Raw genomic sequence first — 113059 nt, forward strand, 5'->3', positions numbered from 1 at the left:
TATGCACAGCGCATCAAGCTGGCTGCCCCGGACGAGTACGTGGTACTGCCGGAAGTCATCTCCAAGGAGCCCCTCGGCCCGGCCGTACGCCAGGGTGACGAGGAGTGGTTCGACATCGTGCGCTGGTCCCTGTTCGCCATGGTGAACGCCGAGGAACTGGGCATCGACTCGAAGAACGTCGAGGAAATGGCCAAGTCCACCAAGAACCCCGACATTGCTCGTCTGCTGGGCACTGAAGGCGAATTCGGCAAGGACCTGAAACTGCCGAAGGACTGGGCGGTGCAGATCGTCAAGCAAGTTGGTAACTACAGTGAAATCTTCGATCGCAATATCGGTGCCGGTAGCGAGCTGAAGATCGAGCGTGGTCTCAACGCCCTGTGGAACAAGGGCGGTCTGCAGTACGCACCGCCGGTGCGCTGACCGTCGCCCGGCGGCCACATGACGTGGCTGCCGGGTTTGAGTTCCGTTTCAACGCGAACCCTGGCCGCCGTCCCCCATCCGGTCGGCCAGTGGTTCCCAGAGGGCTGTCATGCAAAAACCTGCCAACGCCCCGCGTGCCCCGAAAGGTTCGGTCTGGACCGATCCCAAGGCACGTGCGTGGCTATTCCAGATCATCGCCGTCGTCGCAGTCGTGGCACTGGGCTGGTATCTGTTCCAGAACACCCAGCACAACCTGCAACAGCGCGGCATCCTGTCCGGCTTCGATTTCCTCGAACAAAGCGCCGGCTTCGGGATTTCCCAACACCTGATCGACTACAACGAAAGCCACAGCTACGGCCGCGTCTTCGTCATCGGTCTGCTTAACACGCTGCTGGTTTCGGTCATCGGTATCATCTTCGCCACCATCCTCGGCTTCATCCTGGGCGTGGCGCGCCTGTCGCCGAACTGGCTGGTGCGCAAGCTGGCGACCGTCTACATCGAGACCTTCCGCAACATCCCGCCGCTGCTGCAGATCTTCTTCTGGTACTTCGCGGTCATGCTGCCCATGCCGGGGCCGCGCCAGAGCATGGCCATCGGCGAGCATTTCTTCCTCAACAACCGCGGCCTGTACATGCCGGCGCCAACCATCGCCGATGGCTTCTGGCCGTTCCTGATCAGCCTGGTACTGGTACTGGCGGCGATCGTCGGGACTGCCCGCTGGGCCAAGGCCAGGCGTGAGGCCACGGGCCAGCGCTTCCCGGTGCTGCTCACTGCCCTGGTACTGCTGGTAGTGATTCCGGGCCTGGTGTCGCTGGTGTTCGGCGCGCCTTTCGAGTGGAGCATGCCGGTACTGCAGGGCTTCAACTTCCGTGGCGGCTGGGTGGTGATTCCGGAACTGATCGCCCTGACCCTGGCGCTCACCGTGTACACCGCGGCATTCATCGCCGAGAACGTGCGCTCCGGCATCCAGGCGGTCAGCCACGGCCAGACCGAAGCCGCGCGATCCCTGGGCCTGCCCGCCGCCAAGACCCTGCGCCTGGTGATCATTCCGCAAGCCCTGCGCGTGATCATCCCGCCGCTTACCAGCCAGTACCTGAACCTGACCAAGAACTCGTCCCTGGCGGCCGGCATCGGCTACCCGGACATGGTCTCGCTGTTCGCCGGTACGGTGCTGAACCAGACCGGCCAGGCGATCGAGGTGATCACGATCACCATGAGCGTCTACCTGGCCATCAGCATCAGCATTTCCCTGCTGATGAACTGGTACAACAAGCGCATTGCGCTAGTCGAGCGGTGAGGTCCGAACCATGACGACACACGTATTCAAGCCCGACCAGCCGCCACCCCGGATGAGCGTCGGCGCAGTGGGCTGGCTACGCGCCAACCTGTTCTCCAACTGGTTCAACACTCTGTTGACCCTGTTCGCCATCTACCTGGTCTGGCTGATCCTGCCGCCGCTGATCAAGTGGGCTTTCCTCCAGGCCGACTGGAGCGGCACCACCCGTGCCGACTGCACCAGCGAAGGCGCCTGCTGGGTCTTCATCAAGGTGCGTTTCTCGCAGTTCATGTACGGCTTCTATCCCGAAGCCCTGCGCTGGCGCGTGGACCTGGCGGTGTGGATCGCGATCATCGGCGCTGCGCCGCTGTTCATCCCGCGCTTCCAGCAGAAGGCCAAGTACGGACTGGCATTCCTGGTGATCTATCCGCTCGTCGCCTACTGGCTGCTGCATGGCGGCTTCCTCGGTATGTCCACCGTCTCCACCAGCCAGTGGGGCGGCCTGATGCTGACCCTGGTGATTGCTGCCGTGGGTATCGTCGGTGCACTGCCGCTGGGCATCCTGCTGGCGCTGGGACGGCGTTCGAACATGCCGGCGATCAAGGTCATCTGCGTGACCTTCATCGAGTTCTGGCGCGGCGTGCCGCTGATCACCGTGCTGTTCATGTCTTCGGTGATGCTGCCGCTGTTCCTGCCTGAAGGCCTGTCCTTCGACAAGCTGCTGCGAGCGCTGATCGGCGTGATCATGTTCCAGTCGGCATACATCGCCGAGGTGGTGCGTGGCGGCCTGCAAGCCATCCCCAAGGGCCAGTACGAAGCCGCTGCGGCCATGGGCCTGGGCTACTGGCGGATGATGGGCCTGGTGATCCTGCCGCAAGCCCTGAAGCTTGTGATTCCCGGCATCGTCAACACCTTCATCGCGCTGTTCAAGGACACCAGCCTGGTGATCATCATCGGCCTGTTCGACCTGCTCAACAGCATCAAGCAAGCCACCACCGACCCGGCCTGGCTGGGTATGGCCACCGAAGGCTACGTCTTCGCCGCCCTGGTGTTCTGGATCTTCTGTTTCGGCATGTCCCGCTACTCCATGAGCCTGGAGCGCAAGCTGGACACCAGCCACAAGCGTTAGGAGTCATTCCATGACTGAAGCAAGCAAGAAAACCGCCGGCGAGCCGATCATCCGACTGCAGGGCGTGAACAAGTGGTACGGCCAGTTCCACGTCCTGAAGGACATCAACCTCGACGTGCAGCAGGGCGAGCGTATCGTCCTCTGCGGCCCGTCCGGTTCCGGCAAGTCCACCACCATTCGCTGCATCAACCGCCTGGAGGAGCACCAGCAAGGTCGCATCGTCGTCGACGGCACCGAGCTGACCAACGACCTCAAGCACATCGAGGCGATCCGCAGCGAAGTGGGCATGGTGTTCCAGCACTTCAACCTGTTCCCGCACCTCACCGTGCTGCAGAACTGCACCCTGGCCCCCATGTGGGTTCGCAAGATGCCCAAGCGCCAGGCCGAGGAAGTCGCCATGCATTACCTGGAGCGCGTGCGCATTCCGGAGCAGGCGCACAAGTTCCCAGGGCAGCTTTCCGGCGGCCAGCAACAGCGCGTTGCCATCGCTCGTGCACTGTGCATGAAGCCGAAGATCATGCTGTTCGACGAGCCCACCTCGGCGCTCGACCCGGAGATGGTGAAGGAAGTGCTCGACACCATGATCGGCCTGGCCCATGACGGCATGACCATGCTTTGCGTGACCCACGAGATGGGCTTCGCGCGCACCGTGGCCAACCGGGTGATCTTCATGGACAAGGGCGAGATCGTGGAACAGAACGAGCCCAACGCGTTCTTCGACAACCCGCAGAACGAGCGGACCAAGCTGTTCCTCGGGCAGATCCTGCACTGAGGATGGGACGCTGAATGAAAAAGGGAGCCTTCGGGCTCCCTTTTCCGTTGGCGCGTGGAAGCTCCCCGTAGGAGCGAATTCATTCACGAAATGGCCAGGCACCGAGCCAACCGGAGGCAACCCTCACCCCAGTCCTGAGGTAGCCCGTGCAGCGCTCTGACTGCTTTCTTCCAGACAAAAAAAGCCGCGCAGATGCGCGGCTTTTCACAGCGGCAGGACTCAATCGCCGTAGATATCGAAATCGAAGTACTTGGCCTGGATCGCCTGGTACTTGCCATTCTCACGCAGGGCCTTGATTGCGCCATTGAACTTCTCGCGCAGCTCGTTATCACCCTTGCGCACGGCGATCCCGGCGCCTTCGCCGAAGTACTTCGGATCGTTCAGGACCGGCCCAACAAACTCGTAGCCCTTGCCGTTATCGGTCTTGAGGAAGCCTTCGTTGAGCGGGAAGACGTCAGCCAGCACACCGTCCAGGCGGCCGGAAAGCACGTCCAGGTAGATCTCGTTCTGGGTGCTGTAGCGCACGATCTTGATGCCCTTGGGCTCCAGGACCTCGGTGGCGAAGCGATCGGTGGTGGTAGAGCGCTGGGTACCGATGGTCTTGCCCACCAGGCTCTTGAATTCCGGGTCGACCGCGGTGCCCTTCTTCATCACCAGGCGCGCCGGGCTGTAGTAGTACTTGCCGGTGAAGTCGACGGACTTCTTGCGCTCATCGGTGATGGTCATGGAGGACAGCACCGCGTCCACCTTCTTCACCTTCAGGGAAGGGATCAGGCCATCGAATTCCTGCTCGATCCACTGGCACTTCACCTTCATTTCCTCGCACATGGCATTGCCAATGTCATAGTCGAAGCCGGCGATCTGCCCTTCCGGGGTCTTGAAGGCGAAAGGTGGATAGGCCGCCTCGATGCCGATGCGCAAGGGCTTGTCAGCAGCGAAAACGCTGGAGGCCAGCAGGCTCAGGGCAAGGCTGCCCAGCAGAACGAGTTTCTTCATGGTGCGACTCCCGCATTACGGATGGAGGCTCGCCACATTGCAGGGCAAGCCGGTTCGGAATGGATATTCGAGGCAGAAGAAGGCGCCGCCAGGGCTGGCCGGCATGGGAATGGAATGAGTAGCTGGCTGTGGATCATCGTGGATGCCGCTAACTTGTACTTGTGAGTCCATACTGGACTCAAATGTACATATCGTCAATCACCTATGAAAAAGCCCGGCAAAGGCCAGGCTTGTTCGAACCTTGTAGGAGCGAATTCATTCGCCAAACAGGCCGCAGGCCTGCCATTGGGAGCCCCCCGTGGGCAGCTACGCTGCCCTTCGCGAATAAATTCGCCTCACAGGAAAAGCAGCCCCGGCCGGGATCATTTCCAGCGCTCGGCAGCGGCCTTGTCGCTGCACCGCCCTTCCACCCAGCGCGGGCCTTCGGCGGTGTCTTCCTTCTTCCAGAAGGGTGCGCGGGTCTTGAGGAAGTCCATGATGAAGTTGCAGGCGTCGAACGCCGCCTGACGATGGGCGCTGGCTGTACCGACGAAGACGATCGGCTCGCCCGGCTCCAGGCGGCCGATGCGGTGGAGGATATCCACATTGAGCAGCGGCCAGCGTCCCCGGGCTTCGGCCGCGATTTTCTCCAGGGCTTTCTCGGTCATGCCCGGATAGTGCTCCAGGAACATGCCAGCCACATCCTGGCCATCATTGAAATCGCGCACATAGCCGACGAAGCCGACCACCGCGCCAATGCCAACATTGGCCGCGTGCAGCGCGTTGAGTTCAACACCGGGGTCAAAGGCGGTTTCCTGCACGCGAATGGCCATCTCAGCCTCCGGTGACCGTCGGGAAGAAGGCGACCTCGTCACCGTCGCTGAGGGCTTCGTCCAGGCTGCAGAGCTCCTGGTTGCGGGCGCACATCAGGTTCTGTTCGGCGAGGACTTCCCAGACGCCGCCACGGGCCAGCAAGTGCTGGCGCAGATCATCCAGTTTCGCGAACGCCGGGTCACAGTTGAGCTGCTCGCCTTCGATGCCGAGCGCTTCACGGTAACGGGCGAAATACTGCACGCGAATCATCATTACTCCCCGGCCTGGTAATGGCCGCTCTTGCCGCCCAACTTTTCCAGCAGGCGTACGTTTTCAATGGTCATGCCGCGATCGACCGCCTTGCACATGTCGTAGATCGTCAGGGCGGCCACGCTGGCGGCGGTCAGCGCTTCCATTTCCACGCCGGTCTGCCCGGCCAGTTTGCAGCGGGCGACGATACGCACGCAGTCTTCCCCTTCCGCTGCCAGATCTACCTTGACGCTGGTGAGCATCAATGGGTGACACAGTGGAATGAGATCGGAGGTCTTTTTTGCCGCCTGGATGCCGGCAATGCGCGCCACGGCGAACACGTCGCCCTTGGGGTGGCCGCCGGACTGGATCATGGCGAGGGTTTCCGGGCGCATGCGCACACGGGCTTCGGCCGTCGCTTCACGGGAGGTCACCGCCTTGTCGGTGACGTCGACCATGTTGGCGCGGCCCTGGGCATCGAGATGGGTAAGCACTAAAAGTCTCCTTGGACAGGAGACAGATTGTATACAGAAATCCCCGCCGGGCGGCAGCTGCCGCCCGGCGGGAGTCGAGGGTCACATATGAGCTTCGGCGTACTCGGCCAGCACGGAACGCGGCACGCCCTGGAGGGTGATGTGCACGCCGTGGGGGAAGTCCTTGAAGCGTTCGGTCAGGTAGGTCAGGCCCGAGCTGGGGGCGGAAAGGTAAGGGGTATCGATCTGCGCCAGGTTGCCCAGGCAGATCACCTTGGACCCGGTGCCCGCACGAGTGATGATGGTTTTCATCTGGTGCGGCGTCAGGTTCTGGCACTCGTCGATGATGATCAGGCTTTGCTGGAAGCTGCGGCCACGGATGTAGTTCAGGGATTTGAACTGCAGTGGCACCTTGCTGAGGATGTAGTCCACGCTGCCATGGGTGTTCTCATCATCCATGTGCAGGGCTTCGAGGTTGTCGGTGATCGCACCCAGCCAGGGCTCCATCTTCTCCGCCTCGGTACCGGGCAGGAAGCCAATTTCCTGGTCCAGGCCCTGCACGCTGCGGGTGGCGATGATGCGCCGGTAGCGCTTGCTGACCATGGTCTGCTCGATGGCAGCGGCCAGCGCCAGGATGGTCTTGCCCGAACCCGCCGCGCCGCTGAGGTTGACCAGATGGATATCCGGGTCAAGCAGCGCGTAGAGCGCCAGCGCCTGGTACACGTCGCGCGGACGCAAGCCCCAGGCTTCCTGGTGTAACAGCGGTTCCTGATGCAGGTCGAGGATCAGCAGCTCATCGGCCTTGATGCCCTTGATCCAGCCCACGAAACCCTGCTCGTCGACGATGAACTCGTTGACGTGCACTGCCGGCAGGTTGTCGGTGAGCTGCACACGATGCCAGGTACGTCCATGGTCCTGGCGCGTCTCCACCTTGCTCACACGATCCCAGAACGACCCAGGCATGTCGTGGTAGCCACGGGACAGCAGGGAGACATCATCCACCAACTGGTCGGTGTGGTAGTCCTCCGAGTCGATCCCGCAGGCGCGCGCTTTCAGGCGCATGTTGATGTCCTTGGTCACCAGCACCACGGACATGCCCGGCCTGCGGCTCTTCAGCTCCACCAGTTGGTTGATGATCTTGTTGTCGTTGAGGTCTTCAGGCAGCCAGGTGATGGGAGCTGCGTGTTTGCTCATGAGAATCGAGAGGAAGCCGCAGGGGCCGCTTTTCTCTCGCTGGATGGGTACTCCGTGCTCCACTTCCTCAGGGGTGGCACCGCTGAGGATCTTGTCGATGTTACGGATGGCCTGTCTGCATTCAGCGGCAACACCCTGCTTGCCAGTCTTCAGCTTGTCCAGTTCCTCCAGCACGGTCATCGGAATGGCCACGTGGTGTTCCTGGAAATTGAACAATGCGTTGGGATCGTGGATCAGGACGTTGGTGTCGAGCGCGTACAAGGTTGGAGCGGTAGGGCGGGAGCGTCCGTGGTCATCCATACTCGGTCACCTTCTTATAGGGCCAGGCGACGGAATGCCAAGGAGGCGCTCCGCCGCGGAGGGCCGCCGACCTCCCCGCTCCGGGTCGTACCGGTAGGGAGAAGGTGCCAACAAGGTGAGGGCCGATGGCCGCCACCTGTCTGCAGGGTTCGGCGGTCTGATTTGTTAATACTCCATTCGGGATGACAGAAAAAAGAACTTTTTTGCCTGTACGAGTCTTTTTTCACAGCAAGACAAAAAGCCCTTGGCGTGTAGGAAAGCGCCCGTTAAAGTCGAAAGTCCCCTCCCCCGAATTTTCCCGATTTTTCTGACCTTGGCGGCGAATCCGCGCCTGCATCCAACCTGCCTATCGGCGGGATAGGTGGAGCCAACCGACGCAAATCCCTAGAATCGTCCCGTTCCCGAAGGAGACGATTCAATGCTGTTGGTGATTTCCCCCGCCAAGACCCTGGACTACGAGACCCCACCGGTCACTTCGCGCTTCACTCAGCCGGAGTACCTCGATCACGCCCAGGAGCTGATCCAGCAACTGCGCGAACTCAGTCCCGCGCAGATCGCCGAGCTGATGCACCTGTCCGACAAGCTCGCCGGCCTCAACGCCGCGCGCTACGGCAGCTGGCACCCGGACTTCACTCCAGGCAATGCCAAGCAGGCCTTGCTGGCCTTCAAGGGCGACGTCTACACCGGCCTCAACGCCGAAGACTTCGTTGAGGCCGACTTCGACTTCGCCCAGCAGCACCTGCGTATGCTCTCCGGCCTCTATGGCCTGCTGAGGCCGCTGGACCTGATGCAGCCCTATCGCCTGGAAATGGGCACCAAGCTGGCAAACGCCCGCGGCAAGGACCTCTATGCCTTCTGGGGTGAGCGCATCAGCGGCTGGCTGAATGAAGCCCTCGCAGCCCAGGGTGACGACATCTTGCTCAACCTCGCTTCCAACGAGTACTTCAGCTCGGTGAAGCGCAAGGCCCTGAACGCCCGCATCATCGATACCGAGTTCAAGGACCTGAAGAACGGCCAGTACAAGATCATCAGCTTCTACGCCAAGAAGGCCCGCGGCCTGATGGCCCGCTACGTGATCAAGGAGCGCCTGCAGGACCCCGCCGGCCTGAAGGACTTCAGCTATCAGGGCTACCGCTACTCGGCGGAGCACTCCAAGCCTGACAGCCTGGTGTTCCTGCGAGACCAGCCCCAGGACTGACCCCACGAACCCCGCCATCCGGCGGGGTTTTCGTTTGTGCCTCGCGCATTCCCAGGGGCGCCATGCGCACCGCTCCCATTCCCTCGCGGCGCAAGATCCGCTGATGTGCGCAGCGCACCCCTACCTCTGCGCGATGCCATTCAATGGCCATCGCAATTTCAATATCACTTCAAGATCATATGCGTGGCACAAGTTTGCCTTTGATACTGGCCAACTTGTTTTCTTGATAGTGGCCAAGTTGCCCCGCGATAGTGGCCAAGTTGCAAAATGCAATCACCGATAAATTGCAAACTGCATGATTGGAACTTTTCCCGGGCGCGCCAACTCTGAGAATGCCACGAGCCTTACACGGGGCGTAGTCAAAAAACTGCAATAAGCAAAATCAGGGACGAACGGTAGGAACTATCCGAAAAGATGGACACTCATACCCCCGTGACTTAATTCTTCACACCATATTTCGGTGTGATCTCAAACTGCCTTGAAAACTATCGGCGCGAGCCGAGGGGTAGTTTTTATCTGGCGAAAGCCAAATAAGTTAGTTAAGGAGAAGCGCAACAAACTCGACCTACTGGACAAAACCAACGAGCCAGAGCCCACGCGGCGATCAGCTCAGGACTCTACCCGGGCAAGCAATACGACATGCCCAGTTCAGGCGCCCTAACTTTGGCGTCCGGTATTACTCATGCCTGTGCACTTTAAAGTTGCAACTGCGACATAAAGGTGCAAACGGAAGTGACACTAACGTCACATATTAAACAGCGTGCTTAAAGGACGAGGTGAATACGATGCGAATCAGCATCTTCGGTTTGGGCTATGTTGGTGCAGTGTGCGCCGGCTGCCTCTCTGCTCGTGGTCATGAAGTTGTCGGTGTCGACGTTTCTCAGACCAAGATCGACCTGATCAACAATGGCAAATCGCCCATTGTCGAACCGGGTCTGGAAGAACTTCTGCAGCAAGGCGTGAAGAGTGGCCGCCTGCGCGGAACTACCGATGTCGCCGGTGCCGTTCGCGATACCCAGGTTTCCTTCATTTGCGTCGGCACTCCGAGCAAGAAGAACGGCGACCTGTCGCTGGACTACATCGAGGGCGTCTGCCGCGAGATCGGCTTCGCCCTGCGCGACAAGGCCGATCGCCACACCGTGGTAGTCCGCAGCACCGTGCTGCCGGGCACCGTGAAGAACGTGGTGATCCCGATCATCGAAGACTGCTCCGGCAAGAAGGCCGGCGTGGACTTCGGCGTAGCGGTGAACCCCGAGTTCCTGCGCGAGAGCACCGCGATCAAGGACTACGACTACCCACCCATGACCGTCATCGGCGAGCTGGACAAGGCTGCTGGCGACGTCCTGGAAACCCTGTACCGCGAGCTCGACGCCCCGATCATCCGCAAGGACATCGAAGTGGCGGAAATGATCAAGTACACCTGCAACGTATGGCACGCGGCCAAGGTCACCTTCGCCAATGAGATCGGCAACATCGCCAAGGCGGTTGGCGTCGATGGCCGCGAGGTGATGGACGTGGTCTGCCAGGACAACAAGCTCAACCTGTCCAAGTACTACATGCGTCCCGGCTTCGCCTTCGGCGGTTCCTGCCTGCCCAAGGACGTGCGTGCGCTGAACTACCGCGCCACTTCGCTGGACGTGGAGTCCCCGCTGATCGGCTCGCTGATGCGCAGCAACGCCGGCCAGGTACAGAAAGCCTTCGACATCATCTCCAGCCATGACAAGCGCAAGGTCGCTCTGCTCGGTCTGTCCTTCAAGGCGGGTACCGATGACCTGCGCGAAAGCCCCCTGGTGGAGCTGGCCGAGATGCTGATCGGCAAGGGTTTCGACCTCAGCATCTACGATCGCAACGTCGAGTACGCCCGCGTCCACGGCGCCAACAAGGACTACATCGAGTCGAAGATCCCCCACGTGTCCTCGTTGCTGGACAGCAACTTCGACTCGGTGGTCGACAAGGCCGACATCATCGTCCTGGGCAACCGTGACGAGCTGTTCGCCCCGCTGGCCCAACAGGCTCCAGCCGGCAAGCAGGTGATCGACCTGGTGGGCTTCATGCCCAAGGGCACCCAAGGCAACGCCGAGGGGATCTGCTGGTAAGAACCTGCTTGCGATCCGCTGCGCGTCGGAATAACTGCGTTGAAAATGGCTTCGGAAAGCCGCTTGCGGCTAACGCGCTTTAGCGCGGCCCGAAGGGCGAGCAGAGCGAGTAATGCTCATTTACCACTCGTAAATTCCGCTTCCTCAACCATTTTCGCCTTGTTCTTCTCTAGCTCGCGAGATCGTAAACAGGTTCTGAGCGCCCTGCCCCCTTCCCTCGGGAAGGGGGCATCCGCAACGATCCCAGGACGACTCTATGGACAAGATCAAGCATGGCCTGCTCGAAGCCTCGGGCTGGCTGTTCTACCTCCTCGCACTGATGCTGCTGGCACTGGCACTGCCGAAGTCCGTATTCGACCCCGATTCGAAGCACTTCCTGCTGCTGATCGGGGCTGTGGGCATCTGGCGCTATTCCATGGGCGCCCTGCACTTCGTGCGCGGCACGCTGTTCCTCTACTTCGTCTACCCCTGGTACAAGCGGCGCCTGGCCAAACTCGGCAACGCAGCGGACCCGTCCCACGTATTCCTGATGGTGACGAGCTTCCGCATCGAGGCCCTGACCACCGCCATGGTCTACCGCTCGGTGATCCAGGAAGCCATCGACTGCGGCTACCCGACCACTGTTGTCTGCTCCATCGTCGAGCTGTCCGATGAGCTGCTGGTGAAGAACCTCTGGACGAAGCTCGCACCGCCGCCGCGAGTCAAGCTGGACTTCGTGCGTATTCCCGGCACCGGCAAGCGCGATGGCCTGGCCTACGGTTTCCGCGCCATTTCGCGGCAACTGCCGGACTCGAACGCGGTCGTGGCGGTGATCGACGGCGACACGGTGCTGGCCGAAGGCGTTGTGAAGAAGACCGTGCCCTGGTTCAAGCTCTTCCCGAATGTCGGCGGCCTGACCACCAACGAGTTCTGCGAGGTACGCGGCAGCTACATCATGAGCGAGTGGCACAAGCTGCGGTTCGCCCAGCGCCACCTCAACATGTGCTCGATGGCACTCTCCAAGCGTGTGCTGACCATGACCGGGCGGATGTCGGTCTTCCGTGCCAGCGTGGTGACCGATCCGGACTTCATCGCCGACGTGGAAAGCGATCACCTGGACCACTGGCGTCTGGGTCGTTTCCAGTTCCTCACCGGTGACGACAAGTCCAGTTGGTACAGCTTGATGCGCCTGGGCTACGACACCTTCTACGTTCCGGATGCCGCCATCAACACCGTCGAGCACCCGCCGGAGAAGAGCTTCATCAAGGCCAGCCGCAAGCTGATGTTCCGCTGGTACGGCAACAACCTGCGGCAGAACTCCCGCGCCCTCGCGCTCGGCCCACGTCGCCTCGGCTGGTTCACCACCGTGGTGCTGGCCGACCAGCGTGCGTCGATGTGGACCTGCCTGCTGGGTCTGGCCGTGGCCATCATCGCCAGCCTGAAGTACAGCATCGCCTACCTGCTGGTGTACCTCCTGTGGATCGGCCTCACCCGTTTCGTCCTGACCCTGCTGCTCAGCATTACGGGGCACCGGATCGGACCGGCCTACCCCTTGATCCTCTATTACAACCAGATCGTCGGGGCCCTGGTGAAGATCTACGTCTTCTTCCGCCTCGACCAGCAGTCCTGGACCCGCCAGAACACCAAGCTCAACCGTGACCTCGCGAGCTTCTCGCGCTGGTTCAACACCTGGTCCTCACGCGCCATGACCTTCTCCGCAACCAGCGTATTCATCGCCACGTTGCTGGCGATCGTGTGAGCACAAGGAACCTGACAGGAATCGAAGCCATGAATACAGCCGTCAATCTCAATGTGGTGCATGAATCCGAAGCCCAGCGCCAGCACGCGCGGGTGAAAATCCCCGGCAAGATCCGCTACATCGCCCGTGGCGAACGCTTCGAAGCGTCGCTGCTGGACGTGTCCGCCGGAGGTTTCGCCTTCACCGCCGGCCGCGCCAGCGCCAACATCGGCGACCACCACAAGGGCCGCCTGATGTTCCAGATCGACGGCCTCAGCCTGGGCCTGGACGTGGAGTTCCAGGTACGCGCCGTGGATTCGCGCAACGAGCGCGTCGGCTGCGTCTTCCATGGCCTTCAGCCGCGCGACATCGCCACCCTGCGCTACCTCATCAGCTCGCACCTCTCGGGCGAACTGGTCAGCGCCGGCGACCTGCTCAACACCCTGCAGCGCGAGAACTTCACTAAACCGCGCAAAGGTGGCGCCGGTGGCGGCATGGGCCCCCTCGCCCGCCTCAAGGCAGTCGGCCTGAGCGCCGGCATCTTCGTCGTTGGCGTCGGTGCCTTCGCCTACATCCTCAACTCACTGTACGGCCTGTACTTCGTCACCCACGCTGACTCGGCGATGGTGGCAGTGCCCTCCATGCAGGTCACCATGCCCCGCGAAGGCACGGTACAGAGCCTGGTAAGCGCCGACGCCAGCGTGGAGAAAGGCGCGCCCATCGCATCCTTCAACGCCACCATGCTGGAGATGCTCAAGGGCCACCTGACCGACGACCAGCTCACTCCGAAGAACGTCGAAGAACTGTTCGGCAAGCAGATGAAGGGCACCCTCACCAGCCCCTGCAACTGCAAGATCGCGCGCCAGCTCGTGGCCGACGGCCAGTTCGCCAGCAAGGGCGACGTGATCTTCGAACTGGTGCCCCAGGACACCCAGGCCACCATCCAGGCGCGCTTCCCCTTCCGCAACATCGCCCAGGCCAAACCGGGTGCCCGCGTCACCTTCCAGGTCGCCGGCGAAGATCAGGTGCGCCACGGCAAGATCCTCAGCAGCAACCTGCATGACGGCAGCATGTCCGCCGACATCCGCGCCACCATCCAGCCCGACGAGCCGCTGCCCAGCACTTTCGCCGGCCAGCCGGTGGAAGTCAGCATCGATCGCGGCCCGTCCCTCGACTGGCTGATCGACCGCGCCCTGGCCGCGGGCTTCTGAGGAGGGCGCGACCATGGCCCATCACGCCACCCCCGTCCTGCTGCTGGCCGCGGCTATCGCCCTGGCCGGCTGCGCGGGACTTCCGGACGAACGCCTCGCCCGCGAGGCCCTGAAGCGCGGCGACAGCACCACTGCCGAGCAGAACTTCCGCCAGTTGGCCGATCTCGGTTATGCCGATGCCGCGGTCGGTCTGGCCGACATGCAGGTCGCCAGTGGCGATCCGGAGCAATTGCAGAAGGCCGAGCAGACCTATCGCCAGGCCATGGACCAGTCGCCCCGCGCCAAGGCCCGCCTTGGCAAACTGCTGGCGCGCAAGACTGCGCTGAGTCAGGCCGAGCGCCGCGAAACCGCGCAACTGTTGGAGGAGTCCTTCGAAGCCGGTGAAGAAAGCAGCCTGCTACCGCTGGTGATGCTTTATCTGCAGTACCCGCAGGACTTCCCATCCGTGAACGTCCCAGCACGTATCGCCAAGTGGCGCGCCGAAGGCCACATCCAGGCAGACCTGGCGCAGATCCTCGTCTATCGCACCCAGGGTACCTACGATCAGCACCTGGGCGAGATCGAACAGATCTGTGCCCGCAACCTGGCGGTCGCCGACGTCTGCTACGTCGAGCTGGCCACGGTCTATCAGAAGCAAGGCAATGCCGAAGCCCAGCAGAAACTGCTGGACCAACTGATGGCCGGCTACAAGGCCGGGCGCATTCCCGCCCAGCGCGTGGAATCAGTGGCTCAGGTACTGGCCGACGCCGATATCGGCAAGCCCGATGAAGGCAAGGCCCAGGAAATGCTCGAAGCCGTGGCACCGACCTACCCCGCTGCCTGGGTAAGCCTGGCCAAGCTGCTGTACGAGTACCCCGGCCAGGGCGATACCGAGCAGATGCTGGGCTACCTGGAGAAGGGTCGCGCCGCCTCCCAGCCCCGCGCCGAACTCCTGCTGGGCCGCTTCTACTACGAAGGCAAGCTGGTGCCCCTGGATCCGAAGAAGGCCGAGGAACACCTGCTCAAGGCGGCCCCGACCGAGCCCACCGCCAACTATCTGCTGGGCCAGATCTACCTGCGCGGCTACCTGGGCGACATCGCCCCGGACAAGGCCCTGGAGCACCTGCTCAGTGCCGCACGCAACGGCCAGATCAATGCCGACTTCGCGCTGGGCCAGATGTACGCCCAGGGCAAGGGCATCCAGCCGAACCTGGTCAATGCCTACGTCTTCAGCCAACTGGCCCTGCCCAAGAACACCCCGCAGGCCCTGGAACTTGCCCAGCGCGTTGATCAGCAGCTGCCGCCCGCCGAACGCGCCCGCGCCGAACAACTGCTGCGTGAAGAACGCGCAGCACGTGGCGCCGCCGCACCTGGCACGCCCCAGATGCAGGCCATGCAGACCCAATAAGGACCCGTACCGACGATGAACAACAAACCCTGGATCCGCGCAGGCCTCGGCCTGTCCCTGCTGGCCGCGAGCATCGCCCACGCCGCAGAGCCCAACGGCAAGAACTACGGCCTGGACGTGAAGATCACCGCGCAATCCGAAGACGACCGCGACCTCGGCACCCGCGACGGTGGCGACGTCAACGGTATCGGTCTCGACCTGCGTCCCTGGGTCTATGGCGAGCGTGGCGACTGGAGCGCCTTCGCCATGGGCCAGGCCGTTACCGCCACCGATATCGTCGAAACAGACACCCTGGAATCCAGCGACATCGAAGCCGATGCCGGCCAGCGCAACAACGGCCGCGAGCCGGACAAAAGCTACCTGGCCATGCGCGAGTTCTGGGTCGACTACGGCGGCCTGACCGCTTACCCGGGCGAGCACCTGCGCTTCGGTCGCCAGCGCGTGCGCAGCGAAGAAGGCACCTGGTGGGACACCAATATCGAAGCCCTGCGCTGGAGCTTCGACACCACCCTGCTGCGTGCCCATGCCGGAGTCGCCGAGCGCTTCAGCGAGTACCGCACCGACATCGACGAACTGGCCCCTGAAGACGAGGACCGCCAGCACTTCTTCGGCGACATCTCCACCCAGTGGCAACCAGGCCACTGGGTCGGCGCCAAACTGCACCACAGCCGTGATAACGGCGACCTGCCCAACGTCGGCGAGGAAGTCGATGAACTCGACAAGCGCACCACCGGCGACCTGACCTGGCTGGGCCTGGAAGCCGACGGCGGCTTCTTCGATCGGCGCTCCACCCTGCCGCTGAACTACTGGGCCCAGGCCACATGGCTGACCGGCGATGTAGACGAACTGCAACAGACCACCGTCGGCAATCAGAACGTCGCCAGCGGCAAGCGCAACGTCGACGTCGACGCCTGGGCACTGGATCTCGGCCTGCGCTGGAATATCGATGACCAGTGGAAGGTCGGCGGCGCCTACGCCCGGGGCAGTGGCGGCGGCGATGACGACAGCTCCGAGCAGTTCCGCCAGACCGGCCTGGAAAGCAACCGCTCCAACTTCACCGGTACCGAAGCCCGCATGCACCGTTTCGGCGAGGCCTTCCGTGGCGAGCTGAGCAACCTCCAGGTGGCCACTGCCTTCACCTCCTGGCAGATGGGCGAGGACTACGACGCGAGCGTCGTCTACCACCGTTTCTGGCGCGTGGACGACAACCAGGACGTGGGCCAGAGCGGAATCATCGCGCCCCTGGAAGACGGCGAGAAAGACATCGGCCAGGAGATGGATCTGGTGGTCACCCGCTACTTCAAGCAGGGCCTGCTGCCGGCCTCCATGGCCGAACACCTGGACGAGCGCTCCGCCCTCGTGCGCTTCCGTGGCGGCGTGTTCAAGCCGGGCGATGCCTATGCCAGCGGCACCGACTCGCTCATGCATCGCGCCTTCGTCGACTTCATCTGGCGCTTCTGATGAGCATCCGGCGCAAGGGAGGAACAGCCATGAAACGCAGCATGGGAACCACAATGCTGATGGGCGGCGTCGTGCTCGGCGCCCTGCAGTTCGCCGCACCCTGGGTACAAGGTGCGGAACCGACCCAGGAGCTCAAGGAAACCAAGAACTACACGGTTTCCACCGCGCCGGTGGAACAACTGCACATGGATACGCCGAAGGCGCCAGACCTGTCTGGCTACACCGCCGCAGCGGTGGAAGCGAAGATCGATCGCGCCACCCGCGGCCACGTAGCGGTCAGGCGCATGCTCCAGCAGGATGCGCTGAAGGACTTCATCGGCGGCGACGAGCGTCTGCGTGAGTGGGTCAAGCGCCAGCAGAACATGCCGCAGGCGATCTTCGTCGAAGGGGGCTACGTGACCCCGGAAGACCTTGCCAAGGCGCTTCCCGAGAGCCAGTTCAGCGAAACCGAGCCGGGCGTCTACATCGCCCGCCTGCCAATCGTGGTGGCCCAGGGCGCGAGCCTGCAGATCGGCAAGGAGACCCGGGAATTCCGCATGTCCCAGGAGCGCGGCGCGTTCCTGGTCAACGACGGCAAGCTGTTCATCACCGGCACCCAGCTCACCGCCTGGAACGAAAAGAACAATTCCCCGGCCTGGTTCCAGAAGCCCGAGGAGTTCCGCCCGTTCCTGGTGTCCTGGGGCGGCAGCGAGCTGTACATCGTCGGCAGCAAGGTCACAAGCCTCGGCTACGACAACTCCAAGTCCTACGGTGTCTCCATCACCCAGTACACGCCAGGCCAGGCCAAGCGCCTGAAGCGCCCTGCGCCGACCGGCTGGCTGCTGGATTCGGAGTTCGTCGACCACTGGTACGGCTTCTACTGCTTCGAAGCGGAGAACGTGGTCATCAAAGGCAATACCTACCGCGACAACATCGTCTACGGCATCGACCCGCACGACCGATCGAGCGGTCTGGTCATCGCCCACAACACCGTCTTCGGGACCAAGAAGAAGCACGGCATCATCATTTCCCGTGAGGTGGACGACAGCTGGATCATCAATAACAAGAGCTATGACAACAAGCTCTCCGGCATCGTGATCGACCGTAACTCGGTGAACAACCTTGTCGCCTGGAACGAGGTGTACCAGAACCACTCCGACGGCATCACCATCTACGAAAGCTCCAACAACCTGCTCTGGGGCAACAAGATCCTCAGCAACCAGCGCCACGGCATCCGCGTGCGCAACAGCGTGAACATCCGTCTGTACGAGAACCTCTCCGCGGCCAACGGCCTGACCGGCGTGTATGGCCACATCAAGGACCTCTCCAACACCGACCGCAACATCAAGCTCGACCCCTTCGACACCAAGGTCTCGCTGATCCTGGTCGGCGGCAAGCTCGCAGGCAACGGCTCCAGCCCACTATCCATCGACTCGCCCTTGTCGGTCGAGTTGTACCGCGTCGAGCTGCTCGCGCCGAGCAAATCCACCGGTATCAGCTTCGCCGGCATCCTCGGCGAAAAGCAGGACGAAATCCTCGACCTGATGGTGCGCCGCAAACAAGCGGTGCTGATCGACCCCGTCGAAACCCAGGCCGAACTCCAGGATTGAGGTACCCGATCATGCCCAGAATTTCCCGCAAATGGTTCACCCCTTCGGCCCTTGCAGCCGCCCTGCTGGCCGCCGCCCAAGGTGCGCACGCCGCGCCCGAGTTCAGCGTGCAGCGCACCGGGCCGCTCTGCGCCGCAGCGCAGAATCCGGCCAACTACAACACCAAGTACCTCAGCTTCTTCACCACCCTGGTTCAGGGTCAGGGCGACTGGCTGTTCCGGACCCAGTACGATCTGCGTACCGACTTCGGTACCACCCCCTTCGGTTGGAGCCAACTGAAGCGTCTGCGCGATGCGCTCAAGGCCAAGGGTGTGGAGCTGATGGTGGTCTACCAGCCCACCCGTGGCCTGGTGAACCGCGAGAAGCTCACGCCCGAAGAGAAGGCCCACTTCAACTACGAGCTGGCAAAGAAGAACTACCTGGCTGCCGTCGACCATTTCCGCAAGGCCGGCATCTGGGTCACCGACCTGTCGCCGCTCTTCGATGAGAAGGGCGTGGGCACCGACTACTACTTCAAGGCGGACCACCACTGGACGCCGGCCGGCGCCGACCGTACCGCCGCGCTTGTCGCCGAAACCCTGAACCAGATTCCCGGCTTCAGCGACATTCCGAAGAAGGACTACCAGAGCAAGGTGGTGGGCCTGCTGTCCAAGGCCGGCACCCTGCACAAGACCGCGGCCCAGTTCTGCGGCACCGGCTATGCCACCCAGTACGTCGACCGCTACGAAACCGAGGCGGCGGGCGATGGCGGCGACAGCCTGTTCGGCGACGAATCCAACCCGAAGGTGACCCTGGTGGGCACCAGTAATAGCGGTCCGGCCTACAACTTCGCCGGATTCCTGCAGCAGCACACCGGTGCCGAGGTGCTCAACATGGCGGTCAGTGGCGGCGGTTTCGAAAGCGCCCTGATGCAGTACATGAGCAGCCCGGAGTTCCATCAGAACCCGCCCAAGGTCCTGGTCTGGGAATTCGCCACCCACTACGACATGGCCGAAGCGAGTTTCTACCGCCAGGCCGTGCCCATGGTGAACAACGGCTGCGAAGGCCGGACGGCGGTGCTGAAGAACAAAGTCACGCTCAAACCTGGCGCCAACGAGGTACTGGTCAATGGCAAGGGCGCGCCACTGCGTGACCTGCGCGGAGGCGATTACCAGGTGGACCTGCGACTCAGCGATCCGTCCATTCACGACCTCAAGACCACCATCTGGTACCTCAACGGCCGACGCGAGAACTTCAAGCTGGAACAGAGCGACCGCATCGATACCGGTGGTCGCTACGCCTTCGAGCTGCGCAACGACCCCGACTGGGCCGATCTGAACATGCTCGCCCTGGAAATCCACAGCCCCGAACAAATGCCCCAGGATCTCAGCGTCGAGGTCAGCCTCTGCGCGCGTTCCGGCAAGGGCGGGGACAACCTCACGGCCAAGGCCGAGTGAGGAAGGAGGTACCCATGACTACCAGACCCTGGCTGATCGCTCCGCTGCTCGCGGGGATCCTGCTCGCCGGGCAAGGCCACGCCGCAGACCTGGTGCCGCCCAGGGGCTACTACGCCCCTGTGGATATCGACGCCAAGTCCGCCGGCACCTGCAAGGCGCCACCCACGCCCTATACCGCGAAGCTGGAGTTCCGCAGCAAGTACGAAGGCTCCGACAAGGCCCGCGCGACGCTCAACCCGAACGCGGAAAAGGCCTTCCGCGAGAAGACCGCTGACATCACAGAGATGGAGCGTGGCATCAGCAAGATGGTCATGGAGTACATGCGCAAGGGCCAACGCACCCAGCTCGAATGTTCCCTGCAGTGGCTGGGCAGCTGGGCCCAGGCGAATGCGCTGCTGAGCCCCCAGTACAACCACACCGGCAAGTCGATGCGCAAATGGGCGCTGGGCAGCATGGCCTCGGCCTACCTGCACCTGAAGTTCTCCGAGTCGCAGCCCCTGGCGCCCTACCGCGCCCAGACCCGGATGATCGAGTCCTGGTTCTCGCGCCTTGCCGACCAGGTCGTCCACGACTGGAGCGACCTGCCGCTGAAGAAGATCAACAACCACTCCTACTGGGCCGCCTGGTCGGTGATGGCCACCGCCGTGGCGACCAATCGCCAGGACCTCTTCGACTGGTCGGTGCAGCAGTTCCGCGTCGCCGCCGGCCAGGTCGACCAGGACGGCTTCCTGCCCAACGAACTCAAGCGCCGCCAGCGCGCGCTCGCCTACCACAACTACAGCCTGCCACCGCTGGCGATGATCGCGGCCTTCGCCCAGGCCAACGGCGTGGACCTGCGCGAAGCGAACGACGGCGCCCTGCGCCGCCTCGGCGAGAACGTGATCGCCGGCGTGGATGACCAGGAAGCCTTCGATGAGAAGACCGGCAACGACCAGGACATGAGCGAGCTGAAGAAACACGCCAAGTTTGCCTGGCTGGAGCCCTGGTGCTCGCTCTACCAATGCTCGGCCGCGACCCTCGAACGCAAAGAGGAGATGGGGCCCTACAAGACCTTCCGCCTCGGCGGGGATGTGACCCAGGTGTTCCATCCGAAGAAGGAGGGTGGGAGCTAAACCCCCGCTCGGACAGCCCCCTCTCCCCCTGGGAGAGGGTTGGGGTGAGGGCGGACGGACTCCACGCGGAGCCCAACATCCCTTACCCCCTGCCCCTCTCCCAATGGGAGAGGGGAGAAAAACGCCCCCGCCCCAACGTGGCGGGCCAGAAATCAAACGTTCAACGGAGAGACTCGGATGGTCTTTTCTTCAAACGTGTTCCTGTTCCTGTTCCTGCCGATCTTCCTCGGCTTGTACTACCTGGTCGGGACACGCTATCGAAACCTGTTGTTGCTGGTCGCCAGCTACATTTTCTACGCCTGGTGGCGCATCGACTTCCTGGCACTGTTCGCTGCGGTGACGGTGTTCAACTACTGGATCGGCCTGCGCATCGGCGCAGCCGGGGTGCGCACGAAAACAGCGCAGAAATGGCTGCTCCTCGGCGTAGTGGTGGACCTCTGCGTCCTCGGCTACTTCAAGTACGCCAACTTCGGCGTCGACAGCCTCAACGCCATCATCACCTCCTTCGGCCTGGAGCCCTTCGTGCTCACGCACATCCTGCTGCCGATCGGGATTTCCTTCTACGTCTTCGAATCCATCAGCTACATCATCGACGTGTACCGAGGCGACACCCCGGCCACGCGCAACCTGGTGGACTTCGCGGCCTTCGTGGCGATCTTCCCGCACCTGATCGCCGGCCCGGTACTGCGCTTCAAAGACCTGGTGGACCAGTTCAACCACCGTACCCATACGGTGGACAAGTTCGCCGAGGGCTGCACGCGCTTCATGCAGGGCTTCATCAAGAAGGTCTTCATCGCCGACAGCATTGCGCCCATCGCCGATCACTGCTTCGCACTCTCCGACCCGACCACGGGCGATGCCTGGCTCGGCGCACTGGCCTATACCGCGCAGCTGTACTTCGACTTCTCCGGCTACAGCGACATGGCCATCGGCCTAGGCCTGATGATGGGCTTCCGCTTCATGGAGAACTTCAACCAGCCCTACATCAGCCAGTCCATCACCGAGTTCTGGCGGCGCTGGCACATCAGCCTCTCCACCTGGCTGCGCGACTACCTGTACATCAGCCTGGGCGGTAACCGTGGCACCACCTTCCAGACCTACCGCAACCTGTTCCTCACCATGTTGCTGGGTGGCCTTTGGCACGGCGCCAACTTCACCTACATCATCTGGGGCGCCTGGCACGGTGCCTGGCTGGCCATCGAACGCGCGCTGGGCGTGAACGCCGCGCCCCGCGCGATCAACCCGCTGAAGTGGGTCTTCACCTTCCTGCTGGTGGTGATCGGCTGGGTGATCTTCCGCGCCGAGAACCTGGATGTTGCCTGGCGCATGTATGCCGCCATGTTCAGCTTCGGTGACTGGCAGCTCTCCGAGCTCAACCGCGCGCAACTCACCAGCCTGCAGATCGCCACCCTGGTGCTGGCCTACGTCGTGCTGGTCATCTGCGGCATCCGTCAGTTCTATGCCCAGCCACTGGCTGGCGCGCCAAAGGCCAAGGCCCGTGAGGACGACGACGGCATCGCTATCAATGCCGACGGCAGCGCCACCCTGCCCCGCGCCCGCATACAGATCGGCGCCCTGGCCTTCCACGCCGCTGTGCTCCTGCTGTTCGCCGCCTCGGTGCTGAAGCTCTCGGCGCAGAGCTTCTCGCCCTTCCTGTACTTCCAGTTCTGAGTGGAACCGACCATGAACAGAACCCTGAACCTGCTCTACATCCTGCTCTTCTGCGGCCTGCTGCTGGCGCTGAGCCTGTGGTCCATGCGCTCGATCCTCGGTTTCTCCGTGGCAAAGGAAACCAGCGTGCTGGATGGCAAGCTGGCCCTGGCCTTCGAGAAGCGCTACGACGAGGAATTCCCGGTCAAGCAACTGGGCACCAACCTCTGGGCCCTGGTGGACTACAAGCTGTTCGGCGAAGGCCGCCAGGGCGTAGTCATCGGCCAGGACGGCTGGCTCTACTCGGACGAGGAGTTCGACCCGGTAGCCGACGGCTCCCGTCAGGTCCGCGACAACCTTGCGCTGATCCAGGGCGTGCGCGACGAGCTGGCGCGGCACAATGTGGAACTGGTACTGGCGATCATCCCGTCCAAATCGCGCCTCTACCCCGAGCACGTCGGCGAGGTCACCCCCACTGCCCTGCGCCAGGACCTCTATGAGCGCTTCCGTGGTGCCGCGCGCAAGGCCGGGATCACCGCCCCGGACCTGCTCGCCACGCTGGAAGACGCCAAGAACCAGGGCCAGGTCTTCCTGCGCACCGACACCCACTGGACCCCGCTGGGCGCCGAAGTGGTGGCCGGTCGCCTGGGCCAGGCGGTGGGCCAGGCCATGAGCCTGCGCGGCACTCCGCAGCAGTACGTCACCGAGGTGGTGGGGAATGAGGACTACAAGGGCGACCTGACCCGCTTCCTGCCCCTGGACCCGCTGTTCGAAAACCTGATGCCGGCCCCGGACCAGTTGCAGAAGCGCGCCACCCGCAGCCAGGACGAAGCGAACGCCGGCGACGATGCCCTGTTCGCCGAGAACGATGTACCGGTCGTGCTGGTGGGCACCAGCTACAGCGCCAACGACCGCTGGAACTTCGCCGGCGCCCTGCGCCAGTCACTGCAGCGCGACCTGGTGAACCACGCGGAGGACGGCCACGGCCCGATCCTGCCGATGCTCAAGTACCTCAGGAGCGACGAACTGAAGGACGCCCCGCCGCAGCTGGTGATCTGGGAGTTCCCGGAACGCTACCTGCCGATGCTGAGCGACCTGTCCGAATTCGACCCCGAATGGGTCGCCAGCCTGCGCAAGGGTGTGGGTTCCGACGAACGCCTGGCTTCGCGCTCGGGCAACTGAATACCCCGTGAACGGGAACACAGGGCCGGACACGGCCCGATCAAGAGAGAAGATGGAGGTACACCTCATGAACCGACAGAACAACCGCAGCTGGACGTCTTATGCCTGCGCCCTGGTGCTCGGCCTCGGTGCCCTGCACGCCCAGGCCAACGAAGGTGGACTGTACGGCCCCCAGGCGCCCAAGGGCTCCGCCTTCGTCCGCGCCTACAACGCCGCCAGTAACGAGCTCAGCGTCAACGTCGGCAACACCGCACTGACCGACGTTCCGCCGCTCGGCTCCAGCGACTTCAAGTTCCTCCCGCCAGGCAACTACAGCGCCCAGGTCGGCAGCAGCAACCTCTCGGTGAAACTCGAGGCCGACCGCTACTACACCCTGGTCAACCAGACCGGCAAAGACCCGCAGCTGGTGGAAGAGCCGCCGTTCCGAAACAAGCAGAAGGCCCTCCTGCGCGTACAGAACCTGTCGGACGCCAAGCTCACCCTGAAGACTGCCGACGGCAAGACGCCAGTCGTGGCGGACGTAGCCCCGCAGGGTCGCGGCGAGCGCGAGATCAATCCGGTGAAAGTCGGCCTCGCCCTGTTCGACGGTGACAAGAAGGTCAGCGACCTCAAGCCCGTCTCGCTGCAGCGCGGCGAAGTGGTCTGCCTCTACATCACCGGCAGCGGCGGCAAGCTCTCTCCTGTCTGGGTCAAGCGCCCGGCGGAGTCCTGATTAGCAACGAAGAAACAACCGGCGCGGATTGAACCACGCCGGTACCTACCCGCCCCGCAGAGGGTGGGAAAAGAAAGAAATGTGATTTGTGGAAGCAGCGCCTACAACCCATGACTGAGTTAGGAGAAACACCCATGATTCCCGTGATCCTCTCTGGCGGTAGCGGCTCTCGCCTCTGGCCTCTTTCGCGCAAACAGTATCCCAAGCAGTTCCTCGCCCTCGCCGGCGACCAGACCCTGTTCCAGCAGACTCTTCAGCGCCTGAGCTTCGAAGGCATGCAGCCGGCCGTGCTGGTGGCCAACCAGGATCACCGCTTCATCGTCCAGGAGCAGCTCGATGCCATCGGCCTGCAACCCCAGGCCATGCTGCTGGAGCCCTTCGGCCGCAACACCGCGCCGGCAGTAGCGATCGCCGCCATGCAACTGGTCGCCGAGGGCCGTGACGAGCTGATGCTGGTGCTCCCGGCAGACCACGTACTGCGCGACCAGCAAGCCTTCCAGCAAGCCCTGGAACTGGCCACCAGCGCCGCCGAGAAGGGCGAGATGGTGCTCTTCGGCGTACCCGCCGAGCGCCCGGAAACCGGTTACGGCTACATCCGCAGCAAAGCCGACGGCGCCCTGCCGGAAGGCATCAGCCGCGTGGCGCAGTTCGTCGAGAAACCGAACGAAGACAGGGCCCGCGAGTACGTGGCATCCGGCGACTACTTCTGGAACAGCGGTATGTTCCTGTTCCGCGCCAGCCGCTTCCTGGAAGAACTCAAGCAGCACGATGTGGACATCTACGACACCTGCCTGCTGGCCCTGGAGCGCAGCAAGCGCGACGGCGTCGCGGTGAGCATCGACTCGGCCACCTTCGCCTGCTGCCCGGACAACTCCATCGACTACGCGGTAATGGAGAAGACTGCCCGCGCCTGCGTGGTACCGCTCTCCGCCGGCTGGAACGACGTGGGTAGCTGGAGCTCCATCTGGGAAGTGCACGAGAAGGACAAGAACGGCAACGTCACCAAGGGCGACGTGGTAGTTCAGGACAGCCACAACTGCCTGGTGCACGGCAACGGCAAGCTGGTCTCGGTGATCGGCCTGGACGACGTGGTGGTGGTCGAGACCAAGGACGCCATGATGATCGCCCACAAGGACCGCGTGCAGGACGTGAAGAAACTGGTCAACAAGCTGGACGCCGACGGCCGCAGCGAAACCCAGAACCATTGCGCCGTGTACCGCCCCTGGGGCTCGTACGACTCGGTGGACATGGGCGGCCGCTTCCAGGTCAAGCACATCACCGTGAAGCCCGGTGCACAGCTTTCGCTGCAGATGCACCACCACCGCGCCGAGCACTGGATCGTGGTTTCCGGCACCGCCCAGGTGACCTGCGACGACAAGGTGTTCCTGCTGACCGAAAACCAGTCCACCTACATCCCGATCGCCTCGGTCCACCGCCTGGCCAACCCCGGCAAGATCCCGCTGGAGATCATCGAGGTGCAGTCCGGCAGCTACCTGGGTGAAGACGACATCGAGCGTCTGGATGACGTCTACGGTCGCGCCCCGCAGTCCGCTACCGTACACAGCATCGCCCGCTGACCTGTAAGAGCCGGCTTGCTGGCGAAGGGGCAACCTTTCGCGAGCAAGCTCGCTCCTACATCGCCCTCGGCGGCCGTGGGCGCTCTTGCTAGCATGGAAGGCCTCACGGAGGTCTTTCCATGCTCATTGGCGCTGTTCTCTTCCTGACCTGGCTGGTCCTGCTGCTGCGCTACCCGGCCAAGGCCCTGCCGCTGTCCCTGGCGGCCGTGCTTGGCGTCGCCCTGATCGCCGTCTGGGTGCTCTGGGAAGAACGCGGCGAGGAACACCGCTTCGCCCGGCTCGATATCCAGCTCACCTACGCCCCGCAAACCTGCCCCGCCGACCGTCCACTGGAAATCCGCGTGCGCAACGGCGACGACGCGGTGCTGCGCGATTTCGCCTGGCAGGTCCAGGCCTTCCGCCCCGGCGATACCATCAACCTGGCCCAGCCCAGCTACGACCATCCACGCTACCTCGGCCCGTCCGAACTGCAGCCCGGTACCCAGTGGCAGGACTGCCTGGCCCTGCCGCCCATTCGCCAGGGTTATCGCGCACAATCCCTGGAGTTTCGCGCCGCCAATTTGCGTGGCAAATTCGTCGACTGAACTGACAGCGCCCCCTCCCCCGGCCCCTCTCCCGCTTGCGGGAGAGGGGGACAAGCAATCCGCGCAGACCTCGACGGTGGCACGGACGGCCCCCTCTCCCTTCAGGGAGAGGGCTGGGGAGAGGGCGAACCGGATGCCCCCCAGCAAAGGACTCGAGATGCCCAATCCCACCGCCCTGATCACCGGATGCTCCAGCGGCATCGGCCGCGCCCTGGCCGACGCCTTCAAGGCCGCCGGCTACAGCGTCTGGGCCACCGCCCGCAAGCCGCAGGACCTGGCCACGCTGGAAACCGCCGGCTTCGTCGCCGTGGCGCTGGACGTGAATGACCAGGCCGCCGTCGCCGCCCTTGCCGAGCGACTGGAACGGGAGGAAGGTGGTCTCGACGTGCTGGTAAACAATGCAGGCTTTGGCGCCATGGGGCCGCTGCTGGACGGCGGCGTCGATGCCTTGCGCAAGCAGTTCGACACCAACGTCTTTGCCCTGGTGGATGTGACCCGCGCCTGTTTCCCGCTGCTGCGTAAACGCCGGGGCCTGGTGGTGAACATCGGCAGTGTATCGGGCGTTCTGGTCACGCCCTTCGCCGGTGCCTATTGCGCCTCCAAGGCCGCGGTCCATGCACTCTCCGACGCCTTGCGCCTGGAGCTGTCGCCCTTCGGCATCGAGCTGATGGAGGTGCAGCCAGGCGCCATCGCCTCCAGCTTCGGTGCCAGCGCCACTCGCGAGGCCGAAGCCCTGATCGCCGAAGATTCCCCTTGGTGGCCGGTGCGCGAAGGCATTCGCGCACGAGCCCGCGCCTCCCAGGACAACCCCACTTCAGCCACAGACTTCGCCCGCACCTTGCTCGCTGCCGTACAACGCAAGCCCCGTCCGACGCTGGTGCGCATCGGCAACGGCAGCCGCGCCCTGCCGCTGCTGGCGCGCTGGGTGCCAAGAGGCGTGCTGGAGCGGGTGCTGAAGAAGCGCTTCGGACTGGGCGTCGAACTCTAGGAAAAGCCGGTCGGACGACGCCAGACTCAGCCTGCGCGCCTGACCACACCCTCACTTATCCACAGTTTCAGCCAGCCAGCCGCCAGCATCGGATCGCCGAGCTCCGCGCACAGGCCAGCAAAGCTCCAGCCCTGCGCCACCATGCCCAGCAATGCATGGCCTTCTTGCTCGGCAAGGCTGCGGTATTGCCCCACCAGCCCCTGACGCCAGACCAGGCACAGTTCGGCTCGCTCCAGCAGCTCGCTGCCAGGGAACTCGCGACCATCCTTCACCGCCCGCCACAGGGCCAGGCTGTTATGCCGACAAGGCACCCGCTGCACACTGGGCACCAGCGCCAGCTGCAGCTCGGGCCAGTCTTCAGCAGGCAAATGCGCCATCTGCTCCAGGGTCAGCGGCTCATCCGCCGGAGCATCGAAGGCCAGGGTGAAGGCCCACTCAAGCCGCGCCAGCTCGGCCAAGGGCGCGGACTGATCCGGCACCAGCCAGGACTCGATGAAATCGGCGAGACTCGCCCCCAGCCAGCGCAGGCTGAAATGCCGCGACGGATGGGCACGCAGGTAGGCGTGGGCCAAGGCCTCGAACTCATCGTCGCCGAGCCAGTGATGCAGTGTCGGGTAGTCGCCACGCAACGCCTCGACCAGCCGTGCGCGGAAGGCATGATGGTAAATCTGCAAGCCCTCCAGCGCGCCCAGTTCCGGGCCGCCACGAATGGCTGCGAGCAGTTCGGCGTCGGCTAGGTCGCATTCATCCAGCAAGTAGGCCTCGAAGCGCTGCTGAAATTCGCTCAAGCGCATACCACCTCCTTTCCCAGGGTGACGTCCGCCAGTTCCCGTGCCTTGCCCAACTCGGCCAGCAGCTCATCCAAAGGCGGCAGGTGGTCGTCACGCTCCAGCAGGGTGGCAACCGGCCCCAGGTGTTCAAGGGTGCGCTGGTAAAGCTGCCAGACCGGATCACAGATCGGTGCATCGTGGGTATCGATCAGGTAGTGGCCGTAGTCGCTATGACCAGCCAGGTGCAACTGGCGGATGGCGGTTTTCGGCAGTGCGCGGATGAAGTCCCAGGGCTCGAAACCCTGGTTACGCGCGCTGACGTACACGTTGTTCACATCCAACAGCAGTTCGCAGCCGCTGAGTTCCACCAGGGCGGCGAGGAATTCCCATTCGCTCATCTCGCTGTCGGCACAGCGCAGGTAACTGGAAACGTTCTCCAGCACCAGCGGCCGGCCCAGCGCGTCCTGCACCTGCCGGACCCGTTCGGCCACATGGGCCAGGCTCTCTTCGGTGAAGGGCAGCGGCAGCAAGTCATGGAGCTGGTGGGCGTTGCCACGGCTCCAGCAGAGATGATCAGAGACCCAGCGAGGCCTGATGCGCTGGGCAAGTGCCTTCAACTGCAGCAGATGATCGCGGTCCAGCGGGTGCGGGCCGCCAATGGACAGCGACACCCCGTGCATTACCAGCGGATAGCGCTCGGCAATGGCGTCCAGGTAGTAGAGCGGCTTGCCGCCGCCTACCAGGTAGTTCTCGGAGATCACCTCGAACCAGTCCACCGTGGGCTGTCGTTCGAGAACCTCCTGGTGATACTGGCTTCGCAAGCCCAGGCCGAAACCCAGGCTGGATGGGTGCTCATGCATGGCCGGTCTCCCTGGATCGGGGTGGCCCGCAGGCCACCCCAGCCTCATCAGGGACCGACCTTGCCGCCGGCGGAATTGCACTCGGCCAGCGTGGTGCTCTTGAAGCCCTGGCCTTTACAGGCACCCTGTCCCTTGCACGAGTTGTTAGCGGTCTTGCAGTCGTTCTGACCTTTGCAGGCGTTGATGCCGTAGCAGTGCACCATGGCTTCTTCGGCCATGACCTGGGTCGGCAGGCTGGCGAACAGACCGGCAGCGGCGAGGGCCAGGGCGACGCCGGCAGCGGTGGTGGTGGAAGTCTTGGTAGTCATTTTGTGCATCCTCGGGATGGTTGACTTTGGCCGGCTTGCTGCGCCGGACATAGAGATAGAGAACGCAGCCGAGCTAGCGTTACAGGCGTGGAAAAAAATTTGCGATACCACCTGAATCGGTTGCCCGGATAGCATTCGGCTACAGTTGCCACAGCCCAACAACGAGATCCCGTCATGTCGCTTACCTTGCGCTACGCCGTCGGCGGCGTGGCCCTGGCCATCGTCCTGAACCTGCTCCTTCGCAGCTTCGTGAAAATCGGCGGCATCTTCGCCACGCTGTTGATCGCTGCCGCCACGGCCGCCCTGCTGGCCCTCGCGTTCCGCCTCATCCAGCGCCGCTTACCCGAGCCCGGTGAGCGTTGGCGCATCGTGCTCACCTACGGCGGCCTGCTTGGGCTGCTATACCTAGGACTGCTAGCGATGATGACTCTGCAGGACACGCCCAGCCCCATGGGCGTACTGCTGTTCCTGGTCCATTACCTCTGTTATCCGGTGATGGCCGCATTGCTGCTGTCGGAGCGGGTATTCACGAAGGTCCGCTGACGGCCAACAAGGATGTCCACCATGAACTACCGCCCCTTGCGCGTGCCGGCCGATAGCGAGCGGCTCGCCGCTTTCGATGCCTCCTACATCACCTCGCACATCTGGCGCGTCGAGGCCGATGGCCTTGCACTGCGACTGGTCGAGGAGAAACTCGCCGAGCCCTTCCACAAGGCCTATGACGCCGCCGGGTTTCCCGATGATGTAGCCGATGCCGACTTCGCCCTTGCAGCCGAAGCCCGCGACGGCAGCCTCGCCGGTTTTGCATGCGTGCGCCTGGTGCCGTGGAACCGCAGCGCTGAACTGAGTGCGCTGTTCGTTGCACCGGCGCACCAGGGCCAGGGCATCGGTCGTGCACTGCTGGAAGGGGCCATGGCCTATGCCCGCAGCCAGGCGATGCGCTGCCTGTGGCTGGAGACCCAGACCAGCAACTACCCTGCCATCGGTTTCTACCAGCGCGCCGGTTTCACCTTCTGCGGGTTGAACACCATGCTTTACGATCCGACGGAAGTGGCGGCCGAGGAAATCGCCCTCTACCTGAGCCACCCGCTCAACGGCTGATTCGATGGAACCGCCGCTGCATCGCTCGCCACTAAGCAGAAGGCGTGCGAGGAATTGGCGATGGACTACCTGGACCTGCTGCAATGGCCGGCGATGCTGGTGACCGTCCTGGCTGCCTGGCTGATCGGCTCCAATCAGGAGTCACGACGCAATGTAGGTTTCTGGGTGTTCATGACGAGCAATGCGCTCTGGATCGCCTGGGGGCTGTACGCCCACGCCTATGCGCTGATCGTGCTGCAGCTCTGCCTCGCGGCGATGAACATGCGAGGGGTGAAGAAGACCCAGAACGACTAGATGCTCCCCTCCCGCTCGATCACCAGGACTCGGGCGGCGCCAATCGGATGGGCGACATGTTCGCAACCTACCTCGGCGAAGAAGATATCCCCTGCCCCTAGCAGTACCCGCAATTCATCGCCTTCCTCGCGATAACGCATCTCCACCTCGCCATCGAGTACGGCGAAGACTTCAGGCCCGTCGTTGACGTGCCAGACATAGGGCTGGTCGGTCCAGTGCAAACGCACTGTGGTTCCGCCCATATTGACCAGATCCATCGCGCCCCACGCCCGCTCCGCGGTGAAGTCTCGGCTGCGTACCACGCGCCCGGCGCTCATGCGCGACCCGCCGTGGCAGCAGCCGGCATGGACGTCTTGGGCTTGCGGAACACCAGTACGTTACCCGCCATCACGAGGCCCAGCCCGAACAACGCGGGCAAGGTCCATTGGTAGCCTTCGACGAAGGCCGAGATGTTCAGCGCCACCACCGGGAACAGCACGGTGCAGTAGGCGGCGCGCTCCGGGCCCATGCGTCCCACGAGGGTCAGGTAGGCGGTGAAGCCGATCACCGAGCCGGGAATCGCCAGGTAAAGCAAAGAGCCGACGTAGCGGGTGTTCCACTCCATGCCAAAGGGCGTACCGCTGACCAGGCACCAGGCGGCCAGCATCAGGGCACCGTAGAACATGCCCCAGGCGTTGGTGGTCAACGGCTTGAGTCCGGCTTTCTGCTGCAGGCTGGAGAGCATGTTGCCGGCGGAGAAACACAGTGTGCCGAGCAGCGCCAGGCCAAGACCGATGAAAGTTTCACGGCTGGCGGTGTGGTGAGACAGCTCTGGCCAGAACAGCAAGCCCAACCCCAGCAGGCCAAGACCGCCGCCACCGAGCACGTTGGGTGCAATGCGCTGGCCAAAGAAGATTCGTGCATTAAGGGCGTTCCACAGGGTGGCGGTGGAGAACACTACGGCGATCAGCCCGCTGGGTATCCACTGGCTTGCGGTGTAGAAGCACATGAAGTTGACACAGAACAGGCACAGGCCCTGGGCCAGGCAGATCATCTGCGCTCGACCATCGAGCTTCTGCAGGCGCCGGCTGATCAGGAGCAGGGCGAACAGCACCGCGGCGGCCAGGGCGAAGCGGTAAGCGATCGACGCAGGAATGGCGACGCTGCCCATCTGCAGCTTGATGGCGATCCAGGTAGTGCCCCAGATCAGGACGGTGAGCAGGTAGAGGGACAGGTTCATCACGGCGACTCCGGTTTCGACGGAACCAGTCTCCATCCACCACCTGCCACCCGCTTGCACAAACTTGCGCTTATCTCGTCGGATGGCTGCCCGTCGGTTTACACGCGCGCTAGGATGAACTCCATTCGTACACCGGCCGCTCCGTCCATGTCGTTACTCGAACAGAATCAGGTCTTCCAGTCCCTCAGCAGTTCGCCTCATGCTCGCCTTGAGCACAGCGCGGAGCTGGGTGACGGCCTGGGCGCGGCACTCTGGAGCAACCACCACGACGCGCGGGAATACCAGGGGCCGAAAGTCCACACCCTGTCCTGCTACCTGGAGGGCGGCACCGGCACCTACCGCCGCGAGCGGCCGGATACCAAGGGCGCACCGGGCAAGCTGTGCATCCTGCCGGCCGGCCACGAATCATCCTGGGTGATCAACGGCGAGATCCGCCTGGCGCATCTCTATTTCAGCGCGGAGCACTTCGCCCAAGCGGCGGTGACCCTGCTGGACCGCGAACCCCGCGAACTGCAATTGTGCGAGCGCACCTTCCTCGATGACCCACAGCAGGCGCAGAACTTCCATCAGTTGGTCCGCCTGGACTGGGACGAACCCGGCGAGCGCCTGCGCGCCACCAGCCTGGCGCACGAGATGATCCATCACAGCCTGCTGACTCAGGTGGGAATGCGTGAAGGGCTGCGACTGAAAGGTGGATTGGCGCCGGCCTTGCGCAAGCGCCTGGCGGACTACATCGAGACCCGCCTGGCCGAGCCCATCAGCCTGGGCGAGTTGGCGACCTTCTCGGCGCTGTCGGAATATCACTTCGCGCGAATGTTCCGCGAAAGCTTCGGGATGCCGCCGCACCAATATGTGCTGGCGCGACGCTTGGAACGGGCGCGCAAGCTGCTGCGTGAGACCGAGCTGCCCCTTGGCGAAATCGCCCTGGCCTGCGGCTTCGCCAGTGCCAGCCACTTCAGCAATCGCTTCCGCTCGGCGGTTGGCGGCACGCCAGGAGCTTTCAGGGCCGCATTTCGCTGATCAGAACACCAGGTCGGACAGGCGCCACACTTCGAAGGCCGGCGTTTCGTATGGGTGAGCCTTCTTCAGTGCCTTGACCGCATCGTGGATGAGCTCATCGGCCACCACCATTTCCACTTTCCATTCCGCCACCTGCTCGACGATCCCGGACTGGCCCAGGTAGGGATTGCTACCCTCCAGCGGACGGAACTGTCCCTGGCCGAGCGCCTGCCAGCAACAGCTGTCATAGGCGCCGATACGCCCGCCGCCAGCGGCGAAGATGGACTTTTTCACAGGTTCCAGATGGCTCTCCGGAACGTAGAAACACAGCTTGTACATCGGGTCCTCCGCGTGGCTCCGAATACGGGTTCATGCCAGGAAATGATGTCACGAATGATGGCATTTTGACGTCATATTGCCGAGGCACGGTTCACATACGGCGATTTGGACCCGTAGCGCAGCAATGCGTTCTGCGTGGGGATAGTGCGTCTGGTGATAAAGGTGAAGTGCTACTCACCTTTCCAGAAGCGCCGCCAGCGCTGGCCGAGGCTGGGTGTGGGCGGGCTGTGACTGCCATCGCACCACGGCAGCCGCGCGGACAGGCCACAGCGGCAGAGCAGTAACCGCTGCTCGCGACGAGCGGTCAGGTCGAAGCCGTCAGAGCAAGAGGAAGGACAATCAGGCAGCTGTGGCGAACGACCACAGCGGCAGAGCCGGCAGCGATCGCCGGGTTGGAGCAGGCGGACTTCAGGAAGAATCGGGTCCGGCATGGGTGAGGCTCGAAAACAAAAAAGGCGGGAGAAGATTGCCTTCTCCCGCCTTTCACTGTCGATGTCCGAGTGGGCCAATCATGCGGAGCTGGCTGAAACGCCCTCTCCCGCCCTTCGGGCACCCTCTCCCCGGGGGAGAGGGTCATCAGAACGGCCTGCAGCCGGCTATCAATCCACCCAGACGCGGGCGTTGCGGAACATGCGCATCCAGCCGCCGTCTTCCTGCCACTCGTCCGGGCGCCAGGAGTTCTGCACGGCACGGAACACGCGCTCCGGGTGCGGCATCATGATGGTCACACGGCCGTCACGGCTGGTAAGGCCGGTGATGCCACGGGGCGAGCCGTTCGGGTTGGCCGGGTAGGTCTCGGTGACCTTGCCGTGGCTGTCGACGAAGCGCATGGACACGCAACCGGACAGGTCGGCTTCCAGCAGTGCTTCTTCGCTTTCGAACTCGGCGTGGCCTTCGCCGTGGGCGATGGCGATCGGCATGCGCGAACCCGCCATGCCACGCAGGAAGATCGAGGACGACTCCTGAACCTGAACCATGGCCACGCGCGCTTCGAACTGCTCCGAGCGGTTGCGCACGAAGTGCGGCCAGAACTCGGTGCCGGGAATCAGCTCGTGCAGGTTGGACATCATCTGGCAACCGTTGCACACACCCAGGGCGAAGCTGTCCTTGCGCTCGAAGAACGACTGGAAGCCATCACGGGCACGGGAGTTGAACAGGATCGACTTGGCCCAGCCCTCACCAGCGCCGAGTACGTCGCCGTAAGAGAAGCCACCGCAGGCCACCAGGCCCTTGAAGTCTTCCAGGCTGACGCGGCCGGCAAGGATGTCGCTCATGTGCACGTCGATGGCAGCGAAACCGGCGCGGTCGAAGGCGGCGGCCATTTCCACCTGGCCATTGACGCCCTGCTCGCGCAGGATCGCCACCTGCGGACGCGCGCCCTTCTTGATGTAGGGCGCGGAGATGTCCTGATTGACGTCGAAGCTGAGTTTGACGGACAGACCGGGGTTGTCTTCCTCCAGTAGCGAGTCGAACTCCTGATCGGCGCAATTGGCGTTGTCACGCAGGCGCTGGATGCGATAGCTGGTCTCGGACCATTGGCGCTGCAGCATGCGGCGCTCACCGCCGAACACGGCTTCACCATTGAAGCTGATGGCAACGTTGGCGCCATTGACCGGCTGGCCGATTACCGCGACGCAGTCGCCGAGGCCGGCGGCGCTGAACTGGGCCAGCACTTCCGGCGTGGCGTCCTGGCGAACCTGGATGACCGCACCCAGTTCTTCGTTGAACAGCACGGCAGCCAGGCCTTCACGGTTGTCCGCCAGGGCGTCCAGGTAGATGTCCAGACCGCAGTGGCCGGCGAAGGCCATTTCCAGCACGGTGGCCAGCAGGCCGCCGTCGGAACGGTCGTGATAGGCCAGCAGGTGGCCATCGGCGTTCAGGCCCTGGATCACGGCAAAGAAGGCTTTCAGGTCTTCGGCGTCGTCTACGTCCGGGGTCTGCTGGCCGAGCTTGCTGTAGACCTGGGCCAGGATGGAACCGCCCATGCGGTTCTGGCCACGGCCGAGGTCCACCAGAATCAGGTCGGTTTCGCCCTTGTCCAGACGCAGCTGCGGGGTCAGGGTCTGGCGCACATCGCTGACTGGCGCGAAGCCAGTAACGATCAGCGACAGCGGCGAGGTGACGGACTTGTCCGCACCCTCGTCCTGCCAGCGGGTCTTCATGGACATGGAGTCCTTGCCCACCGGGATGGTGATGCCCAGTGCCGGGCACAATTCCATGCCAACGGCCTTGACGGTGTCGTACAGACGGGCGTCTTCACCCGGGTGGCCGGCAGCGGCCATCCAGTTGGCGGAGAGCTTGATGTCACCCAGCTTCTCGATCTTCGAAGCAGCCAGGTTGGTGATGGTCTCGCCAATGGCCATGCGGCCGGACGCAGGGGCGTTCAGCAGGGCCAGCGGGGTGCGCTCGCCCATGGCCATGGCTTCACCGGTGTAGACGTCGAAGCTGGTGGCGGTGACAGCGCAGTCGGCTACCGGAACCTGCCAGGGGCCGACCATCTGGTCGCGGGCCACCAGGCCAGTGATGGTGCGGTCGCCGATGGTGATCAGGAAGTTCTTGCTGGCCACGGCCGGGTGATGCAGTACACGACTGACGGCGTCATCGATGTCCAGCTCGGCGGCGGCGAAATCATCGCCCAGCTCGGCTTCGCGGCTGACCGAACGGTGCATGCGCGGCGGCTTGCCGAGCAGGACTTCGAGCGGCATATCCACCGGTTTATTGCCGAAGTGGCTGTCGGCCACGGTCAGGTGCGGCTCCTCGATGGCCTCGCCGACCACGGCGAACGGGCAGCGCTCGCGTTCACAGATGGCCTTGAAGCGCTCGAAGTCGGCGGCGTCCACGGAGAGCACATAGCGCTCCTGGGACTCGTTGCACCAGATTTCCAGCGGGCTCATGCCCGGCTCGTCGTTGGGCACGGCGCGCAGTTCGAAGCGACCGCCACGGCCACCGTCGTTGATCAGCTCCGGCAGGGCGTTGGAAATACCGCCGGCACCCACGTCGTGGATGAACTTGATGGGGTTTTCCGAACCCATCTGCCAGCAACGGTCGATCACTTCCTGGCAGCGACGCTCCATTTCCGGGTTGTCGCGCTGTACCGACGCGAAATCCAGGTCGGCGGAGCTGGAGCCGGTAGCCATGGAGGAAGCAGCGCCACCGCCAAGGCCGATGAGCATGGCCGGGCCGCCGAGGACGATCAGCTTGGCGCCGATGGAGATTTCGCCCTTCTGCACGTGCTCGGCGCGGATGTTGCCCATGCCGCCGGCGAGCATGATCGGCTTGTGATAGCCGCGCACTTCTTCACCGTGGGGGGTGTCGATGGCTTGCTCGAAGGTACGGAAGTAGCCGGTCAGGGCCGGACGGCCGAACTCGTTGTTGAACGCGGCGCCGCCCAGCGGGCCTTCGATCATGATGTCCAGCGGGGTGACGATGCGCTCGGGCTTGCCATAGGGCTTTTCCCAGGGCTGCTCGAAACCGGGGATCTGCAGGTTGGAAACGGTGAAGCCGGTCAGGCCCGCCTTGGGCTTGGCACCACGGCCGGTAGCGCCTTCGTCGCGGATCTCGCCACCTGAGCCGGTGGAGGCGCCGGGGAACGGGGCGATGGCGGTCGGGTGGTTGTGGGTCTCCACCTTCATCAGGATGTGCACGGGCTCCTGGGTGGCACCGTACTGACGGGTTGCCGGGTCCGGGAAGAAGCGGCCGGCGGTAGAACCCTCGATCACCGAAGCGTTGTCCTTGTATGCGGACAGAACGCCTTCACGGTGCATTTCGTAGGTGTTCTTGATCATGCCGAACAGGCTCTTCTCCTGCGCCTGGCCGTCAATGTCCCAGCTAGCGTTGAAGATCTTGTGGCGGCAGTGCTCGGAGTTCGCCTGGGCGAACATCATCAGCTCGACGTCGTGGGGATTGCGACCCAGATCGTTGAAGCTCTTCACCAGGTAGTCGATTTCGTCCTCGGCGAGCGCCAGGCCCAGTTCGACGTTGGCCTTTTCCAGCGCAACGCGGCCACCACCGAGAATATCCACAGCGGTCAGCGGCTTGGGCTGGGCGTGGCTGAACAGGCCGGAAGCCTCTTCCGCGCCGGCCAGCACCAGCTGGGTCATGCGGTCATGCAGGCTGCTGGCGATGAGCTGCGCGTCGGCGTCGCTGAACTCGCCTGTCACGTAGTAGGCGATAGCGCGTTCCAGGCGCTCGATCTTGGCCAGGCCGCAGTTACGAGCGATGTCGGTGGCCTTGCTCGACCAGGGCGAGATGGTGCCGAAGCGCGGCACTACCAGGAACAGGCGGCCGCTGGGCTCCTGAACCGGGACGCTGGGGCCGTACTTGAGCAGGCGGGCCAGGACTTGCTCTTCCTCCCCGCTGAGTACGCCAATCACTTCGGCGAAGTGGGTGAACTCGGCGTAGAGTCCGCTGACGGCGGGGACCTTCTGGGTCAGTTGCTCGAGCAGTTTGCCGTGGCGAAAAGCGGAAAGGGCGGGAGCACCGCGCAGGATCAACATCTTCGGGACAGCCTCTGGGGAAGGGGTGTGCTTGGAGGCCGTGCATTCTAGCGCAAAGCGCCGCTTTCCGGCACCTCTGAAGGTGCCTCGCGTCGCCCGACAGCTAGCAGAGAAGATGCCCGCTGTCGAGATATGGCGCCCGCCAGGCTTTGCGTATACTCCGTGGATGCTAAATAACCACGTGTTCGGCACACGTCGGGCGTTCTGGGCCCTGGCCACCGGATTCTTCCTGATGCTCGTCGGCTGCAAACAGCCCACCACCCTCGAGCGCGTTCAGGAGGAGGGTGTGCTACGCGTGATTACACGCAACAGCCCCGCCACCTACTTCGAAGATCGTAACGGCGAAACCGGATTCGAGTACGAACTGGTCAAGCGATTCGCCGACGACCTGGGCGTCGAGCTCAAGATCGAAACCGCCGACAAGCTGGATGATCTGTATTTCCGCCTGGGCCAGGCCAACGGCCCGGTCCTGGCCGCCGCAGGTCTGGTGGCCAGCGACGCGCGCAAGAACGACGTGCGCTTTTCCCACTCCTACCTGGATGTCACCCCGCAGATCATCTACCGCAACGGCGAGCGTCGCCCTACCCGTCCAGAAGACCTGGTGGGCCGCCGTATCCTGGTACTCAAGGGCAGCAGCCATGCAGAGCAACTGGCGGCGTTGAAGGCCACCCTGCCGGGACTGAAGTACGAGGAATCCGACGAAGTCGAAGTGGTCGACCTGCTGCGCATGGTCGACGAGGGGCAAATCGACCTGACCCTGGTGGATTCCAACGAGCTGGCGATGAACCAGGTCTACTTCCCCAATGTACGCGTGGCCTTCGACCTGGGTGACGCCACCAGCCTGGCCTGGGCCATGGCGCCAGGCGAAGACGACAGCCTCTACAACGAGGTCAACGCCTTCCTCGGCAAGGCTCGCAAGGACGGCACCCTGCAGCGCTTGAAAGATCGCTACTACGGCCATGTCGATGTACTCGGCTACGTCGGCGCCTACACCTTCGCCAAGCACCTGCAGCAACGCCTGCCCAAGTACGAGCAACACTTCCGCCTGGCTTCGCAGAAAAACGACGTGGACTGGCGCCTGCTGGCGGCCATCGGCTATCAGGAATCCCTCTGGCAGCCCACCGCCACCTCCAAGACCGGTGTGCGCGGCCTGATGATGCTGACCGAGGGCACGGCCAAGGCCATGGGCGTGTCCAACCGGTTGAATGCCCAGCAGAGCATCCATGGCGGCGGCAAGTACTTCACGCTGATCAAGGACGGTCTTTCCGAGGATCTCAAGGAGCCGGACCGTACCTGGTTCGCCCTGGCCGCCTACAACATCGGCATCGCCCACCTGGGTGACGCCCGCAAGCTGGCTGAGGCCGAGGGCCTGAACCCGAACAAGTGGCTGGACGTGAAGAAGATGCTGCCGCGCCTGTCGCAGAAGCAGTGGTACCGCAAGACCCGTTATGGTTATGCCCGCGGCGGCGAGACCGTGCACTTCGTACAGAACATCCGCCGCTACTACGACATCCTCACCTGGGTAACCCAGCCGCAAATGGAAGGCAGCCAGTTGGCCGAGAATGCCAGCCACCTGCCTGGCATCAACAAGACTCGTCCGCCGGAAGACCAGCAGGACGAGAAGCTCTGAGCCGCCCCTTCCGGCCAAGAAAAAGCCCGCATCAAGCGGGCTTTTTCATGTCGGACCATCACCTGACCTTGACCGGACCGCCTGTCGCAAGCTTCCGCCTCAGGCGTCCTTGCGCGCAGCTCGACGGGCCTGGAAGAAACCGGAGAGCATCTCGCTGCACGCCAGCGCCAGCACGCCACCTTCAACCAGCACACGGTGATTGAGAAATTCCTGGTCGAAGAACTGGCCACGGCTGACCACCACGCCCGCCTTGGGTTCTGTGGCGCCGTAGACGACGCGGGTTATCCGCGAATGGACGATGAGCCCGGCGCACATGCTGCAGGGTTCGAGCGTAACGTACAGCGTGCTGCCTACCAGACGATAGTTCTCCAGGCGGCTGGCAGCATCGCGCACCGCCACCATCTCGGCATGGGCACTGGGGTCATGGCCGGAGATCGGGCAATTGAACCCGCGCCCGACGATCTCGCCGTCCTTGACCAGCACCGCGCCTACCGGCACCTCCCCCAGCGCCGCGCCCTGCTGGGCCAGGGCGAGGGCTTCGCGCATGAAGTGTTCGTCGCGGCTGCGGTCGATGATCTGGGGCTGGCGCATGGCAGGTTCAGACAACCTCGATGGCGGCCATCAGGCCGGTTTCCATATGGTCGATGACGTGGCAGTGGAACATCCAGACACCCGGGTTCTCCGCCACCAGCGCGATGCGCGCGGTCTCGTTCTTGCCCAACAGGTAGGTGTCGGTGAAGTAGGGAATGATCGACTTGCGGTCCGAGTCCAGCACCTTGAACGCCATGCCGTGCAGGTGAATGGGATGCAGGTACTGAGCCATGTTGCGCAGCTCGAAGATGTAGTGGCCATCCTTCCTCAGCCTGGCAATGGGACGATCCGCGCAAGTCTTGTCGTTGATATCCCACGCCTTGCCGTTGATCTGCCAGTAGTTGCTCGGCCGTCCGGCGGCGCTGGCCAGGGTGGCGGCCCACTCGAAGTTGAAGCGCAGCACCTGGGCTTTCTCCAGGTCGGGCTCGGGTACCGGGTTGTCCGGTAGCGGCGCCGGCCAGTCGCCCGGTGCTTCACTGCTGGCCACGCTCTTCAGCGTCGCCAGGCGCAACGGACCATTGCGCAGGGGCAGTTCGGTACCTTCAGCCGGCACCTTGATCGCCAGCTCGATGCGCATGCCCGGCCCCAGCCAGTACTCCTTGCCCAGGTCGCGCGGCTTCACCGGATGGCCGTCGAGGGAATAGATGCGCGCTTCCGCCCCCGGCATGTTGAGCCGATAGGTAACGGTGCTGTCCAGGTTCAGGATACGCAGACGCACCACTTGCCCCGCGGGCAGCTCGATGGTCGGGAGCGACTTGCCGTTGATGGTACTCAGGCGACCACGGGTACCTTCACGGGCAGCCTCGCGGGGAACGCTGAAGGCGGTGAAGGCGCCTTCCTGGTCCACATGCCAGGTCTTCAGGCTGAGCACTTTTTCGTGTTTGAAGCCAGAAGGTTCACGCTCCTCGACGATTAGCGGGCCAACCAGGCCGCGCCCCAACTGATGGGCACTGGACAAGTGCGGGTGGTACCAGAAGCTGCCCGCGTCGTCGGTCTTGAAGCGATAGTCGAAGTACTCGCCGGGCAACACCGGCAACTGCGAAACGTAGGGGACGCCGTCCATCTCCAGGGGCACACGGATGCCATGCCAGTGGATCGTGGTTGGCTCTTCGAGCTTGTTGATGAAGCGCACCCGCAGCCAGTCCCCCTGGCGCGAGCGCAGTTCCACGCCAGGCGCCTGCCCGCCATAGGCCCAGGCAGGCGTGGTGTGGCCGGGAACCAGTTCGAGGTCCAGCGGTGCGGCGATCAGTTCGTAGTCGTGGGTCTTTGCATCCAGGGTGCGGCCCAGCCAGTAGCGGGCACCACCGGCGCCAAGGCCAACAACGCCGAGGCCGGCCAGGCCGCCGAGAATCTGTCTGCGAGTGAAGGACATGGGGGTCAGGCTCCTCTGGGGAAGAACAGGGCTGTCCCATCGGCTAATCGAACCAGCCTCTGTCGGGCTGGCTTTGGGGCGCACAAGATACACCCGGGAACTGTGAAAGATAAGTGAAAGCATCTGCATTGGCCGCGACCGATGGGCGCAGCAGTCGTTTCGTGCCAGGTCTAGGATGAAAGAGATGTCCCGACTCTCTTCAGAGGAGCGTCTCCGTGCATCCTACCCGCCGCCAACTGATGCAATTCGGTCTTGGCGGCCTGGTGTTGTTGAGCTGGCCGAGATTCAGCCTGTCCGATAACACCAGGGCCTGCCATCTCAGCCCGGAGCAGACCGCCGGGCCCTTCTATCTGGAAGATGCGCTGTTGCGCCAGGACATCACGGACGGCAAACCAGGCACTGCGTTGCGACTGCAGTTCGAGGTGCTGCAACTGGACGGCTGCCATCCCCTGGGCGATGCCGCCCTGGAAATCTGGCACTGCGATGCGCAGGGCGCCTATTCGGGCGCAGGAAGCGACTCTGCGAGCCGCTTCCTGCGTGGCGTACAGATCACCGACGACGACGGCCGCGCAGAATTTCGCAGCATCATCCCTGGCTACTACCCCGGCCGGACCAACCATGTTCACCTCAAGGTGCATCTCAGTGAACGGGATATCCACACCGGCCAGCTGTACTTCCCCGAGTCGGTCATCCGCCCGGCGATGGCGAAAGCGCCCTACTCCCTCCCCGGCCAGGACTGGACGCGGCTGGAGCAGGACTACATCTTCCGACGTCAGCAGGGCGAGCAGTCAATGGCCGAACTGGTCGCGGACGGCGACGGCTTCATCGCGCGCCTGACTCTGGTGGTCGATACCCACGCCAATGCGTAGGTTGGGCAGCTCCGCAGGGTGCGCCATGAGCACCAGGATTCCCATGCGGACAAAAGCCGACGCCCAAAACAAAACGGCCAGGCTTTCAGGGCCTGGCCGGTCGCTTTACCGCATGGACGCCGAAGCGCCCATCATTCCCACTCGATGGTCGCTGGCGGTTTGCTCGACACGTCGTAGGTGACGCGGGAGATGCCTTCGATCTCGTTGATGATGCGGTTGGAGACGGTCTCCAGCAGCTCGTAGGGCAGGTGCGCCCAACGGGCCGTCATGAAGTCGATGGTTTCCACCGCACGCAGGGCCACGACCCAGGCATAACGACGACCATCGCCAACCACGCCGACAGACTTCACCGGCTGGAACACCACGAAGGCCTGGCTGGTCTTGTGGTACCAGTCCGCCTTATGCAGCTCTTCGATAAAGATGTGGTCCGCACGACGCAACAGGTCTGCATATTCCTTCTTCACTTCGCCGAGGATGCGCACGCCCAGGCCCGGGCCGGGGAACGGGTGGCGATAGACCATGCTATAGGGCAGGCCCAGTTCCAGACCGATCTTGCGCACTTCGTCCTTGAACAGTTCGCGCAGCGGCTCGACCAGTTCGAATTGCATGTCTTCCGGCAGGCCACCGACGTTGTGGTGGGACTTGATCACGTGGGCCTTGCCGGTCTTGGCGCCGGCCGACTCGATCACGTCGGGGTAGATGGTGCCCTGGGCGAGGAACTTGATGCCCTGCAGCCGGGTGGCTTCCTCATCGAACACTTCGATGAAGGTACGACCAATGATCTTGCGCTTCTCTTCCGGATCGGCGACGCCGGCCAGGCGGGAGAGGAACTTCTCTTCAGCGTTGGCACGAATCACACGCACGCCCATGTTCTCGGCAAACATGGCCATCACGTGATCGCCCTCGTGCAGGCGCAGCAGGCCGTTGTCGACGAAGACGCAGGTCAACTGGTCGCCGATGGCGCGGTGCAGCAGCGCCGCGACCACGGAGGAGTCGACGCCGCCGGAAAGGCCCAGCAGCACCTTGGACGAGCCCACCTGGGCACGCACGGTGGCGATGGCGTCTTCGACGATGTTGGACGGGGTCCAGAGGGCGGCGCAGCCGCAGATGTCCAGCACGAAGCGGGAGAGGATGCGACCGCCCTGCTTGGTGTGGGTCACTTCCGGGTGGAACTGCACGCCGTAGTAGGCGCGGTGATCGTCAGCCATGGCGGCGATCGGGCAGCTCGGGGTGCTGGCCAGGATATGGAAGCCCGCGGGCATGTCGGTGACCTTGTCGCCGTGGCTCATCCATACGTCTAGGCCGAGTACGCCGTCGTCATCGATATGGTCTTCGATGCCGTCAAGCAGGCGGGCCTTGCCCACCACGTCGACGCGGGCGTAACCGAACTCGCGCAGGTCGGAGCCTTGCACCTTGCCGCCCAGTTGTTCGGCCATGGTCTGCATGCCGTAGCAGATGCCGAACAGCGGCACATTCAGGTCGAACACGGCCTGCGGCGCGCGAGGGCTGTTGGCTTCATGCACCGACTCGGGACCGCCGGCGAGGATGATGCCGCGCGGAGCGAAGGCGCGAATCGCCTCGTTGCTCATGTCGAACGGGTGGATTTCGCAGTACACGCCGATCTCGCGCACACGGCGGGCGATCAGTTGGGTGTACTGGGAACCGAAGTCGAGGATCAGGATCCGGTGGGCGTGAATGTCTTGGGACATGGCCATCTCTCGTTACGGAATTCACAAACGACACGGGGCTGAATCAGACAGCCCCGTGACGCATTAGCTTTCAGTCAGCCTCAACCAACGCGGTAGTTCGGGGCTTCCTTGGTGATCTGCACGTCGTGGACGTGGGACTCGGCCATCCCCGCGCCGGTAATGCGCACGAACTGCGGCTTGGTACGCATTTCTTCGACGGTGGAGCAACCGGTGTAGCCCATGGAGGCACGCAGGCCGCCCATCAGCTGGTGAACGATGGCGGTCAGGGTGCCCTTGTAGGGAACGCGACCCTCGATGCCTTCCGGAACCAGCTTCTCGGCACCCGCCGAGGAGTCCTGGAAGTAACGGTCGGAGGAACCCTGGGACTGGGCCATGGCACCCAGCGAGCCCATGCCGCGATAGGCCTTGTAGGAACGGCCCTGGAACAGTTCGACTTCGCCCGGCGCCTCTTCGGTACCAGCGAACATGGAGCCCATCATCACGCAGGAGGCGCCCGCCACGATGGCCTTGGACAGGTCACCGGAGAAGCGGATGCCGCCGTCGGCGATCAGCGGGATGCCGGAGCCGGCCAGAGCGGCGGCAACGTTGGCAATGGCGGAAATCTGCGGTACGCCGACACCGGCAACGATACGGGTGGTGCAGATGGAGCCCGGGCCGATACCGACCTTGACCGCGTCAGCGCCAGCCTCGGCCAGGGCCTTGGCGGCTTCGCCGGTAGCGATGTTACCGCCGATCACCTGTACGTGCGGGTAGGTGTCCTTGACCCAGCGCACGCGCTCGATCACGCCCCTGGAGTGGCCGTGGGCGGTGTCAACCACCACCACGTCGACACCAGCGGCAACCAGTGCGGCAACGCGCTCGCCGGTATCGGCGCCGGTACCTACGGCAGCACCTACGCGCAGGCGACCCAGGTCATCCTTGGAAGCCAGGGGGTAAGTCTTGGCCTTTTCGATATCACGGAAGGTCACCAGGCCGCGCAGGTGGAAGTTGTCGTCGACCACCAGCATCTTTTCGATGCGGTTTTCGTAGAGCTTGACCTTAATCTCTTCCAGCGGGGTGCCTTCGCGGGAGGTCACCAGATTGTTCTTCGGCGTCATGATCGCGGCGACGGTGTCACCGACGTTCGGTTTGAAGCGCAGGTCGCGACCGGTCACGATGCCGACCAGCTCGCCTTCATCCACCACCGGGAAGCCGGAGAAGCCGTATTCACGGGCGATCTGCAGCAGCTCGATGATCTTGGTGGAGGGGGTTACGGTCACCGGGTCACGGACGATCGCGGTCTCGTGGCGCTTGACCTTGCGCACCTCGGCAGCCTGCTGCTCGATGGTCATGTTCTTGTGGATGATGCCGATGCCGCCTTCCTGCGCCATGGCGATGGCCAGACGCGCTTCGGTCACGGTATCCATGGCCGCGGAGACCAGCGGGATGTTCAATTCGATGCCGCGGGTCAGGCGGGTCTTGAGGCTGACATCCTTCGGCAGAATCTCGGAATATCCCGGAATCAGGAGAACGTCGTCGAAGGTCAGGGCTTCTTGGCTGATGCGCAGCATGGCGGGGGCTCCCAGGCGGGAAAATTGGAAGCGCGCCATTATAACGAGGCCACGGCCTCTGCTCAACGCGGCCGACGGTCTGTAGATCGGGTTTCTCGCCGCGGAAGCGAATTTATTCGCGAAAGTACCTTGTCGCGACCCCATAAGAGACGAATGGCAGGTGCTCGACCTGTTTCGCGACTGCAATCCGTTCTACGGTCAGCCGCCCGTTCGTACCTGCCGCACGGCGTACCCCAGCCGATCGCTGAAAGCATCGAGAAATGCCTGAGTGAAGCGGGTTTCGCCCCAGCCGTTGAAGATGAAGCCCAGGTTGGAGAACCCGCACGGCTGCGGGAAGAGGAATCCATTGATGTCGTCCTCGAAGCCGCATTCGGGGCAGCTGAAATTGTCTGTGTGCCCCGGCCACCAATCCTCCAGGCTCTCGAACAGCGGCACGCCCACTTCCTGGCGGCATTCCGGACAACCCGCTTCGTTCAGGAAATCGCGGGTGGGTGTATAGATGCATCGTTTGTCCACCAGTTCGAGACCATTCACCGGCTGGCCGAACGGCAGACGCTCCGGATTTTCCACCACCTCGCGCGCGCCGGCGGCGATGGCGTAAGCCATGCGATTGCCTCGCAGGCCACAGGTGCTCGGCAGTGCCTCAACCACGTCACGCCGCGCCAGCCAGCGCAGCATGCGCCCTGCCAGGGCCTGATGGCCGGGCACGCTGGATACCTGCGGCACAATGATCAACTGGCTCGATTCCATCTCTGGCCTCCTGCTTGGGTGGGAAAGGGCGCGCAGCTTAACCGTCGCCCCTCACTCGTCAACTATGGCGCATGGCGACAAAGCCATTATCATTTCCCCCCATGCTCAAAGACCCTTTCCAACGGCTCGGCCTCGATCGTGAGGTGCTGACCGTCAGCCAGCTCAACCAACGCGCCCGCCATCTGCTCGAGGACGTGTTTCCGCAGGTCTGGGTGGAAGGCGAGATTTCCAACCTCGCCCGCCCCGCATCCGGCCACCTTTATTTCACCCTCAAGGACGCCCAGGCCCAGGTTCGCTGTGCCCTGTTCCGCCAGAACGCTCAGCGCGTTCGCCAGGCCCTGCGCGATGGCCTGGCCGTGCGCGTACGCGGCAAGGTTTCGCTGTTCGAGGGACGTGGCGACTACCAACTGATCGCCGATACGGTCGAGCCGGCTGGCGATGGCGCCTTGCGCCTGTCCTTCGAAGCGCTGAAGGAGAAGCTCGCCGCCGAGGGACTGTTCGCCGCCGAACGCAAGCGACCGCTGCCCGCCCACCCACAGCGCATCGGCATCATCAGCTCGCCTACAGGCGCGGTGATACGCGACATCATCAGCGTGTTCCGCCGCCGCGCGCCGCAGGTGCAACTGACCCTGATTCCCACTGCCGTACAAGGCCGCGAAGCCACCGCGCAGATTGTCCGCGCCCTGGCCCTTGCCGATGCCCAAGGCTTCGACGCGCTGATACTCGCCCGTGGCGGTGGCTCGCTGGAGGACCTCTGGTGCTTCAACGAAGAAGCCGTCGCGCGCGCCGTGGCTGCCTGCCAGACGCCCATCGTCAGCGCCGTGGGTCATGAGACAGACGTGTCCATCAGCGACTTCGTCGCCGATGTGCGCGCCCCTACCCCCTCTGCCGCCGCGGAGTTGCTGGCTCCGGACGCGAGCGAACTGCAGAAGCGCCTCGACAGCCTGCACCGACGCCTCGTCCTGCGCCTGCGGGAGCACCTGACCCGCGAACGCCTGCGTCTGGATGGCCTGTTCCGACGCCTGCGTCACCCGGGCGAACGCCTGCGCCAGCAAGCGCAGCGCCTGGACGACCTGGACATGCGCCTGCGCCGCGCGTTCGAACGCCAACAGCAGATTCGCCATGAGCACCTGGTGCGCCTGGACACTCGCCTCGGCGCACAACATCCAGGGCGCGCCCTGGCTCTGCTGCGGCAAAAGCTCGACAGCCTGTCCGAGCGTCTGCCTCGCGCCGCTCGCGACGTCCTCAAGGACCGCCGCCAGCGCCTCGACGCCCTGGCCCAGACGCTGCACGTGGTCAGCCCGCTGGCCACACTCGGGCGCGGTTACAGCATTCTCCTCGACGAACGCGGTCAGGCCGTCCGCGCCGCCAGCCAGACTCGCCCAGGCCAGCGCCTGAAGGCCCGGCTCGGTGAAGGCGAGCTGGACGTGCGGGTCGAAGACAACCATCTCACACCCGTGAACCTCTCCCTGCTGGATTGAACATGCGACTGCTTGCTGCCCTGCTCCTCTGTCTCGCCCTACCCGCCCATGCCGAAGGCTTCATCACGCGCCTGCTGAACAAACCGGTGCCGGGTGGCGTGGCGGTGGTCCAGCTCGGCAGCAGTGCCCAGGCCCCCACCGCGCGCTACCAGGGCAAGCCGGTGCTGGTAGTGAAGGAAGACGGCCGCGACTGGATCGCCATCGTCGGCATTCCGCTGGGTACCAAGGTCGGCCAGCAGCAGATCCAGGTCAGCGACGGACGCAAGCTGGCCTTCGCCGTTGGTGCGCGTACCTATCGCGAACAGCACATCAAGCTGGCCAACACACGGCAGGTGAACCCACTGCCTGAGGACCTCAAGCGCATCGACCGCGAACTGGCCGAGCAGACCACTGCCTACCGCCGCTTCAGCCCCGGCTCGCCAAGCAACCTGCTGTTCGACAAGCCGGTGAACGGTCCGCTTTCCAGCCCCTTTGGCCTGCGCCGCTTCTTCAATGGCGAGGAACGCAACCCTCACTCCGGCCTGGACTTCGCAGTGGGTGCCGGTACGCCGATCAAGGCTCCGGCTGCGGGCAAGGTAATCCTGATCGGCGACTACTTCTTCAATGGCAAGACAGTGTTCGTCGACCATGGCCAGGGCCTGATCAGCATGTTCTGTCATATGTCGAAGGTAGAGGTGAAGCTCGGCCAGCAACTGCCCCGCGGCGGTGTGGTCGGCCGCGTCGGCGCCACCGGCCGCGCCACCGGACCGCACATGCACTGGAATGTCAGCTTGAATGATGTGCGAGTGGACCCGGCCATTTTCATCGGTGCCTTCAAACCCTGAGAGACATCCGCGCTTACAGCCTGGGTTTGGGCCAGTGGGACGGATTTGTTATGGTCCCGCGCTTTCCGAGACCCGCCCTGTGCAGCGGATAGATAAAGGGAGCAGCCCATGCAAGAAGAAGTCACCCACTGGCTGATGTGGCTAAGACAGCACAACGAATTGCACACCGTCGTCTCCGTCAGTGTCCTCATCCTCCTGGCCTGGGTTTCCAACTGGATTGTCCGGCGCATCCTCCTGCGCGGCTTGTTTCGCCTTACCGGCGCGCAGATACAGGACCACGGCCTGATCAAGCGCCTTGCCAACGTGGTACCCGCACTGGTGCTGGCATTCGGCGTCAAGGTAGTACCGAACCTGCCCAGCGAGTTGGTGGAAGTGATCACCAACGTCTGCGCCGCTTTCATCATTCTCACCATCGCACTGGCCCTGAGCGCGGCGCTGAACATCGTCAGCAGCCTCTACCAGCGCCGCAAGGACGCCCACCTGCGCCCCATCAAGGGTTACGTGCAGGTGCTGAAGATCGCCATCTTCGCCATCGCCACCATCCTGATGATCGCCAGCCTGATCGACCGCTCGCCGCTGATCCTGCTCTCCGGCCTGGGCGCCATGGCTGCGGTGCTGCTTTTGATCTTCCAGGACACCCTGCTGTCCCTGGTGGCCAGCGTGCAGATAACCTCCAGCGACATCATTCGCGTCGGCGACTGGGTGGAAATGCCGCAGCTCAATGCCGACGGCGACGTGATCGACATCGCCCTGCATACGGTGAAGGTGCAGAACTGGGACAAGACCATCACCACCATACCCACCAAGCGCTTCATCACCGACTCGTTCAAGAATTGGCGTGGCATGCAGGAGTCCGGTGGCCGGAGGATCAAGCGCTGCCTGTACCTGGACCAGAACAGCGTGCATTTCCTCAGCGCGGATGACATCGACCACCTGCACCGATTCCGTCTGCTGGACGGCTACCTGAAAGCCAAGGAAAGCGAGCTGCTCAGCTGGAATAGCCAACTGGATGAGCCCCTTCGGCTGCCCGTCAACAGCCGCCAGTTGACCAACATCGGGACCTTCCGCGCTTACGTCGAGCACTACCTGCGGGAGAACCTGGACATCCGCAAGGACATGACCCTGATCGTGCGGCAGTTGGCCCCCACCGCCGACGGCTTGCCCCTGGAGCTGTACTGCTTCACCAATACCACCGCCTGGGCGAGTTATGAGGCCATCCAGTCCGACATCTTCGACCACCTGCTGGCGATCCTTCCCGAGTTCGGCCTGCGGGTGTTCCAGCACCCCAGTGGCGCAGACATGCGCGCGTTACGCCTGCCAAAGGCGGAGTGACCTGGGCGCTGTCCGCGAATTGCCCGGTAATGGGCCTTTCGCGGGCTGGCTGTCTCGCCCCAAAAGAGCGACGCAATCATCTATAGAAAATCGCAACGATCACGCAATAAATAACCCACTTGCAGATTCTTGCGCTCTTTTTCACCATTTTTTCCACAATGCTTGCCATATTCACTCACGATGAATAGGGTTAGCCCCTATGAGAACCGCACACACCCTCATCCTTCTGCGTCAACACGCCTGCCTGCGACTGGTCAGCCCACGACTGCGTGGCTGAATCCCACCTCCGCCGCAATCGCCGACTTCAATGCCTGGCCGACCACCACACGGCCCGCAGTAAAAAGGATTTGCCCCATGAGCATGCTGAAAGACCCGTCCCGCAAGTATCGCGCCTTCCCCGCAATCAACCTGCCGGACCGTACCTGGCCGTCGAAGACCATTACCGAAGTGCCGATCTGGTGCAGCTCCGACCTGCGTGACGGTAACCAGTCGCTGATCGAGCCAATGGATGCGCAGAAGAAGATGCGCTTCTTCAAGACCCTGGTGCAGGTAGGCCTGAAGGAAATCGAGGTGGCCTTCCCGTCCGCCTCCGATACCGATTTCAACTTCGTCCGCGAGCTGATCGAAGGCGGCCACATCCCGGATGACGTGACAATCCAGGTGCTGACCCAGGCACGCGCGGACCTGATCACCCGTACCTTCGAATCCCTGAAGGGTGCAAAGAAGGCCATCGTCCACGTCTACAACGCCACCGCGCCGTCCTTCCGCCGCATCGTCTTCAACCAGGACAAGGCCGGCGTGATCGAGATCGCCACCAGCGCCGCCAAACTGATCAAGAAGCTGGCTGCCGAGCAGCCGGGCACCGACTGGACCTTCCAGTACTCGCCGGAAATCTTCAGCTCCACCGAGCTGGATTTCGCTGTGGAAGTCTGTGATGCGGTAATCGACGTCTGGCAACCGACTCCCGAGAAGAAGATCATCCTCAACCTGCCGGCCACCGTGGAATGCGCCACGCCGAACGTGTACGCCGACCAGATCGAATGGTTCGGTCGCCATGTCAGCCGCCGCGACTCGGTCATCATCAGCCTGCACACCCACAACGACCGCGGCACCGGCGTCGCCGCCACCGAACTGGGCCTGATGGCCGGTGCTGACCGCGTCGAAGGCTGCCTGTTCGGCAACGGTGAGCGCACCGGCAACGTCGATCTGGTGACCCTGGCGCTGAACATGTACACCCAGGGCCTGCACCCGCAACTGGACTTCTCCGACATCGATGCCGTGCGCAAGGTCGTCGAAGAATGCAACCAGCTGCCGGTCCACCCGCGTCACCCGTACGTGGGTGACCTGGTGCATACCGCATTCTCCGGCTCCCACCAGGACGCCATCCGCAAGGGCTTCGCCCAGCAGAAGGACGACGCCGTTTGGGAAGTGCCCTACCTGCCGATCGACCCGGCCGACATCGGTCGCAGCTATGAGGCAGTGATTCGCGTCAACAGCCAGTCCGGCAAGGGCGGAATCACCTTCCTGCTGGAGCAGGAATACGGTATCAGCCTGCCACGCCGCATGCAGATCGAGTTCAGCCAGGTGGTGCAGAAGGAAACGGATCGCCTTGGCCTGGAAATGACTGCCGATCAGATCTACAAACTGCTGGACGCCGAGTACCTGCAGGCCACCGCACCATTCACCCTGAAGGGCCATCGCCTGCAGGAGGAGAACGGCACCAGCGCCGTGGATATCGAGGTCCAGTTCAAGGGTGAAACCCAGCACATGCGCGGCATGGGCAAGGGCCCGCTGGAAGCCCTGGTGGCCAGTCTGCCGGTGAAGGTGGAGATCATGGATTACTCCGAACACGCCATCGGCGCCGGTACCCATGCCAAGGCCGCGGCCTACATCGAACTGCGCGTCAACGGCGGCCGTGCCCTGCACGGTATCGGCATCGACGAGAACCTCACCACCGCGAGCTTCCGTGCCCTGTTCAGCGCCCTCAACCGCGCCCTGAGCCAGGCCGAGGCCGAAGCTGCCTGAAGCCGATAGCGCAATAAAAAACCCCGCCATTCGGCGGGGTTTTCTTTTTCGGAGACGCTGTGGAAGCCAACTCATTCGCGAATCAATTCGCTCCCACAGTGGCCAGGGATTCGGCTCCAGAAAGCGCCTACCCCTGCTGCTGCCAGTGACACTTGCCCCAGGCACACATGGAATCCAGCACCGGTTTCAGGCTCAAGCCATGTTCGGTGAGGCGGTACTCCACCCGTGGCGGCACTTCTGCATAGACCGTGCGCGTGACGATACCGTCGCGTTCCAGCTCACGCAGTTGCTGCGTCAGCATCTTCTCGGTGATGCCCGGCACCAGCCGCTTGAGTTCGGAGAAGCGCCGGGACTCTGGGATCAGGTGGTAGACCAGCAGCGACTTCCACTTGCCGCCGATCACCGCCAGGGTGACTTCCACGGGCGTGTTGTAGACCTTCTCTCCCGCCACGAGCAGGTTACCCCCGGCAGGTAGCGGCTTGTGCTCGCTCATGGTTCCCCCGGGCTCAAAGGTGCAGGTCGAAGGTGTCCGCGTCGCGCATCGCAGGGAAGCGCTCGCGGTAGGCCGCCAGTTGTGAAGCGGACAGATCAGTGATGAAGACGCCATCGATATCGCCGGCATCCAGCAGGTTCTCTCCCTGGAAATCCAGCACCTGGCTATCGCCACTGTAACCATGCCCCTTGCCATCGGTGCCGACGCGGTTTACCGCCGCCACGTAGCAGAGGTTCTCGATGGCGCGTGCCGGTAGCAGGCGGTTCCAGTGATGGCGCCGGGCTGCTGGCCAGTTGGCCGTGTACAGGAGCAGATCAGTATCGTTGGCGTCGCGGCTCCACACCGGGAAGCGCAGGTCGTAGCAGATAAGCGGGCGCACTCGCCAGCCTTTCAGCTCGAACAGCGCCTGCGTTTCGCCTGGGGTGTAGTGCTTGTGCTCACCGGCCATACGGAACAGGTGGCGCTTGTCGTAATGCAGGACTTCGCCATCGGGACGCGCCCAGAGCAGGCGGTTGCGATGGCTACCATCGGCGGCCTGGATGATGACGCTGCCGGTGATCACGGCATCCAGACGTCGCGCCTGCTCACGCAGCCAGGAGTAGGTCGGCCCGTCTTCAGGCTCTGCGAGGGCTGCCGAGTCCATGGAAAAACCGGTGGTGAACATCTCCGGCAGGACAACCAGGTCCGCGCCTTTCGCCTGTTCCAGCAGGGTTTCGAAGTGGGCATGGTTCGCGGCGCGGTCGTGCCAGGCCAGAGTGGTCTGCACCAGGGCCAGCTTGAGATCAGGCAGGGAAGTCAGATCGCGCATAGCTTTTCCGCCGCCTGGCGCAGCGTCTCCTCACGTTTGGCGAAGCAGAACCGTACCAGGCGCAGTTCTTTTGGCGCTTGCTGGTAGAACACCGAAACCGGAATGGCGGCCACGCCGTGCTCGCGGGTCAGCCACTCGGACATGGCCACGTCATCCAGGTCGTTGCGAATGCCGCTGTAGTCGACCAATTGGAAATAGGTGCCAGCGGCACGGGTGAAGCGGAAGCGCGAACCGGCCAGCAGATCGCAGAACAGGTCGCGCTTGGCCTGGTAGAAGGCCGGCAACTCGGCCAGGTGCTCCGGGTGCGCAGCCATGAAGTCGGCCAGCGCCCACTGCAACGGGGTGACGCCGCAGAAATTCACGTACTGGTGGACCTTGCGCAGCTCGGCAGAAAGCGCGGGCGGCGCCACCACGTAGCCAGTCTTCCAGCCGGTGACGTGATAAGTCTTGCCGAAGGAACTGACCACGAAGGCTCGGGCGTAGAGTTCGTCATGGGCAAGCACGCTGACGTGGCCAACGCCGTCGAATACCAGGTGCTCGTAGACCTCGTCCGATACCAGATAGATGTCACGGTCACGAATCAGCTCGGCCAATTGGTCCAGTTCCGCGCGGGAAATCAGCGCGCCGCTCGGGTTGTGCGGGCTGTTGAGGATGATCATGCGTGTACGCGGACTGAGGGCGTCGCGCATGCGCTGCCAGTCGATGGAGAAGCCCGGCAGCGCCAGGGGTACGTGCACGCAGCGGCCGCCGGCAAGTTCCACCGAAGGTTCATAGCTGTCGTAGCAAGGGTCGAGGACGATCACTTCGTCGCCGGCCCGGACCACCGCATGGATCGCGCAGAAAATAGCTTCAGTGGCGCCGGGGGTGACGGTCACCTCGCTGTCGGCGCTGACCTGGCGACCATAGAACGTGGCTACCTTGGCGGCCACCTGTTCGCGCAGGGCCGGCAAGCCGGTCATGGGGGCGTACTGGTTGTGTCCGCTGGCGATATGCCGCCCAACCGCGTCGCACAGGGCGCCAGGCGCGGGGAAATCCGGAAAGCCCTGGGACAGGTTTATGGCGCCGACTTCAGCGGCGAGCTGGGACATGCGGGTGAAGATGGTGGTGCCGACGTTGGGCAACTTGCTGGCGATCATTTCATCAGGCTGCTGGCGACTGGGAAGTGGGCCATAGCTTAACGCGGGACCGCAGCGAGGCACACTCGGCAATGGCCAAGAAAAAGGGCGCCCCAGGGCGCCCTCTTCCGTTCCGATGAATCAGCGCTTCTTGTCGCGGCGCTTCTTCTCGGATTTCTTGTGGTGCGACATGAGGCGTCGCTTCTTGTTCACCTGGCGCTCGGTCAAGGTGTTCTTCTTGCCCTCGTAGGGGTTCTCGCCGCCCTTGTACTCGATGCGGATCGGCGTACCGACCAGCTTCAGCACGCGCCGGTAGGTGTTTTCCAGGTACCGGGAGTACGACTTGGGAACCGACTCGACCTGATTGCCGTGGATCACGATCAGCGGCGGGTTGGCACCACCCAGGTGGGCATAGCGCAGCTTGATGCGGCGGCCGTTGACCAGCGGCGGCTGGTGCTCCTGCACCGCGCCCTCGAGGATCTGGGTCAGGCGACTGGTGGGCCAACGGGTGATCGCCGAGCGGAAAGAGTCCTGAACCGACTTGTACAGGTGGCCGACGCCGGTGCCGTGCAAGGCGGAAATAAAGTGGATATCGGCGAAATCGACGAAGAATAGCCGGCGTTCCAGCTCGGTCTTCACATAGTCGCGCTCACTCGGCTCCATGCCGTCCCACTTGTTCAGGGCAATGACCAGCGCGCGGCCGGTTTCCAGCACGAAGCCCAGCAGGTTGAGGTCGTGCTCGACCACACCTTCGCGGGCATCCATCACGAAGACCACCACGTTGGCGTCCTGGATGGCCTGCAGGGTTTTCACCACCGAGAACTTTTCCACAGCCTCGAAGATCTTGCCGCGACGGCGTACACCGGCGGTGTCGATCAGCGTGTACTTCTCCTCGTTGCGCTCGAAGGGGATGTAGATGCTGTCACGGGTAGTCCCCGCCTGGTCGTACACGATCACCCGCTCTTCGCCGAGCATACGGTTGACCAGGGTGGATTTACCGACGTTGGGACGGCCGATGATGGCGATCTTGATGCCATCCTTCTCGCTCGGGCCGGGGATGCGCTTGGCTTCCTCGCCTTCCGCAACCACTTCGGCCTCGGCGGCTTCCTCTTCGTCGGCCTGGTCGTCGCGGGGAAACTCGCCCAGTGCTTCCTGCAGCATCTGGCTGATGCCGCGGCCATGGGCGGCGGCGATCGGCAAGGCGTCACCCAGGCCCAGGGGGCTGAACTCGGCGCGGGCGATATCCGGATCGACGGTATCGACCTTGTTGGCCACCAGGAAGCTGCGCTTGTTCCGCTTGCGCAGGTGCTCGGCGATCATCTGATCGGCTGCGGTCATTCCGGCGCGGGAGTCGACCATGAACAACACCGCATCGGCTTCCTCGATGGCCTGCAGGGACTGCTCGGCCATTTTGGCGTCGATACCTTCCTCATCCCCGGAGATACCCCCGGTGTCGATGACGATATAGGTGCGGCCCTGCCACTTCGCCTCGCCGTACTGGCGGTCACGGGTGAGACCGGCGTACTCCGCGACGATCGCGTTACGGGTCTTGGTCAGGCGGTTGAACAGGGTGGACTTGCCGACGTTTGGCCGACCCACCAGGGCGATTACGGGAACCATGAGGCTCTCCACTCGTTATTTCAGAAAACACAAAGGCCGCTGCCGATTGACGGCAGCGGCCGGGTATCAAGCTTCAGCTTAGCGGATGGTCAGGCCGACCAGCTTTCCGCCGTTGCCGTAGGCATACATCCACTCGCCGACCACCAGCGGACGGGCACGCAGGCCGTCGCCGTCGATCTTCACGCGGCCGACGAAGTGACCGTCCACCTGGCTCAGCAGGTGCAGGTAGCCTTCGAAGTCACCGACAGCCACATAGCTGGAATACACTTCCGGAGCCGACAGCTGGCGACGGGCCAGGGAGTCGTTGCTCCACAAGGCGGAGGCGGAACGCTCGTCCACGCCTTCCACGGTGCCATTGGCCAGGCTCACGTAGACGTTACCGAAACCCTGGGCGACGCCGGCATAGCTGGACGCCTCACGCTGCCAGAGCACACGGCCGCTTTCCAGGTCCAGTGCCGCGACGCGTCCCTGGTAGGTGGCCATGTAGATGGTACCGCCAGAAAGCAGCAGGCCACCGTCGATGTCCACCACACGATCCAGCTCGGAGCGGCCCTGGGGCACGGCCACGCGCTGCTCCCAGACCGGAATGCCGCGCTTGATGTCCAGAGCGAGCACCTTGCCGGTGGAAAGTCCGGCCACGGCCAGGTTGTTGGTCACGATGGGCGCGCCGGTACCACGCAAGGTCAGCACGGCCGGGGTGTTCTCGTAGATCCAGAGCTGATTGCCGGTGGCGGCATCGAAACCGAACAGGGTGTCGTTCTGGGTCTGCACGACCACCACGTCACCGTTGTTGGCCGCCGGCGCCAGCACTTCGCCGTTGACGCGAGCGCGCCATTTTTCTTCACCGTTGGTGGCGTCCAGGGCAACGACTTCACCCTTCAGGGTGCCGACCATCACCAGGCCGTAGCCGACACCCACAGCGCCGGATACCGGCAGTTCGAGATCCTGCTTCCAGATCACGTCGCCATTGAAGCGATTGAGCGCCATGACCTCGCCGTTCACGTCCGAGGCATAGATGGTGTCGCCATCGACGGCGGGCACCAACAGGTTGTAGGTTTCACCCTGGCCATCACCAATCGAACGGCTCCAGCCCTTGTCCAGCGTCACTTCTTCAGTGATGTCGGGCAGCTCGGCCGGCGGCAGTTCCTTCTTGCTGTTGCTGCTGCAGCCCACGGCCAAAACGGCCAGAGCCAGCACTGCGGCATTCTTCCAACGCATCACGTCACGCGTCCCCTTTTGCCAGGTCGTCGAGCTTCATCTGCAGGCCACCCACGGCGGCGTCTTCGGGCAGTGCGGCCTTGGCTTTCAGGTAGGCGGCATGCGCGTCGTCGGTGCGACCCAGCTGAACCAGCAGGTCGCCCTTGAGTTCTTCGCGGCTGGCGACAAAGGCCTTGTCGGCATCGCCATCAAGCAGCTTGAGGGCTTCATCGGCCTTGTTCTGCGCGGCCAGCACACGGGCCAGGCGCTGGCGAGCCAGCTCGCCCAGGGTCGCATCGGCAGGCTTGTCGAGCACGGACTTGAGTTCGGCGGCGGCGTCATCCAGCTTGCCAGCCTCGACCGCGACCTTGGCCACGAACAGGCTGCCGTACTGCGCGTAATGAGTACCGCCGAAATCGCTTTTCAATTTGCCGGCGAGCTCGGCAACCTTCGCCGAATCCGGGGTGCCACTCGGGTTCAGAGCGGTTTCCAGCAGTTGCTGGTAAACGATCGAGGCGCCTTGGGCCTGATTGGATTCGTACTTTTGCCAGGCCTGCCAACCAAAGACCACCGCCAGCGCCAATGCGCCGCCAGTGAGCATGGGTTTGCCGTTGCGCTGCCACCAGTCCCTGAACTGCGCAATCTGTTCTTCTTCAGTCTGCATGCTTAACCCCGTACTCCTGATCTTTAGTTGCTCAAGCCTGCTTCAGGCAGGCTGCGAGATGCTCAGCCAGAGCATCCCAGGCAATGCTTTGTTGTTCGCTGTCGTCGCGAAGCGGCTTGCAACCTACCACGCGCTTGGCCAGTTCGTCGTCCCCCAGGATCAGCGCATAACGGGCGCCGCTCTTGTCCGCCTTCTTGAACTGGCTCTTGAAGCTGCCGGCACCAGCATTGACCAGCAGGCGCAGGCCCGGAACGGCATCGCGCAACTGCTCGGAAAGACCGAGCGCAGCCAGTTCAGCGGCTTCGCCGAAGGCGCAGATAAAGACGTCGGCGGGGCTGTTCAACTCTTCCGGCACCAGGCCGAGGGTTTCCAGCAACAACACGAGACGCTCGACGCCCATGGCATAACCCACGCCCGGCGTCGGCTTGCCGCCGAACTGAGTGACCAGGCCATCGTAACGGCCACCGGCGCAGACGGTGCCCTGGGAGCCGAGCTTGTCGGTCACCCACTCGAAGACGGTGCGGCTGTAGTAGTCCAGGCCGCGCACCAGCTTCTGGTTGATTTCGTAGCGAATGCCCACGGCGTCCAGTCGTGCCTTGAGGCCTTCGAAGTGGACCAGCGACTCCTCGTCGAGGTAATCGTGCAGGGTCGGTGCGTCCACCAGCAGAGCCTGGGTGCCGCCATCCTTGCTGTCGAGAATGCGCAGCGGGTTGGTGGTCAGACGGCGCTGGCTGTCTTCGTCCAGCAGGTCGTAACGCTCCTGCAGGTAGGCGACCAGGGCATCGCGATAGCGGGCACGGGCCTCGCTGGAACCCAGGCTGTTCAACTGCAGGGTTACCGCTTCGGCAAGTCCGAGCTTTTTCCACAGGCGCCAGGTGAGCACGATCAGCTCGGCATCGATGTCCGGGCCGGGCAGGTTGAAGACTTCGACGCCCATCTGGTGGAACTGGCGATAGCGGCCTTTCTGCGGCTTCTCGTAGCGGAACATGGGGCCCGCGTACCAGAGTTTCTGCACCTGACCACCGCCGGTGAGGCCATGCTCGAGCACGGCGCGCACGCAGCCCGCGGTGCCTTCAGGACGCATGGTCAGCGACTCTTCGTTGCGATCGAGGAAGGTGTACATCTCCTTGTCGACCACGTCGGTGCCTTCGCCAATACCGCGCGCGAACAGCTCGGTGAACTCGAGGATCGGAAGACGGATTTCCTTGTAACCGTAGGCATCTAGCAGATCGGCCACGGTATTTTCCAGATAACGCCAAGCAGGCGTCTGCTCCGGCAGGATGTCGTTCATGCCACGAATGGCTTGCAGAGTCTTGCTCACGTGGATTCCTTGTTTCAGCTGCGGGCGATCAACGCCGCGTCAGCTTCGGCCTTTGCGGCCGCCTTCTCGCGAATGAGCCGCTCCAGCTCATCCACCAGGTTGTCGTTATTCAGCTTCTGCGCCGGCTTGCCGTCGATGTAGACAAGGTTGTTCGGGGTGCCACCGGTAAGGCCGATATGGGCTTCCTTGGCTTCTCCCGGACCATTGACCACGCAACCGATCACAGCCACGTCCATTGGCACCAGAAGGTCCTCGAGACGGCCTTCCAGCTCGTTCATGGTCTTGACCACGTCGAAGTTTTGCCGCGAGCAGCTCGGGCAGGCGATGAAGTTGATGCCACGGGAACGCAAGTGCAGAGACTTGAGGATGTCGAAACCGACCTTTACCTCTTCGACCGGGTCCGCCGCCAGGGAGATGCGGATGGTGTCGCCGATTCCCTCGGCAAGCAGCATGCCAAGACCCACCGCGGATTTCACGGTACCGGAACGCAGGCCACCAGCTTCGGTGATGCCAAGGTGCAGGGGCTGCACGATCTGCTTGGCCAGCAGGCGATAGGCTTCGACGGCCATGAACACGTCGGACGCCTTTACACTGACCTTGAAGTCCTGGAAGTCCAGCTTGTCGAGATGCTCTACATGGCGCAGCGCAGACTCGACCAGAGCCTGCGGAGTGGGCTCGCCGTACTTCTTCTGCAGGTCCTTCTCCAGCGAACCGGCGTTGACACCGATGCGGATCGGGATGCCCTTGTCGCGCGCGGCATCGACCACAGCCCTGACGCGATCTTCGCGACCGATATTGCCCGGGTTGATGCGAAGGCAGTCGACACCCAGCTCAGCAACACGCAGGGCGATCTTGTAATCGAAGTGAATGTCCGCCACCAGCGGTACCTGGACCTGCTGCTTGATGCGGCCGAATGCCTCGGCAGCGTCCATATCCGGCACGGAAATACGAACGATATCGACGCCGGCATCCACCAGACGCTGGATCTGACCCACGGTGGCGGCAACGTCACAGGTATCGGTGTTGGTCATGCTCTGGACGGCGATAGGCGCATCACCGCCCACCGGAACCGAGCCAACCCAGATTTTCCGCGAGACGCGGCGTTTGATCGGTGATTCGCAATGCATGACTTATTGCCCCAACTTCAGGCGCGCGGTCTCGCCGCGGACGTAAGGCGCCACATCGACCGACTGGCCGTTATAGCTGAGCTGGGCGCCACGTGCGAAGCCAAGACGAACCTCCAACGGAGCCTTGCCGGCCAACTCCAGGCTGTCGCCGGTACGCTTGAGCCCACTGACCAGCACCTTGCCGTCGGCGTCGGTGACCTGAGTCCAGCAATTGGCAGTGAACTGGATACGCACGACACCCTGGCCCTGCTGAGCGACTACAGGAGCCGGCGCAGGGGCCGCAGGAGCTACGGTAGCCGGAGTTGCCGCAGCCACAGGCGCCTCAGGCTGGGCAGCAGCAGGCGCGTCAGGAGCAACAGGAGCATCAGGAACGGACGACTGCACGGTCGGAGTGCTTGGAGCGACGGCAACGGTCGGCGCCTGGGCCGGAGCGGCAGGAGTGACCGCTGCGATCTCACCGGCCGGGGCAGCCGGGGCCCCGCCTTCTGCGACCTGCTGTTCAGGCTGAGCAGCGGTTTCCGGTGATACCTGGGCAGGAGTAGACGCCTGGCTTTCCTGGGCCTCAGCTACCGCCTGGTCTTCCGGTTCGTCGAGCGGGTGGATCTGGGTTGTACCGTCGGCACTTTCCACTTCCACATGTTCCATATTCACGCTGGCTGACTCTTCGCTGTTGCGGCTGGAGTGCTCCTGCCACCAGAAGAAACCCACCGCCCCCAATGCAAGCAGGATGACGAAGCTGACAACACGCAGCACGCTTTGGGAAAGTCGAACCGGTTCCTCGATGCGCCCCAGGCTATGCACGCTGCTGCCCTTGGCGTCGGTTCCGGTGAAATGATCGAACTCGGCCACCAGTGCCGCCTGATCCATACCCAGCAGTTTGGCGTAGGCGCGCACGTAGCCGCGAGCAAAGGTGTGCCCTGGTAACTGGTCGAAGTCACCGGCCTCAAGCTGGCGCACTGCGTGCTCGGTCAGGTTCAAGTGGCGGGCGACCTCACCCAGGGTCAAATCCTTGCTCTCACGAGCCCTACGCAGGGTCTCACCTGGGTTGGCGCGGGTCGCCGCTACAGCTTCGGGATGCGACGCTTTCATCATTGCTCCGACAGGTATTGCTGATATTCCGGCGTGCCGGGATAGAGTCGCTTGAGTTGCAGACCGAGGCTGGCGGCCTGGTCGCGGTCTTCGAAAATGGTCGCCAGACGTGCGCCGAGCAGCAGGCTTCGAGCGTTCTGCGGGGCTATCTGCGAGTAGCGCTGATAGAAATCGCGGGCCGGCACGTACTGCTTATCATCGAAAGCCAGTTGAGACATTTCCAGCAATGCCAGGGGCTGCTGCCGGTTGAGGCGCAACGCCTTGTCGAAATGCTGCCTGGCCAGTGCAGGGTTGTTCATCTTCAGGGCAGTCAGGCCGAGGTTCTCGAATACCCGAGAGCGCTCTGGATAGAGGTTGTCCTCGGCGGCCTGCTGGAAGCGTTCGTAGGCATCTTTGTAGCGCCCCTGCTCGTACAGGAAGGTGCCGTAGTTGTTGAGGATGCGCGGATCGTTGCGGGAAGACAGCGCCTTGCGATAGTGCTGGTCGGCCAGGTCCGGCTCCATCTCGGTCTGGAACACCAGCGCAAGGGCCGCATTGGCATCCGCGTTGGACGGGTCCATCTCCAGGGCTTTCTTCAACGGCACCTTGGCACGTTCAGTAGCACCCTGCTTGAGGTAGCCGATGCCCAGGTTGATATACGCATCGCGTGCTGCATCACGGCCCGAGTCGGTCTTCATCGGGTCGACCTGACCAGTCGACACACAGGCCGCGAGCAGTACGGTGGAAGCGAGGAGCAGCGCAGCGCGCAGGATCATGGGTTGTCCTTCTCTAGTTCCGGTTCGCGGCGTTACTGGACGCCTCCGCTTCAGCGTTCAGTTGGCGCACTGCGATGTAGCGCTCGCTGCGACGGGTACGGTCCATGACCTGGCCGACCAGTTGGCCGCAAGCTGCATCGATGTCTTCGCCACGAGTGGTGCGGACGGTGACATTGTGCCCGGCCTTGTGCAACAGGTCCTGGAAGCGGCGGATCGCATTATTGCTCGGACGCTCGTAACCCGAGTGCGGGAAGGGATTGAACGGAATCAGGTTGATCTTGCAGGGGAAGTCCTTGAGCAGCTCGATCATCTGGGTGGCGTGTTCGGGCTGGTCGTTGACGTCCTTGAGCAGGGTGTATTCGACAGTCAGCACGCGCTTCTCGCCCAGGCGGGAGATGTAGCGGCGGCAGGAATCGAGCACCACGGCCAGGGGATACTTCTTGTTGATCGGCACCAACTGGTTGCGCAGCGGGTCGTTCGGCGCGTGCAGCGACAGCGCGAGGGAAACGTCGATCACCTCGCCCAGCTTGTCGATCATCGGCGCCACGCCGGAGGTAGACAGGGTCACCTTGCGCTTGGAGATGCCGTAACCGAGGTCGTCCATCATGATGTTCATGGCGGCGACCACGTTGTCGAAATTCAGCAGCGGTTCGCCCATGCCCATCATCACCACGTTGGTGATGGCACGGTCGATCTTCGCGGGGATGGTCCCGAAGGACTTGTTGGCGATCCACACCTGGCCGATCACTTCGGCGGCAGTGAGGTCGCTGTTGAAACCTTGCTTGCCCGTCGAGCAGAAACTGCAATCCAGAGCGCACCCGGCCTGGGACGAGACACACAGGGTGCCACGGCCGCCTTGCGGGATGTACACGGTTTCGACGCAGCTGCCGGAGGCCACGCGGACCACCCACTTGCGGGTGCCATCACTGGAGATGTCCTGGCTGACCACTTCCGGGCCGCGTATCTCGGCAGAGGCCTTGAGCTTGTCGCGCAAGGCCTTGCCGATATTGCTCATGGCGTCGAAATCATCGACGCCAAAGTGGTGAATCCACTTCATCACCTGACCGGCGCGGAAGCGTTTTTCCCCGATGGACTCGAAGAAGCTTTCCAGTTGCGGCTGGGTCAGACCCAGCAGATTCACTTTACCGGTCGATTCAGTCATGGCTTCACCCTCTCCCATTCGCTATTAGCGAATGCGAGCGCACACCTCAGTGGCGGCGAAGAAGTAGGAGATTTCGCGAGCAGCGGAAGCCTCGGAATCCGAACCGTGTACGGCGTTTTCGTCGATGGAAACGGCGTAATCGGCGCGAATGGTGCCGGCGTCGGCTTTCTTCGGATCGGTGGCACCCATCAGTTCACGGTTCTTGGCAACGGCATTCTCGCCTTCCAGAACCTGAACGACTACCGGGCCGGAAGTCATGAAGGAAACCAGGTCCTTGAAGAAGGGACGCTCTTTGTGTTCAGCGTAGAAACCGCCGGCTTCGCGCTCGGACAGTTGAACCATCTTGGCGGCAACGACGCGCAGGCCGGCCTTTTCGAAGCGGGTGATGATCTCACCCACTACGTTCTTGGCAACAGCGTCCGGCTTGATGATGGAGAGAGTACGTTCGACAGCCATGGAAAAACTCCAGAAACAAGGATTAAAGCGAAAAATTAAACCCGCGAATTATACGCGGGTTAGGGGGAAATGCGTAGGGCCGGAGCCCAGGGGCGGAAGCTGGTCAGTCGGCTTCTTCGATCCAGGCAGCCTGCACGGCCTCAAGAACCTTCTCGCCACCGCGCTGCGGGTCATCGGAGAACTCCGGCAACGCCAGAATCCAATTGTGCAGATCGACGAAATTGACGTAACGCGGGTCGACATCGGGCTTGGCTTCAGCGAGCTGGATAGCGATTTCCAGCACATCGGTCCATTTCAGGCTCATGCTCAATGCCCCTCGGAAACCTGGTTGATGGTGTATTTCGGAATTTCCACCACCAGATCCTCGTCAGCTACCAGCGCCTGGCAGGACAGGCGGGAATTTGGCTCCAGCCCCCAGGCCTTGTCCAGCATGTCGTCTTCCAGTTCGTCGGAAGCCTCCATGGAATTGAAGCCCTCGCGCACCACCACGTGGCAAGTGGTGCAGGCGCAGGACTTCTCGCAGGCATGTTCGATGTCGATACCGCTGCGCAGTGCGGCATTCAGGATGCTTTCGCCCGGCTGAGCCTCGATCACGGCACCCTCGGGGCAATGCTCGGCGTGGGGCAGGAAGATGATCTGCGGCATTTCTGGTTCAATCCTCGATTTCGTTGAGTCGGCGGCCGGACAGGGCTGCCTTGACGGCGGCATCCATACGACGCGCGGCAAAGGCATCGGTCACCTGGGACAGGCGCTTGATCTGGCCCTCGATGGCGACGACATCACCGCCAGCCGCCAGATCGCGCAGGGTCTGCATGCTGTCGAGGATGGCGGCGCGCTCGGCGTCATCCAACAGTCGCTCGCCATCGGCGTCCAGCGCAGCCTGGACAGCTTCCAGCAGGCGCTCGGCCTCGACCTGCTGCTCGCGCAGGGCGCGGGCATTCTTGTCTTCGCCGGCGTATTGGAAGGAGTCCTGCAGCATGCGAGATATCTCGCCATCAGTCAGTCCGTAGGACGGCTTCACCTGGATACTTGCCTCGACGCCCGAAGCCAGCTCGCGGGCAGTCACGCCCAGCAAGCCGTCGGCGTCCACCTGGAAGGTCACGCGGATCTTCGCCGCACCCGCCACCATCGGCGGAATGCCGCGTAACTCGAAGCGTGCCAGGGAACGGCAATCCTTGATCAGCTCGCGCTCACCCTGGAGCACGTGGATCATCATGGCCGTCTGGCCATCCTTATAGGTGGTGAAATCCTGGGCGCGGGCCACTGGAATCGTGGTGTTGCGCGGAATCACCTTCTCCATCAGCCCGCCCATGGTTTCCAGGCCGAGCGACAGTGGAATTACGTCGAGAAGCAGCAGCTCTTCACCACGCTTGTTGCCCGCCAGCGTATCGGCCTGCACGGCCGCGCCGATGGCCACGACCTGATCAGGATCGATATCGGTCAGCGGTTGGCGGCCGAACATCTCGGCTACGGCCTCACGTACACGCGGCACGCGGGTGGAACCGCCGACCATGACAACAGCCTCGACTTCATCCAACTCGATGCCGGCATCACGCACGGCGCGACGACAGGCCTTGAGGCTGCGGGCGACCATGGGCTCGATCAGGGAGTCGAACTGCTCACGAGTGAGCACGCCACGCCAATCGCCATGGACCAACTCGACGCGGTCGGTATCGGTCAGGGCTTCCTTGGCATCGCACGCAGCGCGCAACAGGCTGCGCTGTACGCCGGGATCGAGGTCGGCGGAAAGACCGGCCTGCTCGACCATCCAGCCGGCAATCGCATGGTCGAAATCATCGCCGCCCAGGGCGCTGTCGCCACCGGTAGCCATGACCTCGAAGACGCCGCGGGTCAGGCGCAGGATTGAGATATCGAAGGTGCCGCCACCCAGGTCGTAGATGGCGACTACGCCTTCAGCCTGCTTATCCAGGCCATAGGCCACAGCGGCAGCGGTAGGCTCATTGAGCAGGCGCAGCACATTGAGCCCGGCAAGACGCGCGGCGTCCTTGGTGGCCTGGCGCTGAGCCTCATCGAAGTAAGCCGGCACGGTAATCACCGCACCAACCAGCTCGCCACCGAGAGTCTGCTCGGCGCGCTGGCGCAGGGCCTTGAGAATGTCAGCCGAGACTTCCACCGGGCTCTTGGCACCCTGGACGGTCTCGATGAAGGGCATGTGTGATTCGCCACCAACGAAGCGATAGGGCAGTTGCTCGCCCAACTGCTTGACGTCTTCCAGGCCGCGCCCCATGAAGCGCTTGACCGAAATGATGGTGTTGAACGGATCACTGGCAGCAGCCTGCTTGGCACTGCGACCGACCTCGACGCGATCGGCGTGATAGCGGACGGCGGAGGGCAGGATGACCTGGCCTTCAGCATCCGGCAGGGGTTCGGCGACACCGCTGCGCACAGCAGCGACCAGCGAATTGGTAGTACCCAGGTCGATGCCAACCGCCAGGCGGCGCTGGTGCGGCTGGGGGCTCAGCCCGGGTTCGGCGATCTGCAGTAAGGCCATGCTTGTCTATTTATCAGGCGTACCGGCAACCAAGACGGCATCGCGGGTTAATCGTCGAGGCGCTCTTCCAGTTGGCGCACTTCGTGGGTCAGCTTGTCGAGGAACTGCATACGGCGCACCAGACGCTCGGCGTCTTCGCGGCGCTCGGCATCGTCCCAGCACTCGGCAAACTCTCCATCCAGCTCCGCCTGCGCTGCCTTGAGCCGGCGCTTGAACACGCCGACACCATCAAGATCAGCACTGTCGTGCAACTCTTCCAACTCTTCGCGCCACTGCATCTGCTGCAGCAGGAACTGAGGGTCCTGCACCGTAACTTCCAGCGGCAGTTCCTTTCCCTTCAGCGCCAACAGATAAAGTGCCCTTCGCGGCGCGCTCTTCAGTGTCTGGTATGCGTCGTTAAGCTGCGCCGCACGCTCCAGCGCCAGGCGCTGCTCGCGCTCGGATGCATCGGCAAAACGGTCGGGATGGACAGTACGCGCCAGCTCGCGATAACGCGTCGCAAGCTGGTCAAGGTCCAGTCGATAACCCGGCTTCAGGTCGAACAGGGCGAAATGACAGGGAGTTCCCACACACGCCTCAGACGTTGAAGCTCTCGCCGCAGCCACACTCGCCGCGCACGTTAGGGTTATTGAACTTGAAGCCCTCGTTGAGCCCTTCGCGAACGAAGTCCAGCTCAGTACCATCAAGGTAGGTCAGGCTCTTGGGATCGATGATCACTTTGACGCCGTGACTCTCGAAAACCAGGTCATCCGCAGCCAACTCGTCGACGAACTCCAGCACATAGGCGAGACCGGAGCAGCCAGTCGTACGCACCCCCAGACGGATACCTTCACCCTTGCCGCGCCCATCAATGGAACGCTGCACGTGACGGGCGGCGGATTCAGTCATGCTGATGGCCATTGCAACTCCTTACTCGTTCGAGCACTTAGAGCAGACCCTTCTTCTGCTTGTAGTCATGGACGGCCGCCTTGATGGCGTCCTCAGCCAGTACCGAGCAGTGAATCTTCACCGGCGGCAAGGCCAGTTCTTCGGCGATGGTGGTGTTCTTGATGGCAGCCGCCTCGTCCAGGGTCTTGCCCTTCATCCACTCGGTGGCGAGGGAGCTGGAAGCGATGGCGGAACCGCAGCCATAGGTCTTGAACTTGGCGTCTTCGATGACACCCTGCTCGTTGACCTTGATCTGCAGACGCATCACGTCGCCGCAGGCCGGCGCACCGACCATGCCAGTACCCACGTTAGGGTCCTGGGCGTCGAGCTTGCCGACGTTGCGCGGGTTTTCGTAGTGGTCGATGACCTTTTCGCTGTATGCCATGGTAACTATTCCTCACTCATCAGGGTGGCGTCAGTGCGCCTGCCATTCGACCTGGGAAAGGTCGACGCCCTCTTTATACATATCCCACAGCGGGGACAGTTCACGGAGCTTACTGACCGCTTCGCGCACCTTGGCTGCGGCGTAGTCCACTTCTTCCTCGGTCGTGAAGCGGCCGAAAGTGAAGCGGATGGAACTGTGCGCCAGCTCGTCGTTGCGACCCAGGGCACGCAGCACGTAGGACGGCTCCAGGGAGGCCGAGGTGCAGGCGGAACCGGAGGAGACCGCGAGGTCCTTGAGCGCCATGATCAGCGACTCACCTTCGACGTAATTGAAGCTGACGTTCATGTTGTGCGGCACACGTGCAGTGGCGCTGCCGTTCAGGTAGAGCTCTTCCATGCCATCGATCTGGGCCCAGAAGCGATCGGCCAGGGCCTTGATGCGCACGCGTTCGGTGGCCATTTCCTGCTTGGCAATGTGGAAGGCCTCGCCCATGCCGACGATCTGGTGAGTAGCCAGTGTGCCGGAGCGCATGCCGCGCTCGTGACCACCGCCATGCATCATGGCTTCGAGACGCACGCGCGGCTTGCGGCGAACGTAAAGCGCGCCAATGCCTTTCGGGCCGTAGGTCTTGTGGGCAGAGAAGGACATCAGGTCAACCTTGAGCTTCTCAAGGTCAATCTCCACCTTGCCGGTGGATTGGGCGGCATCGACGTGGAAGAGGATGCCGCGGGCACGGGTCAGCTCGCCGATGGCGGCGATGTCGTTGACGGTGCCGATTTCGTTGTTCACGTGCATGACGGAAACCAGGATGGTGTCGTCACGCAGCGCAGCTTCGACCATGGAAGGAGTGATCAGGCCATCTTCACCTGGCTCCAGGTAAGTCACTTCGAAACCTTCGCGCTCCAGCTGGCGGGTGGTGTCCAGAACCGCCTTGTGCTCGATCTTCGAGGTGATGATGTGCTTGCCCTTGCCACCGTAGAAGTGCGCAACACCCTTGATGGCCAGGTTGTCGGATTCGGTCGCACCGGAAGTCCAGACGATTTCACGAGGGTCGGCATTGACCAGCTCAGCTACCTGACGACGGGCATTCTCCACCGCCTCTTCAGCTTTCCAGCCAAACACGTGGGAACGCGAGGCGGGGTTGCCGAAGTTGCCGTCCACCAGCAGGCACTCGCTCATTTTCTGAGCGACGCGCGGGTCCACCGGCGTGGTGGCGGAGTAGTCGAGGTAGATCGGCAATTTCATCGGGGCTCTCCTATCAGGTATCGGGGCCAATCACGGGCCGGCGCCCTGCTCAATCGATGGCGGACGCTTCAATCTTATCGAGGTGCGGCATCCTGCCATTGCTTCCACAGCGGCGTTGATCCTGCCGTTGTGCGACCTCTTGAACCTCACGGCGGTTGACCAGATCGGCCAAACTGATGCCGCTGAGGAACTCGTGGATCTGCAGACTCAGATCACACCAGAGGTGGTGGGTCAGACAGGTATCGCCAGAATGGCAATCGCCCAGGCCCTGACAACGAGTGGCATCCACCGACTCGTTGACCGCATCTATTACCTGGGCGACATGAATGCCGTGCATGTCGCGGGAAAGCTGGTAGCCACCGCCCGGGCCGCGAACACTGCTGACCAGATTGCCGCGGCGGAGCTTGGCGAAAAGCTGCTCGAGGTAGGACAGGGAAATGCCCTGTCGCTCGGAAATATCAGCCAGAGACACCGGCCCATGCTGCGCATGCAGCGCCAGATCGAGCATGGCGGTGACGGCGTATCGGCCTTTGGTGGTCAGTCGCATGGTGAGTACCACGGGATCGCTGGAGTGCAGCGAGTATGCGATTCCCGACTATTTAAGTCAACTATAAGCCTGATCAAATTAGTCGGGATTACATCTTGCAGGGGCGTGCATGATAGCAGAGGCACATCCCGTTAGCACCCTAAGAATCCGGCCCCGAATACTGATCCAGGGCCGAATCGGAACGCGTCAGGCGACCGGTTTGCGCTCTTCGTCCTTGACGCCGGCGAAGTCCTCGTCGCGAAGCTCCGGCAGCGCACTGGCGCAGTAGTCACTGCCCAGCGCCGTGAGCGCCTTGCACATGCCGTCGAGGCGCTCGTCCACCGCCTGCACATGGTCCAGCAACTGGCCGATGGCGCGAGCCACGGGGTCCGGCATGTCCTGACCAAGACCATAGGCATCGAAACCAAAACGCTCCGCGATGGCCTGGCGCTTGGCCTCCTGCTCCGGATCAGCCTTGACGATGATCCGACCGGGAATCCCAACCGCGGTGGCGCCAGCTGGTACCTCCTTGGTCACCACGGCATTGGAGCCGATCTTGGCACCCGCACCAACGGTGAAAGGCCCAAGCACCTTGGCGCCCGCTCCAACTACCACGCCATCCTCCAGCGTCGGGTGGCGTTTGCCCTGGTTCCAGCTGGTACCTCCCAGAGTCACACCCTGGTAAAGGGTAACGTCGTTGCCGATTTCGGCAGTCTCACCAATGACGATCCCCATACCGTGATCAATGAAGAACCGCCGACCGATCTTCGCGCCGGGATGGATTTCAATACCCGTCAACCAACGACTGAAATTCGACACCAGGCGCGCCAGCCACTTCCAGCCAGCGATCCAAAGCGCATGCGCTACACGATGCAACCAGATGGCATGCAGGCCCGGGTAACAGGTGAGCACCTCGAAGGCATTGCGCGCAGCCGGATCACGGTGGAATACGCTTTGAATGTCTTCTCGAATGCCGTCGAACATCACTTGTCACTCCGTTTGCTTGCTTCGCCCCGCGCAGCTTTCTGGGTTTCCGTCAGGATGCCTCGCAGGATGTTCATTTCCAGCTTGCTGATGCCACTGCGGCCGTAGAGCCGGCGCAGGCGGGACATCAGATGCCGCGGCTTCTCCGGGTCCAGGAAGCCAATCTCCACCAGGGTACTTTCCAGGTGTTCGTAATAGCGCTCCAATTCATCGACGGTCACCGGCTGGGCATTGAGCATGGCGGTGGTTTCCACCTTCTCCACCTTGCTTGGCAAACCTTCTTGCTCAAGCCACGCCATTCGCACCTCATACACCAGCACCTGCACGGCGGCAGCCAGGTTTAACGAGGAGAACTCCGGATTGGACGGGATGTGCACGTGATACTGGCAGCGCTGCAGCTCTTCATTGGTCAGCCCCGCGTATTCGCGACCGAACACCAGGGCGACCTCACCTCCGAGCTGCGCTTGCTCCACGGAGGTCTTGCCGCATTCGCGCGGATCGAGCAATGGCCAGGGAATGCGACGGTCGCGAGCGCTGGTGCCGATTACCAGACTGCAGCCCACCAGCGCCTCCTCCAGGGTGGCGACCACCTGGGCACCCGCCAGAATGTCGTCCGCACCGGAGGCGCGAGCTTGAGCCTCAGGACTCGGGAAGTCCTCGGGATCGACCAGAACCAGCCTCGACAGGCCCATATTCTTCATGGCGCGGGCGGCACCACCGATATTGCCGGGATGGCTGGTATTGACCAGCACCACGCGAATGTTCTGCAGCAACGCTCTAGTCTCCCAGCGGAACGTCAAGGGAGCGGAATATTACCGGAGGCCCGGACGCAACGCTACGAATGACGCCTCCTCCCCTGCCTGCCTTGGGCTTTTTCTGCTACTATGTGCGGCTTTCTTCTTTAACGACCCAGGTGAACTCCCCATGCAGCCTATGCTGAATATCGCCCTGCGCGCCGCTCGCAGCGCCGGTGAACTGATTTTCCGCTCTATCGAGCGCCTGGACGTCATCTCCGTCAACGAGAAGGACGCCAAGGACTACGTCACCGAGGTCGATCGTGCCGCCGAGCTATCCATCGTGCAGGCCCTGCGCAAGGCCTACCCGAACCACGGCATCCTGGGCGAGGAAGGCGGACTTCTGGAAGGCAAGGGCGAAGGCGCCGACTACCTGTGGATCATCGACCCACTGGACGGCACCACCAACTTCATTCGCGGCGTTCCGCATTTCGCCATCAGCATCGCCTGCAAATACAAGGGCCGCCTGGAGCACGCCGTGGTCCTGGATCCGGTTCGCCAGGAAGAGTTCACTGCCAGCCGCGGCCGCGGCGCCGCCCTCAATGGCCGCCGCCTGCGCGTCAGCCCGCGCAAGAGCCTGGAAGGCGCCCTGCTGGGCACTGGCTTCCCCTTCCGCGACAGCCAGCTGGACAACCTAGAGAACTACCTGGGCATGTTCCGCAGCCTGGTCGGCCAGACAGCCGGCATCCGCCGCGCCGGCTCTGCCAGCCTAGACCTGGCCTACGTTGCCGCCGGCCGTTTCGACGCTTTCTGGGAGTTCGGCCTGTCCGAGTGGGACATGGCTGCGGGCGCCCTGCTGGTCCAGGAAGCTGGCGGCCTGGTGAGCGACTTCACCGGCGGCCACGACTTCCTCGAGAAAGGTCACGTCGTTGCAGGCAACACCAAATGCTTCAAGGCAGTGCTGACCGCTATACAGCCGCACCTGCCGCCGTCGCTGAAGCGCTGATCCGCTGATCACTCAGCCATGAAAAAACCCGGCCAAGGCCGGGTTTTTTGTTATTTGGGCCCAGCTTACTGCTGAACGCCCGCTCCGCCACCCTGGGACTGGATACCACCGCCCTGCTGGCTGAGGATCAACTGACCTTCTTCCGTCACCGGGATCTGACGACCCGGGTCATGATCCATCCGCACCTGGCCGACCTTGCCATCCAGCTGATACTTCACGTCATAACCAACCAGCCTCTCGCTGGTGTCCGTGACAGTCTTGCAGCGGGTTTCAGTCGTGGTGTAGGTGTCGCCTTCCTGCATATGCTCCTGCACCTTGTTGCCGGCGTAACCACCACCAACGGCGCCAGCGACCGTGGCGATCTTCTTGCCGCTACCGCCACCGACCTGGTTGCCCAGCAAACCGCCCGCAACCGCACCAAGGACGGTGCCGGCGATCTGATGCTGATCCTTGACCGGACGCTGACGAGTCACCGCCACATCGTTGCAGACCTCTCGTGGAGTCTTCACGGTTTCATTGATCGGTTGGACAGCGAGCACTTCGGCATACTCCGGGCCGTTCTTACCTACCAGGTTGTAGGTGGCCACGGCGCCGCCGGCAGTCACACCAACCGCACCCAAAACAGCACCGACGAGCATCGACTTGTTCACTTGAGCCTCCTGAATCATCCATAGCGGGCCTACATGCCCTACTCCCTGCCTTGGATAAGAGGACAAAAGCCAAGTTCCCAAACCAACGGGAATATTCCGATAAGTGGAACGACAGTCTCATACAGCAGAAACGACGAGGCCCGGCATTTGCCGGGCCTCGTTCTCAGGGATGGAACGCCTCAGGGACGGTCATCCGCTTCGGCGGTGTTCGCCGGCGGAATCAAGTCTTCCGAGGACAGCCCCAGCCAGATCAACACTGGAGCACTGATGTAGATGGAGGAGTAGGTACCCACCACAACACCAACCAGCAGCGACAGCGCAAAACCATGCAAGCTATCGCCGCCAAAGATCAGCAGGGCGAACAGCGCCAGAGCGGTGGACATCGAAGTGGCGATTGTCCGCAGCAGCGTCTGGGTGCAGGACACGTCGATGTTCTCGATCAGGTCAGCCCGGCGCAGCACGCGGAAGTTTTCGCGGATACGGTCGAAGATGATGATGGTGTCGTTCAGCGAGTAGCCGATCATCGCTAGGACCGCGGCCAGCACGGTGAGGTCAAAGGGTACCTGGAAGAATGCCAGGATCCCCAAAGTGACGATCACGTCGTGGACCAACGAGGCCACCGCGCCCACACCAAACTTCCATTGGAAGCGGAAGGCCAGGTACAGCAGGATGCCGCCCAGTGCCAGAAGCATGGCCAGGCCACCTTGGTCACGCAGCTCTTCACCCACCTGGGGCCCGACGAACTCCACACGCTTCAGCTCGAACTTGCTCTCGGCATCCACCTTGCGCAGGGCGTCGGCAATCTTGTTACCAAGTTGCGGATCATCACCAGCCAGGCGCACCAGCACGTCCGTGGACGCGCCGAAACTCTGCACCACCGCATCCTCGAAGCCTGCCTCACCAAGCTCTCGCTTGATCAGCTCAAGATTCGCCGGTTGCTCATAGGACAACTCGATCAGCGTACCGCCGGTGAAGTCCAGGCCGAAGTTCAGGCCCTTGGCGAACAGGCTGCCAATACCGATCAGGCTGATGATCACAGTGATGGCGAACGCAACGTTGCGTATCGCCATGAAACGAATGGTTGACTTGATCATGACAGGCCTCAAATCCACAGTTTCTTGAAGTTGCGGCCACCGAAGATCAGGTTGACCAGGCCACGGGTGAACATGATGGCTGTGAACATCGAGGTGATGATCCCCAGCGACATGGTCACGGCGAAGCCCTTGATCGGACCGGTGCCGAGGGCGAACAGGATGCCGCCCACCAACAGGGTGGTGAGGTTACTGTCGATGATCGCCGAGTAGGCGCGATCGAAGCCTTCATGGATCGCGCGCTGCACCGACAGTCCGTTCGCGAGCTCCTCACGAATCCGCGAATAGATCAGCACGTTGGCGTCCACCGCCATACCCAGGGTCAGCACGATACCGGCAATACCCGGCAAGGTCAGGGTTGCACCGATCACCGACATCAGCCCAACCAGCAGCACCAGGTTGAATGCTAGGGCGACGGTGGCCAGCAACCCGAAGAAGCGGTAGATAGCCATGATGAACAACGATACGAAGACCATCGCCCACTCAGTGGACTCGATGCCTTTGACAATGTTCTCGGCACCCAGGCTCGGGCCAATGGTGCGTTCTTCCGCGAAGTACATCGGCGCAGCCAGACCACCTGCGCGCAGCAGCAGGGCCAGCTCGGACGACTCGCCCTGGCCGTCCAGGCCAGTGATACGGAACTGGCTACCCAGCGGCGACTGAATGGTCGCCAGACTGATGATCTTCTTCTCTTCCTTGAAACTCTGTACCGCTACTTCCTTCTGGACGCCATCGACGTCCTGGGTCACGTAACGGGTAACCGGACGCTGCTCGATGAAGATCACCGCCATGCTGCGTCCCACATTGTTGCGGGTAGCACGACTCATCAAATCGCCGCCGTGACCGTCAAGACGGATGTTCACCTGAGGGCGACCGTTCTCGTCATAACTGGCCTGGGCGTCGGTAACCTGGTCCCCGGTGATAATCAAGCCCCGCTCCAGCGGTACGGGCGGTCGACCCGGCTCACGGAACTCAAAGGATTCAGTGGAGGCCTTGCTGGCGGTCGGCTCAGCAGCCAAACGGAACTCGAGGTTTGCGGTCTTGCCGAGGATACGCTTCGCTTCTGCGGTGTCTTGTACGCCCGGGAGCTCAACGACGATGCGGTTGGCGCCCTGGCGCTGCACGATCGGTTCGGCCACACCCAGTTCGTTAACGCGGTTGCGGACGGTGGTCAGGTTCTGCTTGATGGAGTATTCACGAATCTCTGCCAGCTTGGCCTGGGTCAGAGTCAGCTGCAGGACCTGCTGACCACCACGCTCCGTGGTAGCCATATCGAAATCGGTAAAGCTCTTGCGAATCAGCGTCCGGGCCTTGTCCAAGGACTCCTGATCAGAGAAGCCAAGCTGGAAGCCATTTTCCTGAGCCGGCAGACTGCGGTAGCGGACACGCTCCTTGCGCAGCAGGGTGCGAACTTCGCCTTCGTAAATCTTCAGACGCGCAGTGACCGCTTTCTCCATGTCCACTTCCAACAGGAAGTGCACGCCACCGGAGAGGTCCAACCCGAGCTTCATCGGCGCAGCGCCGAGCTTGCGCAGCCAATCCGGCGTGGTCGGAGCCAGGTTCAGGGCGACGACGTAATCATCACCAAGAGCCTTGCGCACCACGTCCTTGGCGGGCAGTTGATCCCCCAGCTTGGTCAGGCGCAGCAGGCCACCAGTCGCACTGACGCTGGAGGATTTGAGTTCGATGCCGGATTGCTTGAGGGCCTCAGCAGCCTTGTCCAGATCCGATTGCTGGATCTTCAGCGCGGTACTGGTACCGCTGACCTGGATCGCCGGGTCGTCCGGATAGAGATTGGGTGCGGAATAAACCAGGCCGATCGCCAGCACCGCCAGGATCAGCAGATATTTCCACAGTGGATACTTGTTGAGCATGACTCCGCCCGTTATGAAGCGGGGCGCCTGATGGCGCCCCGTCGGTGTTGATCCATGTATCTGTCAGATGGCTTTCAGCGTGCCCTTCGGCAGGGTCGCCGCGATAGCCGCCTTCTGGAACTTCAGCTCTACGCTGTCAGACACTTCGATGACCACGAAGTCATCGGTGACCTTGGTGACCTTGCCGGCAATGCCGCCGGAGGTGACCACTTCATCACCCTTCTGCAGACTGCCCAGGAGGTTTTTGTGCTCCTTGGCGCGCTTGGCCTGGGGACGCCAGATCATCAGATAGAAGATGACCAGGAAACCGATCAGGAAAACCCACTCGAAGCCGGTACCGGCAGGGCCTGCAGCGGCGGCCGGCGCAGCGGCGTCGGCATAGGCGGCGGGAATCAGAAAGCTCATGTAGCACTCCTGTTGCGGAAATTTAAAAAAATCGACTCTGGATATGCGGCTTTATCAGTCCAGGGGCGGAGTCGGTAGTCCGCGCTTGGCGTAGAAGGCATCGACAAAGGCGGCCAATTTACCCTGTTGGATAGCCTCGCGCAAACCAGCCATCAGGCGCTGGTAATGCCGCAAGTTGTGGATTGTATTCAACATGCTGCCGAGCATTTCGCCGCATTTGTCCAAATGATGGAGATAGGCGCGCGAGAAGTGTTTGCAGGTGTAACAGTCGCAAGTCGGGTCCAGCGGAGACTCGTCATGCTTATGCACTGAGTTGCGGATTTTCAGCACGCCGGTGTCGATGAACAGGTGGCCATTTCGCGCGTTGCGCGTCGGCATCACGCAGTCGAACATGTCCACTCCGCGGCGCACACCCTCCACCAGATCCTCCGGCTTGCCCACCCCCATGAGGTAGCGCGGCTTGTCTGCCGGCATCTGCCCGGGCAGGTAGTCCAGCACACGAATCATCTCGTCCTTCGGTTCGCCTACCGACAGGCCACCGATGGCCAAGCCATCGAAGCCGATTTCACTGAGGCCTTCCAGGGAGCGCATGCGCAGCTCTTCGTGCATGCCACCCTGGACGATCCCAAACAGCGCGGCAGTGCTTTCACCATGGGCGACCTTGGAGCGCTTTGCCCAACGCAGGGAAAGCTCCATGGAACGCCTGGCCGTATCGAAGTCCGCCGGATAAGGCGTGCATTCGTCGAAGATCATCACGATGTCGGACCCCAGGTCGCGCTGGACCTGCATGGATTCCTCGGGCCCCATGAACACTTTCGCGCCATCCACCGGCGAGGCGAATGTCACGCCCTCCTCCTTGATCTTGCGCATGGCACCCAGACTGAACACCTGGAAGCCACCGGAGTCGGTGAGGATTGGACCCTGCCACTGCATGAAGTCGTGCAGGTCGCCATGGCGCTTGATCACCTCCATGCCCGGCCGCAGCCAGAGGTGGAAGGTATTGCCAAGGATGATCTGCGCGCCGATCCCTTCGATATCGCGCGGCAACATCCCCTTCACGGTGCCGTAGGTTCCTACAGGCATGAAGGCGGGCGTCTCGACAACCCCCCGGGGGAAGGTCAGGCGGCCACGACGGGCCTTGCCATCGGTAGCCAGCAGCTCGAAGTTCATCCGGCAGGTGCGCGTCATGCTTGGTCCTCGGGCCCGCGGGGGGCGGGATTGCGGGTGATGAACATGGCATCACCGTAACTGAAGAATCGGTAGCCCTGCTCCACTGCTGCAGCGTAGGCAGCCATGGTCTCTGGATAGCCAGCAAAGGCGGAAACCAGCATCAGCAGGGTGGATTCGGGCAAATGGAAATTGGTAACCAAGGCGTCGACCACATGGAAGGGTCGGCCGGGGTACAGGAAAATATCGGTGTCGCCGCTGAAGGCCTTGAGCAGGCCGTCCCGCGCCGCACTTTCCAGGGAGCGCACGCTGGTGGTTCCTACAGCGACCACCCTTCCTCCACGAGCACGGCAGGCAGCAACGGCTTCGACCACATCCTGGCCCACTTCGAGCCACTCGCGGTGCATGTGGTGATCCTCGATGCGCTCGACCCTTACTGGCTGGAAAGTACCTGCCCCGACGTGCAGCGTGACGAAGGCACTCGCCACCCCTTTGGCGGAAATGGCCTCAAGCAGATCCTGGTCGAAATGCAGCCCTGCCGTAGGCGCTGCAACGGCCCCGGCGTGGCGCGCGTAGACGGTCTGGTAACGCTCGCGATCGGCGTCTTCGTCAGGCCTGTCTATATAGGGCGGCAGCGGCATGTGGCCGACCCTGTCAAGCAGCGGCAGCACTTCTTCGGCGAACTTCAGTTCGAACAACGCATCATGGCGAGCAACCATCTCGGCCTCCCCACCGCCATCGATCTGCAGGATCGAGCCGGGCTTGGGCGACTTACTGGAACGCACGTGGGCCAGTACGCGATGGCTGTCCAGCACGCGTTCGACAAGAATCTCGAGCCTGCCGCCTGAAGCCTTCTGGCCGAACAGCCGTGCAGGAATGACCCGAGTGTTGTTGAACACCATCAGATCACCCGGACGCAGGTATTCCAGGAGGTCGGAGAAATGACGATGGCTCAGTGCACCCGATTCGCCGTTCAGTACAAGGAGGCGACTGGCGCGACGCTCGGCCAGTGGATGACGGGCAATAAGAGCTTCAGGGAGCTCGAAGTGGAAGTCGGCTACGCGCATGGTGGGAGGTCGTATCGCAGGGGCGCAGATAGTACAGGAAATGCCCGTTTCTGACCACGCAGACGGATTGACCGACTCAGAGCGTCTCCCTATACTGCGCCGCCATCGTGCCCCGGTGGCGGAATGGTAGACGCGGCGGATTCAAAATCCGTTTCTGGCGACAGAGTGAGAGTTCGAGTCTCTCCCGGGGCACCACGATATCTTCAAGCCTGTCCTAGGCTTTCTCCCCCCAACTTTCCGCCCGTCCGGGGCCCTTCTCCCGCCCATAAATATTGGTCTTTCGGGGCTTGGCATTTCCGGGAAACTTAGCGTAGAGTTGGCCAACTGTGTTTGCATGGGTCGCTGTTGAATCGTGACCTGATGCGGTAGATCACCAGATCCGCTACATCCCGCTCGACTTCTCTTACCTCTTTGCAACCAGTTCCAGCCCTTCTGGCGCATCAGTGAACAGCAGGCTGTCATCAACTTCAGTTTCAAGGAAAAAGATATGTCGAATCGTCAAACCGGCACCGTCAAATGGTTCAACGACGAGAAAGGTTTTGGTTTCATCACCCCGGAAAGCGGCCCGGATCTGTTCGTTCACTTCCGCGCCATCGAAGGCTCCGGCTTCCGTAGCCTGAAAGAAGGCCAGAAGGTTACCTTCGAAGCCGTTCAAGGCCAGAAAGGTATGCAGGCTGACAAGGTTCAGGTAGTTAACTAACTACCTGAGCTTCGCCGAAAGCCCCTGATGGAAACATCAGGGGCTTTTTTGTGTCTGCTAGTCGGCTGCTAGAATGGCGCGCCCTCCACACGCCAAGAGCCCGCAATGCCGAAACATCAGCTGCGCCCCCAGGGGGACTTCCCCTCCGCCGGGCTGGTTCGCCGCTTCGCCGCGATCTTCTACGACTTCCTCCTCTGCGTTGCCCTGCTGATGGTGGTCACCCTGATCTATCAACAGGTCTTACTCCGCCTGATCTACGGTGGCGAGCATCTGCGTCAACTGGCCGACCAGGGCGCGCTCTCCGGCGACCCGGTACTCTCCACGCTGCTGGTGTTTGCCCTGTTCGGATTCTTCGCCAAGTTCTGGACCCACAACGGCCAGACCCTCGGCATGCAGGTCTGGGGCATTCGCGTACAGAATAAGGATGGTTCGGCCATCAGCCTGTGGCAGGCCCTGCTGCGCTTCGTCATTGCCATCGGCTCCTGGCTGGCACTTGGCCTGGGCTTCCTCTGGAGCCTGCGGGACAAGGAGAAGCGCACCTGGCATGACATCTATTCCGAGACCCGGATCGTCCGCATTCCCAAGGACGCGCACAAGAAATGACCTCATGAAAAAAGCCGGCAAAAGCCGGCTTTTTCTTGCGTCGATTCGGGGTCAGCCCGCACGCCTCAGCAACCAGACACCTGCCAGGGCGCAGACGCCCGCCGGCACCAGAACAGCGAAGAGCGGCGAGAAGCCAAATACCAGACTCGAAGGCCCGAGCAGATCCTGGCTGATACGCACCACGAAACCGATAACGACACCGGTGAACACACGCTGCCCCAGGGTTACCGAACGCAGTGGGCCGAAGATGAAGGAAATCGCCATCAACACAAGGGCCGCCGTAACCAGAGGCTGCAGCACCTTGGTCCAGAACGCCAGCCAGTAGCGGCCGTTGTTCAGCCCCTGCTCCGCCAGGTAATGGGTGTAACGCCATAGTCCGGAAATCGACAGCGCCTCGGGCTCCATCACAACGGTGCCGAGCAGCTCTGGCTTGAGTTCGATATTCCAGCGCTCGGTGACACTGTTGAGTACTTCAGTGTGATCGCCACGGAAATGTGTAGTGGTCACATCTTCCAGCTGCCAAAAATCACCCTGGAACAACGCACGCTTGGCGAAGCTGGCGGACTGCATATGGCGCTCGCCATCGAAGCGATATCGGGTCACACCATAGAGCACACCATTGGGCTGCACGGCGTTGATGTGGACGAACTCTTCGCCCTGGCGATGCCAGAGACCGCGCTTGGAGCTTTGTGCATCCCCACCGCCCTGGGCCAGTGAGCGATTGGCCTGGGCCAGGTTCTCGCTCCACGGCGCGACGTACTCGCCAATCAGTATGCCCACCAGCATCAACACCAGCATGGGCTTCATCACCGCCCAGACGATACGGCCGATCGAAACGCCAGCTGCGCGCATCACGGTCAGCTCGCTGCTGCTGGCCAGGGTACCGAGACCGATCAGGCTACCGATCAGCGCCGCCATCGGCAGCATGTCGTAGACGCGACGCGGCAATGTGAGGAAGACGTACCAGGCAGCGGCGAGCACATCGTAGTCGCCCCCAACGTCGCCCAGTTCATCGATAAACGCGAACAGCGCTGCAAGGCTCACGATGATCCCCAGCACCGCAAGGATGCCGAAGAACACGCTAGTGCCGATGTAACGATCCAACCTAACCATGGGCCACCTCACGGACATCACGACGAGCCGCCCACTTCAGGCGCAGAGGCTCCCAGTACAACAACAGCAGGCCGACCACGATGAACAGTGCGTGTACCCACCACAGGCCGAGGGCCATGGGAATGCGCCCCTTGTCCAGCTGTCCGCGCGCAGCGATCAGCAAGGCCAGGTACGCCATATACAGAAGGATGGCCGGGAGCAGCTTGAGGAAACGACCCTGGCGCGGATTGACCCTGGACAGCGGCACCGCCAGCAGGGTGACGACGAACACCAGCAGCGGGATCGACAAGCGCCACTGAAGCTCGGCCTGGTAGCGCGGATCATTGCTACCGATCAGCTCGGAGGTGGGCACTGCCTCGCGCTCGCCGATCTCGGACGATATCTCGGGCTTGGGCAGCAGCACACCGTAGGTTTCGTACTGGATGATGCGGTAGTCGGCCTTGCCGGGGTTGCCGTCGTAGCGGTAGCCATTCTTGAGGATCAGGTAACGACTGCCATCCGGCTGGACTTCCTGATGCCCCTTCTCAGCCACCAGCACGCCAATGCCACGATCCTTGCCGTCCTGGCGCGAAATGCGCTTCTCGGAGATGAACACGCCACCCAGCTCGCCACGATCAGAGGAGAGCGTCTCGGTGTAGGTCACCCGGCCGCCCCCCTTTAGCGCCTGGAAACGTCCGGGAACCAAGGTATCCAGTTCGGTCAGGGCATCCTGCTCGTTGAGGATGCGAGCCACCTGGCCAACGCCCTGAGGCGCCAGGCCCAGGCTCAGCCAGGCCACCAGCAGTGCCACCAGCAGCGCAGGAGCGAGACTGTAGATCATCAGGCGCTGTTGGCTCATGCCGGTAGCGCTGAGCACGGTCATTTCGCTTTCGAGATACAGGCGGCCGTAGGCCAGCAGAAAACCGAGAAACAATCCCAGAGGGAGGATCAACTGGAGGAAACCGGGTATCCGGAAGCCCATGATCATGAACAGCACGCCAGGGTCCAGCGCCCCCTGTGCGGCTTGCGCCAGATACTTGATGAAACGGCCGCTCATGATGATCACCAGCAGCACGGCGCTGACCGCACTCAGGGTGACCAGGACTTCGCGGGAGAGATAACGGAAGACAATCAAACCAGACACTCCAGGGTTGTCAGGCTCACGCGGCTACGCTCAAACTAGCCGCTTTATGGCCAGCCCGCCGTTCTGACGGGCCACTGAAAAAATAGCCGGCATTATCCGTCAATCCCGGCTCTTTGTCTTGGGGACACATGTCATGGAATTCCTTGTCAAAAGCGCCCGTCTGGAAACCCTGAAAACCGCCACGCTGGTCGTTGCTGTCGGCGAAGGACGCAAGCTGGGCGAAGCCGCCAAGGCCGTTGATGCCGCAGCTGGCGGTGCCATCACCACCCTGCTCAAGCGCGGCGATATCGCTGGCAAGGTGGGCCAGACCCTGCTCCTGCACAGCCTCCCCAATCTCAAGGCCGAGCGCGTACTGCTGGTGGGCAGTGGCAAGGAGCGCGAACTCTCTGACCGCCAGTTCCGCAAAATGATCGCCGCCGTGAACGGCGTGCTGAAAGGCCTCGGCGGCAGCGACGCAGCCCTGGCCCTGGCCGAACTGGCCGTCAAAGGCCGCGACGCCTATGGCAAGGCCCGTCTGATGGTGGAAACCCTGGCCGATGGCGGCTACGTCTTCGACCGCTTCAAAAGCCAGAAGGCTGAGCCCAGGGCGCTGAAGAAAGTCACCGTGCTGGTGGAGAAGGCCGACCAGGCCGAGGCCGAACGAGGCAGCGTGCATGCCCAGGCCATCGCTACCGGCATGGCCTTCACCCGCGACCTCGGCAACCTGCCGCCGAACCTCTGCCACCCCAGCTTCATTGCCGAGGAAGCCAAGGCCCTGGCCAAGGCGCACAAGAACCTCAAGGTCGAAGTGCTCGACGAGAAGAAGCTCAAGGAACTTGGCGCCGGCGCCTTCCTCGCCGTGGCCCAGGGTAGCGAGCAACCGCCGCGGATGATCGTGCTCAATTACCAGGGCGCCAAGAAGGACGACAAACCCTTCGCCCTGGTCGGCAAGGGCATCACCTTTGACACCGGCGGCATCAGCATCAAGCCGGCGGCCGGCATGGACGAAATGAAGTACGACATGTGCGGCGCCGCCAGCGTACTCGGTACCTTCCGCGCGGTACTGGAGCTGCAACTGCCAATCAATCTGGTCGGCCTGCTGGCCTGTGCCGAGAACATGCCCAGCGGCGGCGCCACCCGCCCGGGTGACATCGTCACCACCATGAGCGGCCAGACCGTCGAGATCCTCAACACCGACGCCGAAGGCCGCCTGGTGCTGTGTGACACCCTGACCTACGCCGAGCGCTTCAAGCCGCAGGCGGTGATCGACATTGCCACCCTCACTGGCGCCTGCATCGTTGCCCTTGGCAGCAACACCTCGGGACTGATGGGTAACAACGACGCGCTGGTGAAGCAGATCCTCAAGGCTGGTGAATACGCCGACGACCGCGCCTGGCAACTGCCACTGTTCGACGAGTACCAGGAGCAACTGGACAGCCCATTCGCCGACATCGCCAACATCGGTGGTCCGAAGGCCGGCACCATCACCGCTGGCTGCTTCCTGTCGCGCTTTGCCAAGAAGTTCCACTGGGCGCACCTGGACATCGCCGGCACTGCCTGGGTCAGCGGCGGCAAGGATAAAGGCGCTACCGGCCGTCCGGTTCCCCTGCTCACCCAGTACCTGCTGGACCGCATCAAGTGAGAGTTGAGTTTTACGTGCTCTCCTCGGCCAACCCGGCAGACCGACTGCGCGCGGCCTGCCAGTTGGCTGCCAAGGGCTGGCGGCATGGGCTGCCAGTCCTCGTACGTTGCACCGATGCCGCCCAGCGCGATGAGCTGGACGCACTGCTCTGGCGTTTTCGCGCCGAAAGCTTCATTCCCCACAGCCTGATCGACGACGACGCCAATGCCCCGGTGGTGCTGGCTCTGGACGAAGCACCTGCAATCCAGCAGGGCCTGCTGATCAACCTCGCCTCGACCATCTCCCCTCACGTCGAGCACTTCAGCCGGATCATCGAGATCGTCAACCAGGAACCCGACCTGCTTGCCGCCTGCCGGGAGAATTTCCGTAGCTACCGGCAGCGGGGCTATGATCCGAAACGAGTCGAACTCTAGCCATACCGCACTGATGGACACCCCCAAGCCCCCCCAAAAACCGGCGAACCTGCTGGACGACCTCGAATCCATTCGTGCCCTGCTCGATGACGAGCCCGGCGACGCCGAACCACCATTGCTCACCGAAACCCTGGATGTCGATGACATCCCGCTGCTGTCGGAAATAGTCGAACCCGTGCCCGTGCCGCCGGCCACACCTCCTTCACCGCCGCAGCAGTCCGTGCTCCAGGCTGCCCCCGTCGCGTCGGCGCCCACAGCTGCGCCAGCCCCCGCCCCCACGCAGATGGCCGAGGCGATCCGCCAGCGCATGACGCCGGCTGGCAACCCGGAACTGGCCCGCCTGGACAGCGAACTCCGCGCCGCCGCGCAGCTGATCCTGCAGGACGTGATCGACGATTTCGTGCCGCAGATCGAGGCCGAGCTCAAACGCCGCCTCGAAGCGCGCCTGACTCGCCTACTGCCGCCTCGCCGGCAGTGATCCGACCCGCCCGGCAACCGCCGGGTGCCACCGGCAACGCACGCCAATTCTTTCGAGGGTCCGTTGCCGTTATACTCTCCCGTTTTCCCGTTCAGACGCCTCTAGGGTCCCCGCCGAACCATGGACAAGACCTACCAGCCCCACGCCATTGAAACTTCCTGGTACCAGACCTGGGAGAAGAACAACTACTTCGCCCCGCAAGGTTCCGGCGACCCGTACACCATCATGATCCCGCCGCCGAACGTGACCGGCAGCCTGCACATGGGTCATGGCTTCAACAACGCCATCATGGACGCCCTGATCCGCTTCCGCCGCATGCAGGGTCGCAACACCCTGTGGCAGCCGGGCACCGACCATGCCGGCATCGCCACCCAGATGGTGGTGGAGCGCCAGCTGTCCGCCCAAGGCGTCAGCCGTCATGACCTCGGCCGCGAGAAATTCCTCGAGAAGGTCTGGGAATGGAAGGAACAGTCCGGCGGCACCATCACCCGCCAGATTCGCCGCCTCGGCTCCTCCGTTGACTGGACGCGCGAACGCTTCACCATGGACGACGGCCTGTCCGATGCGGTCAAGGAAGCCTTCGTGCGCCTGCATGAAGACGGCCTGATCTACCGCGGCAAGCGCCTGGTCAACTGGGACACCAAGTTCCACACCGCCATCTCCGACCTCGAAGTGGAAAACCATGACGAGAAGGGCAGCCTCTGGAACCTGCGCTACCCGCTGGCCGACGGCCACAAGACCGCCGACGGCAAGGACTACCTGATCGTCGCCACCACCCGCCCGGAAACCATGCTGGGCGACAGCGCCGTTGCCGTTCACCCGGAAGACGAGCGCTACAAGAACCTGATCGGCACCTTCGTCGAACTGCCCTTGGTGGGCCGCCGCATTCCGATCATCGCCGACGAGTACTGCGACCCCGAGTTCGGCACCGGCTGCGTGAAGATCACCCCGGCCCATGACTTCAACGACTATGAAGTCGGCAAGCGCCACAACCTGCCGCTGATCAACATCTTCGACAAGGACGCCGCGGTACTCGCCACCGCCCAGGTGTTCAACCTTGACGGCAGCGTCAACGACCAGCTCGACGGCAGCCTGCCCGAGCAATACGCCGGCCTGGACCGTTTCGACGCACGCAAGCGCATCGTCGAGGACTTCGAGCAACTCGGCCTGCTGGAAAAGATCGAAGACCACGCGCTGAAAGTGCCCAAGGGCGACCGTTCCGGCACCGTCATCGAGCCCTGGCTGACCGACCAGTGGTACGTCTCCACCAAGCCGCTGGCGGAACCTGCCATCGCCGCCGTGGAAGATGGACGCATCCAGTTCGTGCCCAAGCAGTACGAGAACATGTACTTCTCATGGATGCGCGACATCCAGGACTGGTGCATCAGCCGCCAGCTCTGGTGGGGCCATCGCATTCCAGCCTGGTACGACGACGCCGGCAACGTTTACGTCGGCCGCGACGAGGCCGAGGTTCGCGCCAAGCACAACCTGGGCGACATCGCCCTGCGCCAGGACGAAGACGTGCTGGACACCTGGTTCAGCTCGGGCCTGTGGACCTTCTCCACCCTGGGCTGGCCGGAACAGACCGAGTTCCTCAAGACCTTCCACCCCACCAACGTGCTGGTCACCGGCTTCGACATCATCTTCTTCTGGGTCGCCCGCATGATCATGCTGACCATGCACCTGGTGAAGAACGAAGACGGCACCCCGCAGGTTCCGTTCAAGACCGTATACGTCCACGGCCTGGTGCGCGACTCCCAAGGCCACAAGATGTCCAAGTCCAAGGGCAACGTCCTGGACCCGCTGGACATCGTCGACGGCATCGACCTCGACACCCTGCTGGAAAAACGCACCAGCGGCATGATGCAGCCCAAGCTGGCCGAGAAGATCGCCAAGCAGACCAAGGCCGAGTTCCCCGAAGGCATCAACAGCTACGGCACCGACGCCCTGCGCTTCACCTTCCTCTCGCTGGCCTCCACCGGCCGCGACGTGAAGTTCGACATGGGCCGCGTCGAAGGCTACCGCAACTTCTGCAACAAGCTGTGGAACGCCGCCAACTTCGTCATCGAGAACACCGATGGCCAGGACACCGGTGTCAACGACGAGCCGGTCGAGCTGTCCTCGGTCGACCGCTGGATCATCTCGGCCCTGCAGCGCACCGAAGCTGAAGTCACCCGCCACCTCGATGCCTTCCGCTTCGACCTGGCCGCCCAGACCCTCTACGAGTTCATCTGGGACCAGTACTGCGCCTGGTACCTGGAACTGGTCAAGCCGGTGCTGTGGGACGAGAACGCACCCATCGAGCGCCAGCGCGGCACCCGCCGCACCCTGATCCGCGTGCTGGAAGTGGCCCTGCGCCTGGCGCACCCCTTCATGCCCTTCATCACCGAAGAGATCTGGCAGCGCATCAAGGGCCAGGCCGGCAAGAGCGGCGCCACCCTGATGCTCGAGCCCTGGCCGGTGGCCGTGGAAGAGCGCATCGACGCCGCCGCCGAAGGCGACATCGAATGGGTCAAGGCGCTAATGCTCGGCGTTCGACAGATCCGCGGCGAGATGAACATCTCCATGGCCAAGCGCATTGACCTGCTGCTGGCCAACACCAACGATGAAGACCGTCGTCGCTTGACCGAGAACGAGCCACTACTGAAGAAGCTGGCCAAGCTCGAGACAATCCGCGTGCTGGCCGCAGGCGAAGAAGCACCGATGTCCGCGACCGCCCTGGTCGGCGACATGCAGGTGCTGGTGCCCATGGCCGGCCTGATCGACAAGGACGCGGAACTCGCCCGCCTGGACAAGGAAATCCAGCGTCTGGACGGCGAAGTGAAGCGTGTCGGCGGCAAGCTGGGCAACGAAGGTTTCGTTGCCAAGGCTCCGGCAGAGGTGATCGAGAAGGAGCGCGCCAAGTTGGCCGAGGCCGAACAGGCCCTGGCCAACCTGACCGAACAGCGCGGCCGAATCGCCAGCCTGTAACCCCAACGAGGCCCGCTATTGCGGGCCTCGTTCATTGCACCGTCCGCCACGCAGGGCATGCCCATGGAAATCAGCAAAACCAAGACCAGCTTCAATCGCCGCCTCTACGTCGCCTGGCTGATCGACAGCGGCACCGCCACCAGCATTCCGGCCCTCATGGACGCCACAGGCATGCCGCGCCGCACCGCCCAGGATACCCTGCTGGCCCTGGCGGAACTGGATATTGACTGCCACTTCGAACAGTCCGAAGGCGAGCGCAACAACGCCGGACACTACGTGATCCGCAACTGGGGGCCCATCGACAAGCGCTGGATCGCCGCTAACCTGCAACAGATCAAGGCCGTCCTGGGTTACCCCTGACAGACTGCCGCTCCCCGCCAAGGAACCTCCGGGAGTACCGATTGAACGTCGATCTGCTGATGGTGCTGGGCCTGCTCATGGCCGCCATCACCCTGTTCGTCCTTAACAAGCCACGCATGGACGTGGTTGCCCTGCTGGTCATCGTCGCCCTGCCATTGACCGGCATTCTTGATATCAGCCACACCCTGGCTGGCTTCAGTGACCCCAGCGTCGTGCTGATCGCCGCCCTCTTCGTCATCGGTGACGGCCTGGTCCGCACCGGCATCGCCTACCGCCTGGGTGACTGGCTGGTGGCCCGGGCCGGCAGCAGCGAGACGCGTCTGCTGGTGCTGCTGATGCTGGCCGCTGCGGGCCTGGGCTCCGTCATGAGCTCCACAGGCGTGGTGGCCATTTTCATTCCGGTCGCCCTGGGCGTCGCCGCGCGGCTGAAGATCGCCCCGGCGCGCCTGATGATGCCCCTGGCCTTCGCCGGACTAATCAGCGGCATGCTCACCCTGGTCGCCACCGCGCCCAACCTGGTGGTGCACAGCGAACTGCGCCGCGCCGGCCTCGACGGCTTCGGCTTCTTCAGCCTGACACCGGTTGGCCTTGCAGTACTGGCGCTGGGCATCGTCTACATGCTGCTGACCCGCCACTGGCTGACCCCCAGAGGCGTTGACCAGGCCGACGCCGCACCGCGCTTGACCCTCGCCGACCTGGCCACGGCCTATGCGCTCGAGGACCGCGAAAGGCGCCTGAAAGTACGTGCTGATTCACCATTGATTCGCCAGGCCCTCAACGAGTTGGAGCTGCGCAAGCAGTACGGCATCAACGTGATCGCCGTCGAACGCCAGCGCCGCTTCCGCACCCTGCTGCTGATGGCCACCGGCAATACCCTGCTGGAGCCCGGTGACGTACTACTGGTGGACCTGGCCAGCCCGGCTATCGGCCTGCTGGGTGCCTACGAGGAACTCGGCCTGGAACCTCTGCCGCTGCCCTCTTCCTACTACAGCCTGCACGCCCATTCGCTGGGGCTGGCCGAGGTGGCCCTGCCGCCCGAGTCGAAACTGCCGGGCAAGACCATCCAGGAACTGGGTTTCCGCTCGCGCCACCAGCTCAACGTTGTGGGTCTGCGCCGCCATGGCGAGGCGCTGGAAGGCGTGCTGGTGGACGAGAAGCTGAAGGCCTCCGACACCCTGCTGGTGGCAGGTGAGTGGAAGGCCATTCACCACTTGCAGGGGCAAAGCCGCGACTTCCTGGTACTGAGCCTGCCTGCCGAGGTGGACGAAGTGGCTCCAACAGCGCGAAAGGCCCCCTACGCCCTGCTCAGTCTTGCAGTGATGATCTTCCTGATGGTCAGCGGCCTGGTGCCCAATGTGATGGCCGCACTGATCGGCTGCCTGCTGATGGGGGCATTCCGCTGCATCGACCTGGACAGCGCCTACCGCGCCATCCACTGGCCGACCCTGATCCTCATCGTCGGCATGTTGCCCTTCGCCCAGGCCCTGCAGCAAACCGGCGGCATCGACCTGGCGGTGAAGGGGCTGGTTGCGCTGCTGGGCAATGCCGGCCCCTACGCCATGCTCGCCTGCCTGTTCATCGTCACCGCGCTGATCGGCCTGTTCATTTCCAACACAGCCACCGCCGTGCTCATGGCGCCGGTCGCCATTGCCACCGCCCAGCAGTTGGGGATGTCGCCCTACCCCTTCGCGATGATCGTCGCCCTGGCGGCATCGGCAGCCTTCATGACGCCGATTTCCTCACCGGTGAACACCCTCGTGCTGGGACCTGGGCAATACCGCTTCGGCGACTTCGTGAATGTAGGAGTGCCCTTCACGATCCTGGTGATGATCGTCAGCGTCTTCCTGGTACCGCTGGTGTTCCCGCTCTGAGCTTCAATGAAAGGGACAACCGCGGAGTCCCGCCATGTACAAGTACCGGCGCCTGCTTCTGGTAGCCCTGTTTCTCGCAGTACTTCTGGCAGGCTTCCAGTTCAGCGGCTTGCGCGAGCATCTGAGCCTCCAGTACCTCCATGACACATTGCTGGCCCATAAGGGTTGGGGCCTGCTGCTTTTCGCCCTGCTCTTCGCGCTGGGCAACCTGATCCAGATTCCCGGCTGGATCTTTCTCGCCGCCGCTGTGCTGGCCCTGGGGCGCGTCTGGGGAGGTCTGGCGACCTACCTGGCTGCCACCTTTTCCTGCTGCTCGACCTTCGTGCTGATCCGTCTGCTGGGCGGCAATGCGTTGCGCGAGCTGGACAACCGCCTGGCGCGGCGAATCATCGCCCACCTGGACGAACGCCCGGTGGCCGTCGTCACCTTGCTGCGGATGCTGTTTCAGACGGTACCGGCGCTCAACTATGCACTCAGCCTCAGCGGCGTGCGCTTTCGCCATTACCTGGCCGGAACCCTGCTCGGCCTGCCACTGCCCATCGCAGCCTACTGCCTGTTCTTCGATTACCTCGGGCGCGCGCTTCACCTCTCCTGACGCCAGACCCGCGCCTGTGGGAAAATGCCGCGCTTTCCCCTGCCGATGCCGCCACCATGCCCCAGCCTCCAAAGCGCCCTCGCACCGCCCCAGCAAAGCCGCCCGCCAGCAAGGGGCAATTGCATCCACGCAATCGCCATCAGGGTCGCTACGACTTTCCCCAGCTGATCCAGGGCAGCCCGGAACTGGCGCGCTTCGTGATCACCAACCCCTACGGCAAGGAGAGCATCGACTTCGCCAATCCGGAGGCGGTCAAGGTGTTCAACCGGGCCCTGCTGCGGCAGTTCTATGGCATCCAGCACTGGGACATCCCCGCTGGCTACCTCTGCCCCCCCATACCAGGCCGTGCCGATTACCTGCACGGCCTGGCCGACTTGCTGGCCGGGGACAACGGCGGGCGGATTCCCCATGGCAAGGACATCCAGGCACTGGATATCGGCGTTGGCGCCAACTGTATCTACCCGCTGATTGGCCATAGCGAGTACGGCTGGCACTTCACCGGCGCCGACATCGACCCGACAGCCCTCGGCTCGGCGCGCGCAATCGTCCAGTCCAACCAGTTGGGCGGCGCCATCGACCTGCGCCAGCAGGCAGGGCCGCGCAATATCTTCAAGGGCCTGATCGCGCCGGGCGAACGCTTCGACCTGACCCTGTGCAACCCGCCCTTCCACAGCTCGCTGGAAGAAGCCACCCGCGGCAGCCAGCGCAAGTGGAAGAACCTCGGCAAGCTCGATCCCAAGCGCAAGCTGCCGGTGCTGAACTTCGGCGGCCAGAGTGCGGAACTCTGGTGCGATGGCGGTGAAGTCGGTTTCCTGGAACGGATGGTGGATGAGAGCGTGCAATTCAAGGCACAGGTGCTCTGGTTCAGCAGCCTGGTTTCCAAGGCTGGCAACCTGCCCGGTATCGAGGCCCGCCTGCGTCGCAGCGATTCAGCAGAGATCCGCGTGCTGGAGATGGCCCAGGGTCAGAAGCAGAGCCGTTTCGTCGCCTGGACCTTCTTCGATGCCGCCGGGCGTGAAGCCTGGCGCAAGGAACGCTGGGCCTGATCGCTCGCCCGTGCCCGTAACCGGCGTTGCCTTGCAGGAGCGAATTCATTCGCGAATAAATTCGCTCCTGCGCTGACCGACTGGCCTACGCGCTAACTGCGAAGCGCGCATCCAGCCGGCTGTAGCCCATGCCCACGCCCTTGTGCACCTTGAGCTGCACCGGAATACGCTCCTTCAACGCCTCGACGTGGCTGATCACGCCGATCATCTTGCCGCTGGCGTTCAGCGCATCCAGGGCGTCGAGGGCTACTTCCAGGGTTTCACCGTCGAGGGTGCCGAAGCCTTCGTCGAGGAATAGCGAATCGATGCTGGTCTTGTGACTGACCAGATCGGACAGCGCCAACGCCAGCGCCAGGCTGACCAGGAAGCTCTCGCCTCCGGACAGAGTCTTGCAGTCGCGGACGACATCGGCCTGCCAGGTGTCCACCACCTCCAGTTCCAGCTCCCCGCCCTGACGACGGGCCAGCTGATACCGGCCGTGCAGACGCTGCAATTGCAGATTGGCCAGGTGCACCAGGTGGTCCAGTGTCAGGCCTTGGGCAAACTTGCGGTACTTGGCGCCATCGGCCGACCCCACCAGGCTGTTGAAGCGTTGCCAGAGGTCGTACTCGGTTTCCTGCCGGGCGATGTCGGCGAACAAGGCCTGCTGATTCTGCCGGCGCTGCTCGTCGCCGGAGAGCTGGGCACGGATTTCTCCCTGACGCTGGCTGAGTTCGCGCGTGCGCTCGCCCAGTGCCTGCCATTCACTCTCCAGCCGCTCGCGGTCCAGCTCACTCTGCGGCTCTGCCTGCAGGCGTTCAGCCTGGGCCCGGGCGTCGGCCCACAGGGCCTCGGCATCACCCAGCTCGCGATTCAGTCGCTGCTGCAGTTCAAGCAGGGCATTACGCTCCGCCTCATCCAGCAAGGCGGCAAGAAAAGCTGCTTCATCGGCAAAGGGACTCGCCGCCAGCCCCTGCCGCCAGGCATCGAGCTGCACGTGCAGCTGGTGCCGGACTTCCTGGACCCGTTGGTCCTGGCTGCGCTCGCTGCCTTTGAGCTGGTTGAGTCGCTGCTGGGCAACGTCCAGCTCGGTCTGCACCAGCGCCAGCGCGGCCTGGGGATCATCCACTGGCGCCAGCGGCGTCTGACCGTTATGTCCGGCGGCCTGCCAGCGGCCTTGCCAAAGGCGGGCCTGTTCCCGAGCGGCGTCCAGGGCATGCTGCTGGTCACGCAGCCGGACTTCCAGTTGCTGGCTGGCTGCCTGGTCCTGCTGCCACTGCTGCCATTCGGCTTCACGCTCGGCGAGCCAGGCGTCGCCTGCCGCGGGCAAGCTGTAGCCCAGTGTCGCCAGGCCTGTGGACAACTGCACGCGCGCCGCGCCCTGTTCGTGGTCCAGTTGCTCCAGCCGCTGGACGTTGGCCCGTTCCTGCTGGCGCAGACTGGCCTGGTCTTTCTCCAGCAAGGCGAGCTGGCTCGTGCAATCGTGCAGCGCCTTGTCGCGCTGCTGGCGCAGGTCGCGGGCAGAGATCAGCGCAGCCTTGAACTGGTCCAGTTGTGCCAGTCGATCCTGCAGCGCATGCAGCCGCGCGGCATGGCCTTGCAACTCGGTCTGCAGGGCAGCCAGGTCCGGCAATTGCAGCTCCAGCGCCTGGCACAGCTCGCGCCATTGCTCCACGTACTGGCGCTGTTCAACCTCGGCACCTTGCAAGGCTTCGCCCAGCTGAGTCACCTGCGCTTCCACGGAAGCCAGGCGGTTGCTCAGGGTTTCGCCCTGTTGGCGTACCACGTCCTGGGCTGCCCTGCAGTCCTGCAACGCCTGCTGGGTGGCGGAAAGGTTGAGCGCCTGGTACTCGGCGATGGCCGGGTGCTCGAGAGAGCCGCACAGCGGGCAGGCTTCCCCCGGCTGCAAGGCGGCACGGTATGCCTCGAGTTGCTGGATGCGCTGTTCCTGCTCGAGAAGCTTTTCCTTGTCGGCGATCTGTTGCTTGAATTCGGCGAAGCGACGGCGCAGGCCGTCGCGCTGTTCGACCAGGTTTTTCTGCTCGTCCTGCAACGGTTGCAGCTGCTCACGAGCGCGTGATTGGCGCTCGGCCAATTGCCGGCGTTGCTGCGACAGTTGTTCAAGACGCTCCAGTTGGCGCCCTCGCTCCAACAGTTGCTGCCACTGCGTGCGAAGCGCGGCGTCATCCAGCCCCCCCAGAAGCCCATCGAGCCGGACCTGGGCTTCTTCCTCCGCCTGAAGCGCCTGGCCCTGTTCGGCCCTGGCACTTTCCAAAGTGCTGCTGGACAGGCCGAAGCGCACGCCCAGCTCATCGGTCTGGCGCTTCAAATCCGCCTGGGCACGCTGTAATCCGCTCAACTCTTCCTGGCGCCGGGCCAGGGCGCCGAATTCGGCCCGCCAGCCCCCCAGGTGCTCGCCCAGCCGGGACCGCTGGGGTTGTTCGGCCAACCTTCTTTGCAGGGCCTCTCGCTCGGCCTGGAGGCCTTCAAGGGCATTCTGGCGCGCCTGCACCCACTGCTCGCCGAACTGGGCACCCCGCCACAACTGGTCGAGGATGCGTTCGGCCAGTGTCTGCAGGTCGTGCCGGGTGACCCGTAACTCGCTTTCACCCTGGTTCAATTGCTGCTGCGTCCGCTGCCAGTCGCGATGCAAGGGCAACAGCTGGCTGGCCGGCTCGCTGGCAGCCAGGCGCGACAATTGCGGCTGCGCCTGCTCTAGAGCGGCTCGGGCAGACTGCCCCTGTTGCCCGGCAGCCTGTTGGCGGGCCAGAGCCTTGTCCAGCTCATCGCGCCATTGTCGCTGGCGTTGCAGGTCAGCCTGGCGACTCTGCAGCAGGCGCTCTTCGTCGGCGAGAATGCCGGCTTCCTGTTGCAAGGCTGCGCGCGTGTCATCGCTCAGCAACTCCACGCCTTCGGCGCGGGCGCGCAGCTGATCCAGCCCGGCCTTCACTTCGCGGGTGCGTTCGAACACCCGCTGGGATACGCGCCCATAGATCTCGGTGCCGGTCAGTTCTTCCAGCAACTCCGCGCGCTGGTTGGCGTTGGCCTCCAGAAACGCGGCGAAGCCGCCCTGGGCCAACAGCATGGACTTGGTGAAACGCTCGAAATCGAGGCCAGTGAGGCTCTCGGTCAGCTTGAGCTTGTCGTTGATCTTGTCGGTGAGGATTTCCCCATCCAGCACCCGCGCCAGCTCCACCTTGGGCGGCTGCAGGCCGCCATCGGCCTTGTCGCGTGCGCGGCGCTGACTCCAGAAGGCGCGATAGGCCACGCCCTTCACCTCGAACTCCACCTCCGCCAGGCAATCGGCGGTGTGGCGGGTCATCAGCTCGTTGATGCTGGCCGACACCGTGCCCATGCGCGGTGTGCGGTGGTAAAGCGCGAGACAGATGGCATCCAACAGGGTCGTCTTGCCAGCGCCGGTGGGGCCGGTGATGGCGAACAGGCCGTTGCCGGCGAAGGGTTCGCCAGTGAAATCGACCTTCCACTCGCCTTTGAGCGAGTTGAGGTTCTTCAGGCGCAAGCTGAGGATCTTCATGCCTGGCCCTCCTGCAACTCGGCCAGCACGTCGCGGTGCAGCCCTTGAAGCTGCTGCCGCAGCGTCTGGTCCAGCTCCTCGCTTTCCAGACGCTTGTCGAACACCTCTTCCGGATACAGCTCATCAAGGGTTTCCCGTGCCTCGCGCTGCAGGCCGGCCTGGGTTGCACCGCGCTCGCGGCGGATGCGCAACACCTCCACCGGCAGACCGTCGCAGAGTGCCGCCAGACGTGCCTGGAGGTCGCTGAGGTAGTCGTCCGTACTGATCTGCACTTCCACCCAGACCGGCTGCTGCGAGCTGCCATCCCGCGCCACCTCGGCGAACAGGGCCGGCAACTCCGACAGACTGCCACGCAGCGAGTAGAGGGCCTGGAAGCGCGGCACTGCCAGGGCTTCCACCTTGTGCAGTCCAATGCTGTCCAGCTCCACCAGCAACACTTCCTTCTGCTGTCGAGCCTCATCGAAAGACAACGGAATGGGGGAGCCGCAATAGCGGATGTGTTCCAGCCCCCCTACCTTCTGCGGCCTGTGGATATGTCCGAGGGCGATGTAGTCCGCCGCCGGGAAAGCGCTGGTGGGGAAGGCTTCCAGCGCACCGACGTAGATTTCCCGCACCGACTCGCTTGCGCTGGCGCCCACGGTGGTCAGGTGGCCGGTGGCGACGATGGGCAGGCCACCGCCCAGTTCGGCGCGGCGCTGCTCGGCCAGGGCAAAGAGTTTCTGATAGTGGTCCTGGATCGCCTGCTGCAAGGACAGCTGCTTGTCCGCTGCACTCTGTCCGGCCTGGCTCAGCAGCACATCGCGCGGGCGGATGAAGGGGATGGCGCAGAGAATCGCGCCCGGTTCACCGGTGCGGCGCTTGAGCACCAGCAGCTGCTCGTCCGGTTCGACGCCAACTGCCGGCACCACGCGCGTATCCAGCTGCGCAAGCAACGTGCGGCTTTCGCCAAGCATCGCCACCGAATCGTGGTTGCCGCCAAGCACCACCAAGCTGGCACCGGTGTCCCGCAGTTCGACGATGAACTGGTTGTACTGCTCGCGGGCGTAGCTGGGCGGCGCGCCAGTATCGAACACATCGCCAGCGACCAGCACAGCGTCGACCTCGCGCTCACGTACCTGCTCGATCAACCAGCGGCAGAAAGCCTGGTGCTCGGCCTGTCGGGTCTTGCCCATGAAGTGCTGGCCCAAGTGCCAGTCAGAGGTATGGAGAATGCGCATCGGGAATCACGGTGACGGAACGGAAATGCCGGCAACCCTGTCATTTCCTTCGCGACCTGGCAACCACGGAGCCGCTATCCTTCCCAGCATTCGCTGCAGACAAGGACAGACATGCAACGCATATTTCGTGACATCAAGATCATGCTCCTGGCCAACCTCTGGCTGATCCCGGTGATGGCGGCGCTTATTGGTGCGCTCTTCTACTTCGTCGCGCCACCGCCGCCCATGCACGCACGGTTGGCCACCGGCGGCCCCTCGGGCGGCTACAACGCCTTTGGCGAAAAGCTCAAGGAGGAGCTGGCCAAGCAGGGCTTCGAGCTGAAGCTGGTGCGCAGTACCGGCTCGCTGGACAACCTGGCCAAGCTGCAAAGCGGCGAAGTGGATATCGCCCTGGTCCAGAGTGGCCAGGAACTCACCCTGAATGCGAAACAGCGCGAGAATCTGCACGGCCTCGGCGTGATGTACCAGGAGCCGCTCTGGCTGTTCAAACGCAAGGAACTGGACATCGACAGCATGGCCGACCTGCTTCAGCTACGAATCGCGATCGGCGCACCGAACAGCGGCACCCGCTCGGTCAGCGACGCGATCCTCGCCGCCAACCAGATCAGCCCCGAACGCTACCCGCCACAGTGGCAGCCCATCAGCGGCAGCCCGGCAGCCAATGCCCTGCTCGTCGGCGAGCTGGACGCCGGCTTCTTCCTCGGCCCGGCGGAAAGCGCAGTGGTGCAGCGCCTGGCGGCCAGTCCGGAGCTGGACCTGGTCAGCCTGCGCCGCAGCGCTGCCTATCGCGCCCGCCTGCCCTACCTGACCAAGTTGGAGGTGGGCGAAGGCTTGCTCAATCTCTCCAGCAACAGCCCTTCGCGGGACATCCGAACCCTGGCTCCGGTGGCCACCCTGGTAGCGAACGACGAGTTCCACCCCTCGCTCACGCCGCTGATCCTCGAAGCAGCCCGCGAAGTCATGAAGAACGGCACCCTGCTCGATCCGCCCGGCACCTATCCGGCTGCCAAACCGCAGACGCTCTCAAGCCTGAGCGAAGCCGACTACTACTACGAGAAGGGGTTGCCGATCCTGCAGCGCTATCTGCCCTTCCGCATCGCCTCGCTGGCCGACCGCTACATCATCCTGCTGATCCCGCTGCTGGTGATCATGATCCCGCTGACCAAGGCGGTAGGCCCGATCTACCGCTGGCGCATCCGCGCGCGTATTTACCGCTGGTACAAGTACCTGCGCGAAATCGACCGCAAACTGGACTCCAACACGCCACCGGGTCAGCTCGCTGCACAGATCGACGAGCTGGAAACACTGGAACGGCGCCTGGCCAAGGTGGAAGTGCCGCTGTCCTATTCCAACGAGCTGTATGACCTGCACGTGCACCTGCGCTATGTGATTGAACGGCTGCAGGCGCTGCAGAGACGACAGGCAGCCGAAGAGCAGGTCGGGTAAACTGGCGCACTTTTCCTGCCGGCGCGTCCTCGCGCCGGATGTGTCCCTGAGAGCGAAGATCCATGCCTATCCGCCACTGCATCGTTCACTTCATCGACAAGAAGCCCGACGGCAGCGCCGCCGTGCTGCATGCCCGGGATAGCGAACTGGGCGCGTCCCAGGCCATGGAGAACCTCCTGGCCGACCTCAACGAAAGCTACAACGCCAAGCAGGGCAAGGCCTGGGGCTTCTTCCACGAGGAATCCGGCGCCTACCCCTTCAGTGGCTGGCTGAAGGAGTACCAGGACGGCGCCCGCGACTTCACTGCCTTCAGCCGCCAGGCGGTCGAGCACCTGCAGAAGCTGATGGAGGAATCCAACCTCTCCACCGGCGGCCACGTGCTCCTCGCCCACTACCAGCAAGGCATGACCGACTACCTGGCCATCGCCCTGCTGCACCACAGCGAAGGCGTTGCCGTGACCGATTCACTGGAAGTGGCGCCGGCCAAGCACCTGGACCTGGGCCAGTTGCACCTGGCGGCGCGCATCAACATCTCCGAGTGGCAGAACAACCAGCAGTCGAAGCAATACATCTCCTTCATCAAGGGCAAGAACGGCAAGAAGGTCTCGGATTACTTCCGCGACTTCATCGGCTGCCAGGAAGGGGTCGACCCGCCGAGCGAAACGCGCACTCTGCTCAAGGCCTTCAGCGACTTCGTGGAAAGCGAAGACCTGGCCGAGGAACAGGCCCGTGAGAAGACCAAGACCCTGGTCGACTACGCCACCACCCAGGCGAAGATGGGCGAGCCGATCACCCTCGACGAACTGTCCGGCCTGATCGACGAAGACCGCCCGCGTGCCTTCTACGAGCACATCCGCAACAAGGACTACGGGCTGTCTCCGGAGATTCCGCCGGACAAGCGCACTCTCAGCCAGTTCCAGCGCTTCACCGGTCGAGCCGAAGGCCTGTCGATCAGCTTCGAAGCCCACCTGCTGGGTTCGAAGATCGAATATGACGAAGGCCGCGACATGCTGATCATTCGTCAGCTGCCGACCCAGTTGAAGGATCAGCTGAAACGGCGCAAGGACTGATAACGACGAAGCCCGGCAAAAGCCGGGCTTCGTTTTTCCTGTAGGGGCGAACTCATTCGCCCCTACAGGAAAGCGGTTCGCCCCGACTCACCGAGCCTCGATGCGGAACCCCAGGCGCGGGACGTGTACATGCACAACGCCGGCACGCTCATCCTGGCGACGCAGGATGATCTCCTCGCGGCCGGCGAACACCAGCTCGCCTTCCACCGGATCAACGCCGTAGTCGGTAGCTGCCACCAGTACCTTCTGGCCCGGCGCGAAGCCATTGGGGTCGACGAAGTCCTCGACAGGCAAGGCGGCCGGCGCGGCGTTGCGGGCGATATCCACAGCCTCGCCAGACGACAACTCACTCGGCGAGCCATGACCGAAGCCCAGCACCCGGCCCAGCCAGGCGGCCACTTCCGGATAGTCGTCCACCAGCGGCGCAGTCACCGGGGTGCCCTTGAGGAACCACAGGCAATGCGCCAGGGAGAAATCGGCGATGGAGGGCTCGCCGAACAGGAAATCGCCTTCACTGCGCGCCAGTTGCTGCTCGGCACGTCCCATGATGGCCGGCCAATTGTGCTTGGCCTGCTCCAGCGGCAGGCGGGTGAGGCTGCCGCCACTGAACAGCCCGGCACGGTCGGCCAAGAGCGCCTTCAACATTTCCGGGGGCAGTTTGCCGAAGCGAACCGCCACCGACTCCGGCTGGAACACCAGGGCTACGGCATGCTGGAACACCACCGTATCCACCCACTGGGCGAAGCTGGCGACGTTGAGTTCCTGACCTTCCGGGAAGAACGCCGGGGTGGCTTTCTCTGCCTCCAGACGGCGAGCGATGAGAGCAGTGTCGCAGTAGATGTCGGCCCCCACTTGCAGCACCGGGGTCTTGCGATAACCGCCGGTCAGGGCGATGAGATCGGGCTTGGGCATCACCGGCGGGATCTTCACCGAACGCCAGGACAACTGCTTGAAGCCCAGCATCAGACGGGCCTTCTCGGCGAAGGGCGAAGTCGGGTAGTGGTGCAGGATCAGCTCGTGCATGACGGTCTCCGCGTCAGGTCTTGTGAATAACGCAGCTTACCCGGGGCAAGCGGGGTGGCCCATGCCCTGCGCCTGATAGCGCGGCATCAGCCCGCTGGATTAAGGGTTACCAGGCGCTCCTTGGCAGCCTTGCGCAATTGTTTGATGGCGCGCTCTCGGCGCAGCGCTTCGCTCTTGTCGGCACATGCCTCGACGAATACCAGGGCGCGGGCCGGGCTGGAGTGGAAGAACCTCGCCCCCTTGCCACTCTGGTGCTGGGCAAAACGCCGCTGCGGGTCGTCGCTGATGCCGCAATAGAGGGCACCGTTCTCGGCGCGCACCAGGTAGACGTACCAAGGCTTGCTGGCGGGGGTGGATTCGGTTTGCTCGGGCATTGCGGGGTCCTGACGGAAGGCCGCCGCATTAGGCATCGCCTCAACGGATCAAGACAAGTCCTTCAGTGCCCCGGCGCGGTACGCCGCGAGTCCTCGCGCCGCCTGCTGGCGAATTGCGTTCTGCACCGGCGGCAGCCAGCCCAGCAGCGTCCCCTTGGCCCCCAGGGCCTGGCGAGCCCAGCGCCAGAGGTCGAAGCTGTCGTGGTGCTCGATGATCTTGCCGTCGGAAAAGAGGAAGCGTGCCTGGATGCGGTTCTCCACCATGCGCCCGGTCTGGCTGAACAGGTAGGTGGCGACCCAATTGGCGCGACCGGAAAGGTCATCGGCCTCGACGCCATCGAAGTTCAGGCTGAACTTCTGGGCGCGGCTTGCAAGCATGCGCCACATGTCAGCGGCTTCCTGGCCATTGAGATCGGTGAAGACCGGATCACTGAAGTGCACGTCCGGGCTGTAGCAGGCGGCCATGGCCTCGGCGTCGAGCTGCTGGAAGGCTTGGTAGAAACGGGTGATGAGTTCGGCGTTGGGGTGAGCCATGGGCGACTTCCGACAAGGACTGTATGGCTAGCAGTATTGACCCGAATGGCGCGGACCGCGATTGGCGGCATTGCCAACTTTGTGTCAATAATCGCCAACCCAGCTACCGAGTTCGCGCCATGATCCGCGTCGCCCTGTTCGTCTGCCCGCAGACTGTCTGCTCCAGCCTGGCAACGGCCGATGACGCCTTCCGCCTGGCCAACCAGCTGGCCGGCGAGCCGCTGTTCCAGGTCCAGCGCTTCAGCCGTGATGGCCAGTCTGTGGATATCGGCATGGCGGAGGTACGGGTAGACGGCGACCTGGCGTTGGCGGAAGAGGCCGACCTTGTATTGCTGACTGCGACCGGACCCGGGGTGGAGAAGACTCTGGCCGCCAATCAGGCTCTACTGCCCTGGCTGGCTGCCCGCCCGCATACCCAGCAACTCGCCAGCCTTTGCAGCAGCGCCTTCCTGCTGGCCGCCTCCGGTCGACTCGACGGACGCCGCGCCACCACCCATTGGGCACTGGCACCGGCCTTTCGCAAGCGTTATCCACAGGTTCGGCTGGAAGCGGACGCCATGCTGACCGAGGACGGCAACCTGTTCTGTTCGGGCGGCGCCCAGGCGGGACTGGACCTCTGCCTGTATCTGATCGGCTGGCACGGTGGTGACTGGCTCGCGCAACGGGTAGCCGGCGCCATGGTGTTCGACATGCAGCGGGGCCACCAATCGCGCTTCGCGCCATTGCTGCCAGCCACTGGCGGCGATGATCCACAGATCGGGCCTCTGTTGCTCTGGCTGCAACGGAACCTGGCCGAGCCGCTGGATCTGGAGGCCCTGGCGGCCCGCGGCCATTGTTCGAGCCGCACTCTGCTGCGGCGCTTCAAGGCCGCTACCGGCCTGACTCCGAATGCCTACTTGCAACGCCTGCGCATCAGCGCGGCGCAGACCGCCCTGCGCAACCCGGCGCGCTCCCTGGAACAGATAGCGGCGCAGGTGGGTTATGCCGACAGGGCGACGTTCGCAAAGTTGTTCAAGCAATTGTGTGGGGAAACACCGGGGGCGTTCAGGCGCAGGCTGCGCACACCCTAGGCGCGCACAGCACCTCATACAGAGCAAGGCCTGCTTGCTGTGGGAGCGGATTCATACGCGAAGGACCGCGCAGCGGTCCGTGGGCCCGAATCGCGAATGAATTCGCTCCCACAAAAAAACAAACCGCTCAGACCGACTCTTCCTTCAGTTCCTTGAGGTGCTTGTACACGGTGGCGCGGCCCATGTTGAGCACGTTGGCCACGTAGTTCGCGGCGCTCTTGCCCTTGAAGGCACCCTCGGCATGCAGGGCAAGCACCAGTTCGCGCTTGTGATCGCGGGTCAGCAGGTTGAGGCCGAGCTGGCGCTGGCGCAGCCAGTTGTGCAGGAAGGTATTGATACGTTCCTGCCAGTCGTCGCGGAACAGCGCATCAGGCTGGGGAATGAGTTTGCTGGAAGAGAGGAACAGGTCGAGCGCTGCCTTGGCCGCTTCGAACATGGAGATGTTCAGGTTGATGCAGAGCACGGCAAGCGGAGCGCCCTGGGCATCGCGCAGTACGGTGCTCACGGACCGGATTTTCTGGCCGTCCCAGTTGAGTTTCTCGTAGGGACCGATGTTCCGCTCGTCCACTTCCTCGCCAAGCATGTCTTCCAACGCCGCATCGTCGCCGACGCAACGCTTGGAAATGTTGTTGGCGATGTAGTCGATCTTCTGTGTACGCAGGTCGTGCAGCACCACCTCGGCATGGGGAAAGAACAGCGTGGCAATGGCGTCCGCGATGGCGCGATAGTTATCCAGGGCGAGGTCTGGGCGAGGGGTCATGAAGCAGCTCCTGGAGCGGAAAGATCGGCGCCGGGCGCAAAGCCCGGCGCAGCGAGTGTGGCGCAAAGCGCCAACGTCGTCACCCCAGCCGCGCAGGGGAGAGCATGGCCTCGGTCAGGCCGAATTGCGTCAGGTGCTCAGGCAGTGGGCGGCGCAGGATCAGGCACGCACTGGCCTCGCCCATCGCGGCGGAGGTCTGGATACCGTAGCCGCCCTGCCCTGCTACCCAGTAGAAGTCCGGCGTGCGCTGATCGTAACCGGACACCAGGTCGCCATCGGGGAAGAAGGAGCGCAGCCCGGCCCAGACCCGCGCAGGGCGGCGAATACTCATATTGGTGTGTTCCTCGATCTGGTAGATGCCGAGGGCGATGTCCAGCTCTTCCGGCTGCACGTCGTGCGGATCGACCGCGTCGGCATTGGCCGGCGAACCCAGCAGCATTCCGGCATCCGGCTTGAAATAGAAGGATTCGTCCAGGCTCACCAGCGCCGGCCACTTGTGAGCGTCCACGCCTTCGGGCGGAGAGAAGATGAACGCGGCGCGGCGCTTGGGTTGCAGTCCCAGGGGCTGGACGCCGGCAAGCTGCGCGAGCTGGTCGCACCAGGCACCGGCCGCATTGATAAGTGTCGGGGCCTGGAAGCTGCCCTGAGAGGTTTCCACCCGCCACTGATCGCCGTCGCGACTGATACCGGTCACTTCGCAGCTGTGGCGCACTTCGCCGCCGTTGCGGCGAATTCCGCGCAGGTAGCCCTGATGCAACGCATCGGTGTCGATATCGGCGGCGCGGGGATCGAGCATGGCGCCCTGCACCTTGTCCCGGCGCAGTACCGGCACCAGGGCGCAGGCCTGGTCAGGCGTGAGCATTTGCATGTCGGGGACGTTTTCCAGGGCGCTGTCGAACTGACGCTGCAGTTCCTCGGCATCGCCGGTGAAGTCCACCACCATCTCGCCGCGCGGAGTGAGCAGAGGATGCTCGCTGAATCCTTCCGGCGGCGCGTCGAAGAACGCTCGACTCGCGGCGGTCAGCGCGCGTACCTGAGGCGTGCCGTAGGCGACGGTATAGAGCGCAGCGGAACGGCCGGTGGAGTGGTAGCCAGCATGCTCCTCGCGTTCCAGCACCAGCACGCGGCCGTGGCGAGACAGCCAGAAGCCAGTGGAAGCACCGGCGATACCGGCGCCGATGATGATGAAGTCAGCCTGTTGCATGGCGTCTACCTCACTGGCCTTGGCGTTGCAGATGATAAATGGCGTTGGCCAGGGCCATGTCTTCCAGGCCCAGGCCGATGGAGCGGAAGAACACAGATCGGCTGTAATCCGGTCGGGGTGCCTTGCTGCTCACCAGCTCCGGCAGGTCGCCCCGAATGGCGTCGCGGCTCCAGCCATGTAGCTCGGCGGCGAGCAGCATTTCGCCTGCGGAGCCCGGCGTGGTGGCGCGATAGTCGCAATACACATCCATTTCCCCCAGCGCCTGTGGCGGCACTTCGTGGGCACGCGGGGCGTTGGTGCTGATGGAGGTGACCAGGGCGGGTTTGGTCAGGCTGCGCGGGTCCAGCACCGGGCCCGCAGACGACGTGCAGAGCATCACCACGTCGGCGTCGGCGACAGCGTCCTCCAAGGTGGCACTGAACTCCACGCGCGTGTCCTGAGCGGCCAGTTGCGTCCGGGCGTCGGCGTCGTCAGACAGGGACGGCGAATAGACGGCAATGCACTGCCAGTCACGCAGGCCTTTCACGTAGTGCAGGTGGGCGCGGGCCACCGGACCGCTGCCGATCACGGCAAGTCGTCGGGCCTGGGCCGGAGCGAGCGTCTCGACTGCAACGGCGGTGGTAGCGGCGGTGCGTGCGGTGGTCAGCTCAGCGGCATCGCAGAGTAGAAGCGGTTGGCCGCTGTCCATGGACATCAGCAGGGTCCAGGCCGTAACCAGGGCACCTTCGGGTTTCTTGATATAGGGCGAGGTCTTGACGCCATAAACCCCGTCCTTGGCCAATACGCCCAGGTAATTGATGAAGTCGCCTGCGGCATTGGGGAATTCCACCAACTGCTGGGCCGGCTGTACCGCTTCACCCGCGGCAAGGTCGAGGAACATGCTGCGCATGGCCTGGTGGACGTCTACCTGCTGAAGCAGGCGGCGGGCTTCGGCTTGCTGGAGAACGATGGGCGGGGTGCTGGACATGAGGGACGCTCCCGGGACTGACATAAACAATTTGTCCATCTTGGACTTTTAAGTTTACATCAGCAAGGGGAGGGCGAGCCGGATGTACGAGATTGGCGCCTGGGTGTAAGGACAGGCACCGCGTATGGGAGCGACTTCAATCGCGAATGAAGTCGCTCCCACAGGCAGGGCCGGCTTGCTACCAGCCTACGCCGAAGCCCACGGTGTAGCGGGTTTCATCGATTTCGCCTTCAGCACCGCTGACCTGGTCCTTCTCCGCCTTCATGTTGAGCGAGGCCCAGTCGGTGAGCTTGTAGCGCAGGCCTACTTCGGCATCCAGGGAGTAGTCGGCGGTGTTGTCCAGCGGGCGGCCGACCTCACCGCTCGTGAAGAGCTCCACAGTCTTGCCCACCAGGTAGCGGTTGTAGTCCCACTTGGTACTGATGGAGTAGAAGCTTTCTTTTTCGCCATTGGAGAACTGATAGTCGCTGCGGTTGACCAGCCCGGCCAGGGAGAAGGCCCCGAGCTCGTCGTCCCAGAACTGGTAACCGGGACCGGTACCCAGGGTGCGCTGGCGTTCGAGGTCTTCGACCTTGTCGCGTTTGTATTCACCGCGACCCTGCCAGAAGAATTTCTGGGTAATGAAGCGATCGAGGGCGTACTCGGCTTCCCAGTTGTCCGTGGTCTTCACATCGTCGGTGAATTCGCGGTTGTATTCGCCTGAGGCATTGTGCCTCCAGCGGCCGTGGCGCGCCTTGGTCTTGAAGTCGACATCGTAGTCGTCGGTATCCTTCTCGGCGCGCTTGTAGTCCAGGGCTAGGTCGACGTTGCCGCTCCAGGTCAGGTCTTCCACCAGGGGCTTGGGCTTCATGATCTGCTCGATGCTGGCCAGTTCGACTTCCTTCGGCGCCTCGCCATTGGCGAGGATGACCTTGCCTTCGTCGGCGCGATGCAGCGACTTGGCGCGCTCGCCGTTGAGATCGTCCTGCTTGACCAGCAACTCGCGATCGCTTTCCAGGGTGGCGACTTTCTTCCAGTCCAACGGGATGGTGCCGCCGTAGTCGGTCTCGAGAACCAACTTGCCACCATCGAACACGCGGATAGTGCCTGTGAGTTTGTCGCCGTTCTTCATCCAGACGGTGTCGGCGAAGGCGGTGGAGGAAGCGGCGGCGAGCGCCATGCACAGCAGATTTCTGGACAACATAAAGCGGATTCTTTGCTCGGGTCTTCGAAAAAAGCCGGGCATTATCCTTATGACCGACAGCAGAGCAAGGACTGACCGGCCAGCGTCCGCTGAGTTCCAGAAAATCGATAGGCGTGATCCTCCCCTGGCCCTACCAGCCGATGCCGACACCAATGAGATAGTGCCTGTCGGAGTCGGTCTGGCCCAAGCCGCTCACCTGATCCAGTTCGTAGAGAAGCGACAGGCGTGCCCAGTCATTCAGGCGATAACGCAGGCCGAATTCGCTGTCGAGGACGTAGTCGATTTCATCTATCTGCGGCACCTGTAGCTGGGCCTTGGAATAGAGCTCGAAGCGAGTCCCCCAGATCAACCGCTTGAAGTCCCATTCGAAGGAGTAGGCGTTGAAGTCCAGGTCGCCGGCGTCGCTCTCCAGCTGGAAACGAGACAACTGTGCGATGAGGTCGAAGCGGCCCAGTTCGTTGTCCCAGAAGCGATAACCGGGCCCAAGGCCATAGGATCGCTGCCTCTCGAAGAACTGGAACTCGTCGTTCTCCTGGTCGTAGCTGCCACGCACGAACCAGTGCTGCGTGAGGAAGCGGTCGAGGTCGTATTCCAGCTCCCAGTTATCTTCGGTGCGCTCGCCGTTCTTGGTCTCCTTCTCGAACTGGCCGCTCAGTACATGCCGCCAGCGGCCGTGTTCGACACGGGTATCACCCTTGAGCTTCCATTCGTCCGTCTTGTCGTCATTGCGCTCCATGTCCAGCTTGGCATCGAGATTGCCTTCCCAGACCCGGTCCCGGATGAAAGGCCGCGGCGGCACCATCTGGCGAATGCTCGCCAGCGGCACCGTCTCGCTCTCGCCATTGACCAGGCGCACCATGCCTTTGCCCGCCGCGCCAAGGCTGCGGCTATGCTGGCTGTCGAGTCCGTCGCGCTTGATCTGCAACGGTTTCTCGGAGCGGAGGGTGTCGATATCCTTCCAGTCGATCAGCACCTGGCCGGCGTATTTGGTCTTCAATGCAAGCTTGCCACCATCGAGCAGGATGATCTCCCCGGTCAGGCGATCACCGTTGTTCAACCACACGGTGTCGGCCCAGAGCGGCAAGCAGGTCAGCAATACGAACGAAGCAATCAGGCTACGGAGCAGCATGGTCGGTAAGAAGAAGAAAGAACAAGCGCCTGAGCATGCATGGTCCGACTTGCCGGCAGCAAGCACGGACGTCCGCCGTGAGGCGCTCTACCTGACCCTGAACCAGGTTCCGGAAGGCAAGGTAGTGACCTATGGCGAACTGGCCGAACTGGCCGGCCTGGGCCGCGCCGCACGCTGGGTCGGTCGAACCCTGAGCCAGTTGCCGACAGGTACCCAGCTGCCTTGGCATCGGGTGCTGGGGGCCGGCGGACGCTTCAGCCTGGCGCTGGGCACGCCCTCTGGCAATGAGCAGCGGGCACGTTTGCGCGCCGAAGGGGTCAGTATCCAGAACGATCGGGTGGACATGCGTCGGCACGGCTGGCATCCCATGCCACCCAAGAGTTAGAGTGCGCCCTGCCCTTTTTCTGCCCCCATCATGGACGCCGCGAGCAGCCTCATGCCCAGCACCACGTTTTTCGGACCACTCCGCTAATGCCCCATCAATCCTGGCGCGCAGCCATCGCCGCCTATGCCACGCCGGCCACTCTTTCGCTGTTGCTGCTCGGGTTCGCCGCTGGCCTCCCCTACATGCTGGTGTTTTCCACACTTTCTGTCTGGCTTCGCGAGGCTGGGGTATCCCGCGAGACCATCGGCTTCGCCAGCCTGATCGGCCTGGCGTACGCCTTCAAATGGATCTGGTCGCCGCTGCTCGACCAATGGCGCCTTCCGCTACTGGGCCGACTCGGCCGACGTCGCTCCTGGCTGGTGCTGTCACAGGCACTGGTGGGTCTGGGGCTGGTGGGCATGGCCCTGTGCGACCCCAAGACCAACCTCACCTGGCTTATCGCGCTGGCGGTGCTGGTGGCGTTCGCCTCGGCTACGCAGGACATCGCCATCGACGCCTACCGCCTGGAAATTGCCGAGGACAGCCGCCAGGCCGCGCTGGCCGCCAGTTACATGACGGGCTACCGCGTATCCGCACTGCTCGCCACCGCAGGCGCGCTCTACTTTGCCGAGTGGTTCGGCTCCACCGCCCAGGTCTATGATTACGGCGCCTGGGCTGGCACCTACCTGCTGTTCGCGCTGCTGATGCTACCGGGACTGATCACCAGCCTGTGGATGCGCGAGCCGCCGGTGGACCTCCCGGCAACGAGCACCACTTCGCGCTTCAAGCTCAAGCACCAGCTCTCTTCCGTGCTGATCCTGCTGGTCATGCTGATCTCCCTACCGGCAATGATCACCGGGCTGCTCGACCGGGCCTGGCCACGCGCCGCGCTGTACGCCATCTTCCTGGTCACCTGCCTGTCGCCCTGGGGAATGCGCCAGATCCTGCCGGTGCGCGAACTGCTCAGCCAGCAGCGCCGCCAGCTGCTGGTGGCCGCGCGCGGCAAGGTGATGCCCAACTTCGACTTCGTCCACCAGGCGGTGTCGATCATCGTCCTGATCGTGATCCTGGTGACCATCGCCGCTGCAGCCAAGGCGTTCTCTTCCGGCGCCTGGCCACGCGGGACGATGTTCCTGCTGATCACCCTGGCCTGCTTCTCCGCCGCCGGCCGCCTCCTGATGGCGCCGGTGCTGACCCCGATCAGCGAGTTCGTCCAGCGTTACCGCTGGCAGGCGTTGCTGCTGTTGGGGCTGATCGCCACCTACCGCATGTCGGACACCGTAATGGGCGTGATGGCCAACGTGTTCTACATCGACCAGGGCTTCACCAAGGAGCAGATCGCCAGCGTCAGCAAACTGTTCGGCCTGGTGATGACCCTGCTCGGCGCGGGTGCCGGCGGTGTGCTCATCGTGCGCTTCGGCATCCTGCCGATCCTGTTCATAGGCGGCATCAGCTCGGCGGCCACCAACCTGATGTTCGTGGCCCTGAGCGACATGGGTGCCCACCTGAACATGCTCATCCTGACCATTTCCTGCGACAACTTCAGCGCCGGGCTGGCCACTTCGGCGTTCGTCGCCTATCTCTCGAGCCTGACCAACCTGAAGTTCTCCGCGACCCAGTACGCCCTGCTCAGCTCCATCATGCTGTTGCTGCCGCGACTAATCGGCGGTTACTCGGGCGTGATGGTGGAGAGCGTGGGGTACCACAACTTCTTCCTGATCACGGCGCTGTTGGGCATTCCCACCCTGGTGCTGATCGCCATCCAGTGGGGCCGCGACCGCAAGCAGCCGAAGGAGAATGGCTCCTCCGATGCACCGGCGACACCGGGCTCTACCGAGCAACCATGAAAAAGGCCGGCGAATGCCGGCCTTTTTCGTTCACGCCTAACCTCAGCTCGGCACCACCTGCACCATACGCGGCGGCTGCGCCAGCTCGACGCCCACCGCATTGAGGCCATCGCGCACGGTTTCGTTGAGCTTGAAGATCACACCCCAGTAATCGGCGTTGGAAACCCACAGGCGCAGCGAAAGGTTGATCGAGGTATCGCCCAGGGACGAAACCACTACCACCGGCTCCGGATCCTTGTGTACGCGCGGGTCCTGCGCCAGCTTCAGCAGCACATCACGAGCCTTGGAAAGGTCGGTGGTGTAGTCCACTTTCACGTCATACAGAACCTGACGATTGGCCTGCTTGGAGTAGTTGGTGATGATGCCGTTGGACAGGCTGCCATTGGGCATGATCACGGTCTTGTTGTCGCCGGTGCGCAACACGGTGTGGAAGATCTGGATGTGATCGACCGTGCCGGAAACGCCCTGCGCCTCGATGAAGTCACCGACCTTGAACGGACGGAACAGCAGGATCAGCACGCCACCCGCGAAGTTGGCCAGGCTGCCCTGCAGCGCCAGGCCGATGGCCAGGCCCGCTGCACCGATGGCAGCCACGAAGGAGGTGGTCGATATGCCGATCATGGACGCCACACTGACCAGCAGCAGCACTTTCAGGACTATGTTGGCCAGGCTGCCGATAAATCCCTGCAGGGTACGATCGACGCGGCGGTGCTGCATCAGCGCACCGACCCGGCCGGTCAGCACATTGATCAGCCACCAGCCGATCAGCAGGGTGAGCAGAGCCAGGGTCAGCTTGCCGCTGTATTCCAGAACTACGGGCAGCCAGGCTTCGGATACCTTCACCAGTTGGTCGACGTTCATCTCCATGTGCACTCTCCCGCGCTATTTCAGCGATGCAAAAAACCAGGCCGCCATGGACAAGCCATGGCGGCAAAGGTTCAAAGAACTCCTGTTTTGCGACGCGAATCGGTCGCGAAGGTTCCGCTCAGTCGCGGAAGTTGTTGAATTGCAGCGGCATGCCGAACTCCTTGGCACGCAGGGCGGCAATGGCTTCCTGCAGGTCGTCGCGCTTCTTGCCGGTGACACGTACCTGCTCACCCTGAATCGCGGCCTGGACCTTGAGTTTGCTTTCCTTGATATGAGCGACGATCTTTTTCGCCAGCTCCTTGTCGATACCTTCGCGTAGAACGGCTTCCTGCTTGACGATCTTGCCGGAAGCGTAGGAATCCTTGATCTCCAGGCACTGGACATCGATCTTGCGCTTGACCAGAGCCATCCTGAGGATTTCCAGCATCTGTTCCAGCTGGAAATCAGCATCGGCCGTCAGGGTGACCGTCAGTTCCTTGAACTCGAAACTGCCCTTGCCGCGCAGGTCGTAGCGGCGATCGAGCTCCTTCATGGCGTTATCGACGGCGTTAGTGACTTCGTGTTTGTCCAGTTCGGACACCACGTCGAACGAGGGCATGGGATTCCTCCAGATAGACGGCGCGATCTGCATCACGGATATGAAAGCGCCTGGCTTGACGGTTAAAAATGCGCACCCATTATAACCGAGCGACAAGCCGCCTTCTGGAGACCATCCCCCAGCAGTCCGAAACCGGCAGAACGGTAGGGCGACAAGGCAACCCGAACGAGGCTTGATATCATACCGCCATACACCGCTGTTCCACTCCCCTTGCGAGCCTGCCACATGCCCAACCCTCATCTCAGTATCCTGGTGGTGGACGATGCCAAGTTCTCCAGCGCCATGATCGGCCGTACCCTCAGCCAGGCCGGCTACCAGGATCTGCGATTCGCCAGCAGCGCCAGCGAAGCCCTGCAGTTGCTGGAGCACAAGCCCGCCAACGTCATTCTTGCCGACTGGCTGATGCCCGAGATCGACGGTCTCGAATTGACCGCCCGGGTGCGTCAGCTGGATGAGATGACCGATCACTACAGCTACATCATCCTGCTCACGGGCAAGGAGGGTGAAAACGTCCTCGGTGAAGCCTTCGACCGCGGCGTGGACGATTTCATCAGCAAGGCGGCCATGAGCGAACAATTGGTCCCCCGGGTCTATGCGGCTGATCGCCTGTGCAACACCCTGCAACGCCTGCTGCAGGAGAACCGTCTGCTGACCCAGAACATCGCCAGCCTGGAACAGCGCAACCTGGTGGACTCGCTCACTGGCCTCGGCAACCCGCGCTACCTGCGCCAGAAGCTTGCCGACAGCCTGCGCCAGGTGGAGTCCCGGGGCGGCGCTATGTGCTACCTGTTGATTGGCCTGCTGGATGCTCCGCAATTGCGCCAGCAGTACGGCGAAGCCTTCTACAACGAACTGCTGCACGGCGTCGCCCGGCGCCTGCAGCAGTTAGTGCGCCCGCTGGACGTCCTGACGCGCGTGGACGACAGCCATTTCGGCCTGATCACTCTGCTCGACGACCTTCACGAATGCTCTCCGAGCAGCTTCCGCCGCCTGCATGAAGGGCTGAACCTGAAGGCCTTCAAGACCAGCGAGGGCTTCATCACCCTCAAGGCCGGCATCGCCCTCGTCGGCCTGGATACCAAAGCCCTGCCTCTGGATGTCGAGGAGCTTCTGGAAAAGGCCAATGCGATGCTCCCCGAAGCCTATGCCAGCGGTCGCGTCACCGCTCTGCGCCTGCCGCAACCATGACCTGGCATATTCTCGGCGCGGGTAGCCTGGGCAGTCTCTGGGCCGCCCGCCTCGCGCGCGCCGGGAAGTCGGTACGGCTGATCCTGCGCGATCGTGCACGGCTGAAGACCTATGAAGCAGCCGGCGGCCTGACCCTGGTCGAACAGGGCCGGGCGCAGCAGTACGCCATTCCCGCCGGGCTGCCCAGTAACGCCGGGCCCATCAGCCGCCTGCTGGTCGCCTGCAAGGCTTACGACGCCGAGGCAGCGGTCCAGCCCCTGCTTCCGCATCTCGCCCCCGGCGCCGAACTCATCCTTCTACAGAACGGACTGGGCAGCCAGGACGCCGTGGCCCTGCGTCTACCCCACGCCCGCTGCATACTCGCCTCCAGTACCGAAGGGGCCTTTCGCGAAGCGGATTTCCGCGTGGTCTATGCCGGCCATGGCTTCACCTGGCTGGGCGACCCGCTGCAGCCCGCCGCCCCGGCCTGGCTGGATGAGTTGGAACAAGCCGGCATTCCCCACGGTTGGACGCCCGACATCCTGTCGCGTCTCTGGCGCAAGCTGGCGCTGAACTGCGCGATCAATCCCCTCACCGTGCTTTACAACTGCCGCAACGGCGGTCTGGCCGAGCACCCTGCGGAAGTCAATGTGCTCTGCATCGAGCTGGCCGATCTGCTGCGCCGCTGCGGCCAACCCGACGCCGCCGAAGGCCTGCACGAGGAAGTGCAACGCGTGATCCAGGCAACCGCGGCGAACTACTCATCGATGTACCAGGATGTGGCAAACAGCCGCCGCACCGAGATCAGTTACCTGCTCGGCCACGCCTGTGCCTCCGCCGCACGCCATCGAATCAGCCTGCCGCACCTGAACAGCCTGCACGCCCGCCTCAAGTCCCATCTCGAAAAGCTCGGATTGCCCGTCACCTGACCCCGCGCTAGGCTCTGTTCGAAAAGCCGTCGAGCGACGGTCAGCTTCACCGATGCGTAGGCGCTTTTCGTACGAAGCCCAACCAGTCCCTCAGCCCAGCCGCGGATATTTCCTTGACCAGCCTGCGTCAGCGCCTCGAGAACCTGTCGGTCGGCCGCAAATTGCTAGCCGCACTGCTGGTCCTGCTCGCCACTGTCCTGCTCATTGCCAACCTGGCCTTCATCAGCGCCGCCTACTGGATCTCCCAGGAAAGCGTTGCGCCCCAAGGCCTGGAAACCCTCGGGCGACTTTTCGCCACTTCGGCCGTCGGCCCGGAAGCACTGTCCTCGGAAGAAAACGCCAAGACCATGCTGCAGCGCCTGGACGGCTATACGCCGCTGCGTGCCGCCGCCCTGTACGACAGTGACGGCCGACTGCTGGCTCAGTTGCAGCGGGGCGAACAGCTGGACCTTCCGCTAAAGGCCAGCGACATTCCCGGATGGCGCCTGCGCGAATTCCGCACA

The 113059-nt window shown here is 63.1% G+C and carries 107 protein-coding genes, 1 tRNA gene and 1 pseudogene (2 of these 109 running past the window's edge); 49 read left to right on the forward strand and 60 right to left on the reverse strand.

From position 1 onward, the window contains the following. The 4 genes from D6Z43_RS13835 to D6Z43_RS13850 form a co-directional block, all read left to right on the forward strand. A protein-coding gene (locus tag D6Z43_RS13835) for an amino acid ABC transporter substrate-binding protein (protein ID WP_120652752.1) crosses the window boundary here: on the forward strand, positions 1-420 show its end. 609 nt of this gene lie to the left of the window's left edge; 420 of the gene's 1029 nt are visible here — the last part of the coding sequence; the start codon falls outside the window, past its left edge; it ends in the stop codon at positions 418-420. 109 nt (positions 421-529) lie between these two features. After that, on the forward strand, positions 530-1717 hold the full coding sequence (locus D6Z43_RS13840; protein WP_120652753.1) for an amino acid ABC transporter permease: 1188 nt from the start codon (positions 530-532) through the stop codon (positions 1715-1717). Between the two features lie 10 nt (positions 1718-1727). After that, complete coding sequence (locus D6Z43_RS13845) at positions 1728-2825, forward strand: amino acid ABC transporter permease (RefSeq protein ID WP_120652754.1); 1098 nt, start codon at positions 1728-1730, stop codon at positions 2823-2825. A gap of 10 nt (positions 2826-2835) precedes the next feature. Beyond that, a complete protein-coding gene (locus D6Z43_RS13850) occupies positions 2836-3597 on the forward strand; it encodes an amino acid ABC transporter ATP-binding protein (protein WP_077522538.1) in 762 nt (253 codons plus the stop codon). Between the two features lie 219 nt (positions 3598-3816). On the opposite strand, the gene D6Z43_RS13855 is transcribed toward D6Z43_RS13850, so the two are convergent. From D6Z43_RS13855 to D6Z43_RS13875, 5 genes are all read right to left on the reverse strand, one after another. Then, on the reverse strand, positions 3817-4593 hold the full coding sequence (locus tag D6Z43_RS13855; RefSeq protein ID WP_120652755.1) for an ABC transporter substrate-binding protein: 777 nt from the start codon (positions 4591-4593) through the stop codon (positions 3817-3819). A gap of 362 nt (positions 4594-4955) precedes the next feature. Continuing rightward, positions 4956-5405 carry a molybdopterin synthase catalytic subunit MoaE gene (moaE, locus tag D6Z43_RS13860; RefSeq protein ID WP_120652756.1) on the reverse strand — a complete coding sequence of 150 codons (450 nt, stop codon included), beginning with the start codon at positions 5403-5405 and terminating at the stop codon, positions 4956-4958. Between the two features lies 1 nt (position 5406). After that, the gene (locus tag D6Z43_RS13865) at positions 5407-5655 is read right to left on the reverse strand and encodes a MoaD/ThiS family protein (protein ID WP_120652757.1); all 249 of its coding nucleotides are present in this window, start codon (positions 5653-5655) and stop codon (positions 5407-5409) included. Between the two features lie 2 nt (positions 5656-5657). Continuing rightward, complete coding sequence (gene moaC / locus D6Z43_RS13870; RefSeq protein ID WP_120652758.1) at positions 5658-6128, reverse strand: cyclic pyranopterin monophosphate synthase MoaC; 471 nt, start codon at positions 6126-6128, stop codon at positions 5658-5660. Positions 6129-6209: 81 nt separating this feature from the next. Further along, positions 6210-7601, reverse strand: a complete 1392-nt coding sequence (locus D6Z43_RS13875) for a PhoH family protein (protein ID WP_120652759.1) — start codon at positions 7599-7601, stop codon at positions 6210-6212. 418 nt (positions 7602-8019) lie between these two features. Between D6Z43_RS13875 and yaaA the strand changes: the two genes are divergently transcribed. The 15 genes from yaaA (at position 8020) to D6Z43_RS13950 (ending at position 27501) form a co-directional block, all read left to right on the forward strand. Further along, positions 8020-8799, forward strand: a complete 780-nt coding sequence (yaaA, locus tag D6Z43_RS13880) for a peroxide stress protein YaaA (protein WP_120652760.1) — start codon at positions 8020-8022, stop codon at positions 8797-8799. Positions 8800-9584: 785 nt separating this feature from the next. Further along, positions 9585-10895, forward strand: coding sequence for a GDP-mannose 6-dehydrogenase (gene algD, locus D6Z43_RS13885; RefSeq protein ID WP_120652761.1), 1311 nt, complete (start codon positions 9585-9587; stop codon positions 10893-10895). Between the two features lie 256 nt (positions 10896-11151). Then, complete coding sequence (alg8, locus tag D6Z43_RS13890; RefSeq protein WP_120652762.1) at positions 11152-12633, forward strand: mannuronan synthase; 1482 nt, start codon at positions 11152-11154, stop codon at positions 12631-12633. Positions 12634-12662: 29 nt separating this feature from the next. After that, on the forward strand, positions 12663-13823 hold the full coding sequence (locus D6Z43_RS13895) for an alginate biosynthesis protein Alg44 (protein WP_120652763.1): 1161 nt from the start codon (positions 12663-12665) through the stop codon (positions 13821-13823). 13 nt (positions 13824-13836) lie between these two features. Further along, positions 13837-15210 (forward strand): alginate biosynthesis TPR repeat lipoprotein AlgK, encoded by a 1374-nt coding sequence (gene algK / locus D6Z43_RS13900; protein WP_120652764.1) that lies wholly within the window; start codon positions 13837-13839, stop codon positions 15208-15210. Between the two features lie 15 nt (positions 15211-15225). Then, the gene (locus tag D6Z43_RS13905; protein ID WP_120652765.1) at positions 15226-16671 is read left to right on the forward strand and encodes an alginate export family protein; all 1446 of its coding nucleotides are present in this window, start codon (positions 15226-15228) and stop codon (positions 16669-16671) included. Between the two features lie 29 nt (positions 16672-16700). After that, positions 16701-18260, forward strand: coding sequence for a mannuronan 5-epimerase AlgG (gene algG, locus D6Z43_RS13910; protein ID WP_371924222.1), 1560 nt, complete (start codon positions 16701-16703; stop codon positions 18258-18260). An 11-nt stretch (positions 18261-18271) separates the two neighbouring features. After that, positions 18272-19696 (forward strand): alginate O-acetyltransferase, encoded by a 1425-nt coding sequence (locus D6Z43_RS13915; RefSeq protein WP_120652766.1) that lies wholly within the window; start codon positions 18272-18274, stop codon positions 19694-19696. Positions 19697-19710: 14 nt separating this feature from the next. Beyond that, positions 19711-20808 carry a mannuronate-specific alginate lyase gene (locus D6Z43_RS13920; protein WP_120652767.1) on the forward strand — a complete coding sequence of 366 codons (1098 nt, stop codon included), beginning with the start codon at positions 19711-19713 and terminating at the stop codon, positions 20806-20808. A 177-nt stretch (positions 20809-20985) separates the two neighbouring features. Next, positions 20986-22479: an MBOAT family protein gene (locus D6Z43_RS13925; protein ID WP_120652768.1), complete on the forward strand. Its 1494-nt coding sequence runs from the start codon at positions 20986-20988 to the stop codon at positions 22477-22479. A gap of 12 nt (positions 22480-22491) precedes the next feature. Next, positions 22492-23640: an alginate O-acetyltransferase gene (locus D6Z43_RS13930; RefSeq protein ID WP_120652769.1), complete on the forward strand. Its 1149-nt coding sequence runs from the start codon at positions 22492-22494 to the stop codon at positions 23638-23640. A gap of 67 nt (positions 23641-23707) precedes the next feature. Then, positions 23708-24352, forward strand: a complete 645-nt coding sequence (locus D6Z43_RS13935; protein ID WP_120652770.1) for an alginate O-acetyltransferase AlgF — start codon at positions 23708-23710, stop codon at positions 24350-24352. Between the two features lie 134 nt (positions 24353-24486). After that, on the forward strand, positions 24487-25929 hold the full coding sequence (locus D6Z43_RS13940) for a mannose-1-phosphate guanylyltransferase/mannose-6-phosphate isomerase (protein WP_120652771.1): 1443 nt from the start codon (positions 24487-24489) through the stop codon (positions 25927-25929). Between the two features lie 119 nt (positions 25930-26048). Beyond that, entirely contained in the window at positions 26049-26513 is a 465-nt protein-coding gene (locus D6Z43_RS13945; protein WP_120652772.1) for a multidrug transporter, read from the forward strand. Between the two features lie 157 nt (positions 26514-26670). Next, positions 26671-27501, forward strand: coding sequence for an SDR family oxidoreductase (locus D6Z43_RS13950; protein WP_120652773.1), 831 nt, complete (start codon positions 26671-26673; stop codon positions 27499-27501). A gap of 26 nt (positions 27502-27527) precedes the next feature. Here D6Z43_RS13950 and D6Z43_RS13955 read toward each other — a convergent pair whose 3' ends face one another. Genes D6Z43_RS13955 through D6Z43_RS13965 form a run of 3 tightly spaced genes read right to left on the reverse strand, consistent with a single transcriptional unit; the run spans position 27528 to position 29439 of the window. After that, positions 27528-28295 (reverse strand): DNA-binding domain-containing protein, encoded by a 768-nt coding sequence (locus D6Z43_RS13955; protein ID WP_120652774.1) that lies wholly within the window; start codon positions 28293-28295, stop codon positions 27528-27530. Beyond that, complete coding sequence (locus D6Z43_RS13960) at positions 28286-29131, reverse strand: DUF692 domain-containing protein (RefSeq protein WP_120652775.1); 846 nt, start codon at positions 29129-29131, stop codon at positions 28286-28288. Before D6Z43_RS13960 ends, D6Z43_RS13955 begins: the two co-directional genes overlap by 10 nt. A gap of 47 nt (positions 29132-29178) precedes the next feature. Beyond that, positions 29179-29439 carry a membrane protein gene (locus D6Z43_RS13965; protein WP_028628621.1) on the reverse strand — a complete coding sequence of 87 codons (261 nt, stop codon included), beginning with the start codon at positions 29437-29439 and terminating at the stop codon, positions 29179-29181. 174 nt (positions 29440-29613) lie between these two features. On the opposite strand from D6Z43_RS13965, the gene D6Z43_RS13970 reads away from it, so the two are divergent. From D6Z43_RS13970 to D6Z43_RS13980, 3 genes are read left to right on the forward strand one after another with little or no spacing between them, the layout of a single operon-like run. Continuing rightward, positions 29614-29982: a hypothetical protein gene (locus tag D6Z43_RS13970; RefSeq protein WP_120652776.1), complete on the forward strand. Its 369-nt coding sequence runs from the start codon at positions 29614-29616 to the stop codon at positions 29980-29982. A gap of 21 nt (positions 29983-30003) precedes the next feature. Next, positions 30004-30540 (forward strand): GNAT family N-acetyltransferase, encoded by a 537-nt coding sequence (locus tag D6Z43_RS13975; RefSeq protein ID WP_218569219.1) that lies wholly within the window; start codon positions 30004-30006, stop codon positions 30538-30540. 60 nt (positions 30541-30600) lie between these two features. Further along, entirely contained in the window at positions 30601-30834 is a 234-nt protein-coding gene (locus D6Z43_RS13980) for a hypothetical protein (protein WP_120652778.1), read from the forward strand. Here D6Z43_RS13980 and D6Z43_RS13985 read toward each other — a convergent pair. Both D6Z43_RS13985 and D6Z43_RS13990 read right to left on the reverse strand, forming a co-directional pair. Then, positions 30831-31151 carry a cupin domain-containing protein gene (locus D6Z43_RS13985; protein ID WP_120652779.1) on the reverse strand — a complete coding sequence of 107 codons (321 nt, stop codon included), beginning with the start codon at positions 31149-31151 and terminating at the stop codon, positions 30831-30833. The genes D6Z43_RS13980 and D6Z43_RS13985 overlap by 4 nt on opposite strands. Further along, positions 31148-32053, reverse strand: a complete 906-nt coding sequence (locus D6Z43_RS13990; protein WP_120655266.1) for a DMT family transporter — start codon at positions 32051-32053, stop codon at positions 31148-31150. The genes D6Z43_RS13985 and D6Z43_RS13990 overlap by 4 nt, the downstream gene beginning before the upstream one ends. A 147-nt stretch (positions 32054-32200) precedes the next feature. Here D6Z43_RS13990 and D6Z43_RS13995 point away from each other — a divergent pair, with 147 nt between their 5' ends. Then, positions 32201-33073 carry a helix-turn-helix domain-containing protein gene (locus tag D6Z43_RS13995; protein WP_120652780.1) on the forward strand — a complete coding sequence of 291 codons (873 nt, stop codon included), beginning with the start codon at positions 32201-32203 and terminating at the stop codon, positions 33071-33073. Here D6Z43_RS13995 and D6Z43_RS14000 read toward each other — a convergent pair whose 3' ends face one another. From D6Z43_RS14000 to purL, 3 genes are all read right to left on the reverse strand, one after another. Next, positions 33074-33391 carry a YqfO family protein gene (locus D6Z43_RS14000; protein ID WP_120652781.1) on the reverse strand — a complete coding sequence of 106 codons (318 nt, stop codon included), beginning with the start codon at positions 33389-33391 and terminating at the stop codon, positions 33074-33076. A 170-nt stretch (positions 33392-33561) separates the two neighbouring features. Then, positions 33562-33822 carry a CDGSH iron-sulfur domain-containing protein gene (locus tag D6Z43_RS14005; protein WP_120652782.1) on the reverse strand — a complete coding sequence of 87 codons (261 nt, stop codon included), beginning with the start codon at positions 33820-33822 and terminating at the stop codon, positions 33562-33564. Positions 33823-33990: 168 nt separating this feature from the next. Beyond that, positions 33991-37887, reverse strand: a complete 3897-nt coding sequence (gene purL, locus D6Z43_RS14010; RefSeq protein ID WP_120652783.1) for a phosphoribosylformylglycinamidine synthase — start codon at positions 37885-37887, stop codon at positions 33991-33993. A gap of 166 nt (positions 37888-38053) precedes the next feature. Between purL and mltF the strand changes: the two genes are divergently transcribed. Next, positions 38054-39517, forward strand: a complete 1464-nt coding sequence (mltF, locus tag D6Z43_RS14015; protein WP_120652784.1) for a membrane-bound lytic murein transglycosylase MltF — start codon at positions 38054-38056, stop codon at positions 39515-39517. A gap of 99 nt (positions 39518-39616) precedes the next feature. Here the strand turns inward: mltF and tadA are convergent, their stop codons facing one another. Both tadA and D6Z43_RS14025 read right to left on the reverse strand, forming a co-directional pair. After that, entirely contained in the window at positions 39617-40108 is a 492-nt protein-coding gene (gene tadA, locus D6Z43_RS14020) for a tRNA adenosine(34) deaminase TadA (protein WP_120652785.1), read from the reverse strand. 7 nt (positions 40109-40115) lie between these two features. Next, positions 40116-41480 carry a multicopper oxidase family protein gene (locus tag D6Z43_RS14025; RefSeq protein WP_120652786.1) on the reverse strand — a complete coding sequence of 455 codons (1365 nt, stop codon included), beginning with the start codon at positions 41478-41480 and terminating at the stop codon, positions 40116-40118. Between the two features lie 215 nt (positions 41481-41695). On the opposite strand from D6Z43_RS14025, the gene D6Z43_RS14030 reads away from it, so the two are divergent. Further along, entirely contained in the window at positions 41696-42349 is a 654-nt protein-coding gene (locus tag D6Z43_RS14030) for an intradiol ring-cleavage dioxygenase (protein WP_120652787.1), read from the forward strand. Between the two features lie 131 nt (positions 42350-42480). Here the strand turns inward: D6Z43_RS14030 and guaA are convergent, their stop codons facing one another. The 3 genes from guaA to D6Z43_RS14045 form a co-directional block, all read right to left on the reverse strand. After that, complete coding sequence (gene guaA / locus D6Z43_RS14035) at positions 42481-44058, reverse strand: glutamine-hydrolyzing GMP synthase (RefSeq protein ID WP_120652788.1); 1578 nt, start codon at positions 44056-44058, stop codon at positions 42481-42483. An 80-nt stretch (positions 44059-44138) separates the two neighbouring features. Further along, positions 44139-45608 carry an IMP dehydrogenase gene (guaB, locus tag D6Z43_RS14040; RefSeq protein WP_120652789.1) on the reverse strand — a complete coding sequence of 490 codons (1470 nt, stop codon included), beginning with the start codon at positions 45606-45608 and terminating at the stop codon, positions 44139-44141. A gap of 198 nt (positions 45609-45806) precedes the next feature. Then, positions 45807-46358, reverse strand: coding sequence for a sugar ABC transporter ATPase (locus D6Z43_RS14045; RefSeq protein WP_120652790.1), 552 nt, complete (start codon positions 46356-46358; stop codon positions 45807-45809). Positions 46359-46459: 101 nt separating this feature from the next. Here D6Z43_RS14045 and xseA point away from each other — a divergent pair, with 101 nt between their 5' ends. From xseA to leuA, 4 genes are all read left to right on the forward strand, one after another. Then, positions 46460-47839 carry an exodeoxyribonuclease VII large subunit gene (gene xseA, locus D6Z43_RS14050; protein ID WP_120652791.1) on the forward strand — a complete coding sequence of 460 codons (1380 nt, stop codon included), beginning with the start codon at positions 46460-46462 and terminating at the stop codon, positions 47837-47839. Between the two features lie 2 nt (positions 47840-47841). Beyond that, positions 47842-48663: a peptidoglycan DD-metalloendopeptidase family protein gene (locus D6Z43_RS14055; RefSeq protein WP_120652792.1), complete on the forward strand. Its 822-nt coding sequence runs from the start codon at positions 47842-47844 to the stop codon at positions 48661-48663. A gap of 108 nt (positions 48664-48771) precedes the next feature. Further along, the gene (locus D6Z43_RS14060) at positions 48772-49995 is read left to right on the forward strand and encodes a mechanosensitive ion channel family protein (protein WP_120652793.1); all 1224 of its coding nucleotides are present in this window, start codon (positions 48772-48774) and stop codon (positions 49993-49995) included. Positions 49996-50349: 354 nt separating this feature from the next. After that, positions 50350-52020 carry a 2-isopropylmalate synthase gene (gene leuA, locus D6Z43_RS14065; protein ID WP_218569220.1) on the forward strand — a complete coding sequence of 557 codons (1671 nt, stop codon included), beginning with the start codon at positions 50350-50352 and terminating at the stop codon, positions 52018-52020. A gap of 127 nt (positions 52021-52147) precedes the next feature. On the opposite strand, the gene D6Z43_RS14070 is transcribed toward leuA, so the two are convergent. The 22 genes from D6Z43_RS14070 to trmJ form a co-directional block, all read right to left on the reverse strand. After that, positions 52148-52513 (reverse strand): helix-turn-helix domain-containing protein, encoded by a 366-nt coding sequence (locus tag D6Z43_RS14070; protein ID WP_120652794.1) that lies wholly within the window; start codon positions 52511-52513, stop codon positions 52148-52150. 13 nt (positions 52514-52526) lie between these two features. Beyond that, on the reverse strand, positions 52527-53321 hold the full coding sequence (locus D6Z43_RS14075) for an amidohydrolase (RefSeq protein WP_120652795.1): 795 nt from the start codon (positions 53319-53321) through the stop codon (positions 52527-52529). Continuing rightward, a complete protein-coding gene (locus D6Z43_RS14080; RefSeq protein ID WP_120652796.1) occupies positions 53309-54457 on the reverse strand; it encodes a pyridoxal phosphate-dependent aminotransferase in 1149 nt (382 codons plus the stop codon). The genes D6Z43_RS14075 and D6Z43_RS14080 overlap by 13 nt, the downstream gene beginning before the upstream one ends. Positions 54458-54577: 120 nt before the next feature. Beyond that, positions 54578-56056, reverse strand: coding sequence for a ribosome biogenesis GTPase Der (der, locus tag D6Z43_RS14085; RefSeq protein WP_120652797.1), 1479 nt, complete (start codon positions 56054-56056; stop codon positions 54578-54580). 78 nt (positions 56057-56134) lie between these two features. Further along, positions 56135-57277, reverse strand: a complete 1143-nt coding sequence (gene bamB / locus D6Z43_RS14090; protein WP_120652798.1) for an outer membrane protein assembly factor BamB — start codon at positions 57275-57277, stop codon at positions 56135-56137. Between the two features lies 1 nt (position 57278). Continuing rightward, positions 57279-57917 (reverse strand): YfgM family protein, encoded by a 639-nt coding sequence (locus D6Z43_RS14095; RefSeq protein ID WP_120652799.1) that lies wholly within the window; start codon positions 57915-57917, stop codon positions 57279-57281. Between the two features lie 31 nt (positions 57918-57948). Further along, complete coding sequence (gene hisS / locus D6Z43_RS14100; protein ID WP_120652800.1) at positions 57949-59238, reverse strand: histidine--tRNA ligase; 1290 nt, start codon at positions 59236-59238, stop codon at positions 57949-57951. A 14-nt stretch (positions 59239-59252) separates the two neighbouring features. Continuing rightward, positions 59253-60365 (reverse strand): flavodoxin-dependent (E)-4-hydroxy-3-methylbut-2-enyl-diphosphate synthase, encoded by a 1113-nt coding sequence (gene ispG, locus D6Z43_RS14105; protein ID WP_120652801.1) that lies wholly within the window; start codon positions 60363-60365, stop codon positions 59253-59255. Positions 60366-60368: 3 nt separating this feature from the next. Then, the gene (locus tag D6Z43_RS14110; RefSeq protein ID WP_120652802.1) at positions 60369-61457 is read right to left on the reverse strand and encodes a RodZ family helix-turn-helix domain-containing protein; all 1089 of its coding nucleotides are present in this window, start codon (positions 61455-61457) and stop codon (positions 60369-60371) included. Continuing rightward, positions 61454-62209: a type IV pilus biogenesis/stability protein PilW gene (gene pilW, locus D6Z43_RS14115; RefSeq protein WP_120652803.1), complete on the reverse strand. Its 756-nt coding sequence runs from the start codon at positions 62207-62209 to the stop codon at positions 61454-61456. The genes D6Z43_RS14110 and pilW overlap by 4 nt, the downstream gene beginning before the upstream one ends. 13 nt (positions 62210-62222) lie before the next feature. After that, positions 62223-63371, reverse strand: coding sequence for a 23S rRNA (adenine(2503)-C(2))-methyltransferase RlmN (gene rlmN / locus D6Z43_RS14120; protein ID WP_077522640.1), 1149 nt, complete (start codon positions 63369-63371; stop codon positions 62223-62225). Between the two features lie 24 nt (positions 63372-63395). Further along, on the reverse strand, positions 63396-63827 hold the full coding sequence (gene ndk, locus D6Z43_RS14125; RefSeq protein ID WP_077522642.1) for a nucleoside-diphosphate kinase: 432 nt from the start codon (positions 63825-63827) through the stop codon (positions 63396-63398). Between the two features lie 103 nt (positions 63828-63930). Beyond that, a complete protein-coding gene (iscX, locus tag D6Z43_RS14130; protein WP_120652804.1) occupies positions 63931-64131 on the reverse strand; it encodes a Fe-S cluster assembly protein IscX in 201 nt (66 codons plus the stop codon). 2 nt (positions 64132-64133) lie between these two features. Further along, positions 64134-64472, reverse strand: coding sequence for an ISC system 2Fe-2S type ferredoxin (gene fdx, locus D6Z43_RS14135; RefSeq protein ID WP_120652805.1), 339 nt, complete (start codon positions 64470-64472; stop codon positions 64134-64136). A 7-nt stretch (positions 64473-64479) separates the two neighbouring features. Continuing rightward, complete coding sequence (gene hscA / locus D6Z43_RS14140) at positions 64480-66339, reverse strand: Fe-S protein assembly chaperone HscA (RefSeq protein ID WP_120652806.1); 1860 nt, start codon at positions 66337-66339, stop codon at positions 64480-64482. Between the two features lie 47 nt (positions 66340-66386). Next, positions 66387-66908 (reverse strand): co-chaperone HscB, encoded by a 522-nt coding sequence (gene hscB / locus D6Z43_RS14145; protein ID WP_120652807.1) that lies wholly within the window; start codon positions 66906-66908, stop codon positions 66387-66389. Positions 66909-66915: 7 nt separating this feature from the next. Beyond that, entirely contained in the window at positions 66916-67239 is a 324-nt protein-coding gene (gene iscA / locus D6Z43_RS14150) for an iron-sulfur cluster assembly protein IscA (protein WP_120652808.1), read from the reverse strand. A 25-nt stretch (positions 67240-67264) separates the two neighbouring features. Beyond that, a complete protein-coding gene (gene iscU / locus D6Z43_RS14155) occupies positions 67265-67651 on the reverse strand; it encodes a Fe-S cluster assembly scaffold IscU (protein WP_120652809.1) in 387 nt (128 codons plus the stop codon). Between the two features lie 30 nt (positions 67652-67681). Then, positions 67682-68896, reverse strand: a complete 1215-nt coding sequence (locus D6Z43_RS14160; protein WP_120652810.1) for an IscS subfamily cysteine desulfurase — start codon at positions 68894-68896, stop codon at positions 67682-67684. A gap of 49 nt (positions 68897-68945) precedes the next feature. Then, positions 68946-69443, reverse strand: a complete 498-nt coding sequence (iscR, locus tag D6Z43_RS14165) for a Fe-S cluster assembly transcriptional regulator IscR (RefSeq protein WP_016491067.1) — start codon at positions 69441-69443, stop codon at positions 68946-68948. Positions 69444-69629: 186 nt separating this feature from the next. Continuing rightward, positions 69630-70406, reverse strand: coding sequence for a serine O-acetyltransferase (gene cysE / locus D6Z43_RS14170; RefSeq protein ID WP_120652811.1), 777 nt, complete (start codon positions 70404-70406; stop codon positions 69630-69632). Then, entirely contained in the window at positions 70406-71179 is a 774-nt protein-coding gene (trmJ, locus tag D6Z43_RS14175; protein WP_120652812.1) for a tRNA (cytosine(32)/uridine(32)-2'-O)-methyltransferase TrmJ, read from the reverse strand. The genes cysE and trmJ overlap by 1 nt, the downstream gene beginning before the upstream one ends. Positions 71180-71330: 151 nt before the next feature. Here trmJ and suhB point away from each other — a divergent pair, with 151 nt between their 5' ends. Then, on the forward strand, positions 71331-72146 hold the full coding sequence (gene suhB, locus D6Z43_RS14180) for an inositol-phosphate phosphatase (protein ID WP_120652813.1): 816 nt from the start codon (positions 71331-71333) through the stop codon (positions 72144-72146). Positions 72147-72211: 65 nt separating this feature from the next. Here suhB and D6Z43_RS14185 read toward each other — a convergent pair whose 3' ends face one another. The 6 genes from D6Z43_RS14185 to queA all read right to left on the reverse strand — a co-directional run bounded on the left by D6Z43_RS14185 (position 72212) and on the right by queA (position 78400). Then, on the reverse strand, positions 72212-72796 hold the full coding sequence (locus D6Z43_RS14185) for a glycine zipper 2TM domain-containing protein (protein WP_120652814.1): 585 nt from the start codon (positions 72794-72796) through the stop codon (positions 72212-72214). A gap of 179 nt (positions 72797-72975) precedes the next feature. Beyond that, positions 72976-73890, reverse strand: a complete 915-nt coding sequence (secF, locus tag D6Z43_RS14190; RefSeq protein ID WP_120652815.1) for a protein translocase subunit SecF — start codon at positions 73888-73890, stop codon at positions 72976-72978. A gap of 8 nt (positions 73891-73898) precedes the next feature. Next, entirely contained in the window at positions 73899-75761 is a 1863-nt protein-coding gene (gene secD, locus D6Z43_RS14195; protein WP_120652816.1) for a protein translocase subunit SecD, read from the reverse strand. Positions 75762-75824: 63 nt separating this feature from the next. Next, on the reverse strand, positions 75825-76166 hold the full coding sequence (yajC, locus tag D6Z43_RS14200; protein ID WP_028628667.1) for a preprotein translocase subunit YajC: 342 nt from the start codon (positions 76164-76166) through the stop codon (positions 75825-75827). 54 nt (positions 76167-76220) lie between these two features. Continuing rightward, complete coding sequence (gene tgt / locus D6Z43_RS14205) at positions 76221-77336, reverse strand: tRNA guanosine(34) transglycosylase Tgt (RefSeq protein WP_162945901.1); 1116 nt, start codon at positions 77334-77336, stop codon at positions 76221-76223. Between the two features lie 14 nt (positions 77337-77350). Continuing rightward, a complete protein-coding gene (queA, locus tag D6Z43_RS14210; RefSeq protein ID WP_120652818.1) occupies positions 77351-78400 on the reverse strand; it encodes a tRNA preQ1(34) S-adenosylmethionine ribosyltransferase-isomerase QueA in 1050 nt (349 codons plus the stop codon). A gap of 109 nt (positions 78401-78509) precedes the next feature. Here queA and D6Z43_RS14215 point away from each other — a divergent pair. The 3 genes from D6Z43_RS14215 (at position 78510) to D6Z43_RS14225 (ending at position 79703) form a co-directional block, all read left to right on the forward strand. Then, positions 78510-78595, forward strand: a tRNA-Leu gene (locus tag D6Z43_RS14215). Positions 78596-78887: 292 nt separating this feature from the next. Continuing rightward, positions 78888-79100, forward strand: a complete 213-nt coding sequence (locus D6Z43_RS14220) for a cold-shock protein (protein WP_016491057.1) — start codon at positions 78888-78890, stop codon at positions 79098-79100. A gap of 105 nt (positions 79101-79205) precedes the next feature. Beyond that, positions 79206-79703, forward strand: a complete 498-nt coding sequence (locus D6Z43_RS14225) for an RDD family protein (RefSeq protein ID WP_120652819.1) — start codon at positions 79206-79208, stop codon at positions 79701-79703. Between the two features lie 51 nt (positions 79704-79754). Here D6Z43_RS14225 and lptG read toward each other — a convergent pair whose 3' ends face one another. Beyond that, a complete protein-coding gene (lptG, locus tag D6Z43_RS14230) occupies positions 79755-80816 on the reverse strand; it encodes an LPS export ABC transporter permease LptG (protein WP_120652820.1) in 1062 nt (353 codons plus the stop codon). Next, on the reverse strand, positions 80809-81930 hold the full coding sequence (gene lptF / locus D6Z43_RS14235; protein WP_120652821.1) for an LPS export ABC transporter permease LptF: 1122 nt from the start codon (positions 81928-81930) through the stop codon (positions 80809-80811). The genes lptG and lptF overlap by 8 nt, the downstream gene beginning before the upstream one ends. A 142-nt stretch (positions 81931-82072) precedes the next feature. Between lptF and D6Z43_RS14240 the strand changes: the two genes are divergently transcribed. The 8 genes from D6Z43_RS14240 to rlmF all read left to right on the forward strand — a co-directional run bounded on the left by D6Z43_RS14240 (position 82073) and on the right by rlmF (position 91293). Next, positions 82073-83560 carry a leucyl aminopeptidase gene (locus tag D6Z43_RS14240; protein WP_120652822.1) on the forward strand — a complete coding sequence of 496 codons (1488 nt, stop codon included), beginning with the start codon at positions 82073-82075 and terminating at the stop codon, positions 83558-83560. Continuing rightward, positions 83557-83973, forward strand: coding sequence for a DNA polymerase III subunit chi (locus D6Z43_RS14245; RefSeq protein WP_120652823.1), 417 nt, complete (start codon positions 83557-83559; stop codon positions 83971-83973). Before D6Z43_RS14240 ends, D6Z43_RS14245 begins: the two co-directional genes overlap by 4 nt. Before the next feature lie 13 nt (positions 83974-83986). After that, positions 83987-84451: a DNA polymerase III subunit chi gene (locus D6Z43_RS14250; protein ID WP_120652824.1), complete on the forward strand. Its 465-nt coding sequence runs from the start codon at positions 83987-83989 to the stop codon at positions 84449-84451. A 120-nt stretch (positions 84452-84571) separates the two neighbouring features. After that, positions 84572-87421, forward strand: coding sequence for a valine--tRNA ligase (locus D6Z43_RS14255; protein WP_120652825.1), 2850 nt, complete (start codon positions 84572-84574; stop codon positions 87419-87421). A gap of 63 nt (positions 87422-87484) precedes the next feature. Beyond that, positions 87485-87781 carry a helix-turn-helix domain-containing protein gene (locus tag D6Z43_RS14260; protein WP_120655268.1) on the forward strand — a complete coding sequence of 99 codons (297 nt, stop codon included), beginning with the start codon at positions 87485-87487 and terminating at the stop codon, positions 87779-87781. Between the two features lie 41 nt (positions 87782-87822). After that, entirely contained in the window at positions 87823-89652 is a 1830-nt protein-coding gene (locus D6Z43_RS14265) for an SLC13 family permease (RefSeq protein WP_120652826.1), read from the forward strand. A 34-nt stretch (positions 89653-89686) separates the two neighbouring features. Beyond that, positions 89687-90247 carry a VTT domain-containing protein gene (locus D6Z43_RS14270; RefSeq protein ID WP_120652827.1) on the forward strand — a complete coding sequence of 187 codons (561 nt, stop codon included), beginning with the start codon at positions 89687-89689 and terminating at the stop codon, positions 90245-90247. 56 nt (positions 90248-90303) lie between these two features. Continuing rightward, on the forward strand, positions 90304-91293 hold the full coding sequence (gene rlmF, locus D6Z43_RS14275; protein WP_120652828.1) for a 23S rRNA (adenine(1618)-N(6))-methyltransferase RlmF: 990 nt from the start codon (positions 90304-90306) through the stop codon (positions 91291-91293). 85 nt (positions 91294-91378) lie between these two features. On the opposite strand, the gene D6Z43_RS14280 is transcribed toward rlmF, so the two are convergent. Then, complete coding sequence (locus D6Z43_RS14280) at positions 91379-94807, reverse strand: AAA family ATPase (RefSeq protein WP_120652829.1); 3429 nt, start codon at positions 94805-94807, stop codon at positions 91379-91381. Next, positions 94804-96024, reverse strand: coding sequence for an exonuclease subunit SbcD (gene sbcD, locus D6Z43_RS14285; RefSeq protein WP_120652830.1), 1221 nt, complete (start codon positions 96022-96024; stop codon positions 94804-94806). The genes D6Z43_RS14280 and sbcD overlap by 4 nt, the downstream gene beginning before the upstream one ends. A gap of 111 nt (positions 96025-96135) precedes the next feature. Here sbcD and D6Z43_RS14290 point away from each other — a divergent pair, with 111 nt between their 5' ends. Continuing rightward, positions 96136-97470, forward strand: coding sequence for a TAXI family TRAP transporter solute-binding subunit (locus D6Z43_RS14290; protein ID WP_120652831.1), 1335 nt, complete (start codon positions 96136-96138; stop codon positions 97468-97470). 62 nt (positions 97471-97532) lie between these two features. Then, a complete protein-coding gene (gene yejK / locus D6Z43_RS14295; RefSeq protein WP_120652832.1) occupies positions 97533-98540 on the forward strand; it encodes a nucleoid-associated protein YejK in 1008 nt (335 codons plus the stop codon). An 87-nt stretch (positions 98541-98627) separates the two neighbouring features. On the opposite strand, the gene D6Z43_RS14300 is transcribed toward yejK, so the two are convergent. The 3 genes from D6Z43_RS14300 to D6Z43_RS14310 form a co-directional block, all read right to left on the reverse strand. Then, complete coding sequence (locus D6Z43_RS14300; protein WP_120652833.1) at positions 98628-99563, reverse strand: glutathione S-transferase family protein; 936 nt, start codon at positions 99561-99563, stop codon at positions 98628-98630. A gap of 86 nt (positions 99564-99649) precedes the next feature. Then, complete coding sequence (locus D6Z43_RS14305) at positions 99650-99937, reverse strand: GIY-YIG nuclease family protein (protein ID WP_120652834.1); 288 nt, start codon at positions 99935-99937, stop codon at positions 99650-99652. A 48-nt stretch (positions 99938-99985) separates the two neighbouring features. Further along, the gene (locus D6Z43_RS14310) at positions 99986-100471 is read right to left on the reverse strand and encodes a nuclear transport factor 2 family protein (protein WP_120652835.1); all 486 of its coding nucleotides are present in this window, start codon (positions 100469-100471) and stop codon (positions 99986-99988) included. A 119-nt stretch (positions 100472-100590) separates the two neighbouring features. Between D6Z43_RS14310 and D6Z43_RS14315 the strand changes: the two genes are divergently transcribed. Then, positions 100591-101541 carry a GlxA family transcriptional regulator gene (locus tag D6Z43_RS14315; RefSeq protein ID WP_120652836.1) on the forward strand — a complete coding sequence of 317 codons (951 nt, stop codon included), beginning with the start codon at positions 100591-100593 and terminating at the stop codon, positions 101539-101541. A 127-nt stretch (positions 101542-101668) separates the two neighbouring features. Here the strand turns inward: D6Z43_RS14315 and D6Z43_RS14320 are convergent, their stop codons facing one another. From D6Z43_RS14320 to D6Z43_RS14340, 5 genes are all read right to left on the reverse strand, one after another. Next, the gene (locus tag D6Z43_RS14320) at positions 101669-102301 is read right to left on the reverse strand and encodes a transcriptional regulator (protein WP_120652837.1); all 633 of its coding nucleotides are present in this window, start codon (positions 102299-102301) and stop codon (positions 101669-101671) included. A gap of 79 nt (positions 102302-102380) precedes the next feature. Then, entirely contained in the window at positions 102381-103505 is a 1125-nt protein-coding gene (locus tag D6Z43_RS14325) for an FAD-binding oxidoreductase (protein ID WP_120652838.1), read from the reverse strand. A 10-nt stretch (positions 103506-103515) separates the two neighbouring features. Beyond that, entirely contained in the window at positions 103516-104472 is a 957-nt protein-coding gene (locus D6Z43_RS14330) for an ornithine cyclodeaminase family protein (protein ID WP_120652839.1), read from the reverse strand. A gap of 178 nt (positions 104473-104650) precedes the next feature. Further along, positions 104651-105655 (reverse strand): DUF481 domain-containing protein, encoded by a 1005-nt coding sequence (locus tag D6Z43_RS14335; RefSeq protein ID WP_120652840.1) that lies wholly within the window; start codon positions 105653-105655, stop codon positions 104651-104653. A gap of 130 nt (positions 105656-105785) precedes the next feature. Further along, positions 105786-106784, reverse strand: coding sequence for a DUF481 domain-containing protein (locus D6Z43_RS14340; protein WP_120652841.1), 999 nt, complete (start codon positions 106782-106784; stop codon positions 105786-105788). Between D6Z43_RS14340 and D6Z43_RS14345 the strand changes: the two genes are divergently transcribed. After that, positions 106783-107169, forward strand: a complete 387-nt coding sequence (locus D6Z43_RS14345) for an MGMT family protein (RefSeq protein ID WP_120652842.1) — start codon at positions 106783-106785, stop codon at positions 107167-107169. The two genes, D6Z43_RS14340 and D6Z43_RS14345, sit on opposite strands and share 2 nt — an antisense overlap. An 86-nt stretch (positions 107170-107255) precedes the next feature. Further along, the gene (locus tag D6Z43_RS14350; protein WP_120652843.1) at positions 107256-108995 is read left to right on the forward strand and encodes an AmpG family muropeptide MFS transporter; all 1740 of its coding nucleotides are present in this window, start codon (positions 107256-107258) and stop codon (positions 108993-108995) included. A 42-nt stretch (positions 108996-109037) separates the two neighbouring features. On the opposite strand, the gene D6Z43_RS14355 is transcribed toward D6Z43_RS14350, so the two are convergent. Together D6Z43_RS14355 and D6Z43_RS14360 are read right to left on the reverse strand one after the other, a co-directional pair. Then, entirely contained in the window at positions 109038-109862 is an 825-nt protein-coding gene (locus D6Z43_RS14355) for a mechanosensitive ion channel family protein (protein WP_120652844.1), read from the reverse strand. A 118-nt stretch (positions 109863-109980) separates the two neighbouring features. After that, positions 109981-110460: a YajQ family cyclic di-GMP-binding protein gene (locus D6Z43_RS14360; protein WP_120652845.1), complete on the reverse strand. Its 480-nt coding sequence runs from the start codon at positions 110458-110460 to the stop codon at positions 109981-109983. 195 nt (positions 110461-110655) lie between these two features. Between D6Z43_RS14360 and D6Z43_RS14365 the strand changes: the two are divergent. The 3 genes and pseudogenes from D6Z43_RS14365 to D6Z43_RS14375 form a co-directional block, all read left to right on the forward strand. Beyond that, a pseudogene (locus D6Z43_RS14365) lies at positions 110656-111648 on the forward strand (response regulator); the annotation flags it as partial. Beyond that, positions 111645-112556, forward strand: a complete 912-nt coding sequence (locus D6Z43_RS14370) for a putative 2-dehydropantoate 2-reductase (protein WP_120652847.1) — start codon at positions 111645-111647, stop codon at positions 112554-112556. The pseudogene D6Z43_RS14365 and the gene D6Z43_RS14370, both read left to right, overlap by 4 nt. A 113-nt stretch (positions 112557-112669) precedes the next feature. Beyond that, a protein-coding gene (locus D6Z43_RS14375) for a HAMP domain-containing sensor histidine kinase (RefSeq protein WP_120652848.1) crosses the window boundary here: on the forward strand, positions 112670-113059 show its start. It continues 1629 nt past the right edge of the window; the window shows 390 of its 2019 coding nt (coding positions 1-390); it begins with the start codon at positions 112670-112672; its stop codon lies beyond the right edge, outside the window.

It is taken from the genome of Pseudomonas sp. DY-1 (assembly GCF_003626975.1).
Taxonomy (GTDB): domain Bacteria; phylum Pseudomonadota; class Gammaproteobacteria; order Pseudomonadales; family Pseudomonadaceae; genus Metapseudomonas.

What these genes read in the sequence shown, in the direction of transcription:
- D6Z43_RS13840 (WP_120652753.1), top strand. Translation starts at nt 530, where the DNA reads ATGCAAAAACCTGCCAACGCCCCGCGTGCCCCGAAAGGTTCGGTCTGG.
- D6Z43_RS13845 (WP_120652754.1), top strand. Translation starts at nt 1,728, where the DNA reads ATGACGACACACGTATTCAAGCCCGACCAGCCGCCACCCCGGATGAGC.
- D6Z43_RS13850 (WP_077522538.1), top strand. Translation starts at nt 2,836, where the DNA reads ATGACTGAAGCAAGCAAGAAAACCGCCGGCGAGCCGATCATCCGACTG.
- D6Z43_RS13855 (WP_120652755.1), bottom strand. Translation starts at nt 4,593, where the DNA reads ATGAAGAAACTCGTTCTGCTGGGCAGCCTTGCCCTGAGCCTGCTGGCC.
- moaE (WP_120652756.1), bottom strand. Translation starts at nt 5,405, where the DNA reads ATGGCCATTCGCGTGCAGGAAACCGCCTTTGACCCCGGTGTTGAACTC.
- D6Z43_RS13865 (WP_120652757.1), bottom strand. Translation starts at nt 5,655, where the DNA reads ATGATTCGCGTGCAGTATTTCGCCCGTTACCGTGAAGCGCTCGGCATC.
- D6Z43_RS13875 (WP_120652759.1), bottom strand. Translation starts at nt 7,601, where the DNA reads ATGGATGACCACGGACGCTCCCGCCCTACCGCTCCAACCTTGTACGCG.
- yaaA (WP_120652760.1), top strand. Translation starts at nt 8,020, where the DNA reads ATGCTGTTGGTGATTTCCCCCGCCAAGACCCTGGACTACGAGACCCCA.
- algD (WP_120652761.1), top strand. Translation starts at nt 9,585, where the DNA reads ATGCGAATCAGCATCTTCGGTTTGGGCTATGTTGGTGCAGTGTGCGCC.
- alg8 (WP_120652762.1), top strand. Translation starts at nt 11,152, where the DNA reads ATGGACAAGATCAAGCATGGCCTGCTCGAAGCCTCGGGCTGGCTGTTC.
- D6Z43_RS13895 (WP_120652763.1), top strand. Translation starts at nt 12,663, where the DNA reads ATGAATACAGCCGTCAATCTCAATGTGGTGCATGAATCCGAAGCCCAG.
- algK (WP_120652764.1), top strand. Translation starts at nt 13,837, where the DNA reads ATGGCCCATCACGCCACCCCCGTCCTGCTGCTGGCCGCGGCTATCGCC.
- D6Z43_RS13905 (WP_120652765.1), top strand. Translation starts at nt 15,226, where the DNA reads ATGAACAACAAACCCTGGATCCGCGCAGGCCTCGGCCTGTCCCTGCTG.
- algG (WP_371924222.1), top strand. Translation starts at nt 16,701, where the DNA reads ATGAAACGCAGCATGGGAACCACAATGCTGATGGGCGGCGTCGTGCTC.
- D6Z43_RS13915 (WP_120652766.1), top strand. Translation starts at nt 18,272, where the DNA reads ATGCCCAGAATTTCCCGCAAATGGTTCACCCCTTCGGCCCTTGCAGCC.
- D6Z43_RS13920 (WP_120652767.1), top strand. Translation starts at nt 19,711, where the DNA reads ATGACTACCAGACCCTGGCTGATCGCTCCGCTGCTCGCGGGGATCCTG.
- D6Z43_RS13925 (WP_120652768.1), top strand. Translation starts at nt 20,986, where the DNA reads ATGGTCTTTTCTTCAAACGTGTTCCTGTTCCTGTTCCTGCCGATCTTC.
- D6Z43_RS13930 (WP_120652769.1), top strand. Translation starts at nt 22,492, where the DNA reads ATGAACAGAACCCTGAACCTGCTCTACATCCTGCTCTTCTGCGGCCTG.
- D6Z43_RS13935 (WP_120652770.1), top strand. Translation starts at nt 23,708, where the DNA reads ATGAACCGACAGAACAACCGCAGCTGGACGTCTTATGCCTGCGCCCTG.
- D6Z43_RS13940 (WP_120652771.1), top strand. Translation starts at nt 24,487, where the DNA reads ATGATTCCCGTGATCCTCTCTGGCGGTAGCGGCTCTCGCCTCTGGCCT.
- D6Z43_RS13945 (WP_120652772.1), top strand. Translation starts at nt 26,049, where the DNA reads ATGCTCATTGGCGCTGTTCTCTTCCTGACCTGGCTGGTCCTGCTGCTG.
- D6Z43_RS13950 (WP_120652773.1), top strand. Translation starts at nt 26,671, where the DNA reads ATGCCCAATCCCACCGCCCTGATCACCGGATGCTCCAGCGGCATCGGC.
- D6Z43_RS13955 (WP_120652774.1), bottom strand. Translation starts at nt 28,295, where the DNA reads ATGCGCTTGAGCGAATTTCAGCAGCGCTTCGAGGCCTACTTGCTGGAT.
- D6Z43_RS13960 (WP_120652775.1), bottom strand. Translation starts at nt 29,131, where the DNA reads ATGCATGAGCACCCATCCAGCCTGGGTTTCGGCCTGGGCTTGCGAAGC.
- D6Z43_RS13965 (WP_028628621.1), bottom strand. Translation starts at nt 29,439, where the DNA reads ATGACTACCAAGACTTCCACCACCACCGCTGCCGGCGTCGCCCTGGCC.
- D6Z43_RS13970 (WP_120652776.1), top strand. Translation starts at nt 29,614, where the DNA reads ATGTCGCTTACCTTGCGCTACGCCGTCGGCGGCGTGGCCCTGGCCATC.
- D6Z43_RS13975 (WP_218569219.1), top strand. Translation starts at nt 30,004, where the DNA reads ATGAACTACCGCCCCTTGCGCGTGCCGGCCGATAGCGAGCGGCTCGCC.
- D6Z43_RS13980 (WP_120652778.1), top strand. Translation starts at nt 30,601, where the DNA reads ATGGACTACCTGGACCTGCTGCAATGGCCGGCGATGCTGGTGACCGTC.
- D6Z43_RS13985 (WP_120652779.1), bottom strand. Translation starts at nt 31,151, where the DNA reads ATGAGCGCCGGGCGCGTGGTACGCAGCCGAGACTTCACCGCGGAGCGG.
- D6Z43_RS13990 (WP_120655266.1), bottom strand. Translation starts at nt 32,053, where the DNA reads ATGAACCTGTCCCTCTACCTGCTCACCGTCCTGATCTGGGGCACTACC.
- D6Z43_RS13995 (WP_120652780.1), top strand. Translation starts at nt 32,201, where the DNA reads ATGTCGTTACTCGAACAGAATCAGGTCTTCCAGTCCCTCAGCAGTTCG.
- D6Z43_RS14000 (WP_120652781.1), bottom strand. Translation starts at nt 33,391, where the DNA reads ATGTACAAGCTGTGTTTCTACGTTCCGGAGAGCCATCTGGAACCTGTG.
- D6Z43_RS14005 (WP_120652782.1), bottom strand. Translation starts at nt 33,822, where the DNA reads ATGCCGGACCCGATTCTTCCTGAAGTCCGCCTGCTCCAACCCGGCGAT.
- purL (WP_120652783.1), bottom strand. Translation starts at nt 37,887, where the DNA reads ATGTTGATCCTGCGCGGTGCTCCCGCCCTTTCCGCTTTTCGCCACGGC.
- mltF (WP_120652784.1), top strand. Translation starts at nt 38,054, where the DNA reads ATGCTAAATAACCACGTGTTCGGCACACGTCGGGCGTTCTGGGCCCTG.
- tadA (WP_120652785.1), bottom strand. Translation starts at nt 40,108, where the DNA reads ATGCGCCAGCCCCAGATCATCGACCGCAGCCGCGACGAACACTTCATG.
- D6Z43_RS14025 (WP_120652786.1), bottom strand. Translation starts at nt 41,480, where the DNA reads ATGTCCTTCACTCGCAGACAGATTCTCGGCGGCCTGGCCGGCCTCGGC.
- guaA (WP_120652788.1), bottom strand. Translation starts at nt 44,058, where the DNA reads ATGTCCCAAGACATTCACGCCCACCGGATCCTGATCCTCGACTTCGGT.
- guaB (WP_120652789.1), bottom strand. Translation starts at nt 45,608, where the DNA reads ATGCTGCGCATCAGCCAAGAAGCCCTGACCTTCGACGACGTTCTCCTG.
- D6Z43_RS14045 (WP_120652790.1), bottom strand. Translation starts at nt 46,358, where the DNA reads ATGGAATCGAGCCAGTTGATCATTGTGCCGCAGGTATCCAGCGTGCCC.
- xseA (WP_120652791.1), top strand. Translation starts at nt 46,460, where the DNA reads ATGCTCAAAGACCCTTTCCAACGGCTCGGCCTCGATCGTGAGGTGCTG.
- D6Z43_RS14055 (WP_120652792.1), top strand. Translation starts at nt 47,842, where the DNA reads ATGCGACTGCTTGCTGCCCTGCTCCTCTGTCTCGCCCTACCCGCCCAT.
- D6Z43_RS14060 (WP_120652793.1), top strand. Translation starts at nt 48,772, where the DNA reads ATGCAAGAAGAAGTCACCCACTGGCTGATGTGGCTAAGACAGCACAAC.
- leuA (WP_218569220.1), top strand. Translation starts at nt 50,350, where the DNA reads ATGAGCATGCTGAAAGACCCGTCCCGCAAGTATCGCGCCTTCCCCGCA.
- D6Z43_RS14070 (WP_120652794.1), bottom strand. Translation starts at nt 52,513, where the DNA reads ATGAGCGAGCACAAGCCGCTACCTGCCGGGGGTAACCTGCTCGTGGCG.
- D6Z43_RS14075 (WP_120652795.1), bottom strand. Translation starts at nt 53,321, where the DNA reads ATGCGCGATCTGACTTCCCTGCCTGATCTCAAGCTGGCCCTGGTGCAG.
- D6Z43_RS14080 (WP_120652796.1), bottom strand. Translation starts at nt 54,457, where the DNA reads ATGATCGCCAGCAAGTTGCCCAACGTCGGCACCACCATCTTCACCCGC.
- der (WP_120652797.1), bottom strand. Translation starts at nt 56,056, where the DNA reads ATGGTTCCCGTAATCGCCCTGGTGGGTCGGCCAAACGTCGGCAAGTCC.
- D6Z43_RS14095 (WP_120652799.1), bottom strand. Translation starts at nt 57,917, where the DNA reads ATGCAGACTGAAGAAGAACAGATTGCGCAGTTCAGGGACTGGTGGCAG.
- ispG (WP_120652801.1), bottom strand. Translation starts at nt 60,365, where the DNA reads ATGCATTGCGAATCACCGATCAAACGCCGCGTCTCGCGGAAAATCTGG.
- D6Z43_RS14110 (WP_120652802.1), bottom strand. Translation starts at nt 61,457, where the DNA reads ATGATGAAAGCGTCGCATCCCGAAGCTGTAGCGGCGACCCGCGCCAAC.
- pilW (WP_120652803.1), bottom strand. Translation starts at nt 62,209, where the DNA reads ATGATCCTGCGCGCTGCGCTGCTCCTCGCTTCCACCGTACTGCTCGCG.
- rlmN (WP_077522640.1), bottom strand. Translation starts at nt 63,371, where the DNA reads ATGACTGAATCGACCGGTAAAGTGAATCTGCTGGGTCTGACCCAGCCG.
- ndk (WP_077522642.1), bottom strand. Translation starts at nt 63,827, where the DNA reads ATGGCTGTCGAACGTACTCTCTCCATCATCAAGCCGGACGCTGTTGCC.
- iscX (WP_120652804.1), bottom strand. Translation starts at nt 64,131, where the DNA reads ATGAGCCTGAAATGGACCGATGTGCTGGAAATCGCTATCCAGCTCGCT.
- fdx (WP_120652805.1), bottom strand. Translation starts at nt 64,472, where the DNA reads ATGCCGCAGATCATCTTCCTGCCCCACGCCGAGCATTGCCCCGAGGGT.
- hscA (WP_120652806.1), bottom strand. Translation starts at nt 66,339, where the DNA reads ATGGCCTTACTGCAGATCGCCGAACCCGGGCTGAGCCCCCAGCCGCAC.
- iscA (WP_120652808.1), bottom strand. Translation starts at nt 67,239, where the DNA reads ATGGCCATCAGCATGACTGAATCCGCCGCCCGTCACGTGCAGCGTTCC.
- iscU (WP_120652809.1), bottom strand. Translation starts at nt 67,651, where the DNA reads ATGGCATACAGCGAAAAGGTCATCGACCACTACGAAAACCCGCGCAAC.
- D6Z43_RS14160 (WP_120652810.1), bottom strand. Translation starts at nt 68,896, where the DNA reads ATGAAATTGCCGATCTACCTCGACTACTCCGCCACCACGCCGGTGGAC.
- iscR (WP_016491067.1), bottom strand. Translation starts at nt 69,443, where the DNA reads ATGCGACTGACCACCAAAGGCCGATACGCCGTCACCGCCATGCTCGAT.
- cysE (WP_120652811.1), bottom strand. Translation starts at nt 70,406, where the DNA reads ATGTTCGACGGCATTCGAGAAGACATTCAAAGCGTATTCCACCGTGAT.
- suhB (WP_120652813.1), top strand. Translation starts at nt 71,331, where the DNA reads ATGCAGCCTATGCTGAATATCGCCCTGCGCGCCGCTCGCAGCGCCGGT.
- secF (WP_120652815.1), bottom strand. Translation starts at nt 73,890, where the DNA reads ATGATCAAGTCAACCATTCGTTTCATGGCGATACGCAACGTTGCGTTC.
- secD (WP_120652816.1), bottom strand. Translation starts at nt 75,761, where the DNA reads ATGCTCAACAAGTATCCACTGTGGAAATATCTGCTGATCCTGGCGGTG.
- yajC (WP_028628667.1), bottom strand. Translation starts at nt 76,166, where the DNA reads ATGAGCTTTCTGATTCCCGCCGCCTATGCCGACGCCGCTGCGCCGGCC.
- tgt (WP_162945901.1), bottom strand. Translation starts at nt 77,336, where the DNA reads ATGAACTTCGAGCTGCTGGCTACCGATGGCAAGGCCCGTCGTGGCCGC.
- queA (WP_120652818.1), bottom strand. Translation starts at nt 78,400, where the DNA reads ATGCGCGTAGCCGACTTCCACTTCGAGCTCCCTGAAGCTCTTATTGCC.
- D6Z43_RS14220 (WP_016491057.1), top strand. Translation starts at nt 78,888, where the DNA reads ATGTCGAATCGTCAAACCGGCACCGTCAAATGGTTCAACGACGAGAAA.
- D6Z43_RS14225 (WP_120652819.1), top strand. Translation starts at nt 79,206, where the DNA reads ATGCCGAAACATCAGCTGCGCCCCCAGGGGGACTTCCCCTCCGCCGGG.
- lptG (WP_120652820.1), bottom strand. Translation starts at nt 80,816, where the DNA reads ATGGTTAGGTTGGATCGTTACATCGGCACTAGCGTGTTCTTCGGCATC.
- D6Z43_RS14240 (WP_120652822.1), top strand. Translation starts at nt 82,073, where the DNA reads ATGGAATTCCTTGTCAAAAGCGCCCGTCTGGAAACCCTGAAAACCGCC.
- D6Z43_RS14250 (WP_120652824.1), top strand. Translation starts at nt 83,987, where the DNA reads ATGGACACCCCCAAGCCCCCCCAAAAACCGGCGAACCTGCTGGACGAC.
- D6Z43_RS14255 (WP_120652825.1), top strand. Translation starts at nt 84,572, where the DNA reads ATGGACAAGACCTACCAGCCCCACGCCATTGAAACTTCCTGGTACCAG.
- D6Z43_RS14260 (WP_120655268.1), top strand. Translation starts at nt 87,485, where the DNA reads ATGGAAATCAGCAAAACCAAGACCAGCTTCAATCGCCGCCTCTACGTC.
- D6Z43_RS14270 (WP_120652827.1), top strand. Translation starts at nt 89,687, where the DNA reads ATGTACAAGTACCGGCGCCTGCTTCTGGTAGCCCTGTTTCTCGCAGTA.
- rlmF (WP_120652828.1), top strand. Translation starts at nt 90,304, where the DNA reads ATGCCCCAGCCTCCAAAGCGCCCTCGCACCGCCCCAGCAAAGCCGCCC.
- D6Z43_RS14280 (WP_120652829.1), bottom strand. Translation starts at nt 94,807, where the DNA reads ATGAAGATCCTCAGCTTGCGCCTGAAGAACCTCAACTCGCTCAAAGGC.
- sbcD (WP_120652830.1), bottom strand. Translation starts at nt 96,024, where the DNA reads ATGCGCATTCTCCATACCTCTGACTGGCACTTGGGCCAGCACTTCATG.
- D6Z43_RS14290 (WP_120652831.1), top strand. Translation starts at nt 96,136, where the DNA reads ATGCAACGCATATTTCGTGACATCAAGATCATGCTCCTGGCCAACCTC.
- yejK (WP_120652832.1), top strand. Translation starts at nt 97,533, where the DNA reads ATGCCTATCCGCCACTGCATCGTTCACTTCATCGACAAGAAGCCCGAC.
- D6Z43_RS14300 (WP_120652833.1), bottom strand. Translation starts at nt 99,563, where the DNA reads ATGCACGAGCTGATCCTGCACCACTACCCGACTTCGCCCTTCGCCGAG.
- D6Z43_RS14305 (WP_120652834.1), bottom strand. Translation starts at nt 99,937, where the DNA reads ATGCCCGAGCAAACCGAATCCACCCCCGCCAGCAAGCCTTGGTACGTC.
- D6Z43_RS14310 (WP_120652835.1), bottom strand. Translation starts at nt 100,471, where the DNA reads ATGGCTCACCCCAACGCCGAACTCATCACCCGTTTCTACCAAGCCTTC.
- D6Z43_RS14315 (WP_120652836.1), top strand. Translation starts at nt 100,591, where the DNA reads ATGATCCGCGTCGCCCTGTTCGTCTGCCCGCAGACTGTCTGCTCCAGC.
- D6Z43_RS14320 (WP_120652837.1), bottom strand. Translation starts at nt 102,301, where the DNA reads ATGACCCCTCGCCCAGACCTCGCCCTGGATAACTATCGCGCCATCGCG.
- D6Z43_RS14325 (WP_120652838.1), bottom strand. Translation starts at nt 103,505, where the DNA reads ATGCAACAGGCTGACTTCATCATCATCGGCGCCGGTATCGCCGGTGCT.
- D6Z43_RS14330 (WP_120652839.1), bottom strand. Translation starts at nt 104,472, where the DNA reads ATGTCCAGCACCCCGCCCATCGTTCTCCAGCAAGCCGAAGCCCGCCGC.
- D6Z43_RS14335 (WP_120652840.1), bottom strand. Translation starts at nt 105,655, where the DNA reads ATGTTGTCCAGAAATCTGCTGTGCATGGCGCTCGCCGCCGCTTCCTCC.
- D6Z43_RS14345 (WP_120652842.1), top strand. Translation starts at nt 106,783, where the DNA reads ATGGTCGGTAAGAAGAAGAAAGAACAAGCGCCTGAGCATGCATGGTCC.
- D6Z43_RS14340 (WP_120652841.1), bottom strand. Translation starts at nt 106,784, where the DNA reads ATGCTGCTCCGTAGCCTGATTGCTTCGTTCGTATTGCTGACCTGCTTG.
- D6Z43_RS14350 (WP_120652843.1), top strand. Translation starts at nt 107,256, where the DNA reads ATGCCCCATCAATCCTGGCGCGCAGCCATCGCCGCCTATGCCACGCCG.
- D6Z43_RS14355 (WP_120652844.1), bottom strand. Translation starts at nt 109,862, where the DNA reads ATGGAGATGAACGTCGACCAACTGGTGAAGGTATCCGAAGCCTGGCTG.
- D6Z43_RS14360 (WP_120652845.1), bottom strand. Translation starts at nt 110,460, where the DNA reads ATGCCCTCGTTCGACGTGGTGTCCGAACTGGACAAACACGAAGTCACT.
- D6Z43_RS14370 (WP_120652847.1), top strand. Translation starts at nt 111,645, where the DNA reads ATGACCTGGCATATTCTCGGCGCGGGTAGCCTGGGCAGTCTCTGGGCC.